The 112,341-nt window shown below is 71.5% G+C and carries 111 protein-coding genes and 1 pseudogene (1 of these 112 cut by a window edge); 89 read left to right on the top strand and 23 right to left on the bottom strand.

All coding sequences use genetic code 11. The features are described from left to right. Positions 1-629: the 3' portion of a DNA-directed RNA polymerase subunit beta' gene (locus tag ACFY7H_RS08405; RefSeq protein ID WP_388934862.1), read on the top strand. It extends 3,271 nt beyond the left edge of the window; only the last 629 of its 3,900 coding nucleotides appear in the window; the start codon falls outside the window, past its left edge; its stop codon occupies positions 627-629. A 231-nt stretch (positions 630-860) separates the two neighbouring features. On the opposite strand, the gene ACFY7H_RS08400 is transcribed toward ACFY7H_RS08405, so the two are convergent. Next, positions 861-3,344 (bottom strand): YfhO family protein, encoded by a 2,484-nt coding sequence (locus ACFY7H_RS08400; RefSeq protein ID WP_388934859.1) that lies wholly within the window; start codon positions 3,342-3,344, stop codon positions 861-863. Between the two features lie 401 nt (positions 3,345-3,745). On the opposite strand from ACFY7H_RS08400, the gene rpsL reads away from it, so the two are divergent. From rpsL to glmM, 42 genes are all read left to right on the top strand, one after another. Next, positions 3,746-4,117, top strand: coding sequence for a 30S ribosomal protein S12 (rpsL, locus tag ACFY7H_RS08395; RefSeq protein ID WP_007265893.1), 372 nt, complete (start codon positions 3,746-3,748; stop codon positions 4,115-4,117). A gap of 2 nt (positions 4,118-4,119) precedes the next feature. Then, entirely contained in the window at positions 4,120-4,590 is a 471-nt protein-coding gene (gene rpsG, locus ACFY7H_RS08390) for a 30S ribosomal protein S7 (RefSeq protein ID WP_007265894.1), read from the top strand. Positions 4,591-4,629: 39 nt separating this feature from the next. Next, positions 4,630-6,762, top strand: coding sequence for an elongation factor G (fusA, locus tag ACFY7H_RS08385; protein WP_388934856.1), 2,133 nt, complete (start codon positions 4,630-4,632; stop codon positions 6,760-6,762). A 150-nt stretch (positions 6,763-6,912) separates the two neighbouring features. Continuing rightward, a complete protein-coding gene (tuf, locus tag ACFY7H_RS08380) occupies positions 6,913-8,106 on the top strand; it encodes an elongation factor Tu (protein ID WP_125603751.1) in 1,194 nt (397 codons plus the stop codon). Positions 8,107-8,278: 172 nt separating this feature from the next. Further along, the gene (locus ACFY7H_RS08375) at positions 8,279-8,749 is read left to right on the top strand and encodes a hypothetical protein (protein WP_388934853.1); all 471 of its coding nucleotides are present in this window, start codon (positions 8,279-8,281) and stop codon (positions 8,747-8,749) included. Between the two features lies 1 nt (position 8,750). Next, a complete protein-coding gene (locus ACFY7H_RS08370) occupies positions 8,751-9,143 on the top strand; it encodes a hypothetical protein (RefSeq protein WP_388934848.1) in 393 nt (130 codons plus the stop codon). Between the two features lie 465 nt (positions 9,144-9,608). Then, on the top strand, positions 9,609-9,917 hold the full coding sequence (gene rpsJ / locus ACFY7H_RS08365; RefSeq protein WP_003948644.1) for a 30S ribosomal protein S10: 309 nt from the start codon (positions 9,609-9,611) through the stop codon (positions 9,915-9,917). 14 nt (positions 9,918-9,931) lie between these two features. Continuing rightward, entirely contained in the window at positions 9,932-10,576 is a 645-nt protein-coding gene (gene rplC / locus ACFY7H_RS08360) for a 50S ribosomal protein L3 (protein WP_125594709.1), read from the top strand. Between the two features lie 4 nt (positions 10,577-10,580). Then, entirely contained in the window at positions 10,581-11,231 is a 651-nt protein-coding gene (gene rplD / locus ACFY7H_RS08355; protein WP_388934843.1) for a 50S ribosomal protein L4, read from the top strand. Then, positions 11,231-11,554 carry a 50S ribosomal protein L23 gene (gene rplW / locus ACFY7H_RS08350; protein ID WP_007265901.1) on the top strand — a complete coding sequence of 108 codons (324 nt, stop codon included), beginning with the start codon at positions 11,231-11,233 and terminating at the stop codon, positions 11,552-11,554. Before rplD ends, rplW begins: the two co-directional genes overlap by 1 nt. 39 nt (positions 11,555-11,593) lie before the next feature. Continuing rightward, complete coding sequence (rplB, locus tag ACFY7H_RS08345; RefSeq protein ID WP_125822122.1) at positions 11,594-12,430, top strand: 50S ribosomal protein L2; 837 nt, start codon at positions 11,594-11,596, stop codon at positions 12,428-12,430. A gap of 12 nt (positions 12,431-12,442) precedes the next feature. Continuing rightward, the gene (gene rpsS, locus ACFY7H_RS08340) at positions 12,443-12,724 is read left to right on the top strand and encodes a 30S ribosomal protein S19 (RefSeq protein ID WP_007265903.1); all 282 of its coding nucleotides are present in this window, start codon (positions 12,443-12,445) and stop codon (positions 12,722-12,724) included. A 42-nt stretch (positions 12,725-12,766) separates the two neighbouring features. Further along, a complete protein-coding gene (rplV, locus tag ACFY7H_RS08335) occupies positions 12,767-13,114 on the top strand; it encodes a 50S ribosomal protein L22 (RefSeq protein WP_007265904.1) in 348 nt (115 codons plus the stop codon). Next, positions 13,114-13,953, top strand: a complete 840-nt coding sequence (gene rpsC / locus ACFY7H_RS08330) for a 30S ribosomal protein S3 (RefSeq protein WP_007265905.1) — start codon at positions 13,114-13,116, stop codon at positions 13,951-13,953. Before rplV ends, rpsC begins: the two co-directional genes overlap by 1 nt. A 5-nt stretch (positions 13,954-13,958) precedes the next feature. After that, positions 13,959-14,378: a 50S ribosomal protein L16 gene (rplP, locus tag ACFY7H_RS08325; RefSeq protein ID WP_007265906.1), complete on the top strand. Its 420-nt coding sequence runs from the start codon at positions 13,959-13,961 to the stop codon at positions 14,376-14,378. Further along, positions 14,378-14,602 (top strand): 50S ribosomal protein L29, encoded by a 225-nt coding sequence (gene rpmC, locus ACFY7H_RS08320; RefSeq protein ID WP_007265907.1) that lies wholly within the window; start codon positions 14,378-14,380, stop codon positions 14,600-14,602. The genes rplP and rpmC overlap by 1 nt, the downstream gene beginning before the upstream one ends. Further along, on the top strand, positions 14,599-14,880 hold the full coding sequence (gene rpsQ / locus ACFY7H_RS08315; RefSeq protein ID WP_007265908.1) for a 30S ribosomal protein S17: 282 nt from the start codon (positions 14,599-14,601) through the stop codon (positions 14,878-14,880). The genes rpmC and rpsQ overlap by 4 nt, the downstream gene beginning before the upstream one ends. 98 nt (positions 14,881-14,978) lie before the next feature. After that, positions 14,979-15,347, top strand: a complete 369-nt coding sequence (rplN, locus tag ACFY7H_RS08310; RefSeq protein ID WP_003956455.1) for a 50S ribosomal protein L14 — start codon at positions 14,979-14,981, stop codon at positions 15,345-15,347. Positions 15,348-15,349: 2 nt separating this feature from the next. After that, positions 15,350-15,661 (top strand): 50S ribosomal protein L24, encoded by a 312-nt coding sequence (rplX, locus tag ACFY7H_RS08305; RefSeq protein ID WP_388934833.1) that lies wholly within the window; start codon positions 15,350-15,352, stop codon positions 15,659-15,661. Next, positions 15,661-16,212, top strand: a complete 552-nt coding sequence (gene rplE / locus ACFY7H_RS08300) for a 50S ribosomal protein L5 (protein WP_030298216.1) — start codon at positions 15,661-15,663, stop codon at positions 16,210-16,212. Before rplX ends, rplE begins: the two co-directional genes overlap by 1 nt. Before the next feature lie 5 nt (positions 16,213-16,217). Beyond that, positions 16,218-16,403 (top strand): type Z 30S ribosomal protein S14, encoded by a 186-nt coding sequence (locus ACFY7H_RS08295; protein ID WP_003956452.1) that lies wholly within the window; start codon positions 16,218-16,220, stop codon positions 16,401-16,403. 223 nt (positions 16,404-16,626) lie between these two features. Continuing rightward, the gene (gene rpsH / locus ACFY7H_RS08290) at positions 16,627-17,025 is read left to right on the top strand and encodes a 30S ribosomal protein S8 (protein ID WP_007265911.1); all 399 of its coding nucleotides are present in this window, start codon (positions 16,627-16,629) and stop codon (positions 17,023-17,025) included. 20 nt (positions 17,026-17,045) lie between these two features. After that, positions 17,046-17,585, top strand: a complete 540-nt coding sequence (gene rplF / locus ACFY7H_RS08285) for a 50S ribosomal protein L6 (RefSeq protein ID WP_388934829.1) — start codon at positions 17,046-17,048, stop codon at positions 17,583-17,585. Between the two features lie 2 nt (positions 17,586-17,587). Continuing rightward, complete coding sequence (gene rplR / locus ACFY7H_RS08280) at positions 17,588-17,971, top strand: 50S ribosomal protein L18 (protein WP_356851287.1); 384 nt, start codon at positions 17,588-17,590, stop codon at positions 17,969-17,971. Between the two features lie 45 nt (positions 17,972-18,016). After that, positions 18,017-18,619 (top strand): 30S ribosomal protein S5, encoded by a 603-nt coding sequence (gene rpsE / locus ACFY7H_RS08275; protein ID WP_356811230.1) that lies wholly within the window; start codon positions 18,017-18,019, stop codon positions 18,617-18,619. Further along, positions 18,619-18,801 carry a 50S ribosomal protein L30 gene (gene rpmD, locus ACFY7H_RS08270; RefSeq protein WP_005313525.1) on the top strand — a complete coding sequence of 61 codons (183 nt, stop codon included), beginning with the start codon at positions 18,619-18,621 and terminating at the stop codon, positions 18,799-18,801. The genes rpsE and rpmD overlap by 1 nt, the downstream gene beginning before the upstream one ends. A 2-nt stretch (positions 18,802-18,803) precedes the next feature. Further along, a complete protein-coding gene (rplO, locus tag ACFY7H_RS08265) occupies positions 18,804-19,259 on the top strand; it encodes a 50S ribosomal protein L15 (protein WP_190183001.1) in 456 nt (151 codons plus the stop codon). Positions 19,260-19,445: 186 nt separating this feature from the next. Beyond that, positions 19,446-20,759, top strand: coding sequence for a preprotein translocase subunit SecY (gene secY, locus ACFY7H_RS08260; RefSeq protein ID WP_388934825.1), 1,314 nt, complete (start codon positions 19,446-19,448; stop codon positions 20,757-20,759). After that, complete coding sequence (locus ACFY7H_RS08255; protein WP_388934822.1) at positions 20,759-21,406, top strand: adenylate kinase; 648 nt, start codon at positions 20,759-20,761, stop codon at positions 21,404-21,406. The genes secY and ACFY7H_RS08255 overlap by 1 nt, the downstream gene beginning before the upstream one ends. 102 nt (positions 21,407-21,508) lie before the next feature. Further along, a complete protein-coding gene (gene map / locus ACFY7H_RS08250; protein WP_388934819.1) occupies positions 21,509-22,360 on the top strand; it encodes a type I methionyl aminopeptidase in 852 nt (283 codons plus the stop codon). A 170-nt stretch (positions 22,361-22,530) separates the two neighbouring features. Next, positions 22,531-22,752 (top strand): translation initiation factor IF-1, encoded by a 222-nt coding sequence (gene infA, locus ACFY7H_RS08245; protein ID WP_003956442.1) that lies wholly within the window; start codon positions 22,531-22,533, stop codon positions 22,750-22,752. Between the two features lie 73 nt (positions 22,753-22,825). Beyond that, complete coding sequence (rpmJ, locus tag ACFY7H_RS08240) at positions 22,826-22,939, top strand: 50S ribosomal protein L36 (protein ID WP_003956441.1); 114 nt, start codon at positions 22,826-22,828, stop codon at positions 22,937-22,939. 198 nt (positions 22,940-23,137) lie between these two features. Continuing rightward, positions 23,138-23,518 carry a 30S ribosomal protein S13 gene (gene rpsM / locus ACFY7H_RS08235; RefSeq protein ID WP_007265919.1) on the top strand — a complete coding sequence of 127 codons (381 nt, stop codon included), beginning with the start codon at positions 23,138-23,140 and terminating at the stop codon, positions 23,516-23,518. Between the two features lie 54 nt (positions 23,519-23,572). Continuing rightward, complete coding sequence (gene rpsK / locus ACFY7H_RS08230; protein WP_003956432.1) at positions 23,573-23,977, top strand: 30S ribosomal protein S11; 405 nt, start codon at positions 23,573-23,575, stop codon at positions 23,975-23,977. A gap of 148 nt (positions 23,978-24,125) precedes the next feature. Then, positions 24,126-25,148, top strand: coding sequence for a DNA-directed RNA polymerase subunit alpha (locus ACFY7H_RS08225; RefSeq protein ID WP_007265920.1), 1,023 nt, complete (start codon positions 24,126-24,128; stop codon positions 25,146-25,148). Positions 25,149-25,253: 105 nt separating this feature from the next. Next, positions 25,254-25,718 (top strand): 50S ribosomal protein L17, encoded by a 465-nt coding sequence (gene rplQ, locus ACFY7H_RS08220; protein ID WP_215023458.1) that lies wholly within the window; start codon positions 25,254-25,256, stop codon positions 25,716-25,718. A gap of 101 nt (positions 25,719-25,819) precedes the next feature. After that, positions 25,820-26,671, top strand: a complete 852-nt coding sequence (gene truA, locus ACFY7H_RS08215) for a tRNA pseudouridine(38-40) synthase TruA (protein ID WP_388934815.1) — start codon at positions 25,820-25,822, stop codon at positions 26,669-26,671. A gap of 44 nt (positions 26,672-26,715) precedes the next feature. Then, positions 26,716-28,344, top strand: coding sequence for an ABC-F family ATP-binding cassette domain-containing protein (locus ACFY7H_RS08210; protein WP_388934813.1), 1,629 nt, complete (start codon positions 26,716-26,718; stop codon positions 28,342-28,344). Positions 28,345-28,380: 36 nt separating this feature from the next. After that, complete coding sequence (locus ACFY7H_RS08205) at positions 28,381-29,664, top strand: glycosyltransferase family 87 protein (RefSeq protein WP_388934810.1); 1,284 nt, start codon at positions 28,381-28,383, stop codon at positions 29,662-29,664. A gap of 233 nt (positions 29,665-29,897) precedes the next feature. Further along, positions 29,898-30,341 (top strand): 50S ribosomal protein L13, encoded by a 444-nt coding sequence (gene rplM, locus ACFY7H_RS08200; RefSeq protein WP_388934808.1) that lies wholly within the window; start codon positions 29,898-29,900, stop codon positions 30,339-30,341. 42 nt (positions 30,342-30,383) lie between these two features. Continuing rightward, positions 30,384-30,899, top strand: coding sequence for a 30S ribosomal protein S9 (rpsI, locus tag ACFY7H_RS08195; RefSeq protein WP_361913690.1), 516 nt, complete (start codon positions 30,384-30,386; stop codon positions 30,897-30,899). A 135-nt stretch (positions 30,900-31,034) separates the two neighbouring features. Then, a complete protein-coding gene (glmM, locus tag ACFY7H_RS08190; RefSeq protein WP_388934806.1) occupies positions 31,035-32,393 on the top strand; it encodes a phosphoglucosamine mutase in 1,359 nt (452 codons plus the stop codon). Here the strand turns inward: glmM and ACFY7H_RS08185 are convergent. Together ACFY7H_RS08185 and coaA are read right to left on the bottom strand one after the other, a co-directional pair. Further along, positions 32,390-33,358 (bottom strand): DUF389 domain-containing protein, encoded by a 969-nt coding sequence (locus ACFY7H_RS08185; RefSeq protein WP_388934803.1) that lies wholly within the window; start codon positions 33,356-33,358, stop codon positions 32,390-32,392. The two genes, glmM and ACFY7H_RS08185, sit on opposite strands and share 4 nt — an antisense overlap. 15 nt (positions 33,359-33,373) lie before the next feature. Further along, complete coding sequence (coaA, locus tag ACFY7H_RS08180; RefSeq protein ID WP_388934800.1) at positions 33,374-34,393, bottom strand: type I pantothenate kinase; 1,020 nt, start codon at positions 34,391-34,393, stop codon at positions 33,374-33,376. A gap of 299 nt (positions 34,394-34,692) precedes the next feature. On the opposite strand from coaA, the gene ACFY7H_RS08175 reads away from it, so the two are divergent. From ACFY7H_RS08175 to ACFY7H_RS08135, 9 genes are all read left to right on the top strand, one after another. After that, positions 34,693-35,466, top strand: a complete 774-nt coding sequence (locus tag ACFY7H_RS08175; RefSeq protein WP_388934797.1) for a hypothetical protein — start codon at positions 34,693-34,695, stop codon at positions 35,464-35,466. Next, entirely contained in the window at positions 35,463-36,236 is a 774-nt protein-coding gene (locus ACFY7H_RS08170) for a hypothetical protein (protein WP_388934794.1), read from the top strand. Before ACFY7H_RS08175 ends, ACFY7H_RS08170 begins: the two co-directional genes overlap by 4 nt. 135 nt (positions 36,237-36,371) lie before the next feature. Further along, the gene (gene glmS, locus ACFY7H_RS08165; protein WP_388934791.1) at positions 36,372-38,243 is read left to right on the top strand and encodes a glutamine--fructose-6-phosphate transaminase (isomerizing); all 1,872 of its coding nucleotides are present in this window, start codon (positions 36,372-36,374) and stop codon (positions 38,241-38,243) included. 24 nt (positions 38,244-38,267) lie between these two features. After that, positions 38,268-38,636 (top strand): holo-ACP synthase, encoded by a 369-nt coding sequence (locus tag ACFY7H_RS08160; protein ID WP_388934788.1) that lies wholly within the window; start codon positions 38,268-38,270, stop codon positions 38,634-38,636. Between the two features lie 51 nt (positions 38,637-38,687). Beyond that, entirely contained in the window at positions 38,688-40,094 is a 1,407-nt protein-coding gene (locus ACFY7H_RS08155; RefSeq protein WP_388934786.1) for an NAD(P)H-hydrate dehydratase, read from the top strand. 93 nt (positions 40,095-40,187) lie between these two features. After that, positions 40,188-41,324, top strand: coding sequence for an alanine racemase (alr, locus tag ACFY7H_RS08150; protein WP_388934783.1), 1,137 nt, complete (start codon positions 40,188-40,190; stop codon positions 41,322-41,324). Between the two features lie 32 nt (positions 41,325-41,356). Continuing rightward, a complete protein-coding gene (locus ACFY7H_RS08145) occupies positions 41,357-42,556 on the top strand; it encodes an alpha/beta fold hydrolase (protein ID WP_388935026.1) in 1,200 nt (399 codons plus the stop codon). Next, entirely contained in the window at positions 42,513-43,067 is a 555-nt protein-coding gene (gene tsaE / locus ACFY7H_RS08140) for a tRNA (adenosine(37)-N6)-threonylcarbamoyltransferase complex ATPase subunit type 1 TsaE (protein ID WP_388934779.1), read from the top strand. The genes ACFY7H_RS08145 and tsaE overlap by 44 nt, the downstream gene beginning before the upstream one ends. A gap of 262 nt (positions 43,068-43,329) precedes the next feature. Then, a complete protein-coding gene (locus ACFY7H_RS08135; RefSeq protein WP_388934776.1) occupies positions 43,330-43,506 on the top strand; it encodes a hypothetical protein in 177 nt (58 codons plus the stop codon). Between the two features lie 120 nt (positions 43,507-43,626). Here the strand turns inward: ACFY7H_RS08135 and ACFY7H_RS08130 are convergent, their stop codons facing one another. Next, entirely contained in the window at positions 43,627-44,184 is a 558-nt protein-coding gene (locus tag ACFY7H_RS08130; protein ID WP_388934773.1) for a hypothetical protein, read from the bottom strand. 135 nt (positions 44,185-44,319) lie between these two features. Here ACFY7H_RS08130 and tsaB point away from each other — a divergent pair, with 135 nt between their 5' ends. The 5 genes from tsaB (at position 44,320) to ACFY7H_RS08105 (ending at position 47,680) form a co-directional block, all read left to right on the top strand. Then, positions 44,320-44,982 (top strand): tRNA (adenosine(37)-N6)-threonylcarbamoyltransferase complex dimerization subunit type 1 TsaB, encoded by a 663-nt coding sequence (tsaB, locus tag ACFY7H_RS08125; protein ID WP_388934770.1) that lies wholly within the window; start codon positions 44,320-44,322, stop codon positions 44,980-44,982. Further along, a complete protein-coding gene (rimI, locus tag ACFY7H_RS08120) occupies positions 44,979-45,500 on the top strand; it encodes a ribosomal protein S18-alanine N-acetyltransferase (protein ID WP_388934767.1) in 522 nt (173 codons plus the stop codon). The genes tsaB and rimI overlap by 4 nt, the downstream gene beginning before the upstream one ends. After that, the gene (gene tsaD / locus ACFY7H_RS08115) at positions 45,493-46,653 is read left to right on the top strand and encodes a tRNA (adenosine(37)-N6)-threonylcarbamoyltransferase complex transferase subunit TsaD (protein WP_388934764.1); all 1,161 of its coding nucleotides are present in this window, start codon (positions 45,493-45,495) and stop codon (positions 46,651-46,653) included. Before rimI ends, tsaD begins: the two co-directional genes overlap by 8 nt. After that, entirely contained in the window at positions 46,650-46,925 is a 276-nt protein-coding gene (locus ACFY7H_RS08110; RefSeq protein ID WP_388934762.1) for a hypothetical protein, read from the top strand. The genes tsaD and ACFY7H_RS08110 overlap by 4 nt, the downstream gene beginning before the upstream one ends. A 92-nt stretch (positions 46,926-47,017) precedes the next feature. Continuing rightward, the gene (locus tag ACFY7H_RS08105) at positions 47,018-47,680 is read left to right on the top strand and encodes a hypothetical protein (RefSeq protein WP_388934759.1); all 663 of its coding nucleotides are present in this window, start codon (positions 47,018-47,020) and stop codon (positions 47,678-47,680) included. Positions 47,681-47,721: 41 nt separating this feature from the next. On the opposite strand, the gene ACFY7H_RS08100 is transcribed toward ACFY7H_RS08105, so the two are convergent. Next, complete coding sequence (locus tag ACFY7H_RS08100; RefSeq protein WP_388934756.1) at positions 47,722-48,990, bottom strand: methyltransferase domain-containing protein; 1,269 nt, start codon at positions 48,988-48,990, stop codon at positions 47,722-47,724. A 12-nt stretch (positions 48,991-49,002) separates the two neighbouring features. Between ACFY7H_RS08100 and ACFY7H_RS08095 the strand changes: the two genes are divergently transcribed. The 3 genes and pseudogenes from ACFY7H_RS08095 to ACFY7H_RS08085 all read left to right on the top strand — a co-directional run bounded on the left by ACFY7H_RS08095 (position 49,003) and on the right by ACFY7H_RS08085 (position 51,839). Further along, positions 49,003-49,950: a polysaccharide deacetylase family protein gene (locus tag ACFY7H_RS08095; RefSeq protein ID WP_388934754.1), complete on the top strand. Its 948-nt coding sequence runs from the start codon at positions 49,003-49,005 to the stop codon at positions 49,948-49,950. Between the two features lie 14 nt (positions 49,951-49,964). Next, on the top strand, positions 49,965-50,834 hold the full coding sequence (locus tag ACFY7H_RS08090) for a polysaccharide deacetylase family protein (RefSeq protein WP_388935023.1): 870 nt from the start codon (positions 49,965-49,967) through the stop codon (positions 50,832-50,834). 323 nt (positions 50,835-51,157) lie between these two features. Beyond that, positions 51,158-51,839, top strand: a pseudogene (locus ACFY7H_RS08085) (transposase). Positions 51,840-51,858: 19 nt separating this feature from the next. Here ACFY7H_RS08085 and ACFY7H_RS08080 read toward each other — a convergent pair. From ACFY7H_RS08080 to ACFY7H_RS08070, 3 genes are all read right to left on the bottom strand, one after another. Further along, complete coding sequence (locus ACFY7H_RS08080; protein WP_388934752.1) at positions 51,859-52,245, bottom strand: hypothetical protein; 387 nt, start codon at positions 52,243-52,245, stop codon at positions 51,859-51,861. 46 nt (positions 52,246-52,291) lie between these two features. Further along, positions 52,292-53,350, bottom strand: coding sequence for an aldo/keto reductase (locus ACFY7H_RS08075; RefSeq protein ID WP_388935020.1), 1,059 nt, complete (start codon positions 53,348-53,350; stop codon positions 52,292-52,294). A gap of 622 nt (positions 53,351-53,972) precedes the next feature. Beyond that, a complete protein-coding gene (locus tag ACFY7H_RS08070) occupies positions 53,973-54,290 on the bottom strand; it encodes an ArsR/SmtB family transcription factor (protein ID WP_388934750.1) in 318 nt (105 codons plus the stop codon). Between the two features lie 105 nt (positions 54,291-54,395). Here ACFY7H_RS08070 and ACFY7H_RS08065 point away from each other — a divergent pair, with 105 nt between their 5' ends. Next, positions 54,396-54,704 carry a putative quinol monooxygenase gene (locus ACFY7H_RS08065; RefSeq protein WP_388934747.1) on the top strand — a complete coding sequence of 103 codons (309 nt, stop codon included), beginning with the start codon at positions 54,396-54,398 and terminating at the stop codon, positions 54,702-54,704. 527 nt (positions 54,705-55,231) lie between these two features. Here ACFY7H_RS08065 and ACFY7H_RS08060 read toward each other — a convergent pair. After that, on the bottom strand, positions 55,232-56,632 hold the full coding sequence (locus tag ACFY7H_RS08060) for an FtsW/RodA/SpoVE family cell cycle protein (RefSeq protein WP_388934745.1): 1,401 nt from the start codon (positions 56,630-56,632) through the stop codon (positions 55,232-55,234). Between the two features lie 625 nt (positions 56,633-57,257). On the opposite strand from ACFY7H_RS08060, the gene groES reads away from it, so the two are divergent. Beyond that, a complete protein-coding gene (gene groES, locus ACFY7H_RS08055) occupies positions 57,258-57,566 on the top strand; it encodes a co-chaperone GroES (RefSeq protein ID WP_030230757.1) in 309 nt (102 codons plus the stop codon). A gap of 132 nt (positions 57,567-57,698) precedes the next feature. Then, positions 57,699-59,327, top strand: a complete 1,629-nt coding sequence (groL, locus tag ACFY7H_RS08050) for a chaperonin GroEL (RefSeq protein ID WP_388934742.1) — start codon at positions 57,699-57,701, stop codon at positions 59,325-59,327. Between the two features lie 93 nt (positions 59,328-59,420). Here the strand turns inward: groL and ACFY7H_RS08045 are convergent, their stop codons facing one another. Together ACFY7H_RS08045 and ACFY7H_RS08040 are read right to left on the bottom strand one after the other, a co-directional pair. Then, positions 59,421-60,134, bottom strand: coding sequence for an ester cyclase (locus ACFY7H_RS08045; protein ID WP_388934740.1), 714 nt, complete (start codon positions 60,132-60,134; stop codon positions 59,421-59,423). 81 nt (positions 60,135-60,215) lie between these two features. Then, positions 60,216-60,989: an SDR family NAD(P)-dependent oxidoreductase gene (locus ACFY7H_RS08040; protein WP_388934738.1), complete on the bottom strand. Its 774-nt coding sequence runs from the start codon at positions 60,987-60,989 to the stop codon at positions 60,216-60,218. A gap of 170 nt (positions 60,990-61,159) precedes the next feature. Between ACFY7H_RS08040 and ACFY7H_RS08035 the strand changes: the two genes are divergently transcribed. Beyond that, positions 61,160-62,068, top strand: coding sequence for a LysR family transcriptional regulator (locus ACFY7H_RS08035; RefSeq protein ID WP_388934735.1), 909 nt, complete (start codon positions 61,160-61,162; stop codon positions 62,066-62,068). 159 nt (positions 62,069-62,227) lie between these two features. Here ACFY7H_RS08035 and ACFY7H_RS08030 read toward each other — a convergent pair whose 3' ends face one another. Continuing rightward, positions 62,228-62,554 (bottom strand): WhiB family transcriptional regulator, encoded by a 327-nt coding sequence (locus ACFY7H_RS08030; RefSeq protein ID WP_388934733.1) that lies wholly within the window; start codon positions 62,552-62,554, stop codon positions 62,228-62,230. Between the two features lie 379 nt (positions 62,555-62,933). Here ACFY7H_RS08030 and ACFY7H_RS08025 point away from each other — a divergent pair, with 379 nt between their 5' ends. The 4 genes from ACFY7H_RS08025 (at position 62,934) to ACFY7H_RS08010 (ending at position 67,433) form a co-directional block, all read left to right on the top strand. Next, positions 62,934-63,545 (top strand): response regulator transcription factor, encoded by a 612-nt coding sequence (locus tag ACFY7H_RS08025; protein ID WP_003948568.1) that lies wholly within the window; start codon positions 62,934-62,936, stop codon positions 63,543-63,545. 342 nt (positions 63,546-63,887) lie between these two features. Further along, a complete protein-coding gene (locus ACFY7H_RS08020; RefSeq protein WP_388934731.1) occupies positions 63,888-64,517 on the top strand; it encodes a sigma-70 family RNA polymerase sigma factor in 630 nt (209 codons plus the stop codon). A gap of 147 nt (positions 64,518-64,664) precedes the next feature. Beyond that, entirely contained in the window at positions 64,665-66,164 is a 1,500-nt protein-coding gene (gene guaB, locus ACFY7H_RS08015) for an IMP dehydrogenase (protein WP_388934728.1), read from the top strand. Positions 66,165-66,308: 144 nt separating this feature from the next. After that, positions 66,309-67,433: a GuaB3 family IMP dehydrogenase-related protein gene (locus ACFY7H_RS08010; RefSeq protein ID WP_388934725.1), complete on the top strand. Its 1,125-nt coding sequence runs from the start codon at positions 66,309-66,311 to the stop codon at positions 67,431-67,433. Between the two features lie 75 nt (positions 67,434-67,508). Here the strand turns inward: ACFY7H_RS08010 and ACFY7H_RS08005 are convergent, their stop codons facing one another. Together ACFY7H_RS08005 and ACFY7H_RS08000 are read right to left on the bottom strand one after the other, a co-directional pair. Continuing rightward, positions 67,509-67,982: a hypothetical protein gene (locus ACFY7H_RS08005; protein ID WP_388934722.1), complete on the bottom strand. Its 474-nt coding sequence runs from the start codon at positions 67,980-67,982 to the stop codon at positions 67,509-67,511. Between the two features lie 158 nt (positions 67,983-68,140). Further along, positions 68,141-69,370, bottom strand: coding sequence for a nucleotide sugar dehydrogenase (locus ACFY7H_RS08000; protein ID WP_388934720.1), 1,230 nt, complete (start codon positions 69,368-69,370; stop codon positions 68,141-68,143). Between the two features lie 255 nt (positions 69,371-69,625). Here ACFY7H_RS08000 and ACFY7H_RS07995 point away from each other — a divergent pair, with 255 nt between their 5' ends. The 7 genes from ACFY7H_RS07995 to ACFY7H_RS07965 all read left to right on the top strand — a co-directional run bounded on the left by ACFY7H_RS07995 (position 69,626) and on the right by ACFY7H_RS07965 (position 83,810). Further along, complete coding sequence (locus tag ACFY7H_RS07995; RefSeq protein WP_388934717.1) at positions 69,626-71,332, top strand: glycerol-3-phosphate dehydrogenase/oxidase; 1,707 nt, start codon at positions 69,626-69,628, stop codon at positions 71,330-71,332. Between the two features lie 247 nt (positions 71,333-71,579). Continuing rightward, positions 71,580-74,093 carry a protein kinase gene (locus ACFY7H_RS07990; protein WP_388934714.1) on the top strand — a complete coding sequence of 838 codons (2,514 nt, stop codon included), beginning with the start codon at positions 71,580-71,582 and terminating at the stop codon, positions 74,091-74,093. A 60-nt stretch (positions 74,094-74,153) separates the two neighbouring features. Further along, positions 74,154-76,754, top strand: coding sequence for a protein kinase (locus tag ACFY7H_RS07985; RefSeq protein ID WP_388934711.1), 2,601 nt, complete (start codon positions 74,154-74,156; stop codon positions 76,752-76,754). A gap of 114 nt (positions 76,755-76,868) precedes the next feature. After that, entirely contained in the window at positions 76,869-78,491 is a 1,623-nt protein-coding gene (locus ACFY7H_RS07980; RefSeq protein ID WP_388934708.1) for a serine/threonine-protein kinase, read from the top strand. 103 nt (positions 78,492-78,594) lie between these two features. After that, a complete protein-coding gene (locus ACFY7H_RS07975; RefSeq protein ID WP_388934705.1) occupies positions 78,595-80,226 on the top strand; it encodes a succinic semialdehyde dehydrogenase in 1,632 nt (543 codons plus the stop codon). Between the two features lie 10 nt (positions 80,227-80,236). Next, entirely contained in the window at positions 80,237-82,015 is a 1,779-nt protein-coding gene (locus ACFY7H_RS07970) for a GMC oxidoreductase (RefSeq protein ID WP_388934702.1), read from the top strand. A 181-nt stretch (positions 82,016-82,196) separates the two neighbouring features. Then, positions 82,197-83,810, top strand: coding sequence for a hypothetical protein (locus ACFY7H_RS07965; RefSeq protein ID WP_388934699.1), 1,614 nt, complete (start codon positions 82,197-82,199; stop codon positions 83,808-83,810). A gap of 283 nt (positions 83,811-84,093) precedes the next feature. On the opposite strand, the gene ACFY7H_RS07960 is transcribed toward ACFY7H_RS07965, so the two are convergent. Next, positions 84,094-84,357 (bottom strand): chorismate mutase, encoded by a 264-nt coding sequence (locus ACFY7H_RS07960; RefSeq protein WP_388934696.1) that lies wholly within the window; start codon positions 84,355-84,357, stop codon positions 84,094-84,096. A gap of 307 nt (positions 84,358-84,664) precedes the next feature. Here ACFY7H_RS07960 and guaA point away from each other — a divergent pair, with 307 nt between their 5' ends. The 4 genes from guaA to ACFY7H_RS07940 all read left to right on the top strand — a co-directional run bounded on the left by guaA (position 84,665) and on the right by ACFY7H_RS07940 (position 89,066). Then, the gene (guaA, locus tag ACFY7H_RS07955) at positions 84,665-86,257 is read left to right on the top strand and encodes a glutamine-hydrolyzing GMP synthase (RefSeq protein ID WP_388934693.1); all 1,593 of its coding nucleotides are present in this window, start codon (positions 84,665-84,667) and stop codon (positions 86,255-86,257) included. 164 nt (positions 86,258-86,421) lie between these two features. Next, a complete protein-coding gene (locus ACFY7H_RS07950) occupies positions 86,422-87,207 on the top strand; it encodes a class II aldolase/adducin family protein (RefSeq protein WP_388934691.1) in 786 nt (261 codons plus the stop codon). Positions 87,208-87,301: 94 nt separating this feature from the next. Beyond that, positions 87,302-88,558 (top strand): hypothetical protein, encoded by a 1,257-nt coding sequence (locus tag ACFY7H_RS07945; protein ID WP_388934689.1) that lies wholly within the window; start codon positions 87,302-87,304, stop codon positions 88,556-88,558. A gap of 19 nt (positions 88,559-88,577) precedes the next feature. Then, positions 88,578-89,066 carry a DoxX family protein gene (locus tag ACFY7H_RS07940; protein WP_388934687.1) on the top strand — a complete coding sequence of 163 codons (489 nt, stop codon included), beginning with the start codon at positions 88,578-88,580 and terminating at the stop codon, positions 89,064-89,066. On the opposite strand, the gene ACFY7H_RS07935 is transcribed toward ACFY7H_RS07940, so the two are convergent. Next, positions 89,030-89,254: a hypothetical protein gene (locus ACFY7H_RS07935; RefSeq protein ID WP_388934685.1), complete on the bottom strand. Its 225-nt coding sequence runs from the start codon at positions 89,252-89,254 to the stop codon at positions 89,030-89,032. The genes ACFY7H_RS07940 and ACFY7H_RS07935 overlap by 37 nt on opposite strands. Next, a complete protein-coding gene (locus ACFY7H_RS07930) occupies positions 89,241-90,536 on the bottom strand; it encodes a PspC domain-containing protein (protein ID WP_388934683.1) in 1,296 nt (431 codons plus the stop codon). Before ACFY7H_RS07930 ends, ACFY7H_RS07935 begins: the two co-directional genes overlap by 14 nt. Positions 90,537-90,667: 131 nt before the next feature. On the opposite strand from ACFY7H_RS07930, the gene ACFY7H_RS07925 reads away from it, so the two are divergent. The 3 genes from ACFY7H_RS07925 (at position 90,668) to ACFY7H_RS07915 (ending at position 93,857) form a co-directional block, all read left to right on the top strand. Continuing rightward, the gene (locus ACFY7H_RS07925; RefSeq protein ID WP_388934680.1) at positions 90,668-91,963 is read left to right on the top strand and encodes a PspC domain-containing protein; all 1,296 of its coding nucleotides are present in this window, start codon (positions 90,668-90,670) and stop codon (positions 91,961-91,963) included. Beyond that, positions 91,960-92,655: a LuxR C-terminal-related transcriptional regulator gene (locus ACFY7H_RS07920; RefSeq protein ID WP_388934678.1), complete on the top strand. Its 696-nt coding sequence runs from the start codon at positions 91,960-91,962 to the stop codon at positions 92,653-92,655. Before ACFY7H_RS07925 ends, ACFY7H_RS07920 begins: the two co-directional genes overlap by 4 nt. A gap of 89 nt (positions 92,656-92,744) precedes the next feature. Continuing rightward, entirely contained in the window at positions 92,745-93,857 is a 1,113-nt protein-coding gene (locus tag ACFY7H_RS07915) for an alpha/beta hydrolase (RefSeq protein ID WP_388934676.1), read from the top strand. A 14-nt stretch (positions 93,858-93,871) separates the two neighbouring features. Here the strand turns inward: ACFY7H_RS07915 and ACFY7H_RS07910 are convergent, their stop codons facing one another. Further along, positions 93,872-94,945, bottom strand: coding sequence for an NlpC/P60 family protein (locus tag ACFY7H_RS07910; protein WP_388934673.1), 1,074 nt, complete (start codon positions 94,943-94,945; stop codon positions 93,872-93,874). Between the two features lie 206 nt (positions 94,946-95,151). Continuing rightward, complete coding sequence (locus ACFY7H_RS07905) at positions 95,152-95,508, bottom strand: hypothetical protein (protein ID WP_388934670.1); 357 nt, start codon at positions 95,506-95,508, stop codon at positions 95,152-95,154. Between the two features lie 85 nt (positions 95,509-95,593). Here ACFY7H_RS07905 and pcrA point away from each other — a divergent pair, with 85 nt between their 5' ends. After that, positions 95,594-98,071, top strand: coding sequence for a DNA helicase PcrA (gene pcrA, locus ACFY7H_RS07900; protein WP_388934667.1), 2,478 nt, complete (start codon positions 95,594-95,596; stop codon positions 98,069-98,071). 63 nt (positions 98,072-98,134) lie between these two features. On the opposite strand, the gene ACFY7H_RS07895 is transcribed toward pcrA, so the two are convergent. Then, positions 98,135-99,661, bottom strand: a complete 1,527-nt coding sequence (locus tag ACFY7H_RS07895; protein WP_388934665.1) for a M23 family metallopeptidase — start codon at positions 99,659-99,661, stop codon at positions 98,135-98,137. 250 nt (positions 99,662-99,911) lie between these two features. After that, entirely contained in the window at positions 99,912-100,745 is an 834-nt protein-coding gene (locus ACFY7H_RS07890; RefSeq protein WP_388934661.1) for an esterase/lipase family protein, read from the bottom strand. Between the two features lie 210 nt (positions 100,746-100,955). On the opposite strand from ACFY7H_RS07890, the gene ACFY7H_RS07885 reads away from it, so the two are divergent. Further along, complete coding sequence (locus tag ACFY7H_RS07885) at positions 100,956-101,360, top strand: cobalamin B12-binding domain-containing protein (RefSeq protein WP_388934659.1); 405 nt, start codon at positions 100,956-100,958, stop codon at positions 101,358-101,360. A 31-nt stretch (positions 101,361-101,391) separates the two neighbouring features. Here ACFY7H_RS07885 and ACFY7H_RS07880 read toward each other — a convergent pair whose 3' ends face one another. Together ACFY7H_RS07880 and ACFY7H_RS07875 are read right to left on the bottom strand one after the other, a co-directional pair. Continuing rightward, the gene (locus tag ACFY7H_RS07880; protein ID WP_388934656.1) at positions 101,392-102,957 is read right to left on the bottom strand and encodes a DUF5691 domain-containing protein; all 1,566 of its coding nucleotides are present in this window, start codon (positions 102,955-102,957) and stop codon (positions 101,392-101,394) included. A 375-nt stretch (positions 102,958-103,332) separates the two neighbouring features. Continuing rightward, complete coding sequence (locus tag ACFY7H_RS07875) at positions 103,333-104,670, bottom strand: SWIM zinc finger family protein (protein WP_388934653.1); 1,338 nt, start codon at positions 104,668-104,670, stop codon at positions 103,333-103,335. A 134-nt stretch (positions 104,671-104,804) separates the two neighbouring features. Between ACFY7H_RS07875 and ACFY7H_RS07870 the strand changes: the two genes are divergently transcribed. The 5 genes from ACFY7H_RS07870 to sucD all read left to right on the top strand — a co-directional run bounded on the left by ACFY7H_RS07870 (position 104,805) and on the right by sucD (position 112,183). Then, positions 104,805-105,911 carry an AAA family ATPase gene (locus tag ACFY7H_RS07870; protein WP_388934650.1) on the top strand — a complete coding sequence of 369 codons (1,107 nt, stop codon included), beginning with the start codon at positions 104,805-104,807 and terminating at the stop codon, positions 105,909-105,911. Next, positions 105,908-108,172: a DUF5682 family protein gene (locus ACFY7H_RS07865; RefSeq protein ID WP_388934647.1), complete on the top strand. Its 2,265-nt coding sequence runs from the start codon at positions 105,908-105,910 to the stop codon at positions 108,170-108,172. The genes ACFY7H_RS07870 and ACFY7H_RS07865 overlap by 4 nt, the downstream gene beginning before the upstream one ends. Before the next feature lie 475 nt (positions 108,173-108,647). Further along, complete coding sequence (locus ACFY7H_RS07860; protein WP_388934644.1) at positions 108,648-109,805, top strand: VWA domain-containing protein; 1,158 nt, start codon at positions 108,648-108,650, stop codon at positions 109,803-109,805. Between the two features lie 287 nt (positions 109,806-110,092). Further along, on the top strand, positions 110,093-111,271 hold the full coding sequence (gene sucC, locus ACFY7H_RS07855; protein ID WP_388934641.1) for an ADP-forming succinate--CoA ligase subunit beta: 1,179 nt from the start codon (positions 110,093-110,095) through the stop codon (positions 111,269-111,271). 21 nt (positions 111,272-111,292) lie between these two features. Continuing rightward, positions 111,293-112,183 (top strand): succinate--CoA ligase subunit alpha, encoded by an 891-nt coding sequence (gene sucD / locus ACFY7H_RS07850; protein ID WP_030710487.1) that lies wholly within the window; start codon positions 111,293-111,295, stop codon positions 112,181-112,183. Positions 112,184-112,341 lie beyond the last annotated feature (158 nt).

Genomic DNA, 112,341 nt, shown 5'->3' with positions numbered 1-112,341 from the left:
GCCAGAAGCTCACCATGGGTGCCACCAACCCGCACGACGTGCTGCGCATCCTCGGCCAGCGTGCCGTCCAGGTCCACCTGGTCGGCGAAGTCCAGAAGGTCTACAACTCGCAGGGCGTGTCGATCCACGACAAGCACATCGAGATCATCATCCGGCAGATGCTGCGCCGCGTGACGATCATCGAGTCCGGCGACGCGGAGCTCCTGCCGGGCGAGCTCGTCGAGCGCTCGAAGTTCGAGACCGAGAACCGTCGCGTGGTCACCGAGGGCGGTCACCCCGCCTCCGGCCGTCCGCAGCTGATGGGTATCACCAAGGCCTCGCTGGCGACGGAATCCTGGCTGTCGGCCGCCTCCTTCCAGGAGACGACCCGAGTCCTGACGGACGCGGCGATCAACGCCAAGTCCGACAGCCTCATCGGCCTCAAGGAGAACGTCATCATCGGTAAGCTCATCCCGGCCGGTACGGGCCTGTCCCGCTACCGCAACATCCGGGTGGAGCCGACCGAGGAGGCCAAGGCCGCGATGTACTCGGCCGTCGGCTACGACGACATCGACTACTCGCCCTTCGGCACCGGCTCCGGCCAGGCTGTCCCGCTGGAGGACTACGACTACGGCCCGTACAACGGCTGAGTCGGCACGCATCAACCGCAGGGCGGTCACCCGAGAGGGTGGCCGCCCTGCGGCGTTCCCCGGTCCTGTGGGTCAGCGTGTGCGGCCGCGGCCTGCCGGGTGTGGTCGGGGCCGAGGATCCCGGGGCCGCCGGTGACGGATATGACGATGTCGGGTGACCGGGCGGCCGGAACCGCACATGATCGAGCGGCCGGCCTGCGGAGGCGGGCCGGGCCGTCGATGCGTCGGCCGTCAGGTCCGTTCGCGGCGGCGCCTCAGGTGGGTGGCCGTGGTGACCGAGGTGAGGGTGAGGAGGGCCAGGGTGGCCGCCGCCAGGCCCGGGGTGAGGCCCTTCGGGGTGAAGGTGCAGGAGAGGTGGCGGGTGGCCGGGGTGACCGGGAGGGACAGCAGGCCGTGGAAGTCGCGCACCGGGGCCGAGCACTGCCAGCCGGGGACGTTCGTGACGGCCAGGACCGCGATGCCGGTGGCGTGCGCGGGGAGGGTGGCTTCCAGGGTGTGGCCGCCGACCTCCACCGAGGTGGCTCCCGCGGTGGTGAGGCGGCCGACCGCCGAGGCCAGGGCCGCGCGGTTCAGGCAGCCGACCGGATGGGCGCCGGCGTCGGCGTTCTCGGTGCGGGTCTCCACCGTCGCGGTGACCGTGCCCGAGGCCGGGACGGGGCCCAGGGGGACGACGCCGGTCATGCGGTCCTCCAGGGGGCGGGCCGAGCCGGCGGTGCGCAGGGTGCCGTACAGGGCGGGGGAGTACCAGTAGGCCTCGGAGCCGGGCGCGCACCGGGCGGCGTACGTCTGGGTGGTGGCGGTGCCGCCGCGGGTGACCGGGGGGACCTCGTAGACGGTGGCGCCCAGCACGGTCTCCTGGTGGGCGTAGACCGAGCCGGGCGGGTTCGGAGAGGTGTACGGAGCCGTGCGGAGCGTCACCAGGGGCGGGGCGGGGGACCTCGTCGCCGTCCAGCTGTCCGGCTCCTTCCCGGGACGGACCCGGGCGCCGATCGAGAAGATCGCGTCGAGCACCGGGTTGTCGGCGCCGAAGAAGGTCCGGCCGTCGTTCTTGAAGCCGTAGCCGAGGGGCTCCAGGGCCCGGTACGTGACCTCGGGGAGGTAGCTGCTGTAGTACTGCGGGCCCTCTGCCCGCAGGGCGAGCGCGTCGTTGTACGAGGTCTGCGGCGCGCCCGAGTCCGTCCGGTAGGCGGGCCAGCCGTCCACGTTCCGGACGGCTTCGAAGTGGTTCGTGATCGAACGGTTCGAGGTGGCCGTCGGGTGCGCCCAGCGTTCGCGGGAGCGGCGGGCGTCGGCGTTGGCGGCCGCGACCGTCGATTCGGCGAAGACCACGCCGATCATCAGGACGGCCGCGAGCGGGACCAGGGCGCGCCGCTTCGCGCCCAGGGCCAGCAGGGTCAGGGCCAGCAGGGAGGCGGCGCCGCCTCCCAGGACGGCCGGCCAGGTCCAGCCGCCGAAGTCGTCGGTGTGGCGGAGCACGAAGGCGGCCACCACCAGAAGGGCCGCGGACAGGGCGAGGTGGAGGGGGCGCGGGCGGTTGGCCAGGGCGAGCCAGGCGAGGATGACGACCATCCCGCTGAACACGAAGGCCTCGCGGTACGGGTTGCCGTTCGGCACCGCCAGGCCGTGCCAGACGTACTGCGTCGGCGGGAACTGGAAGGAGACCAGGACCAGCAGGGTGGCCGCCGCCCACACCAGGCGGGTGCGCGCCGCGATGCGGGTGTTGAGCAGGAAGCCGCCCGCCAGGATCAGCCCCAGGGAGGCCACGTACAGGCGCGGGCGGCCGCCCCACAGGTGGGTGGCGGGGAGCATGCCCGAGAGGAAGACCTCGATCCGGACGGGGTCGAAGGCGCCGGCTCCGGTGGGCTGCGCCGCCCCGCTGGACAGGAACGACGGCAGGAGGAGGGGGAGCGTCAGGAGGATGCCCACCGCGGCCGCGGAGGCCGCCCGCCCCAGGGCGCGCAGCCGCTGGGCGCCGGTCATGTCCAGGGTGATCAGGCGGATGCCGAGCAGGACGCAGGCGGCCATCGTGGCCATCATCGCCGTGTAGAAGTTCCCGAACCAGGCCAGGGCGACCAGCAGTGCCACCCCCGGCCAGCGGCGCCCCTCCAGGCACCACTCGACGGCGATGCCGAGCAGCGGGAGGGCCACCAGGCCCCACAGCCACATGGGGATGTACGAGGCGTCGCTCAGCGCCCACCCGCACAGCCCGTACGTGGCCCCGAGCACCCCGCGCTGCCACCACGGGCCGGGGTGCAGCTTGCCGAGGTAGACGGCCATCACGGCGGCGGCGGTGCCCATGGTGACGGGGGTGATCACGAAGACGGCGAGGTCGACGTGCTCGCGCGGGACCAGGACGGCGAGCCAGGAGAACGGATTGCCGAGGTAGGTGTAGTAGTCGGACAGGAACTGCTGTCCGAAGCCTCCCCGCCAGGTGAACAGCAGGTCGCCGGCGGCCTGGCCGTGGGCCAGGTCCCACAGGGCGCGATGGAAGGGCACGTACTGGTTGGCCTGGTCGTTGATGGCCCGGCCCGTGTTGCCGAAGGGGAAGGAGCCCCGCGCCGCCCAGGCGGCGCAGAAGGCGCCCGAGGTGACGAGGAAGGCCAGCAGGGGCCCGTACAGCCGCGGGAGCGCGGCGCGCCGCCGTGACGAGGGGGTTCGGCCGCCGTCAGGGGGCGGGATCTCCGCCGTCGCAGGCTCCGTCGTGACCGTCCCCAATGTCCTGCTCCTGGCGCTCGTACGTTTTGGAATGACTCGCGGGATTCGGTGGGCAGTGTAGTTCGCCCGCCCTACCACGCCGGTCCGCGTTCCGCGCGGCCACCCCGGCCCGGGACCCGCCCGCCCGTGCGGCGCCTGACCTGTGCGCTCGTCGCGGCGGGGGCCGGGAGGCTCATGTTTTGACCGGAGTGGATGCGGTAGGTACGCTCAGACCTTGTGCCTGGGGTGTGCCTGGGCTCCCGTGCGTGTCCATCAACCGCACGGGAGCGCCGACGGCCACCGCGATCCACGCGTCCTTCCTCCTCGCGGAGGGGGTCCGCCGGATCCGACACACCCGACCGCGTGGGTCGGCAAAGTTCCAGGTTAGCTTCACTACACGGCACACAGAAACCGGAGAAGTAGTGCCTACGATCCAGCAGCTGGTCCGTAAGGGCCGGCAGGACAAGGTCGAGAAGACAAAGACCCCCGCGCTCGAGGCTTCGCCCCAGCGTCGCGGCGTCTGCACGCGTGTGTTCACGACCACCCCGAAGAAGCCGAACTCGGCGCTCCGTAAGGTCGCGCGTGTGCGTCTGACCTCCGGCATCGAGGTCACCGCTTACATTCCGGGTGAGGGACACAACCTGCAGGAGCACTCGATCGTGCTCGTGCGTGGTGGCCGTGTGAAGGACCTGCCGGGTGTTCGTTACAAGATCATCCGCGGTGCGCTTGACACCCAGGCTGTCAAGAACCGCAAGCAGGCCCGCAGCCGCTACGGCGCCAAGAAGGAGAAGTAAGAATGCCTCGTAAGGGCCCCGCCCCGAAGCGCCCGGTCATCATCGACCCGGTCTACGCATCTCCTCTGGTGACCTCGCTCATCAACAAGATCCTGCTGAACGGCAAGCGCTCCACCGCCGAGCGCATCGTCTACGGCGCCATGGAAGGCCTCCGCGAGAAGACCGGCAACGACCCGGTCATCACGCTGAAGCGCGCGCTGGAGAACGTCAAGCCGTCCCTCGAGGTCAAGTCCCGCCGTGTCGGTGGCGCGACCTACCAGGTCCCCGTCGAGGTCAAGCCGGGTCGCCAGTCGACCCTGGCCCTCCGCTGGCTCGTGGGTTACTCCCGCGCCCGTCGCGAGAAGACCATGACCGAGCGCCTCATGAACGAGCTGCTCGACGCCTCCAACGGTCTTGGCGCTGCTGTCAAGAAGCGCGAGGACACGCACAAGATGGCCGAGTCCAACAAGGCCTTCGCGCACTACCGCTGGTAGTCCCAACCCACATCGAGACCGAGAGAAGACTGAGCCGATATGGCTACCACTTCGCTTGACCTGGCCAAGGTGCGCAACATCGGCATCATGGCCCACATCGACGCGGGCAAGACGACCACCACCGAGCGCATCCTGTTCTACACCGGTGTGTCTTACAAGATCGGTGAAGTCCACGACGGCGCTGCCACGATGGACTGGATGGAGCAGGAGCAGGAGCGCGGCATCACGATCACGTCCGCCGCGACGACCTGCCACTGGCCGCTCGAGGACGTCGACCACACCATCAACATCATCGACACCCCGGGTCACGTCGACTTCACGGTCGAGGTGGAGCGTTCGCTCCGCGTCCTCGACGGTGCCGTCACCGTGTTCGACGGTGTCGCCGGTGTGGAGCCGCAGTCCGAGACCGTTTGGCGTCAGGCGGACCGCTACGGCGTCCCGCGCATCTGCTTCGTCAACAAGCTCGACCGTACCGGCGCCGAGTTCATGCGCTGCGTCGACATGATCAAGGACCGCCTCGGTGCGGTTCCGATCGTCATGCAGCTCCCGATCGGTGCCGAGGCGGACTTCAAGGGCGTCGTCGACCTCGTCCGCATGAAGGCGCTCGTGTGGTCCGCCGAGGCCACCAAGGGCGAGATGTACGACGTCGTCGACATCCCGGCCACGCACACCGAGCTGGCCGAGGAGTGGCGCGCCACCCTCGTCGAGCAGGTCGCCGAGAACGACGAAGAGATGATGGAGCTCTTCCTCGAGGGCACCGAGCCCACCGAGGAGCAGCTGCACGCCGCCGTGCGTCGCATCATCCTCGGCTCCGGCAAGGGCAAGGGCGAGCCCACGATCACCGCGGTGTTCTGCGGTACGGCGTTCAAGAACAAGGGCGTTCAGCCCCTGCTCGACGCCGTCGTGCGCTACCTCCCGTCGCCGCTGGACATCGAGGCCATCGAGGGTCACGACGTCCGTGACGCCGAGGTCGTCGTGAAGCGCAAGCCGTCCGACGAGGAGCCCCTCGCCGCGCTCGCGTTCAAGATCATGAGCGACCCGCACCTCGGCAAGCTCACCTTCGTCCGGGTTTACTCGGGCCGCCTGGAGGCCGGCACCGCGGTGCTGAACTCCGTGAAGGGCAAGAAGGAGCGCATCGGCAAGATCTACCGCATGCACGCGAACAAGCGTGAGGAGATCGAGTCGGTGGGCGCCGGTGACATCGTCGCCGTCATGGGCCTGAAGCAGACCACCACCGGTGAGACGCTGTGCGACGACAAGCTGCCCGTGATCCTGGAGTCCATGGACTTCCCGGCTCCGGTCATCCAGGTCGCCATCGAGCCCAAGTCCAAGGGCGACCAGGAGAAGCTGGGTGTCGCCATCCAGCGTCTCGCGGAAGAGGACCCCTCGTTCCACGTCCACTCGGACGAGGAGACGGGCCAGACCATCCTCGGCGGTATGGGCGAGCTGCACCTCGAGGTGCTGGTCGACCGTATGAAGCGCGAGTTCAAGGTCGAGGCCAACGTCGGCAAGCCGCAGGTCGCGTACCGTGAGACGATCCGCAAGGCCGTCGAGCGTCACGACTACACCCACAAGAAGCAGACCGGTGGTACCGGTCAGTTCGCCAAGGTGCAGATCGCGATCGAGCCGATCACGGACGCCGATGGTCCGGCGTACGAGTTCGTCAACAAGGTCACCGGTGGCCGCGTGCCGAAGGAGTACATCCCTTCGGTCGACGCCGGTGCGCAGGAGGCCATGCAGTTCGGCATCCTGGCCGGCTACGAGATGACGGGCGTCCGCGTCACGCTTCTCGACGGTGGCTACCACGAGGTCGACTCCTCCGAGCTCGCCTTCAAGATCGCCGGTTCGCAGGCCTTCAAGGAGGCCGCGCGCAAGGCTTCTCCCGTGCTCCTCGAGCCGATGATGGCCGTCGAGGTCACCACGCCGGAGGAGTCCATGGGCGACGTCATCGGTGACATCAACTCCCGCCGTGGCCAGATCCAGGCCATGGAGGACCGTCACGGAGCCAAGATCGTCAAGGGCCTCGTGCCGCTTTCGGAGATGTTCGGCTACGTCGGAGACCTCCGCAGCAAGACCTCGGGTCGCGCCAGCTACTCGATGCAGTTCGACTCCTACGCCGAGGTTCCCCGGAACGTCGCCGAGGAGATCATCGCGAAGGCCAAGGGCGAGTAACTCTTCCGAGTACACGCTTTAGGCTTGTCACCGGAGCCTCTGGGGCAACAGGAACAAAATTCCCGTTGCCCCGGGGAACCCGGCTTTCCAGCAAAGATCACCTGGCGCCGATCTGTAAGGCGTACAGAACCACTCTCCAGGAGGACCCCCGTGGCGAAGGCGAAGTTCGAGCGGACTAAGCCGCACGTCAACATCGGCACCATCGGTCACATTGACCACGGTAAGACGACCCTCACGGCCGCCATTACCAAGGTGCTGCACGACGCGTACCCGGACCTGAACGAGGCCTCGGCCTTCGACCAGATCGACAAGGCTCCTGAGGAGCGCCAGCGCGGTATCACCATCTCCATCGCGCACGTCGAGTACCAGACCGAGGCGCGTCACTACGCCCACGTCGACTGCCCGGGTCACGCGGACTACATCAAGAACATGATCACCGGTGCCGCGCAGATGGACGGTGCCATCCTCGTGGTCGCCGCCACCGACGGCCCGATGCCGCAGACCAAGGAGCACGTGCTCCTGGCCCGCCAGGTCGGCGTTCCCTACATCGTCGTCGCCCTGAACAAGGCCGACATGGTCGATGACGAGGAGATCCTGGAGCTCGTCGAGCTCGAGGTCCGTGAGCTGCTCTCCGAGTACGACTTCCCGGGCGACGACCTGCCGGTCGTCCAGGTCTCCGCGCTGAAGGCGCTCGAGGGCGACAAGGAGTGGGGCGAGAAGCTCCTCGGCCTCATGAAGGCCGTCGACGAGTCGATCCCCACCCCGCCGCGTGACACCGACAAGCCGTTCCTCATGCCCGTCGAGGACGTCTTCACGATCACCGGTCGTGGCACCGTCGTCACCGGTCGTATCGAGCGTGGTGTCCTGAAGGTCAACGAGACCGTCGACATCATCGGCATCAAGACCGAGAAGACCACCACCACGGTCACCGGCATCGAGATGTTCCGCAAGCTGCTCGACGAGGGCCAGGCCGGCGAGAACGTCGGTCTGCTCCTCCGTGGCATCAAGCGCGAGGACGTCGAGCGCGGCCAGGTCATCATCAAGCCCGGTTCGGTCACGCCGCACACCGAGTTCGAGGCCGCCGCGTACATCCTGTCGAAGGACGAGGGTGGCCGTCACACCCCGTTCTTCAACAACTACCGCCCGCAGTTCTACTTCCGTACCACGGACGTGACCGGCGTCGTTACCCTCCCCGAGGGCACCGAGATGGTCATGCCGGGCGACAACACCGACATGTCCGTCCAGCTGATCCAGCCGGTCGCCATGGAGGAGGGCCTGAAGTTCGCCATCCGTGAGGGTGGTCGTACCGTGGGCGCCGGCCAGGTCACCAAGATCACGAAGTAATTCGTGCTCTGACCCGGTAGCTCGCTGCAGCGGGCACCATGTTCGACGTGAGGGCCCCTTCCCCACCGCTTCGGCGGCGGGGAAGGGGCCCTTCGCCGTACCCCCGGCAGGGGGACCGTACGGAGCTGTGGGAGGCTCCGGCACGGATCACTACGAACGTCCGGGGGGACATGTGGGACGTCCCGAGCTGCTCATCGACCGCCTGACGGGCGAGGCCGCGGCCCGCGACGCCGCCCACGCGGCCGGACCGCTGCCAGCGGAGTCCGTACGCCCGACCGCGCCCCCGGGGGTCCTCCCCGCGGACCGCCCCACGCTCAAGGAGCCCTTCCGCGGCTCGCCGGCCCTGCAGTGGGCCGATGGCGCGGCCGGTATCGAGACCCCGGAGCCCGCTGCCGTCGGCGGCCTGTCGAAGCAGCAGGTCGCCGACGCACTGGCCATGACCGAGCGGCTGCTGATCGCGTCGAACCCGGACCCCGCCACCCTGCGGGGGAAACGGCCCGGGGCGGCGCTGGATCTGCTGGACCCGCTCCAGAGCGACGGCAAGGGCCTCATGGAGCGCGCGCCGGCGAGCCCCTCGGTGGACCGCGACCCGCTGTGGCTGTTCAGCCGGTTCGCACCCGGCGGAGGTCAGGGTGCACGGTGACGTGGTCAAGACGCGCGGCCGGATGAGCTTCGACAGCGGACGCGTCGGCGAGGTGAAGGTGCACGCCGACTACACCTTCGTCTACCCCGTGGTCCGGGCGAGGCCCGGCTCGGACGAGGTGGCCCGCACGGTGGTGCGGCACGCGCTGACCGTGGCCCTCTCCGACCCCCGCAAGGTGGTCGCGACCCCGGGCGGGCTCCAGGTCCTGGAGTGGTTCGAGGGCGCCGGCAACGACGACTGCTCGCGGGACGGCACCGGCTTCCTGCACCCCCGGTTCGACGGCGAGCTCGCGGCGGCCGGGGCGGGCCCGTCAGGACCGGTCGTCGACCCCTACGGCCGGAGCGCGCCCATGGGCGGGCTGCCGGGGGAGTGCACGACGGCATCCCGCTCCTGACCTGGGAGGAACCCCCAGGAAAACGCGTGCCACGGTTTGACGTGTTCGCGCGGCGGGGTATTCTCTTCGGCCCGATTGGCCAGGTACGTGCCTCGTATGGCAGACTACTCAAGTTGCTCGGTTGAGTGCCGATGCTGTGCGCCTCCCGCCGGGAGGACCGGAAGCGAGTCCCACAGTACTCGTCGTCCTTAATCTGCCTTTCGGGGCAGCAATGAGGGCGGACGTACGGGAATCTTCTGGGAAGTGTCAGCACGGTGCCCACCAGGCACTCGGCGGGTGTCTTTCCCCCGATGCGCGGTCCAGGGACCGCACCCCCTTGGACGAGGGAATTTCCGTATGGGAATTTTCTGTAGAGGGAGTGCGACACGCCCGACCGCGTGGGTCGGAGGAAAGGCTGCGGGAGTTCCTCCCGCGGCCTACCGGGAGCCAGAGCGTTCCACACACAGACAGGACTACGGAGTAGCCATGGCGGGACAGAAGATCCGCATCCGGCTCAAGGCCTACGACCACGAGGTCATCGACTCCTCGGCGAAGAAGATCGTCGAGACGGTGACGCGCACTGGTGCGTCGGTCGCGGGCCCGGTGCCGCTGCCCACTGAGAAGAACGTGTACTGCGTCATCAAGTCGCCGCACAAGTACAAGGACTCGCGCGAGCACTTCGAGATGCGCACGCACAAGCGCCTGATCGACATCCTCGACCCGACGCCCAAGACCGTTGACTCGCTGATGCGCCTGGACCTTCCGGCCGGCGTTGACATCGAGATCAAGCTCTGAGAGGCGTCGAGAAGATGGCAAAGCAGATCAAGGGCGTCCTGGGCGAGAAGCTCGGCATGACCCAGGTCTGGGACGAGAACAACCGTGTCGTCCCGGTGACCGTCGTCAAGGCCGGACCCTGCGTCGTGACCCAGGTCCGTACCAACGACACCGACGGCTACGAGTCGGTCCAGATCGCCTTCGGCGAGATCGACCCGCGCAAGGTGAACAAGCCCCTCAAGGGCCACTTCGCCAAGGCCGACGTGACCCCCCGCCGCCACCTGGTGGAGCTCCGCACCTCCGACGCCAGCGAGTACACGCTCGGCCAGGAGATCACCGCTGAGATCTTCGAGTCCGGCGTCAAGGTTGACGTCACGGGCAACAGCAAGGGCAAGGGCTTCGCCGGTGTCATGAAGCGGCACAACTTCCGGGGCCTCGGCGCCGGTCACGGTGTGCAGCGCAAGCACCGCTCCCCCGGTTCGATCGGTGGCTGTGCCACCCCTGGGCGTGTCTTCAAGGGCATGCGCATGGCCGGTCGCATGGGTAACGAGCGCGTCACCACCCAGAACCTGACCATCCACGCGGTTGACGCGGAGAAGGGTCTGCTCCTCATCAAGGGCGCGGTCCCCGGTCCGAACGGCGGCCTCGTCCTGGTCCGTACCGCGGCCAAGGGGGCTTGAGGTAATGAGCACCATTGACATCCTTTCGCCGGCAGGCGACAAGGCCGGTACCGTCGAGCTCCCCTCGGAGATCTTCGACGCGAAGACCAGCGTTCCGCTGATCCACCAGGTCGTCGTCGCCCAGCTGGCCGCTGCCCGTCAGGGCACGCACAAGACCAAGACCCGTGGCGAAGTCCGTGGTGGTGGCCGCAAGCCGTACCGCCAGAAGGGCACCGGCCGCGCCCGTCAGGGTTCGACCCGCGCTCCGCAGTTCGCAGGCGGTGGCGTCGTCCACGGCCCGCAGCCGCGTGACTACTCGCAGCGGACCCCCAAGAAGATGAAGGCCGCCGCCCTCCGCGGTGCCCTCTCGGACCGTGCGCGTCACTCCCGCATCCACGTCGTCACCGGCGTGGTCGAGGGTGCCGCCTCCACGAAGGCCGCCAAGACGCTGTTCGGCAAGATCTCGGAGCGCAAGAACCTGCTCCTGGTCGCCGAGCGCTCTGACGAGCTGGCGTGGCTGTCCGCCCGCAACCTGCCCCAGGTTCACATCCTGGAGCCGGGCCAGCTGAACACGTACGACGTGATCGTCTCTGACGACGTGGTCTTCACCCAGGCCGCGCTCGAGTCCTTCGTGTCTGGCCCCAAGGCCGATGAGACCGAAGGGAACGAGGCCTGATGTCTGAGGCGACCGTTACCAGCAAGACCTTCACCGACCCGCGCGACCTGCTGATCAAGCCGGTCGTCTCGGAGAAGAGCTACGCGCTGCTGGACGAGAACAAGTACACGTTCATCGTCGCGCCCGGCGCCAACAAGACCCAGATCAAGCAGGCCGTCGAGGCGGTCTTCTCGGTCAAGGTCACCGGGGTCAACACGATCAACCGTCAGGGTAAGCGCAAGCGCACCAAGACCGGTTTCGGCAAGCGCGCCAACACCAAGCGCGCCATCGTGACCCTTGCCGAGGGCAACCGTATCGACATCTTCGGCGGCCAGGCCTCCTAACGGAGGTCTAGTCGTCCGGAATCGGACGAGGACTGAGAAATGGGTATCCGCAAGTACAAGCCGACGACCCCGGGCCGTCGTGGCTCCAGCGTCGCCGACTTTGTCGAGATCACGCGGTCCACGCCGGAGAAGTCGCTGGTTCGCCCTCTGCACAGCAAGGGCGGCCGTAACAACACCGGCCGGATCACCGTTCGCCACCAGGGTGGCGGACACAAGCGCGCCTACCGTGTGATCGACTTCCGTCGTCACGACAAGGACGGCGTGCCGGCCAAGGTCGCGCACATCGAGTACGACCCCAACCGCACCGCGCGCATCGCGCTGCTGCACTACGCCGACGGCGAGAAGCGCTACATCATCGCGCCGCGCGGTCTGCAGCAGGGTGACCGGATCGAGAACGGCCCCACGGCCGACATCAAGCCCGGTAACAACCTCGCGCTCCGCAACATCCCGGTCGGTACCACGATCCACGCGATCGAGCTCCGTCCCGGTGGCGGCGCGAAGTTCGCCCGCTCCGCCGGCGCCTCCGTGCAGCTGCTCGCGAAGGAGGGCGTCATGGCCCACCTCCGCATGCCGTCGGGCGAGATCCGTCTCGTCGACGCGCGCTGCCGCGCCACGGTCGGCGAGGTCGGCAACGCCGAGCAGTCGAACATCAACTGGGGCAAGGCCGGCCGCATGCGCTGGAAGGGCGTTCGCCCGACCGTCCGCGGTGTCGCGATGAACCCGGTTGACCACCCGCACGGTGGTGGTGAGGGCAAGACCAGCGGTGGTCGCCACCCGGTCTCCCCGTGGGGTCAGAAGGAGGGTCGTACTCGCTCGCCGAAGAAGGCTTCGAGCAAGTACATCGTCCGCCGCCGCAAGACGAACAAGAAGCGCTAGGAGCGGGTTTAGATGCCGCGCAGTCTCAAGAAGGGGCCCTTCGTCGACGACCACCTCGTAAAGAAGGTGGACGCCCAGAACGAAGCCGGCACCAAGAACGTCATCAAGACCTGGTCCCGTCGCTCGATGATCATCCCCAGCATGCTGGGTCACACGATCGCGGTGCACAACGGCAAGACCCACGTCCCGGTGTTCGTCACCGAGTCGATGGTCGGCCACAAGCTCGGCGAGTTCTCGCCGACTCGCACCTTCCGCGGCCACGTCAAGGACGACCGGAAGTCGAAGCGCCGCTAACGCGGGGTGGTTACGACTATGACTAACACCGAAGGGACAACCATGGAAGCCAGGGCCCAGGCGCGGTACATCCGCGTCACGCCCATGAAGGCCCGCCGAGTGGTGGACCTCATCCGTGGCATGGATGCCACGGAGGCTCAGGCGGTCCTGCGTTTCGCCCCGCAGGCCGCGAGCGTGCCGGTCGGCAAGGTGCTGGACAGCGCCATTGCCAACGCCGCACACAACTACAACCACCCGGACGCCTCCACGCTGGTCATCAGCGAGGCGTACGTGGACGAGGGCCCGACCCTGAAGCGGTTCCGTCCGCGTGCCCAGGGCCGTGCCTACCGGATCCGCAAGCGGACCAGCCACATCACCGTGGTCGTCAGCAGCAAGGAAGGTTCCCGGTAATGGGCCAGAAGGTAAACCCGCACGGGTTCCGACTCGGCATCACCACGGACTTCAAGTCGCGTTGGTACGCCGACAAGCTGTACAAGGACTACGTCAAGGAAGACGTCGCCATCCGTCGGATGATGACGTCCGGCATGGAGCGCGCCGGCATCTCGAAGGTTGAGATCGAGCGCACCCGTGACCGCGTGCGGGTGGACATCCACACCGCCCGTCCCGGCATCGTCATCGGCCGCCGTGGCGCCGAGGCCGACCGCATCCGCGGTGACCTCGAGAAGCTCACGGGCAAGCAGGTCCAGCTGAACATCCTCGAGGTCAAGAACCCCGAGCTCGACGCTCAGCTGGTTGCCCAGGCCGTTGCCGAGCAGCTCTCCTCCCGCGTCTCCTTCCGTCGTGCCATGCGCAAGAGCATGCAGGGCACCATGAAGGCCGGCGCCAAGGGCATCAAGATCCAGTGCGGTGGCCGTCTCGGCGGCGCCGAGATGTCCCGCTCCGAGTTCTACCGCGAGGGTCGTGTGCCGCTGCACACGCTGCGCGCGAACGTGGACTACGGCTTCTTCGAGGCCAAGACCACCTTCGGCCGTATCGGCGTGAAGGTCTGGATCTACAAGGGCGACGTCAAGAACATCGCCGAGGTTCGCGCCGAGAACGCTGCGGCCCGTGCGGGTAACCGCCCGGCCCGTGGCGCCGGCGCTGGCGACCGTCCCGCCGGCCGTGGTGGCCGTGGTGGCGAGCGCGGCGGCCGTGGTGGCCGCAAGCCGCAGCAGGCTGCTGGTGCCGAGGCCCCCAAGGCCGACGCTCCCGCCGCCGCTCCGGCCGAGAGCACCGGAACGGAGGCCTGACCGACATGCTGATCCCTCGTAGGGTCAAGCACCGCAAGCAGCACCACCCGAAGCGCAGCGGTATGGCCAAGGGCGGTACTGAGGTCTCGTTCGGCGAGTACGGCATCCAGGCGCTCACCCCCGCCTACGTGACGAACCGCCAGATCGAGGCGGCTCGTATCGCGATGACCCGCCACATCAAGCGTGGCGGCAAGGTCTGGATCAACATCTACCCGGACCGCCCGCTGACGAAGAAGCCTGCCGAGACCCGCATGGGTTCCGGTAAGGGTTCCCCCGAGTGGTGGATCGCGAACGTGCACCCGGGCCGGGTCATGTTCGAGCTGTCCTACCCGAACGAAAAGATTGCGCGTGAGGCTCTGACTCGTGCGGCCCACAAGCTGCCGATGAAGTGCCGGATCGTCAAGCGCGAGGCAGGTGAGTCGTGATGGCGACGGGAACCAAGGCGTCCGAGCTCCGCGAGCTCGGCAACGAGGAGCTCGTTGCCAAGCTGCGCGAGGCCAAGGAGGAGCTGTTCAAGCTCCGTTTCCAGGCGGCCACCGGCCAGCTGGAGAACAACGGCCGGCTCAAGTCCGTCCGTAAGGACATCGCTCGCATCTACACCCTGATGCACGAGCGTGAGCTCGGTATCGAGACGGTGGAGAACGCATGAGCGAGAACAACGTGACTGAGAAGACCGAGCGCGGTTTCCGCAAGACCCGTGAGGGTCTGGTCGTCAGCGACAAGATGGACAAGACCGTCGTCGTCGCCGTCGAGGACCGTGTCAAGCACGCGCTGTACGGCAAGGTCATCCGCCGTACGAACAAGCTCAAGGCGCACGACGAGCAGAACGCTGCCGGCGTCGGCGACCGCGTCCTCATCATGGAGACGCGTCCGCTGTCGGCGACCAAGCGCTGGCGCATCGTCGAGATCCTCGAGAAGGCCAAGTAATTGCTTGAAGGGGTAACCCTTCAGGTTCGTTCCGCCAGGCTCGGCCGGGGCTTCGACGAAGCCCCGGCCGGGAACCGGCAGACAAACAGGAGATAGACGTGATCCAGCAGGAGTCGCGACTGCGTGTCGCCGACAACACTGGTGCCAAGGAGATCCTTTGCATCCGTGTTCTCGGTGGCTCCGGTCGCCGCTACGCGGGCATCGGTGACGTCATCGTCGCCACCGTCAAGGATGCGATCCCCGGTGGCAACGTGAAGAAGGGTGACGTCGTCAAGGCGGTCATCGTTCGCACCGTCAAGGAGCGCCGCCGCCAGGACGGCTCGTACATCCGCTTCGACGAGAACGCCGCCGTCATTCTGAAGAACGACGGCGACCCTCGCGGCACCCGTATCTTCGGCCCCGTCGGCCGTGAGCTGCGCGAGAAGAAGTTCATGAAGATCATCTCGCTCGCGCCGGAGGTGCTGTAAGCATGAAGATCAAGAAGGGCGACCTGGTCCAGGTCATCACCGGTAAGGACAAGGGCAAGCAGGGCAAGGTCATCGCGGCCATGCCCAGCGAGAACCGCGTCCTGGTCGAGGGTGTCAACCGGGTCAAGAAGCACACCAAGGCCGGCCAGAACCAGGCCGGTGGCATCGTGATCACCGAGGCCCCGGTCCACGTCAGCAACGTTCAGCTGGTTGTGGAGAAGGACGGCAAGAAGGTCGTCACCCGCGTCGGTTTCCGCTTCGACGACGAGGGCAACAAGATCCGCGTTGCCAAGCGCACGGGCGAGGACATCTGATGGCTACCACTCCGCGTCTGAAGACGAAGTACCGCGAGGACATCGCGGGCAAGCTGCGTGAAGAGTTCTCCTACGAGAACGTCATGCAGATCCCCGGCCTCGTCAAGATCGTCGTGAACATGGGTGTCGGTGACGCCGCCCGTGACTCGAAGCTGATCGACGGTGCCATCCGCGACCTGACGACGATCACCGGTCAGAAGCCGGCCGTCACGAAGGCCCGCAAGTCCATCGCGCAGTTCAAGCTGCGTGAGGGTCAGCCGATCGGCTGCCACGTCACCCTCCGTGGTGACCGCATGTGGGAGTTCCTGGACCGTACGCTGTCGCTCGCGCTGCCGCGTATCCGTGACTTCCGTGGTCTGTCGCCGAAGCAGTTCGACGGCCGTGGCAACTACACCTTCGGTCTCACGGAGCAGGTCATGTTCCACGAGATCGACCAGGACAAGATCGACCGTACCCGGGGTATGGACATCACCGTGGTCACCACGGCGACCAACGACGACGAGGGCCGCGCCCTCCTTCGTCACCTCGGCTTCCCCTTCAAGGAGGCGTAAGCGAGATGGCGAAGAAGGCTCTCATCGCGAAGGCTGCCCGCAAGCCCAAGTTCGGTGTGCGTGCGTACACCCGCTGCCAGCGCTGCGGTCGCCCCCACTCCGTGTACCGCAAGTTCGGCCTGTGCCGCGTCTGCCTTCGTGAGATGGCTCACCGTGGCGAGCTGCCGGGCGTGACCAAGAGCTCCTGGTAATTCCCTTCCGTCCGTAAGGACTTGGGAAGTTCCAGAGACTCTCGGTAAGCATCTGGTCGGCGGATGCCCGGCCGCGCATGCCTTAGGCTTGTGTGGTTGGGCGTCCGCCGCCCATAACGACTTACTACGCCGTAGGTCCCCGCACCGCACCCGTCCCGCCTCTGAGCGGGGAGAGGGATGGCGCATACAGGAAACCCCGGCGAGAGAGGCCGAAGGCCACTTCATGACCATGACTGACCCGATCGCAGACATGCTCACGCGTCTGCGTAACGCTAACTCGGCGTACCACGACACCGTCGTGATGCCGCACAGCAAGATCAAGTCGCACATCGCGGAGATCCTCAAGCAGGAGGGTTTCATCACCGGCTGGAAGGTCGAGGACGCCGAGGTCGGCAAGAACCTCGTCCTCGAGCTGAAGTTCGGGCCGAACCGTGAGCGCTCCATCGCGGGCATCAAGCGGATCTCGAAGCCCGGTCTGCGCGTGTACGCGAAGTCCACCAACCTGCCGAAGGTCCTGGGCGGCCTGGGCGTGGCGATCATCTCCACGTCGCACGGTCTCCTGACCGGCCAGCAGGCAGGCAAGAAGGGCGTAGGTGGGGAAGTCCTCGCCTACGTCTGGTAGTCGGGAACGGAGGAAAAGCAATGTCGCGAATCGGCAAGCTCCCCATCCAGGTTCCCGCCGGTGTGGACGTCACCATCGATGGCCGCACGGTTGCGGTGAAGGGCCCCAAGGGTCTGCTCACGCACACCGTCGCCGCGCCGATCGAGATCGTCAAGGGTGAGGACGGCGTTCTGAACGTCACCCGTCCGAACGACGAGCGTCAGAACAAGGCCCTGCACGGCCTGTCCCGCACGCTGGTGGCGAACATGATCACCGGTGTGACCCAGGGTTACGTCAAGGCTCTCGAGATCAGCGGTGTCGGTTACCGCGTTGCCGCGAAGGGCTCCGACCTGGAGTTCCAGCTCGGCTACAGCCACCCGATCCTGGTCGAGGCGCCCGCGGGCATCTCGTTCAAGGTCGAGTCGCCGACCAAGTTCTCGGTCGAGGGCATCGACAAGCAGAAGGTCGGCGAGGTCGCCGCCAACATCCGCAAGCTGCGGAAGCCCGACCCGTACAAGGCCAAGGGTGTCAAGTACGCCGGCGAAGTCATCCGCCGCAAGGTCGGAAAGGCTGGTAAGTAGCCATGGCATACGGTGTGAAGATCGCCAAGGGCGACGCGTACAAGCGCGCTGCCAAGGCTCGCCGCCACATCCGCATCCGCAAGAACGTCTCGGGTACGGCGGAGCGTCCGCGCCTCGTCGTGACGCGTTCGAACCGCAACATCGTTGCCCAGGTCATCGACGACCTCAAGGGTCACACCCTTGCGTCGGCGTCGACCCTGGACGCTTCGATCCGCGGTGGCGAAGGCGACAAGAGCGCCCAGGCCCAGGCTGTCGGCGCGCTCGTCGCCGAGCGTGCCAAGGCCGCGGGTGTCGAGACCGTCGTGTTCGACCGCGGTGGCAACCGATACGCCGGGCGCATTGCCGCTCTGGCTGACGCCGCCCGCGAAGCCGGGCTGAAGTTCTAAGCCCCGGTTCCGGGACTCACGGACGTAACAGAGAGAGGTAATCCAATGGCTGGACCCCAGCGCCGCGGTAGCGGTGCCGGTGGCGGCGAGCGGCGGGACCGGAAGGGTCGCGACGGTGGCGCTGCCGCCGAGAAGACCGCTTACGTTGAGCGCGTTGTCGCGATCAACCGCGTCGCCAAGGTTGTCAAGGGTGGTCGCCGCTTCAGCTTCACCGCGCTGGTCGTGGTGGGCGACGGTGACGGCACCGTAGGTGTCGGTTACGGCAAGGCCAAGGAAGTTCCCGCGGCCATCGCCAAGGGCGTCGAGGAAGCCAAGAAGAACTTCTTCAAGGTTCCCCGTATCCAGGGCACCATCCCTCACCCGATCACGGGCGAGCGTGCTGCGGGCGTCGTGCTGCTGAAGCCGGCTTCCCCCGGTACCGGTGTTATCGCCGGTGGCCCGGTGCGCGCCGTTCTGGAGTGCGCCGGCGTTCACGACATCCTGTCGAAGTCGCTCGGCTCTTCCAACGCGATCAACATCGTGCACGCGACCGTGGCGGCCCTCAAGGGCCTGCAGCGTCCCGAGGAGATCGCGGCTCGCCGTGGTCTGCCCCTCGAGGACGTCGCCCCCGCGGCTCTGCTCCGTGCGCGTGCTGGGGCGGGTGTCTGATGGCCCGCCTCAAGATCACGCAGACGAAGTCGTACATCGGCAGCAAGCAGAACCACCGCGACACTCTGCGTTCGCTCGGGCTCAAGCGCCTGAACGACGTGGTCGTCAAGGAGGACCGCCCCGAGTTCCGCGGAATGGTGCACACCGTCCGCCACCTCGTGACGGTTGAGGAGGTTGACTAATCATGGCTGAGAACAGCCCGCTGAAGGCCCACAACCTCCGTCCCGCCCCCGGCGCCAAGACCGCGAAGACCCGTGTCGGTCGTGGTGAGGCGTCGAAGGGTAAGACGGCCGGTCGTGGTACGAAGGGCCAGAAGGCCCGTTACCAGATCCCGCAGCGCTTCGAGGGCGGGCAGATGCCCCTCCACATGCGTCTGCCGAAGCTCAAGGGCTTCAAGAACCCGTTCCGCACCGAGTTCCAGGTCGTCAACCTGGACAAGCTCGGCGCTCTCTACCCCGAGGGTGGAGAGGTCACGGTGGCCGACCTGGTCGCCAAGGGCGCGGTTCGCAAGAACAGCCTCGTCAAGGTCCTGGGCCAGGGCGAGATCTCCGTGGCGCTGACGGTTTCGGTTGACGCCGTCTCCGCCTCCGCCAAGGAGAAGATTGCCGCCGCGGGCGGCTCCGTCACCGAGCTCGTCTAAGACGAACTCTGTGACAAATAGCTAGAAACCCGACCGGGGATGCCTCACATATGGGGCATCCCCGGTCGGTCGTTCCACGGGGGGCGCAGTCGCCGGTAAGGTGGCCTGCACCTTTGCTCGTACGTATTCGTCGATCCCTCAGACCGTCACCTCTGACGCAGTAGCGCGGGGGTCGCAGGAGGCACCGTGCTCACCGCGTTCGCCCGGGCGTTCAAGACGCCCGACCTGCGCAAGAAGCTGCTCTTCACGCTCGGCATCATCGTGCTGTACAGGCTCGGGTCCCACATCCCGGTACCCGGCGTGAGCTACAAGAACGTCCAGATCTGTGTGGACCAGATGGGGAGCAGCAACAGCCTCTTCGGTCTGGTCAACATGTTCAGCGGCGGTGCGCTGCTGCAGATCACGATCTTCGCGCTCGGCATCATGCCCTACATCACGGCGAGCATCATCCTGCAGCTGCTGACCGTGGTCATCCCGAAGCTGGAGAACCTCAAAAAAGAGGGTCAGTCCGGCACGGCGAAGATCACTCAGTACACGCGCTATCTGACGGTCGCACTCGCGATCCTCCAGGGCACCGGCCTGGTCGCCACCGCGCGGACGGGTGCCCTCTTCGGCACCTGCCCGGTGGCTCGTGAGATCGTCCCCAACCACTCGATCTTCACCACGATCGTCATGGTGGTCACCATGACCGCCGGCACCTGTGTCGTCATGTGGCTCGGTGAGCTCATCACCGACCGCGGCATCGGCAACGGCATGTCCATCCTGATGTTCATCTCCATCGCGGCCGGCTTCGTCGGCTCCCTCTGGACGATCAAGCTCCAGGGCAAGATCGCTGATGGCTGGGTGGAGTTCGCCGTCGTCATCCTGGTGGGCCTCGCGATGGTGGCCCTGGTGGTCTTCGTCGAGCAGGCGCAGCGACGGATCCCGGTCCAGTACGCGAAGCGCATGATCGGCCGCCGTGCCTACGGCGGTACGTCCACCTACATCCCGCTCAAGGTGAACCAGGCCGGTGTCATCCCGGTCATCTTCGCCTCGTCGCTGCTGTACATCCCGGCCTTGATCGTCCAGTTCAGCGGCTCGACGGCCGGCTGGGCCACCTGGATCCAGAAGCACTTCGTCAAGGGCGACCACCCGTACTACATCGCCGTCTACTTCCTCCTGATCGTCTTCTTCGCGTTCTTCTACGTGGCGATCTCGTTCAACCCCGAGGAAGTTGCCGACAACATGAAGAAGTATGGTGGGTTCATCCCGGGCATCCGCGCCGGCCGGCCTACCGCCGAGTACCTGAGCTACGTACTCAACCGGATCACCTGGCCGGGGTCGCTGTACCTGGGTCTGATCGCTCTTGTGCCGACGATGGCGTTGGCCGGCTTCGGAGCGAACCAGAACTTCCCGTTCGGCGGGACGAGCATCCTCATCATCGTGGGTGTGGGTCTGGAAACCGTGAAGCAGATCGAGAGCCAGCTCCAGCAGCGCAACTACGAAGGGTTCCTCCGCTGATGCGAATCGTCCTCGTCGGACCCCCCGGGGCGGGCAAGGGAACGCAGGCCGCGTTCCTCGCCAAGAACCTGTCGATCCCGCACATCTCCACGGGCGACCTGTTCCGCGCCAACATCAGCCAGAACACCGAGCTGGGCCGGCGTGCCAAGGCGTTCATGGACAAGGGCGACCTCGTCCCCGACGAGATCACCGTCGGCATGGCGAAGGACCGTATGCAGCAGCCGGACGCCGCGGGCGGTTTCCTGCTCGACGGCTTCCCGCGGAACGTCTCGCAGGCGGAGGCGCTCGACGCGATGCTCCGCGAGGCCGGCATGAAGCTCGACGCCGTGCTGGACCTGGAGGTCGAGGAGGACGAGGTCGTCAAGCGGATCGCCGGCCGGCGGATCTGCCGTGAGGACTCCGCGCACGTCTTCCACGTGATCTACGCGGCTCCGAAGGCCGAGGGCGTCTGCGACCACTGCGGCGGCGAGCTGTACCAGCGCGCCGACGACTCCGAGGCCACGGTCCGCAACCGGCTGGAGGTCTACCACACGCAGACCGAGCCGATCATCGACTACTACAAGGCCCAGGGCCTGCTGGTGACGATCTCCGCCCTCGGCGAGGTGCACGAGATCACCAAGCGGGCGATGGACGCCCTGAAGAAGTAGTCACTTCCGTTCGTGACCGTCAGTACGGCCGCGGTGTCCCTCGGGCATCGCGGCCGTACTGTTGAGAAGACCCGTTTTTTCGAAGGTGGAAGGTCCCCGTTCATGGTTCAGCTGAAGACCCCCGAGCAGATCGCGAAGATGCGGGAGGCAGGGCTGGTCGTCGCCGCGATCCACGCGGCGACCCGTGAGGCGGCCGTGCCGGGCTCCACGACGCGGGACCTGGACATGGTGGCCCGGAAGGTGATCGCCGACGCCGGGGCCAAGTCGAACTTCCTCGGGTACGGGGGCTTCCCCGCGACCATCTGCACCTCGGTGAACGAGGTCGTCGTCCACGGCATCCCGGACGACAAGACGGTCCTCAAGGACGGCGACATCATCTCCATCGACGCGGGCGCGATCGTGGACGGCTGGCACGGTGACGCGGCCTACACGGCCTTCGTGGGCACCGGTCACGCGCCGGAGCTGGTCGAGCTGTCCCGGGTGACCGAGGAGTCGATGTGGGCCGGCATCGCGGCCATGAAGTCCGGCAACCGCCTGGTGGACATCTCGAAGGCGATCGAGGGCTACATCAAGCGCCAGCCGCGGCCCGCGACCGGTGAGCACAGCCTGGGCAAGTTCGGGATCATCGAGGACTACGGCGGCCACGGCATCGGCTCCGAGATGCACATGGACCCGCACCTGCTGAACTACGTCTCGCGCAAGCGCGGCAAGGGCATCAAGCTCGTCCCGGGCCTGTGCCTGGCGATCGAGCCGATGGTCTCGCTCGGCACGGCCCAGACGGAGGTCCTGGCGGACGACTGGACGGTCATCACGACGGACGGCACCTGGTCCTCGCACTGGGAGCACTCGGTCGCCCTGACGGAGGCCGGGCCGATCGTCCTGACCAGCCCGGACTGCGGCAAGGCGAAGCTTGCGGAGTACGGGGTCACCACGGCCCCCGATCCGCTGGGCTGAGCCGCCCGGCGGCCCCGGCCCCTCGGGCCGGCCCCCGGTTAATGATCTAGACTCATGGGCAAACTTTCCGGATTCGTCTTTCTGGGTGCCCTGACGTAGACTGACTCGTCGGCTCGCGTGCATTTCCATGCCTGTGAGCCGACCAAGGTAGCCGATTCGAAAGGCGAAGCGTGGCCAAGAAGCAAGGTGCCATCGAGATCGAGGGCACCGTGATCGAGTCCCTCCCGAACGCGATGTTCAAGGTGGAACTCCAGAACGGTCACAAAGTCCTCGCGCACATCAGCGGCAAGATGCGTATGCACTACATCCGCATCCTTCCCGATGACCGGGTCGTTGTGGAGCTGTCTCCGTACGACCTGACGCGTGGCCGGATCGTCTACCGATACAAGTAGATCTTGTCCTCACTCCTGCCTGGGCGTCCGTCCCGGTGCGGGTGGTGGCACTGACCCGGAGAACCTCACCAACATGAAGGTCAAGCCGAGCGTCAAGAAGATCTGCGACAAGTGCAAGGTGATCCGCCGCCACGGTCGGGTCATGGTCATCTGCGACAACCTGCGCCACAAGCAGCGCCAGGGCTGACGCACGCCGACCGACCTGCCTTCCGCAGTTCTTCGCGCGACGTAAGAAAACGTACATACGCAGAACCCGCCCAGCCCGGTCCAGGGCCGGCGGTACCTCCGGCGGGGGCCGGGGACCCGGACGTACCACTGCCCAGCAGGGTGGTCGGCGGTCGGGAGTGGTTCTGCGGAAGACCCCCGAACACACAGGAGCCATTGAATGGCACGCGTTTCCGGTGTTGACATCCCGCGCGAAAAGCGTGTGGAGATCGCACTCACCTACGTCTTCGGTATCGGGCGCACCCGGTCCAAGGAGATCCTCGCCTCCACCGGCGTGAACCCGAACACCCGCGTTCGTGACCTGGCCGAAGAGGACCTCGTCAAGATCCGCGAGTACGTGGACGCCAACCTCCGTACCGAGGGTGACCTCCGCCGCGAGATCCAGGGCGACATTCGCCGCAAGATCGAGATCCAGTGCTACCAGGGCATCCGCCACCGTCGTGGCCTGCCGGTGCACGGTCAGCGCACCAGCACGAACGCGCGTACCCGCAAGGGCCCGCGTCGCGCGATCGCCGGTAAGAAGAAGCCGGGCAAGAAGTAGTCCTGTTCAGCGGTCTTGCGCTGTAGGACCGACCACCTCCCGTAGGAGATTTAGATGCCCCCCAAGGGTCGTCAGGGCGCTGCCAAGAAGGTGCGCCGCAAGGAAAAGAAGAACGTCGCTCACGGGCACGCCCACATCAAGAGCACGTTCAACAACACCATCGTTTCGATCACCGACCCCTCGGGCAACGTGATCTCCTGGGCCTCCGCCGGCCACGTCGGCTTCAAGGGCTCGCGCAAGTCCACCCCCTTCGCCGCGCAGATGGCCGCCGAGTCGGCCGCCCGCCGCGCGCAGGAGCACGGCATGCGCAAGGTCGACGTCTTCGTCAAGGGTCCGGGCTCCGGCCGCGAGACCGCGATCCGCTCCCTCCAGGCCACCGGCCTCGAGGTCGGCTCGATCCAGGACGTCACCCCCACCCCGCACAACGGCTGCCGCCCGCCGAAGCGCCGCCGCGTCTGACGCAGCGGACGCACCTGTGCGTTCTTGAGTGTCCGGGCGGTACGGCCCCTTCGGGGGCCGTACCGCCCGTACCCTTGCAGTAGCCGTACCTCCGGTACGGCATCCGTCGGGCGTCAAATAGTGGGCGTCCACGAATGAAGGAAAAGACATGCTTATCGCTCAGCGTCCTTCGCTGACCGAAGAGGTCGTCGACGAGTACCGCTCGCGGTTCGTGATCGAGCCGCTGGAGCCGGGCTTCGGTTACACCCTCGGCAACTCCCTGCGCCGTACCCTCCTGTCCTCCATCCCGGGTGCCGCTGTCACCAGCATCCGCGTGGACGGCGTCCTGCACGAGTTCACCACCGTGCCGGGCGTCAAGGAAGACGTCACGGACATCATCCTCAACATCAAGCAGCTGGTCGTCTCCTCGGAGCACGACGAGCCGGTCGTGATGTACCTGCGCAAGCAGGGCCCCGGCCTGGTCACCGCTGCCGACATCGCGCCCCCGGCCGGTGTCGAGGTGCACAACCCGGACCTCGTCCTCGCCACGCTCAACGGCAAGGGCAAGCTGGAGATGGAGCTGACCGTCGAGCGCGGTCGCGGCTACGTCTCCGCCGTCCAGAACAAGCAGCTGGGCCAGGAGATCGGCCGCATCCCGGTCGACTCGATCTACAGCCCGGTCCTCAAGGTCACCTACAAGGTCGAGGCGACCCGAGTCGAGCAGCGCACCGACTTCGACAAGCTGATCGTCGACGTCGAGACCAAGCAGGCCATGCGCCCGCGCGACGCCATGGCGTCCGCCGGCAAGACCCTGGTCGAGCTGTTCGGTCTGGCGCGCGAGCTCAACATCGACGCCGAGGGCATCGACATGGGCCCGTCCCCGACGGACGCCGCTCTGGCCGCCGACCTGGCGCTGCCGATCGAGGAGCTCGAGCTCACGGTCCGCTCGTACAACTGCCTCAAGCGCGAGGGCATCCACTCCGTGGGTGAGCTCGTCGCCCGCTCCGAGGCCGACCTGCTCGACATCCGCAACTTCGGTGCGAAGTCGATCGACGAGGTCAAGGCGAAGCTGGCCGGCATGGGCCTGGCCCTCAAGGACAGCCCGCCCGGATTCGACCCGACCGCCGCCGCCGACGCCTTCGGCGCCGACGACGACGCGGACGCCGGCTTCGTCGAGACCGAGCAGTACTAGAAAAAGCTTGTGGGGGGCGCGAGCCCCCCACACCCCCTCTCGCGACCGCTTGAGGGAACTGACTCCGGTACCTGACACGGCCGGTGCAGATTTGAAGGAGTAACAATGCCGCGTCCCGCAAAGGGTGCCCGCCTGGGCGGCTCCGCCGCGCACGAGAAGCACCTCCTCGCGAACCTCGCGAAGGCGCTCTTCGAGCACGGCCGCATCACCACCACCGAGGCCAAGGCCCGTCGCCTGCGTCCCTACGCCGAGCGTCTGGTCACCAAGGCCAAGAAGGGCGACATCCACAACCGTCGCCTGGTGCTGCAGACGATCACGGACAAGAGCATCGTGCACACGCTGTTCACCGAGATCGCCCCGCGCTACGAGAACCGCCCCGGTGGTTACACGCGCATCACCAAGATCGGCAACCGTCGTGGCGACAACGCCCCGATGGCTGTGATCGAGCTGGTCGAGGCCCTGACCGTGGCCCAGCAGGCCACCGGTGAGGCCGAGGCCGCCACCAAGCGTGCGGTGAAGGAGGCCGAGGCTGCCGAGGCTCCCGCGGCCGAGGAGACCAAGGAGGCCTGATCCCTCCCGGGATCGAGCCCGCTTGATCGGCTCTGAACGGGCCCGCCCCCTTCCGGGGCGGGCCCGTTCTGCATTTCCGCGCGTCTGAGAGGATCTGTCACGTGAGTGACGAGGTGGAGCCCGGGCACGTCCGGGTACGGCTGGACCTGTCGTACGACGGCAAGGACTTCTCCGGCTGGGCGAAGCAGCGCACGCTGCGGACCGTGCAGGGGGAGCTGGAGAGCGCCCTGCAGACCGTGATGCGGCTGAAGGAGCCGGTCGAGCTGACCGTGGCCGGGCGTACCGACGCCGGGGTGCACGCCCGCGGGCAGGTGGCCCAGTTCGACCTGGCCGAGGAGGTGTGGGCCGAGCACCACGACAAGCTGCTGCGCCGCCTCGCGGGCCGGCTGCCGCACGACGTACGGGTCTGGAAGGCCGCCGAGGCCCCCGAGGGCTTCAACGCCCGCTTCTCGGCCGTCTGGCGCCGCTACGCCTACCGCGTCGGCGACCACCCGGCCGGCGTGGACCCGCTGCGCCGCGGGCACGTGCTGTGGCACCAGTGGCCGCTGGACGTGGACGCCATGAACGCGGCCGCCGCCGCGCTGGTGGGCGAGCACGACTTCGCCGCGTACTGCAAGAAGCGCGAGGGCGCCACGACCATCCGTACCCTCCAGGAGCTCAGCTGGGAGCGGGCCGAGGACGGGATCGTCACGGCCACCGTCCGGGCGGACGCGTTCTGCCACAACATGGTCCGGTCGCTGGTCGGGGCGCTCCTGCACGTCGGCGACGGGCACCGGCCGGTCGAGTGGCCCGGACAGGTGCTGGCCGCCGCCGTACGGGATTCCTCGGTGCACGTGGTCAAGCCGCACGGGCTCACCCTGGAGGAGGTCGGCTACCCGGCCGACGAGCTGCTGGCCGCCCGCAGCAAGGAGGCGCGGAACCTGCGCACCCTCCCCGGCAAGGGCTGCTGCTGATCGGCGGTTAATCGGTTTGGGCGGATCGCCGCCGGGCCGGGACAATGCCCGGCATGGGACATCTCGAAGCCAGCCACCTGGAGTACTACCTTCCCGACGGGCGGGTCCTGCTCCCCGACGTCTCCTTCCGCGTGGGGGAGGGGTCGGTGGTGGCCCTGGTGGGGGCGAACGGTGCCGGCAAGACCACCCTGCTGAAGCTGATCTCCGGCGAGCTCCAGCCGCACGGCGGCGGGGTCACCATCAGCGGCGGCCTGGGGGTGATGTCGCAGTTCGTGGGCTCCGTCCGGGACGAGACGACCGTACGGGACCTGCTGGTCTCGGTGGCGCAGCCGCGGATCCGGGACGCCGCGAAGGCCGTGGACCACGCCGAGCACCTGATCCTGACGGTGGACGACGAGGCCGCGCAGATGGCGTACGCGCAGGCGCTCAGCGACTGGGCCGACGTGCGGGGCTACGAGGCGGAGACGCTGTGGGACGTCTGCACCACGGCCGCGCTGGACATCCCGTTCGACCGGGCCCAGTACCGCGAGGTGCGCACGCTGTCGGGCGGTGAGCAGAAGCGGCTGGTCCTGGAGGCGCTGCTGCGCGGGCCGGACGAGGTGCTGCTGCTCGACGAGCCGGACAACTACCTCGACGTCCCCGGGAAGCGGTGGCTGGAGGAGCAGCTGAAGGCCACCCGCAAGACGGTGCTCTTCGTGTCGCACGACCGGGAGCTGCTGTCGCGGGCCGCCGAGAAGATCATCAGCCTGGAGCCGAGCCCGACGGGTACGGACGTCTGGGTGCACGGCGCGGGCTTCGACACCTACCACCAGGCCCGCAAGGAGCGCTTCGCGCGCTTCGAGGAGCTCAAGCGCCGCTGGGACGAGGAGCACGCCCGGCTGAAGGCCCTGGTGCTGCGGCTGCGCAACCAGGCCGCGAGCAGCCCGGACATGGCCTCGCGGTACCGGGCGATGCAGACCCGCTTCCAGAAGTTCGAGGAGGCCGGTCCGCCGCCGGAGCCGCCGCGCGAGCAGGAGATCCGGATGCGGCTCAAGGGCGGCCGGACGGGGGTGCGCGCGCTGACCGTGGAGAACCTGGAGCTGACCGGCCTGATGAAGCCGTTCTCGCTGGAGGTGTTCTACGGGGAGCGGGTCGCGGTGCTCGGCTCGAACGGCTCCGGGAAGTCGCACTTCCTGCGGCTGCTGGCCGGCGAGGACGTCAAGCACACGGGTACCTGGAAGCTGGGCGCACGGGTGCTTCCCGGTCATTTCGCGCAGACGCACGCCCATCCGGAGCTGTTCGGGCGCACGCTCGTCGACATCCTGTGGACGGAGGCCGCCAAGCCTCTCGGGGCCGCCATGGCCGTCCTGCGCCGCTACGAGCTGGAGCGTCAGGGCGAGCAGAAGTTCGAAAAGCTTTCCGGCGGCCAGCAGGCGCGTTTCCAGATCCTGCTGCTGGAGCTGGCCGGGACCACGGCGCTGCTGCTGGACGAGCCGACGGACAACCTCGACCTGGAGTCGGCGGAGGCCTTGCAGGACGGCCTGGAGTCGTACGAGGGGACCGTGTTGTGCGTGACGCACGACCGGTGGTTCGCCCGGACGTTTGACCGCTATCTGGTCTTCGGTTCCGACGGTGTGGTGCGCGAGACTCAGGAGCCGGTGTGGGACGAACGTAGGGTCGAGCGCAAACGCTGAGGGCGAGGTCCTCTCGGCGTGGCGAGGAGGACTGCTGTGGGGCTGCGGCCTGGCATCTGGCTCATGCGAGGGGACCGGCCGTCCGCGGCGGGCCGGGTGACCGCCTGGCTGCTCGGGCCGGCCCCGCTGCCGTGGCGGGTGGTCTCCGCCGGGATCCTGCTGGTGGTCGCCGTGTCCGCGGGGCTGCACCCGAAGTGGGGCTCGGACAACGCCTTCGTGGTCAAGGCGGCCGACGCGCTGCTGGCGGGGGCCTCGCCCTACGAGGACAAGCGGTTCCTGTACCTGCCGAGCGCCGTGATCATGGCGGTGCCGGAGGCTATGGTGCCGCGCGCGGTGCTGCGGTGGCTGTTGCCGGCCGGGATGACGGGGCTGCTGGGCGCCGGGTGGTGGGCCTCGCTGCGGCTGCTCTCGGTGTCGCTGCGCTCGCGGATGGCGGTGGGCGGCCTCGCGCTGCTGGCGCTGGTCTACAAGCCGTACGCGAACCTCGTGATGCTCGGGAACTGGACGGCGATCTCGGCGGCCGCCCTGCCGCTGGCCCTGCTGCTGGCGCACCGGCGGCGGTGGGCCGCGGCGGGGCTGGTGGTCGGGCTGGCGATCGCCTGCAAGCCGATGCTGGTGCCGCTCGGGCTGCTCTTCGTCCTGGCCCGGCAGTGGCGGGGGCTGGCCGTGGCGGTACTGGTGCCGGCGGGGATGTCGCTGGCGGGGGCGCTGCTGATGCCGAGCCCGACGCTGTTCTTCACCAAGACCCTGCCCTTCCTGTTCCAGGGGCAGGACTCGTACGCCCTGCCGTGGGACGCCTCGCCGGTCGCGGTGCTGCCGCGGCTGGGGGTGCCCGGGCCGGTGGCGGTGGCGCTGGCGGGCGCGGCGGCGCTGGCGGGGCTGTGGGCGGCGAGGACGCGGTGGCGGCGGCCGGACGCGGAGGGCGAGGGGGACGGGCCGAGGCTCGCGGAGACGGCGTGCATGGTGATGCTCGCCGCATTCCTGGTGTCCCGGCCCTCCTTCGACCACTACCTCCTGGTGGTGCTCCCGCTGTTGTTGGCGACGGGTGCGCGGGAGGGCTCGATGCCGCGTTCGCCGTGGTTCTGGCTGGCGCTGACCCCGCAGATGGTCCTGGTGCCGTGGCCCTCGGAGCTGGCCCACAAGAGGCGCGCGTTCAAGGACTGCGCCACCCTGTGCGGGCTCGCGATTCTGCTGGCGCGTCGTGCGCGGCGCTCCAGTCGGGTTACTCTGGAACCCGTAACAACTGCGGGGTCCCCACCCAGGACCGAACCGGAGTGCGCCGCGACGCCAGCAGCATCGGCATCGCGGACCGCGTTTTGACCCGTACGGGTCCTCTTGGGTACTCTGCTGGTTTGTTATGCGTATTGGCTTGCTCATTCTCACGTGAGGGCCTTACGCCGGTCCACCGGGCCGATGACCAGCGGTTCACACGGGTTGCGTCCCTGATGTGAACGAGGGCTGTCGTGATCGTCCGTGGTGACCCTGTCAGGACCCTTCCCGCAGGGCTTGCGCCCTATGGGATGACCCACCACTGAAGAAGCGAAGGCATACGCGTGCGTACGTTCAGCCCCAAGCCCGGCGACATCTCGCGCCAGTGGCTCGTCATTGACGCCCAGGACGTCGTCCTCGGCCGTCTGGCGACCCAGGCCGCTGCCCTCCTCAAGGGCAAGCACAAGCCGACTTACGCCCCCCACATGGACATGGGCGACTTCGTCATCATCATCAACGCCGACAAGGTTCACCTGTCCGGCAACAAGGCCTCGCAGAAGATGGCGTACCGCCACTCCGGTTTCCCGGGCGGTCTGCGTGCGGTGCGTTACGACGACCTCCTGGCGAACAACCCGGAGAAGGCCGTCGAGAAGGCCGTCAAGGGCATGCTCCCCAAGAACACCCTGGGCCGTCAGATGCTCTCGAAGCTGAAGGTCTACTCGGGCGACCAGCACCCGCACGCTGCCCAGCAGCCGGTGCCGTTCGAGATCACCCAGGTCGCGCAGTAGTTCCGGCCACCCCCTAAGACGTAGAGAATTCTGAGGAGCATCGTGGCCGAGACCACCGCCGAGACCCCCGTCGACGAGTTCGAGGGCGTCGAGGAGTACACCACCGAGTCGGACGTCGTCGTCGAGGGCGACTACACCTCCGAGTCCCTTGCCGGTCGCTTCGGTGACCCCCAGCCGGCCGCCGGCCTGGGCCGTCGCAAGAACGCCATCGCCCGCGTCCGGATCGTTCCGGGCACCGGCAAGTGGAAGATCAACGGTCGCACCCTTGAGGACTACTTCCCCAACAAGGTGCACCAGCAGGAAGTCAACGAGCCCTTCAAGCTCCTCGAGCTTGACGGCCGCTACGACGTCATCGCCCGCATCGCGGGTGGCGGCGTCTCCGGTCAGGCCGGCGCCCTGCGCCTCGGCGTGGCCCGCGCGCTGAACGAGGCGGACGTGGACAACAACCGCCCGGCGCTGAAGAAGGCCGGCTTCCTCTCCCGCGACGACCGTGCGGTCGAGCGCAAGAAGGCCGGTCTGAAGAAGGCCCGTAAGGCTCCGCAGTACAGCAAGCGTTAATCTTCGCCTGCTGTTCTGCAACGAAACCGCCCCGGCAGCACTCTCCGTGCTGCCGGGGCGGTTCGTTTACCGCCATAAGCGGCAAATACCTGTCACTAGCGGTCACAAGCGAAGCGTGAACTCGGGAGGACAACAGTGGGACGACTCTTCGGGACGGACGGTGTACGAGGCGTCGCCAACGCGGATCTGACGGCTGAGCTCGCGCTCGGCCTCTCCGTGGCGGCCGCGCACGTACTGGCCGAGGCCGGAACCTTCGAGGGGCACCGGCCCACGGCGGTGGTCGGCCGCGACCCCCGCGCGTCGGGCGAGTTCCTGGAGGCCGCGGTCGTCGCGGGCCTCGCCAGCGCCGGCGTGGACGTCCTGCGCGTCGGTGTGCTGCCCACCCCGGCGGTGGCGTATCTCACCGGTGCGCTGGGCGCCGACCTCGGCGTGATGCTCTCCGCGAGCCACAACGCCATGCCCGACAACGGCATCAAGTTCTTCGCGCGCGGCGGCCACAAGCTCGCCGACGAGCTCGAGGACCGCATCGAGTCCGTGTACGAGGAGCACCGCACGGGCGCGCCCTGGCAGCGCCCCACCGGCTCCGGCGTCGGCCGCGTCTCCGGCTACGACGAGGGCTTCGACAAGTACGTCGCCCACCTCATCGCGGTCCTCCCCAACCGCCTCGACGGCCTCAAGGTCGTCCTGGACGAGGCCCACGGCGCGGCCGCGTACGTCTCGCCCGAGGCCTTCGCCCGGGCCGGCGCGGAGGTCGTCACGATCGGCGCCGAACCCGACGGCCTGAACATCAACGACGGCTGTGGCTCCACGCACCTGGACCTGCTGAAGCAGGCCGTGGTCGAGCACGGCGCCGACCTCGGCATCGCGCACGACGGCGACGCGGACCGCTGCCTCGCGGTCGACGGTACGGGCGCCGAGGTCGACGGCGACCAGATCCTCGCGGTGCTGGCGCTGGCCATGCGCGAGGCCGGGCAGCTGCGCGGGAACACCGTGGTCGGCACCGTCATGTCCAACCTGGGCTTCAAGCTCGCCATGGAGGCCGAGGGCATCCAGGTCGTGCAGACCGGCGTCGGCGACCGGTACGTGCTGGAGTCCATGAAGGAGCACGGCTACGCGCTGGGCGGCGAGCAGTCCGGCCACGTGATCATCCTCGACCACGCGACGACCGGCGACGGCACGCTGACCGGCCTGATGCTGGCCGCGCGCGTCGCGGCCACCGGGCGCACGCTGGCCGACCTGGCCGGGGTCATGCGGCGGCTGCCGCAGATCCTGATCAACGTCCCGGACGTGGACAAGTCCCGGGTCGCCACCTCCGGCGAGCTGGCCGCGGCCGTCGCCGACGCCGAGCGCGAGCTGGGCTCCACCGGCCGGGTGCTGCTGCGCCCCTCCGGTACGGAGCCGCTCGTACGGGTGATGGTGGAGGCCGCCGACATCGAGCAGGCCCGCACGGTCGCCGGGCGCCTCGCCGACGCGGTGAAGTCGGCGCTCGGCTAAGCCCCCGCGCCGCCCCGTGGCGCACCCGGCCGGCGGAGCATTCGCGCGTGCTGGGTGCGCCGCAGCAGTTTCCAGCCGATCAGGGTCAGTGAGCCGGCGACGATGATGCCGAGCAGGTTCAGCAGCAGCTGTTCCGCCGAGCCCCACATCTGGGCGAACTCCCCGTAGCCGAGCGCCACGGCCGCGTTCGCGGCGGCCGGAACCGTGGTCACCGAGATGGCCACCCCCACCAGCGCCCCCGATTTCGCCGACGTCAGTGACAGCATCCCGGCCGCGCCGGCGAGCACCGCCACGACGAAGGAGAACGGGTCGGGCTGCCAGATGAAGCTGGTGTTGGGCCGCGGCCTGTCGAGTATCCCCGGGTGGAACAGTCCGAGCGCGTTCATGGCCAGGCTGAACAGGGTCGTCGCCACGATCGCGAAGGCGAAGCCGACCAGCAGTGCGACCAGCGAGCGGGCCGCGGCCTTGGAGTCGCGCCGCACCAGGCCCGTGCAGATCCCGGCGAGCGGCCCGAACTCGGGGCCGACGGCCATCGCGCCGACGATCAGGACCGCGTTGTCCAGGACCACACCGCAGGCGGCGATCATCGTGGCGAGGATCAGGAAGGCGCTGTAGGTGATCGTGAGGGTCGATTCCTCGTGAGTGGACTCGGAGAGCTGCTCCCAGATCACCGCGTCCGCGCCCTCGCCCGGAGCCTCCTCCTCCGCCTCGTCGGCGCGCCGGGACAGGGAGAGGCCGATGTTCTCGACGGCGATGGACCCGGTCCGGTCGACGCCGAGGGAGCGCATTTCCCGGAGCAGCTCGTCGGCCGACTCGCGCGCCACGTCGCACAGCACCAGGTCGCCCTCGGGATCGCGGGCGGCGCCCTTCAGCACGACCAGATGGGTGGTCCCGACCGTCTGCTCGACCAGTTTCACCACCTGCTCGGTCAGGTGGTGCGGGGTGATCATCCTCAGATGCAGCATGGCCGCACCCTAGTGCTACAGCTTGCGCAGGCTCAGTTTCTGCACCTTGTGGTCGGGGCCCTTGCGCACGACGAGGGTGGCGCGGCCGCGGGTGGGGGCCACGTTCTCCAGCAGGTTGGGCTTGTTGATGGTCCGCCACATCGTCTGCGCGTACTCCAGGGCCTCCTCCTCGGAGACCTGGGTGTACTTGCGGAAGTAGGAGAACGGGTTCTGGAACGCCGTCTCGCGCAGCTTGCGGAACCGGTTGAGGTACCAGCGCTCGATGTCCTCGGGGCGCGCGTCCACGTACACGCTGAAGTCGAAGTAGTCGGCGAGGCCGACGCGGGTGCGGCCGTCCTTGCCGGGCAGGGCGGGCTGCAGGACGTTGAGCCCCTCGACGATGAGGATGTCCGGGCGGCGCACGACGAGCTGCTCGCCCGGCACGATGTCGTAGATCAGGTGCGAGTAGACCGGCGCCCTGACCTCGTCCTTGCCCGCCTTGATGTCGGCGACGAAGCGGGTCAGCGCCCGGCGGTCGTAGGACTCGGGGAAGCCCTTGCGGGAGGTCAGGCCGCGGCGCTGGAGCTCCTTCATCGGGTACAGGAAGCCGTCCGTGGTGACCAGCTCGACGCGGGGGTGCTCGGGCCAGCGGGCCAGGAGCGCCTGGAGCAGGCGCGCCACGGTGGACTTGCCGACGGCGACGGAGCCGGCGACGCCTATGACGAAGGGGGTGCCCTGCTGGGCGCCGTGGCCGTTGCCGGCGTCGCCGAGGAAGGTGTTCAGGGTGCCGCGGAGGTTGCTGGTGGCGCCGACGTACAGGTTGAGCAGGCGGGAGAGCGGCAGGTACACGTCCCGCACCTCGTCGAGGTCGATGACGTCGCCCAGGCCCCGCAGCCGTTCCACCTCCTCCGCGGTCAGCGGCAGCGGCGTCCGCTCGCGCAGGGCGCTCCACTCGGCCCGCGTGAGGTCGACGTACGGAGAGGCGTCCTGGGCCCGGCGGGCACCGGGGCGCTCCGTTGCGCGGTCCGGCGTACAACGCGTCGGCGAGGTGATCACACCGCCATTGTCGGGGCTCGGGGGCGCTCGTGGGTGGTGGGGTCGGTCACGTGGCGGATGGCCGGCGGGGGAACCCCGGGTGACCGGGGTGAGGCGGCGGCGGGGCGGCGGCGGGGCGGGCTCGCGGCGGTGCGAACACGAGTACGTCTCGATAGGGGGCCCGCCCGGTCTCGTGCGGATCACGATTCCGCCCGTGATCCGAAAACCCGTTCGTGTGATCGATCGCGAGCCGTACATTGTTCGTCGCCGCGGCGCCGACCTGCGCCCTGACGGCTTCTGTTCCATGGGGGAGATCGTTCGTGCGTACCACTGTCGTCCGTCGTGCCGTCCTGACCGCTTCGGCACTGTCCCTCGGCCTGCTGGCCACGGCCTGCGGCTCCGGTGACTCCGGTACGAAGGCGGGCGGCGGGGCGGAACCGCAGCGGTCCGCGTCCGCCCCGGCGGCGGACAAGGGGAAGTCGGCCGCCGAGCTGGCCCCGCTGCTCGTCACCCAGGCCGACCTGCCCGCGTACGAGGTCGAGGCGGACGCGGCCGCGAAGGCGGGGGGCGGGCAGAGCGCCGTCCCCGACAAGGCCGAGTGCAAGCCGCTGGTCCAGCTCCAGTCCTTCGTGCCGCTGGGCAAGCCCGCCGGCACGGCGACCGTCGCCGCCCGGGAGAAGGCGAAGAAGCCGGGCGAGGGCGCGTCGGTGGAGGACAAGCTGGACGCGCTCAAGGACGGCCTGAGCGTGACCCGTACCTCGGTCGGCCTCGCCTCCTACGACGGCAAGGGCGCCGAGGAGGCCTTCGGCACGCTGAAGGCCGCGACCACGGCCTGCGGGGGCGGCTACACGGTCCAGGACGGCACCGAGGCCACCAGGATCGAGAAGGTCGGGTCCTCCCCGGCGGTCACCGCCGGCGACGAGTCCCTCGCCTACAGCACCGTGATGGACCTGAAGGACGGCGACAAGGCCACGATGCAGTTCGTGGTCGTGCGCAAGGGCAACACCCTGGCCACCTTCTACGCACTGAACCTGACCGGTGAGGCCGCCCAGCCGAAGGCGGTCGTGGAGGCGCAGGCCAAGAAGCTCGGATGAGAGCGGCCCGCGCGCGGCGCGCGGCCGCACTGGGCGCCTCGGCCCTCTCCGGGCTGACGCTGGCCTTACTGGCCACGGGATGCGGGACCGCCCGGCCCGCCATGGTGGTGGAGATCGTGCCGGCGGCGGACGAGTCGCCCTCCGGGGCGGCCGACCACGCCGCGAAGGGCAGGGCGCAGCAGCTGCCGGCCCGGCTGATCGTGGCGCAGGGGGACCTGGCGGACCACAGGATCAGCCCCGAGGGCGCGGACAGCGCGCTGGTGAGCGTGGACCGGCCCGAGTGCCGGGAGCTGGCGTACGCGGCCACCGGTTTCCTGCCGGCCGGGCGGACCGGATGGGCCCGGGCGTCGGTGGTGGCCGTGCCGGCGCCGCTGCCGCGGGAAGCCACGGAGCGGCAGAAGCGGGCGGCCGCCCAGGACGCGGCCAGCTCGACCGTGACGGTGGTGACCCTCGGTTCGTACGCGGGGAACACCGCCGGCGGGCACTTCGCCGAGGTGCGCGCCGCGGGCGAGGCGTGCCGTGCGGGCTACTCCGCGACGGCGAACGGGGAGACCGTCAAGGTGACCCGGGTCGTCCCGCACGCCGCGCACGGCGGTGACGAGGCGGCCGCGTACACGGTGGAGGCCGAGCGGGACGGCGAGCACTACGTCACCGAGCTGATGGTGGTGCGCAAGGGCGGCACGCTCGTGAACCTGGCGGCCGGACGCTCCTCGGGGGCGGCCGAACTCGCGGCTCCGGTGGTCGAGGCGCAGCTGCGCAAGCTCGGCTGAGGGCGGCGGCCGTCGGTCCGTCGAACGGGCGCTTCGAACACGTCGTCAACCCCGCTCCGGTGGATTCGCCGGGGCGGGGTTTTCGTCCTGTTCGGGTACGGGGCGGACGGGTGGCCACGGCGTACGCTGCCGCCTATGTGCGGAATTGTGGGTTACGTAGGGGCGCAGTCTGCGCTCGATGTGGTCATCGCCGGACTGAAGCGGCTCGAGTACCGCGGCTACGACTCGGCCGGGGTCGCCGTGCTCGCCGACGGGGTGCTCGCCAACGTCAAGAAGGCCGGAAAACTGGTCAACCTGGAGAAGGAACTGGTGAGTCGGCCGCTGCCGGCCGGCTCCACCGGCCTGGGGCACACCCGGTGGGCGACCCACGGCGGGCCCACCGACGTCAACGCCCACCCCCACCTGGACAACTCCGGCCGGGTGGCGGTCGTGCACAACGGCATCATCGAGAACTTCGCCGCGCTGCGCGCCGAACTCGCCGGGCGCGGGCACCGGCTGGAGTCCGAGACGGACACCGAGGTGGTGGCGCACCTGCTGGCCGAGTCCTTCGAGGCGGCCGGCGGTGCCGGCGGTGCCGCCGGCGGCGGCCTCGCGGAGGCGATGCGGAGGGTGTGCCGGCGGCTGGAGGGCGCGTTCACCCTCGTCGCGGTGCACGCCGACGAGCCGGACGTGGTGGTCGGCGCGCGCCGGAACTCCCCTCTGGTGGTGGGCGTTGGAGAGGGTGAGAACTTCCTCGCCTCGGACGTGGCCGCGTTCATCGCCCACACGCGCGCCGCGATCGAGCTGGGGCAGGACCAGGTCGTCGAACTCCGCCGCGACGGGGTCACGGTGACCGGCTTCGACGGTGCGCCCGCGACCGTGCGGGCGTACCACGTGGACTGGGACGCCTCGGCGGCCGAGAAGGGGGGCTACGACTACTTCATGCTCAAGGAGATCGCCGAGCAGCCGAAGGCCGTCGCCGACACCCTCCTGGGCAGGATCGACGCGAGCGGCCTGCTGACCCTGGACGAGGTGCGCATCCCCGCCTCGGTGCTCCGGGAGGTCGACAAGGTCGTCATCGTGGCCTGCGGTACGGCGTACCACGCGGGCATGATCGCGAAGCTGGCCATCGAGCACTGGACCCGCATCCCGTGCGAGACGGAGCTCGCCAGCGAGTTCCGCTACCGCGACCCGATCCTGGACCAGCGGACGCTGGTGATCGCGATCTCGCAGTCCGGCGAGACCATGGACACCCTGATGGCGCTGCGCCACGCGCGCGAGCAGGGCGCCAAGGTGCTGGCCGTCTGCAATACGAACGGCTCGACCATCCCCCGCGAGTCGGACGCCGTGCTGTACACGCACGCCGGTCCGGAGGTGGCCGTCGCCTCCACGAAGGCGTTCCTGACGCAGCTGGTCGCCTGCTACCTCGTCGCGCTCTACCTCGGGCAGGTGCGGGGCACGAAGTGGGGCGACGAGATCCGGGCGGTGATCCGGGAGCTGTCGGACATCGCCGCGGCGGTGGACACCGTACTGGAGACCATGGAGCCGGTACGGGCCCTGGCGCGCTCCCTCGCCGACAAGAACACCGTGCTCTTCCTGGGCCGGCACGTCGGCTACCCCGTGGCGCTGGAGGGCGCGCTCAAGCTGAAGGAGCTGGCGTACATGCACGCCGAGGGCTTCGCGGCGGGCGAGCTCAAGCACGGGCCGATCGCGCTGATCGAGAAGGACCTGCCGGTCGTGGTCGTCGTGCCGTCGCCGCGCGGGCGGTCGGTCCTGCACGACAAGATCGTCTCGAACATCCAGGAGATCCGGGCGCGCGGGGCGCGGACCATCGTGATCGCGGAGGAGGGGGACGAGGCCGTGGTCCCGTACGCCGACCACCTGATCCGCGTCCCCGCGACGCCGACGCTGCTCCAGCCGCTGGTGGCGGCGGTGCCGCTCCAGGTGTTCGCGTGCGAGCTGGCGACGGCGCGCGGGAACGAGGTGGACCAGCCGCGTAACCTCGCAAAGTCCGTGACGGTGGAGTGAGCGAAGAGTGGGCGGGTTGTTCCTGTGATTGTCGGTGTGGGGATTGACGTTGCCGAGATCGAGCGGTTCGGCGCGGCACTGGAGCGGACGCCGCAGATGGCCCAGCGTCTCTTCCTCGACTCCGAACTGACGCTGCCGAGCGGCGAGCGGCGCGGAATCGCCTCGCTCGCCGCCCGGTTCGCGGCCAAGGAAGCCCTGGCCAAGGCCCTGGGGGCGCCCGCCGGGCTGCTGTGGACCGACGCCGAGGTGTACGTGGAGGACACCGGGCAGCCCCGGCTGCGGGTGTCCGGCACGGTCGAGGCGCGGGCGCGGGCGCTCGGCGTCAGGTCCTGGCACATCTCGCTGAGCCACGACGCCGGCATCGCGTCGGCCGTGGTGATCGCCGAGGGCTGACGGGGGCGGTGCCGCCGGGGGTCCGCGCCCGCCGTGCGGCAGGCTGGGGGCATGCGTACTGCTTATAGCGTGGAGACCGTACGGGCCGCCGAGCGCGAGCTGATGGCACGGCTGCCGGAGGGCGCCCTGATGTCCCGGGCGGCGGCCGGACTGGCTGCCGTGTGCGCGGAGTTGCTGGCGCGGCGCCGCGGCCGGGTCTACGGGGCCCGGGTGGTGCTGCTGGCCGGCCCCGGGGACAACGGCGGCGACGCGCTGTACGCGGGCGCCCGGCTGGCCCGTCGCGGCGCCGGGGTGACGGCGGTGCCGATGGACCCGGCGCGGATCCACCCGGGCGGGCTGGCCGCGCTGCGGGCCGCCGGGGGGCGCGTCGCGGAGTCGGTGCCCGCGCGGGCGGACCTCGTACTGGACGGGCTCGTCGGCATCGGCGGCCGGGGCGGGCTGCGGCCGGCGGCGGCCGCGCTGGCGGAGCGGATCCCGGCGGGCGCGCTCGTGGTCGCCGTGGACCTGCCGAGCGGCGTGGACGCCGACACCGGGGAGGTCGCGGGCCCGGCGGTGTCGGCCGACGTGACGGTGACCTTCGGCGCGTACAAGCCGGGGCTGCTGATCGACCCCGGGGCCTCGCGGGCGGGCGCGGTGCGGCTCGTCCCCCTCGGGCTGGACCTGCCGGCCCCGGCGGAGCTGGAGGCGCTCCAGCACGCCGACGTGGCCCGGCTGCTGCCGGTGCCGACGGCGTCGAGCGACAAGTACCGGCGGGGCGTGGTCGGGGTCGTCGCCGGGTCGCAGGAGTACCCGGGCGCGGCCGTGCTCGCCGTGGCCGGGGCGCTGCGGGGCGGCGCGGGCGCGGTGCGGTACGTCGGGCCGGCCGCGGACGCCGTGCTGGCGCGCTACCCGGAGGTGCTGGTGGGGCGGGGGCGGGTGCAGGCCTGGGTGGTCGGCCCCGGGCTCGGGTCCGGGCGGGCCGCCGAGGTCGAACGGGCGCTGGCGGACCGGGACGTGCCCGTACTGGTCGACGCGGACGGGCTGCGCGGGCTGGACCCGGCGGTGGTGCGCGCGCGCCGGGCGGCGACCCTGCTGACCCCGCACGCGGGGGAGGCGGCGGCGCTGCTGGGGGTGGCGCGGGACGCGGTGGAGGCGGGGCGGCTGGCCGCCGTGCGGGAGCTGGCCGGGCGGTACGGGGCGACGGCCCTGCTGAAGGGGTCGACGACGCTGGTGGCCTCCGGCGGTGCGGTACGGGCCAACCCGACGGGCACGCCCTGGCTGGCGACCGCCGGCAGCGGGGACGTCCTGTCCGGGCTGGCGGGGTCGCTGCTGGCCGGGGGCCTGGACGGGACGGACGCCGGCTCGGTGGCGGCGTACCTGCACGGCCTCGCGGGCCGGACCGCGGCCGCCGGCGCACCGGTCCCGGCCCACGAGCTGGCCGAAGCCCTGCCGGCGGCGTGGCGGTCGGTCGGGTCCTGACGCCGGGCGGCACGGTCCGGCCGTGGTGGCGGCCGTGGCGGCGCGTGACGGGCAGAGCGGAGGCTCGGGGAGGGTTCTGAGAGACTGTGGGCGATGAACGAGACACCGATGCGCGTGTACGCCGAGATCGATCTTGACGCAGTACGGGAGAACGTACGCGCCCTGCGCGCGCGGGCACCCCGGGCCGAGCTGATGGCCGTCGTCAAGGCGAACGCCTACGGGCACGGTGCCGTCCAGTGCGCCCGTGCGGCCCAGGAGGCCGGTGCCGCGTGGCTCGGCACCGCCACCCCCGAGGAGGCGCTCGCCCTGCGCGCCGCCGGCATCGAGGGCCGCGTCATGTGCTGGCTCTGGACCCCCGGCGGGCCCTGGCGGGAGGCCGTCGAGGCCGGTATCGACGTGTCCGTCAGCGGGATGTGGGCCCTGGACGAGGTCCGGGCCGCCGCCCGCGCGGCCGGCCGTACCGCCCGCGTCCAGCTCAAGGCCGACACCGGCCTCGGCCGCAACGGCTGCCAGCCCGCCGACTGGGCCGAGCTGGTGGGCGCGGCCGTCGCCGCCCAGGCCGAGGGCACCGTCCGGGTCACCGGCGTCTGGTCCCACTTCGCCTGCGCCGACGAGCCCGGCCACCCCTCCATCGGGCTCCAGCTCGACGCGTTCCGCGACATGCTGGCCTACGCGGAGAAGGAGGGCGTCGACCCCGAGGTCCGGCACATCGCCAACTCGCCCGCGACGCTCACCCTCCCCGAGAGCCACTTCGACCTCGTGCGCACCGGGCTCGCCGTCTACGGCGTGTCCCCGTCGCCCGAGCTCGGCACCCCCGCCCAGCTCGGGCTGCGCCCCGCCATGACCCTCAAGGCCTCCCTCGCGCTGGTCAAGGCCGTCCCCGCCGGGCACGGCGTCAGCTACGGCCACCACTACGTCACCGGGACCGAGACGCACCTCGCGCTCGTCCCCGCCGGCTACGCGGACGGCCTGCCCCGGAGCGCCTCCGGCCGCGGGCCGGTGCTCGTGGGCGGCAAGGTCCGGCGGGCCGCCGGACGGATCGCCATGGACCAGTTCGTCGTGGACCTCGGCGAGGACCTCGCCCGGGCCGGCGACGAGGTCGTCCTCCTCGGGGACGCCGGGCGCGGCGAACCGACCGCCGAGGACTGGGCTCAAGCGGCGCACACGATCGCGTATGAGATCGTCACCCGTATCGGAAGCCGGGTTCCCCGGGTGTACCTCGGCGGCTGACGCGGCCGTCACGGGCCGAGTGCCGGGTGCGAGTGCTGAGTGAGGACGGCGACGTCGTGAGCGAGAACTGGCGCAGGGCCGGCTGGGCCGGCGCCGCCATCGGTGTGCTGGCGGCCGGTGCCGCGGCCGGTGTCGCGGTCGAACGCATCACCGTGGGGCGCGGCATCCGCATGAAGGCGCGCCTCGCCCTCGACGCCGCCGGCGACTTCGGCTCCCTGCGCGGGACCGAGGGCGCGTGCCGCGCCGAGGACGGCACCGAGCTCTACTACGAGACCGACGAGCTGCCCGAGGAGGGTACGAAACGCCGGCTGCGGCCCAAGGACCCGGCGGCCGGCACCACCGTCGTCTTCTGCCACGGCTACTGCCTCTCCCAGGACTCCTGGCACTTCCAGCGCGCCGCCCTGCGCGGGGTCGTTCGTTCCGTCTACTGGGACCAGCGCAGCCACGGCCGCAGCGCCCGGGGCCTGGCCCAGGCCGACGGCGAACCGGTGACCATCGACCAGCTCGGCCGCGACCTGAAGGCCGTCATCGACGCCGCCGCGCCCGAGGGCCCGCTCGTCCTCGTCGGCCACTCCATGGGCGGCATGACCGTCATGGCCCTCGCCGACCAGTTCCCCGAGCTGGTGCGCGACCGCGTCCGCGGGGTGGCCCTGATCGGCACCTCCAGCGGCCGGCTCGACGAGGTGACGTACGGGCTGCCCTCGGTCGGACTGGGCGCGGTGCGCCGCATCCTGCCCGGGGTGCTGAAGGCGCTCGGCTCCCAGGTCGAGCTGGTGGAGAAGGGTCGCCGGGCCACCGCCGACCTCTTCGCCGGCATGATCAAGATGTACTCGTTCGGCTCCCGGGACGTGGACCCCGGTGTGGCGCGCTTCGCCGAGCGGCTGATCGAGGCCACCCCGATCGACGTGGTCGCGGAGTTCTACCCGGCCTTCCAGACCCACGACAAGAGCGCCGCCCTCCAGCGGTTCGCGGACATCCCGGTCACCGTCGTCGCCGGGGACCGGGACATGATCACCCCGGCCGGGCACAGCGTGGCCGTCAAGGAGGTGCTGCCGGCCGCCGAGCTGGTGGTGCTGGAGGACACCGGGCACCTGATGATGCTGGAGCGCCCCGACCTCGTGACCGGGCTGCTGACCGGCCTGCTGGCGCGCACCGGCGCCGTCCCCGCAACGGCTAACGTTGGGGGACATGGAAGAAGTACCGCGGGAAGCGCCGCGCAGCCCGGCCGCTGAGGCACTGGCCGAGGCCGCCGCAGAAACCCTGATCACCGTCGACTCGCCCGCCTCCATGCAGGAGCTGGGCCGCAGGATTGCCGGCCTGCTGCGCCCCGGCGACCTGGTCCTGCTGACCGGCGAGCTCGGCGCGGGCAAGACCACCCTGACCCGGGGGCTGGGGGAGGGGCTGGGGGTGCGCGGGGCCGTGACCTCGCCGACCTTCGTGATCGCCCGCGTCCACCCGTCCCTGGGCCAGGGGCCGGCGCTGGTGCACGTGGACGCGTACCGCCTCGGCGGCGGGCTCGACGAGATGGAGGACCTGGACCTGGACGTCTCGCTGCCCGAGTCCGTGGTCGTCGTGGAGTGGGGCGACGGCAAGGTCGAGGAGCTCTCCGACGACCGGCTGCACGTGGTGATCGGGCGGGCGGTCGGCCACGAGGAGGTCCTGGACGACGTACGCGAGGTCGCGCTGCGCGGCGTCGGCGCGCGGTGGGCCGGCACGGAGCTGGCGGCCCTCTCGGAGCGGTAGCAGGCGTCCCGCGCGACTCCGCCGAACCCGGCGGAGCCGGGTGGAGTCCGGTGGAACGGGGGCCGGACCGCCCGGCCCGGCCGGGATCCGGCGGATACGCCGGTATCCGCCGACGGCCGTACGTGGTTCCGGCCCGCGCGGCCGACAACGTACCGACAAGTCGTCGGGAAGATATTGCGTTGGCGTGGGCTCGCGTGATGACATGGTACCCAGCGCTGGTTAGGTCTACCTAAGTACGCGTCCCGGGTCTCAGGAGGCAGCCATGTCGGCAGCAGGAGCAGAGCGAGCGCCCGTCGTGTCCATGCGGGCTCTGCTCGCGGCGGGCGCGGCCGCCACGGCGGTGTCCACGCCGCCCGCGCGCGGCGCGGCGGAACCGGAAGAGGGGCCCGCGCCCGAAACGGAACGGGAACAGGCCGCCCCCGAGTCGGAAGCGGCCTGATACGCACCTTCGGGTGAATCACGCTGCGTGGGCGCCTTACGCCGCATGAGGCGCCCCGCACCGGGGAACGCCGTGGGAAGCCCCACGAGCGCCGGGAGAGGCCGTCGGCGCGGGCGGCCGTCAGGCGACGACGACGACCTTCGCGCCGATCGTCGCGAAGGCCCAGACCGCGTCACCGTCAGCCCGTGCCATGCGGATGCCGCCGGTCTTCTTCGTGGTGTCCGGCTCCGGCATCGCACCGTCCACCCGGGCGCTGAAGCCGATCGCGATGCCGTCCGCGCTGGCGAACCGGACGACGTGCTCGATCGGCACCCCGTCCGTGCCGGTCACCGCGCCCGCGCGCGAGCCGACGACGTAACTGCCCGGCGCCGGGTGCACCGTGCTCGGCACCACCGCGAACGTCCTCGGCTCCTTGCCGTCCTCCGCGACCAGCCAGACCCGCTTCTGGGAGACCGAGTACACGACCCGCGGCCCCGTCCCGGAGTCCGCCGGCACCGCGGCGGGCTTCGCAGGGTCCTGCTTCGCGGGGGCCTGTCCCTGCGGCGCGGCAGGGGCCTGCGGGCCCGTCCGGGCGGGGTGCGCGGGCGCGGTCGCGGAGGCCTGGTAGCCCAGGAAGCCGATCGCGGCGATCGCCGCCGCGGTGAGCCCGGCCACGATTCCCGAGCTGCTGCGTGCCACCTTGCTCCACCTCTCCGCGCCATGGGTCGTCGAACTCCCGGCCGACCCGGGTGTGTCCCCCGTCGAAAGGTAGCAGCCGGCCCCCGCCCCGACCGGCCGCAAGGCCCTGGGGCCGGGGAGTCGTAGGCTGTTCGCGTGCTCTTGCTCGCCGTAGATACCGCCACGCCCGCCGTCACCGTCGCCCTGCACGACGGGGAATCCGTCCTCGCCGAGTCGAACCAGGTCGACGCCCGCCGCCACGGGGAGCTCCTGCTGCCCGCCGTGGACGAGGTCCTCGCCGAAGCCGGGGTGAAGCTCGAAGCCGTCACCGGCGTCGTCGTCGGCGTCGGCCCCGGCCCCTACACCGGGCTCCGCGTCGGCCTCGTCACCGCCTCCACCTTCGCCGCCGTCCTCGGCGTCCCGGTGCACGGCCTGTGCACCCTCGACGGGCTCGCGTACGCCGCCGGGGCCGCCGGGATCGAGGGCCCCTTCACCGTCGCCACCGACGCGCGGCGCAAGGAGGTCTACTGGGCGCGCTACGAGGACCCGCGCACCCGCGTCGGCCAGCCCGCCGTCGACCGCCCGGCCGACATCGCCGACCGCGTCGCCGGCCTCCCGGCCGTCGGCCAGGGCGCCCTGCTGTACCCGGAGGTCTTCCCGGACGCCCGCGCCCCCGAGCACCAGTCGGCCGCCGCGCTGGCCGCCCTGGCCGCCGAGCGCATCGCGGCCGGGGCGGAGTTCCTCCCCCCGACCCCCCTCTACCTGCGCCGCCCCGACGCGCAGGTGCCCAAGAACTACAAGGTGGTCACCCCGCAGTGACCGCCCCGACCGCAGTGCTCCGCGAGATGCGCTGGTGGGACATCGAACCGGTGCTGGAGCTGGAACACGAGCTGTTCCCCGACGACGCCTGGTCGGCCGGGATGTTCTGGTCCGAACTCGCCCACGCGCGCGGCCCGCACGCCACCCGCCGCTACGTCGTCGCCGAGGAACCAGGGACCGGCCGCCTCGTCGGCTACGCCGGACTGGCCGCCGCGGGCGACCTGGGCGACGTGCAGACCATCGCCGCGGCCAAGGACCAGTGGGGCACGGGCCTCGGCGCCCGGCTGCTCACCGAGCTGCTGCGCGCCGCGACCGCCTTCGAATGCGCCGAGGTGCTGCTGGAGGTGCGGGTGGACAACACCCGTGCCCAGCGGCTCTACGAGCGGTTCGGCTTCGAGCCGATCGGCTTCCGGCGCGGCTACTACCAGCCCGGCAACGTCGACGCGCTCGTGATGCGCCTGACCGACCCGGCACAGACCAGAACCGAAAACCCTGAGAGCAGTGAGAGCAATGGCTGACGAACCGCTCGTCCTCGGCATCGAGACCTCCTGCGACGAGACCGGCGTCGGCGTCGTCCGCGGCACCACCCTGCTGGCCGACGCGATCGCGTCGAGCGTCGACGAGCACGCCCGCTTCGGCGGGGTCGTGCCCGAAGTGGCCTCCCGCGCGCACCTGGAGGCGATGGTCCCCACCATCGAGCGCGCCCTGAAGGAGGCCGGGGTCAGCGCCCGGGACCTCGACGGCATCGCCGTCACGGCCGGCCCGGGCCTCGCGGGGGCGCTGCTGGTGGGCGTCTCGGCGGCGAAGGCGTACGCGTACGCGCTCGGCAAGCCGCTGTACGGCGTCAACCACCTCGCCTCCCACATCTGCGTCGACCAGCTGGAGCACGGGCCGCTGCCCGAGCCGACGATGGCGCTGCTGGTGTCCGGCGGGCACTCCTCGCTGCTGCTGGCCCCCGACATCACCAGCGACGTACGGCCGCTGGGCGCGACCATCGACGACGCCGCGGGCGAGGCCTTCGACAAGATCGCTCGCGTGCTCCAGCTCGGCTTCCCCGGCGGTCCGGTCATCGACCGGCTGGCGAAGGAGGGCGACCCCAAGGCGATCAACTTCCCGCGCGGTCTGACGGGGCCGCGCGACGCGGCGTACGACTTCTCCTTCTCCGGACTGAAGACGGCGGTGGCCCGCTGGATCGAGGCCAAGCGCAACGCGGGCGAGGAGGTGCCGGTGCGCGACGTGGCGGCGTCCTTCCAGGAGGCCGTGGTGGACGTGCTGACGCGCAAGGCGATCCGCGCCTGCAAGGACGAGGGCGTGGACCACCTGATGATCGGCGGCGGCGTGGCGGCCAACTCCCGGCTGCGCTCGCTCGCGCAGGAGCGCTGCGACGCCGCGGGGATCGTGCTGCGCGTGCCGCGGCCGAAGCTGTGCACCGACAACGGCGCCATGGTGGCGGCGCTGGGCGCGGAGATGGTCAGGCGCAACCGGCCGGCCTCCGACTGGGACCTGTCGGCGGACTCCTCGCTTCCGGTGACGGACCCGCACGTGCCGGGCACGTCCTCCCAGGAGCACGAGCACGAGCACGGGGGCGGGGGCGGGGACGGCCATGCCCATGGTCACGCGCACGACCACGACCACGTGCACGAGCTCAGCAAGGACAACCTCTACTCATGAGCACCGTCGCCCTGATGTGGGAGGCCCGGGCCGTCGACGGCCGGGGCAACGAGCTCCTGGAGTGGGCCCGGGCGCAGGTGCTGGCCCGGGAGCCGGTGCGCCGTGAGGTGCTGCGCGCCCCGCAGGAACGGGTGCTCGTGATCACCTGGTGGGAGGTCCCCGAGGGCCTGGCGGCGGAGCTGCCCGAGCTGCCCGAGCCGGCCGCGGACCTGATCACCCGGGCGGTGCACCGCTGGCGGTTCGAGTCGGTGGAGACGACCGGTACGGGCTGAGGTGCCCGCCGCGGCGCGCTGCGGCCCTGGTCGGAGGGGCGGTCGAGGAGCTCTGCGGCGAAGCTCGAAGGGCCGCCGCTAGGGTCGTGCGCATGCCTAGCCGTGACCTCCCGCCCCCGCCGCCGCCCGCGCACCTGCGCGAGTGGCTGGACGAGGGCGTCGTACGGGCCGACCGCGCGCGTTTCCTCGCGGACCTGAGCCGGCGCAGCCTCGGCCTCGGCCGGCTGCTGTCGCTCTGGGGCGTCGCGGCGGCCTTCGCGCTGGGCTGGACCTTCGCCGGGCTGGCCGTGACGGCCTTCGCGGCGGGCGGCCCGGCCGGCTGCCTCGCCGGGGCCGTCTGCTCCGCGGCCGGGACCGCCGTACTGCTGCGCGCCGGGCTGTGCTGCGCGCGCGGCGCCCGGCGGGAGCGGCAGGTGCGGCAGCTGCTGTGCGCGTGGGTCCTGGCGGGCCGGGACCCCGGGGCCGATACCCGCCTGCGGGCCCCGGCGCGGAGCGCGGTGTGGCTGACGGCCTCCCTGGCGCTGGGCGGGTTCGGCCTCTGGCTGGCCTTCGCGTCGGCGGCCGGGGCGCGGCCGGGCACGGACACGTACGGGGAGGTGGCGTACTTCACGGGCCTCGGCATGATCCTGTGGACCACCGCCCTGCTGGGGCTGGCCAAGGCCGCGGCGTACTCCCGCTGGACTCGCACCCCGGCCCCGGCGGCGGGCGACCGGCCCCGGCTCCGCGTGCCGGAATCCCGTCTCGCGGGGGTGTGAGGGGCCTGGGCCCTGTCGTCAAAGTCCCGCCCGGACCGGCGCTACTTTGACGACAGGGCCTCGAAGGCCGGGCGGCCGATCAGCATCGACGGGGCCCCCGCCACCCGCGTCAGGAAGACCGTCGCCGAGTTCGGGCCCTGCGGCTTGACCTTCCTGCGCAGCTCCTCCGGCTCGATCGCGGACCCCCGTTTCTTCACCGTCAGGATCCCGACCTCCCGCTCGCGCAGCAGCGCCTTGAGCTTCTTCAGCCCGAACGGCAGCACGTCGGTGATCTCGTAAGCGGTCGCGTACGGCGTCCGGCGCAGCTCGTCGGCGGTGATGTAGGCGATGGTCGGGTCGATGAGCCGCCCGCCCAGCTGCCCGGCCACCTCCGCGACGAGGTGGGCGCGGATCACTGCACCGTCGGGCTCGTACAGCCAGCGCCCGACCGGTCCCGCCTCCGGATCCGGCAGCGGTTCGGCGGTCTCCAGCGCGCGCGGCCCCGGCAGCAGGGTGGCCCGCACCGTGCCCGGCACGGTGCCGAACCACAGGACGGCCTCCTTCACGTCCCCGTGGTCGGAGATCCACTCGGCCTCGGCCTCCGCCGGAACCGCCTCGTGCGGGATGCCGGGCGCGATCTTGATGGCCGCGAACCGGGCCGCGCGGGCCGTCTCCACCGCCCACGACAGCGGCGGCGAGTACGACTCCGGGTCGAAGACGCGGCCGCGCCCGCCCCGCCGCGCGGGGTCGAGGAAGACGGCGTCGTACGGGGACACGTCCACGGCCGTCACATCGGCCTCCCGGACCTCGATCAGTTCCGCCAGCCCCAGCGCGTCGGCGTTGGCCCGCGCGACGGCCACCGTCAGCGGGTCGCGGTCCACGGCCAGCACCCGGATCCCGCGCCGGGCCAGCGCCAGGGCGTCCCCGCCGATCCCGCAGCACAGGTCCGCGACGCTGCGTACGCCCAGCCCGGCGAGCCGCTCGGCGCGGTACGCGGCCACCGGCGCGCGGGTGGCCATCTCCCCGCCGCCGGGGGTGAAGTACATCCGGTAGGCGTCCTCGGCCCCGAACTTCGCCACCGCCCGCTGCCTCAGCCGGGCCTGCCCCAGCGCGGCCGACACCAGCGCGGCGGGGTACTCGCGGCGCAGCCGGGTGGCCACGGCCAGCTCCTGGGCGGGGTCGTAATCGCGGAGCGAGGTCAGGAGGGCGCGGCCCTCGAAGGTGAGGAGCGCGGCGAAGTCTTCGGGGGTCACCGGTTCATTGTGGGCCAGCCGGTGGAAGGGGCGGGTCCGGCCGTGGTGTCGTCCGGGGCGCGGCGCCGCCTGGTGCAAGGATCCGCTGCTATGCAGCTTGTACGACAAACATCACATACTTCGCAGTATGGTCACCGGCTCGCGGGACGCCCGCGCGGCCGGTACGGGGTGGCCCTGGCCGCGCTGCTGGTCGCCGCCCTGGGCACGGGGTGCGGCGCCGCGGAGTCCGGGAAGCCCGCCAAGGCCAAGCCCGGCCAGGGGACGGAAGCGGGCGGCGCGGCCGGTGCGCTCGCCAACCCCGCCGAGAAGCTCAAAGCCGCCCAGCAGGCCCGCATCGCCGCGGCCAAGAAGTGGCGGCTGGCCAAGACGCCGCTCCCGGCCCCGGCCGCACCCAAGGAGAAGCCCGAGATCACCACGCGCGAGGGCTTCGAGGTCGAGGACCAGGACGAACTGCCCCCGGTCTTCACCACCATCCCGACCGAGGACAAGGTCGTCTTCCTGACCGTGGACGACGGGGCCGAGAAGGACCCCGAGTTCATCAGGATGATGAGCGAGCTGAAGATCCCGTACACGGCCTTCCTCAGCGACTACCTCGTGCGCGAGAACTACCCCTACTTCAAGGAGATGCAGGCGGCGGGCGTCACCCTCAACAACCACACCGTCAACCACCGCTACATGCCCGGACTCTCGTACGAGCAGCAGCGCGAGGAGATCTGCGGCCAGCAGGACATCATCCAGAAGCAGTTCGGCAAGCGGCCCTCGCTCTTCCGCCCGCCGTACGGCAACTACAACCAGGACACGCTGCGCGCCGCCAAGTCCTGCGGCATCAAGGCGGTCCCGCTGTGGAACGCCGAGGCGTTCGTGAACCGGATGGAATACCGCGAATGGGACCGCGACCTCCACCCCGGTGACATCATCCTCACGCACTTCCGGGGCCGGGAGGACTGGAAGGGCACGATGCCTGACATGATCCGTCATGTCATGAAGACCGTCACGGACAAGGGATATGCCGTGGCACGCCTGGAGGACTACTTGTGAGGTACGCGCGCCGGTTGGTAGCCGGGACGCTGACGGCCGGCGCGCTCGCGCTGTCCCTGACGGGATGCGGGAACAGCGTGGATCCCATCGAACGGCTGGGCCGCAAAACCGCTCAGGACACCGCCTCCCCCTCGGCGCCCCCGTCCGGGCCGGCCCCCGCGGCGAGCTCCGCGCAGGCCGGCGCGGCGGGGGACGACGCGTACCGGAAGTGGGGCCTGAAGGCCCCCGTCCAGTACGCACCCAAGCCCGCCCAGAAGCCCCAGCTCCCCAAGGCCGCCCCCGGCAAGGCGGCCGTGCTGGACCGAATACCCGTCGCGCCGACGGAGAAGGTCGTCTTCCTGACCTTCGACGACGGCGCGGAGAAGGACCCCGAGTTCCTGAAGATGGCGGCCGACCTCAAGCTGCCGATCAGCATGTTCCTGACGGACAACGTCGCTTCCTCGGACTACGGCCACTTCGAGAAGCTCCGCGACAACGGCTCCGGCAGCACGGTGAACAACCACACCCTGACGCACCCGAACCTGCGCACCCTCCCCTTCGCGGCGCAGAAGAAGGAGATATGCGGGCAGCAGGACCGCCTGGAGAAGCGCTTCGGCAAGCGGCCTCCGCTCTTCCGCCCGCCGTTCGGGAACTACAACGACGACACCCTCAAGGCCGCCGCCGAGTGCGGGGCCCCGACGGTGGTCCTGTGGCGGGCGTCGATGCAGGTCAACGACTTCCAGTACGCGGAGGGCTCCGCCCTCAAGCCGGGTGACATCATCCTGGCCCACTTCCGCGGCCCGTCGGAGCTCAAGGGCGCGACGGAGACCCAGATGACGGCGCGGATGCTCCAGCGGATACAGGACCAGGGGTACAGGATCGGGCGCCTGGAGGACTACCTGTAGGACTGCCTGTAGGACCACCTGTACGGGCCGGGCGGCTAGGCCGTCTCTTCCGGATCTTGCTCCCCCAGCTACCGCTGGGAGGTACCCCCAGACCCGCGGCGTCTGGCACGGCACCTCGCCGCGTTGTCGGCACAGCCGAGTACGTCCAGTACGCGCGCTGTGCCTCGGCCTCGCGAGGCACCGCACCAGACGCCGCGGGCTTGACCGGCAAGATCCGAAAGAGACGACCTAGTGCTGTGACCGGAAACGATCACCGGGGTGGTGCTGACTTGCCGTGTGTCGGTTGGATGTGACGACACGTCCGATCGGTGTGAGGAGGCTCGATGGCAGTGCCGGTCAGGGTCCGCAGGCTGACCGAGCAGGAGGGGCGGAAGCTCCAGCGGATCGTGCGGCGGGGCAGCACCAGCACGGTGCGGTTCAGGCGGGCGATGATGCTGCTGGCCTCGGCGGGCGGGAACACCGTCCCGGCGATCGCGAATCTGGTGCAGGCGGACGAGGACACGGTCCGTGACCTCATCCACCGCTTCAACGAGGTCGGGCTGGCCTGCATGGACCCTCGGTGGGCGGGAGGCCGTCCCCGCCTGCTCAGCGATGACGATGAGGAGTTCGTCATCGAGTCGGCCACCACCTGCCCCACCACGCTCGGCAAGCCCTTCACTCGCTGGTCGATCCGGAAACTCGCGGACCATCTGCGGCGCCACGCCGCCCGCCCCATACGCATGGGCCGCGAGGCCCTGCGCTGCCTGCTCGCGCGCCGCGGCGTGACGTTCCAGCGGACCAAGACCTGGAAGGAATCCAGCGACCCGGCCTTCGACGCCAAGCTGGACCGGATCGAGTACGCGCTGACCGAGCGCCCCGACCGCACCTTCGCAGCGGTACCTGCGCTGGCGCAACCAGAACGGCCGCCACCCCGACGTCCTGGCCGCCCAACGGCGCGAACGCGCCCGTGTCCGCAGCGAGAGGGGCATTCGGTGGGGCGGTCGACCACTGGGCGTGGCGGCCTGAGGATCCCCGCCACGGCGGTCTACACGGCCATCTCCTCGGGAGAACGCCGGGTGATCTTCTTACCCGCTTCGGTCTCCACCAGGGTCACAGCACCGATCCAATCACCATCGGGGTACTCCCAGTTGGCTGGGTCCTCCAGGACCGCCGAAAGCTGATCGCGAGGCACCAGCTCTCCGGGCTGGAAGCCCTTCTCCCCTGACGGGGACGTCCACGGCGCGACTCGACGAACCTCGATCCATCCACGAGCGATGAGAGTCAGCAAGGTCCCTGCCAGCTCCTTCACGGGCCGGGACTGATCGGCATCGTCGAGATCCCCCCAGACACCAGCCAGAATGTCGATCTCATACGAATTGACCATGAACGCTTCCTCGGACTTGGTCAACGCTTGCCACTCACGTTCGCTCATCCGCCGATCATCGCAGGACACCCGGTGATCGTTTCCGGTCACAGCACTAGCCGGCGCTGCGGTCCGCGAGGGGACGGCGACGCTGCGCGGGATCGGTCAGCGACAGCGGCTGCCAGACGCCGTCCGGGTGGTAGAGGTTGGTGCCCGGCGGCACGATCTCGTCGATCCGGTCCAGCACCCCGTCGTCCAGCACCAGATCGGCCCCCTTGAGCGCGGCCCCCAGCTGCTCGGCCGTACGCGGACCGATGATCACCGAGGTGACGGCCGGATGCGCGAGCGGGAAGGCGAGGGCCAGCTCCGGCACCGTGCGGCCGATCCCGTCCGCCACCTCCGCGAGCCGCTCGACGGCCTCCAGCTTGGCGACGTTCCCCGGGATCGACAGGTCGAAGCGCGCGGGGTGCAACGCGGCCCGGCCGGTGGTCATGTCGATGGCGCGGCCCAGCCGGTGCCTGCCGCTCAGGAAGCCGGACGCCAGCGGGCTCCAGGTCAGCACGCCCATGCCGTAGCGACGGGCGACGGGCAGGACGTCCCGCTCGACGCCCCGCGCGAGGATCGAGTACGGCGGCTGCTCGGTGCGCGGGCGCGGCAGCGCGCGGCGTTCCGCGACGTGGTGCGCCTCGGCGATCTGCTCGGCGGGGAAGGTGGAGCAGCCGAAGGCCCGGATCTTCCCGGCCCGGACCAGGTCGCCGAGGACGGACAGGGTCTCCTCGATGTCGGTCGAGGGGTCGGGACGGTGCACCTGGTAGAGGTCGATCCAGTCGGTGTCGAGGCGCCTCAGGCTGTCCTCCACGGCTCGCGTGATCCAACGCCGCGAGTTGCCGCTGCGGTTGCGGCCCTCACCCATCTGGAAGTGCACCTTGCTGGCGAGCACGACGTCGTCCCGGCGCCCCTTGAGGGCCTTGAGCGCCTTGCCGACGATCGTCTCCGACTCGCCGGCGGAGTACATGTCGGCGGTGTCGACGAAGTTGATGCCCTGGTCGAGGGCGGCGTGGATGATCCGGACGCAGTCGTCGTGATCGGGATTGCCGATCGCACCGAACATCATCGTGCCGAGGCAGTACGCACTCACCTCGATGCCGGTCCCACCCAGGTTTCGGTATCGCATGGTCATACGGGCGGACTGTAGGAGCTGGAGCGCGCTCTAAGTCAAGGGGTGGGGGTGGGGCGGGGTTTCGGGGGCGGGGTGCCGGCGGGGCGGTCTCGGAGACGGTTTGGGGGTTTCCCGTCAGTCCCATCGTCCTTCCGGTTCGTGCCGGCCCGTCAAGGGCGCTCACTTCGTTCGCGTCACTGCGTGATGTCGCTTCGCTCCACCCTTGACAGCCCGTCCCGCCCCGGAAAGCCGAAAGACTGCCGGGAACCCCCCAAAAGAACGGTCACGGGGCAGGAACGGGAGGGGCGGCTCCCTCAGTGACGAGACGAGGGACCGGGCCACGGCCATGTCCCGCATTCGGGCCCGCGCACTGCCCGGCCAGGCCGGGGGCCCGGCTATCCGCACCACATGACGATCAGGGCCCCATCCAGGACCGGCAGGCGCGTCAGATCGCTACGCGCTCCTCCCGGCATGGCGTCCAACGGCCGTCTCGGGCTGATACCCGCACCACATGTCGATCAGGGCAGCATCCGAAACGGATGGGCGCGTCAGATCGCTACGCGCTCCTCGTTTCTCGGCGGCTGATGCCCGTCTCGGGCTGATGGCTGCGCTGGACGGTGATCACAGAGGGGGACCTTCATGGGACCGGCTCGGCCGTCAGGATGGTGAGGAGCCCGGGGAAGCGGGCCTCGATGTCCGCTCGACGCAGTTCTGCCATCCGGCTATTGCCCCGGTCGACCTGGCGGACCAGCCCGGCCTCCCGGAGGGTGCGGAAGTGGTGGGTGACCGTCGCCTTGGAAACGGGCAGGGCGAAGGAAGCGCAGGTGCGCGCCGCGCCTTCCGGGGCGGCGGCCAGCTCGCGCACCACCCGGCGGCGCAGTGGGTCGGCGAGCGCGGACAGCACTTTGCCGAGCTCGATTTCCTCGATGGCCGGGTGACCCTCGTCGTCGGGCATGGTGGCGACCTCCTCTCCTTAGGTATGGATTGGATCTTACCTTCGGCGGCTGCTAGCGTCCGGCAGGTACGAACTCGGTCGTACCTATCTCTGGGGGAGAACTTGATGGATCAGCTCGTCACCGTCGTGGGCGTCGCCCGTCCCAAGCCCGAACGCGCCGGAGAGCTCATGGACCTGCTGCTCTCCTTCGTCGAGCCCACCCGGCAGGAGCCCGGCTGCCTGGAGTACCACTTCCACGAGGACTGCGAGGAGCCCGGCGTCTTCGTGTTCTACGAGGTGTGGCGCAGCCAGGCCGACCTCGACGCCCACTTGGCGCTGCCGCACCTGCGGGACTTCTGGGAACACCGGATGGACTACCTGGCCACTGACCTGGAACTCCGCTTCGTGAACATGCGCAGTCCCCACGGTCACTAGTCGTGTGGCCCTGATCGGCACGTGGTGCGGGTATCGGCCGAGGACGGTCGCCGGACGCTATGCCATGAGGAGCGCGTAGCGATCTGACGCGCCCACCGGTCCCGAATGCTGCCCTGATCGTCATTTCGTGCGGGTGTCAGCCACGGACGGTCGCCGGACGCCCAGCCGGGAGGAGCGCGTAGCGATCTGACGCGCGGGGGCGGACCGCCGAGAGTCTTGGGGGGCCCGGATGCCCGGCGGGCCGACGCCCGACCGCCCGTCTCATCGCTGAGGGAGCCGACCCTTCCCCATGGACCGTGCCGTTCTTTCGGGGGGTTCCCGGCAGTCCTTGTCTTTCCGGGGCGGGCTGGTCGGTCAAGGGTGGCCGAAGGCCATCGCGTAGCGACGCGAACGAAGTGAGCGCCCTTGACGGGCCGGCGCGAACCGGAAGGACGATGGGACTGACGGGAACCCCCCAAACCAGCCCTGAGGCCGCCCCGCCGAAACCCCGACCCCAGACCCCCCCCCGCAGCCCCGCCCCCGCCCCCTCACCCCACCCCCGCCACCACCGGCGTGATCGTCGTCTCCGCCGGGCCGTGGGCGTCGGCTTCGCGTTGGCGTTCCGCGCTGTCGCTGATGCGCAGCAGCAGGGCGATCATGATCCAGTTCGCCAGCAGTGACGAGCCGCCCTTCGCCAGGAAGGGCAGGGCCTTGCCGGTCAGGGGGATCAGGCCCGTCACGCCGCCGGCGACCACGAAGACCTGGAGCGCCAGTGCCGCGGCCAGGCCCACCGCCAGCAGCTTGCCGAACGGGTCCCGCGCGGCCAGTGCCATGCGCAGGCCCCGCTGCACGAGCAGGGCGTAGACGAACAGGACGGCCATGACCCCGGCCAGGCCGAGTTCCTCGCCCACCGTCGTCAGGATGAAGTCGCTGCGGCCCGCGAACTTGATCAGCTCCGGGTGGCCCATGCCCAGGCCGGTGCCGGAGACGCCGCCGGTGCCGAAGCTGAACAGGGCCTGCGCGGACTGCTCCGAGTTGAGGCCCTGCGGAGGGTTCGGCGAGTAGATCGCCAGGGGGTTCAGCCAGGCGGCGACCCGTGCCTTGACGTGGGGTTCCGTCGAGCCGACCACGAAGGCGCCCACGGCCGCCATGAGCAGGCCGCAGACGATCCAGCTGGTGCGCTCGGTGGCCACGTACAGCATCACCACGAAGACGCCGAAGAAGATCAGCGAGGTGCCGAGGTCGCGCTCGAAGACCAGGACGAGCAGCGACAGGATCCACACCGTGATGATCGGCCCGAGCTGGCGCATCGGGGGCAGGCGCATGCCCAGGAACTTGCGGCCGGTCAGGGCCAGGGAGTCGCGGTGGACGACCAGGTAGCCCGCGAAGAAGATCGCGATCATGATCTTCACGAACTCGCCCGGCTGGAGCGAGAAGCCGAAGAGGATGATCCACCGCTTCGCGCCGTACGTGTCCGCGCCGAAGAACGCCGGTGCGATCAGCAGGACCAGGGCGATGGCCATGGTGATGTAGATGAACCGCTGGAGCAGCCGGTGGTCGCGCAGCAGCGCCACGACCAGGATGCAGGCGGCGACCCCGACCACCGTCCACATCAGCTGGTCGGGCGCGTTCGCCACGGAGTCGTACCGCTCGATGTAGCCCTGGTCGAGCCGGTGGATCAGGACCAGTCCGAGCCCGGTCAGCAGCATGGCGAGCGGGAAGACCAGCGGGTCCGCGTACGCCGCGAACCGGCGGATGCCCAGGTGTCCCACCAGGGACAGCAAGGTCAGGCTGATGACGAAGCCGGCGAGGTGCTGCGGCAGCTCGCCGTTCATGGCCAGTCCGGCGCTGACGTGGCCGAAGACGGCGATGCCGATGACCAGGACGAGCAGCAGTGCTTCGGTGCGGCGGCGGGCGCCCGCCGCCGTCAGCGGCCTCAGTCCGCGCACGGGACGCCGCCGCCGCCGAGGGCGTTCCGCTCCGGCCGCGGAGGGGGCGGCGGCGGGGCGGATGACCGGGTGGGGGCGGGGGAAGGAGAAGAGGACGGCGCGCCGTCCGGCGCACCCGGGGTCGTCACAGTGGCCGGCCCGGGGCCGATCTGCTCGGCAATGCGGCGCTTTATCTTCATATCTTCTACGACGTCGATGCCCTCCCCGAGGTTCCTTTCGGAATGACTCATTCCGGATCCTTCGCGGGGGCGGACCCTCGCCCGGGCGGGCTGCTGCGGAGGGATTCAGCCAGCTTGCGCGCGTCTTCGGCCGCGGGGGCGCGCCCACCCGAAGCGGCGCATACCGGGCGGAGGTCCCCCGGCGTTCCGGTGTGGGGCCCGGGCGGTCCCGGCGGGGTGGGCGTTCAGCCGAACGGGGGGTTCGGCGGCCGGAATACGTGGAACCGGTGGAGCGTGTTGGCACTCCGCTTGACCGAGTGCTAATCGCCGGAATAGTCTCGCACCTGGCACTCACCCCCGGTGAGTGCCAACACAGCGACAGGCAGGTCCGGCACCCGCGACGACGGATCGACCTGGTCGCCACCTCAGACAGTTAACCCCGGATCTCCGAAGGGGGAGGTCGGATCGTGACGACCGCCAGCTCCAAGGTTGCCATCAAGCCGCTTGAGGACCGCATCGTGGTCCAGCCGCTCGACGCCGAGCAGACCACGGCCTCCGGCCTGGTCATCCCGGACACCGCGAAGGAGAAGCCCCAGGAGGGCGTCGTCCTCGCGGTCGGTCCGGGTCGCTTCGAGGACGGCCAGCGTCTCCCGCTGGACGTCAGCGTCGGCGACATCGTGCTGTACAGCAAGTACGGCGGCACCGAAGTGAAGTACAGCGGCGAGGAGTACCTCGTCCTCTCGGCCCGCGACGTCCTCGCGATCGTCGAGAAGTAATTCTCTTCTCCAGTTTTGCTTTGAGCTGCGCCCCTGGTCACCCTGCTGATGCCGGGCGGCGAGGGGCGTAGTTCGTTTCAGGCGGTCGCGGTGAGCGGCCGAGGATCGCAACGAGAGGGCGGAACCGCTCCCATGCCCAAGATTCTGAAGTTCGACGAGGACGCCCGCCGCGCCCTTGAGCGCGGCGTCAACAAGCTTGCCGACACGGTCAAGGTGACGATCGGCCCCAAGGGCCGCAACGTCGTCATCGACAAGAAGTTCGGCGCCCCCACCATCACCAACGACGGTGTCACCATCGCCCGCGAGGTCGAGCTGGACGACCCGTACGAGAACCTGGGCGCGCAGCTCGTGAAGGAGGTGGCGACCAAGACCAACGACATCGCGGGTGACGGCACCACCACCGCCACCGTGCTGGCCCAGGCGCTCGTCCGCGAGGGTCTGCGCAACGTCGCCGCCGGCGCCTCCCCGGCCGCCCTGAAGAAGGGCATCGACGCCGCGGTCAAGGCCGTGTCCGAGGAGCTCCTCGCGACCGCCCGCCCGATCGAGGACAAGTCCGACATCGCCGCCGTGGCCGCGCTCTCCGCGCAGGACGCCCAGGTCGGCGAGCTCATCGCCGAGGCGATGGACAAGGTCGGCAAGGACGGTGTCATCACCGTCGAGGAGTCCAACGCCTTCGGCCTGGAGCTCGAGTTCACCGAGGGCATGGCCTTCGACAAGGGCTACCTGTCCCCGTACATGGTCACCGACCAGGAGCGTATGGAGGCCGTCCTCGACGACCCGTACATCCTGATCAACCAGGGCAAGATCTCCTCCATCCAGGACCTCCTGCCGCTGCTGGAGAAGGTCATCCAGGCGGGTGGCTCCAAGCCGCTGCTGATCATCGCCGAGGACGTCGAGGGCGAGGCCCTCTCCACCCTCGTCGTCAACAAGATCCGCGGCACCTTCAACGCGGTCGCCGTCAAGGCCCCCGGCTTCGGTGACCGTCGCAAGGCGATGCTCCAGGACATGGCCACCCTCACCGGTGCCACCGTCATCGCCGAGGAGGTCGGCCTCAAGCTCGACCAGGCCGGTCTGGACGTCCTCGGTTCCGCGCGCCGCGTGACCATCTCCAAGGACGACACGACCATCGTCGACGGTGGCGGCAACGCCGCTGACGTCGCGGGCCGCGTCAACCAGATCAAGGCCGAGATCGAGTCCACGGACTCCGACTGGGACCGCGAGAAGCTGCAGGAGCGCCTGGCGAAGCTCGCCGGCGGCGTCTGCGTCATCAAGGTCGGCGCCGCCACCGAGGTGGAGCTCAAGGAGAAGAAGCACCGCCTCGAGGACGCCATCTCGGCGACCCGCGCCGCGGTCGAGGAGGGCATCGTCTCCGGCGGTGGCTCCGCGCTCGTCCACGCCGTCAAGGTCCTCGAGGGCAACCTCGGCCTGACCGGCGACGAGGGCACGGGCGTGTCGGTCGTCCGCCGCGCCGCGGTCGAGCCGCTGCGCTGGATCGCCGAGAACGCCGGCCTCGAGGGCTACGTCATCACCTCGAAGGTCGCCGAGCTCGACAAGGGCCAGGGCTTCAACGCCGCCACCGGCGAGTACGGCGACCTGGTCAAGGCCGGCGTCATCGACCCGGTCAAGGTCACCCGCTCCGCCCTGGAGAACGCCGCTTCCATCGCCTCCCTGCTGCTCACGACCGAGACCCTGGTCGTCGAGAAGCCGGCGGAGGAGGAGGCCGAGGCCGGTCACGGCCACGGTCACGGCCACAGCCACTGAGGCTGACGCCACAGGCACACGAGAGGCCCCCGTCCCGCCGTTCCGTACGGCGGGGCGGGGGCCTTCCCGTTGCCGCGGTTCAGGGCCGGGGGCTCACGAACCCATCGACTTCATCGGGTCCATCCCCAGCTGGCGCATCATGCCCATGACGTCGTAGTGCCACCAGCCTTCGGCGATCATCCCGTCCTTGCAGCGGAAGGTCGTCTGGCCGGTCGCGCTGACCTTCTTGCCGGTGGGCGCGAGACCCATGAAGTCGCCGGTGTGCGTGGCGTTCCAGGTCCAGAGCGTGGTGACGAGGTCCCCTTCGGCGAGCTGCTGGTCCTTGGTGAAGGTGAACTCGAAGGCGGAGCGCCACATGGCGAGGTCCGCCATCAGGCCGTCGATCCCGGTGGCGTCCGGGTCGGCCTGGAAGATGTCGTGGTCGACGTAGTCGGAGGCGAAGATCTCCTCGGCCATCGACCGGTCGCCCGACACGGCCAACTCGTCGAACATGCGGTCCACGAGCATCTTGTTGAGGTTCTCGTCGCGGACCACGTCCAGGTTGGTGAAGGTCGGCATCCCCTCGCACAGGGCCACCATCTCCTGGAACATCGTGTCCGTCTCCGGGAGCTGGGAGTTCTTCATGGCCTCTTCGTACGAGGGGAATTCGACCACGTCCAGGTAGTGGTTCTCGTCGTCGCGGTCCCTGGCCACGATGCTGTGGGTGACGGTCCGCTTGCCCTGGCTCTGCGAGACGTACCGGTCCAGCAGCTGATTGAGGTCGTCCTGCCGACTGGTCTTGTAATCGATAATCTGTACGAATGTCATGGCGGTCTCCCGGGCTGGAAGGGACATTTCCAGTTTAGGGAGATTCGTTCCGGTCGGCCGCTCCGCCGGTGACCAGGAGGGCTACTGGGGGCCGTACTTGCGCCCGGTCCGCGAGGACACCCCGCCCAGCAGCCCGCGCGGCGTCAGCTTCACCACGCCCATCAGCGCCTTGTAGCGCGGGTCCGGGATGGAGACGGTCCTGCCGCGGGCCAGGTCGGTCAGCGCGGCGGCCACCAGCTTGTCCGCGTCGAGCCACAGCCAGCCCGGGATGTTGTCGGTGCCCATGCCGGCCCGCTGGTGGAACTCGGTCCGCACGAAACCGGGACACAGGGCCATCAGCCGCACCCCCGACCCGCTGAGGTCCCGCGCCGCGCCCTGGGTGAACTGCACGACCCAGGCCTTGCTGGCGCCGTAGGTGCCGCGCGGTACGAAGGCCGCCACCGAGGCCACGTTGATGACCCCGCCCCGGCCGCGGGAGCGCATCGACTCCGTCGCCGCCGAGGTCAGCCGCAGCACCGCCTCGATGTGCACCTTCAGCATGGTCAGCTCGTCTGCCATCGACACCTCGAGGTAGCGGCCCTTGTTGCCGAAGCCCGCGTTGTTCACGAGCAGGTCCACCGGGTGCTTGCGGTCCCCGAGGCGGTTCTCGACGGACTCGATGCCCTTGTCGGTGGAGAGGTCGGCGGCCAGTACCTCGGCCTCGATGCCGTGCCGGTCGTGCAGTTCGGTGGCCTGTTCGGCCAGCCGCTCGGTGTCGCGGGCCACCAGTACGAGGTTGTGGCCCTGGGAGGCGAGCCGCCGGGCGAAGGCGGCGCCGATGCCCGCCGTGGATCCAGTGATCAGCGCAGTCGTCATGTGCGCAAAATAGCCGCCCGCGCCGGCTTCCGTGCTTCCGCGGGCACGTGCGTGCGATCCGGCGCTCCGCCCGGGCCCCGGCGGGGGCCCGTACGGCTGTGACCGCGGTCTCCTCAAAGGGGCAACTGGGGGATTGGCGTCGGGGTCAAAGGCGGTCTTATGCTCGAAGGGTGATCGAGGCACGCCACCTCCGGATCCTGCGCGCTGTCGCCGGGACCGGTTCCTTCTCCGCAGCCGCCCGCGAGCTCGGCTGCACCCAGCCCGCCGTCTCCCAGCAGATGAAGGCCCTGGAACAGTCGGCCGGGACCCCGCTGCTGGTGCGCACCGGTCGGGAGATGCGGCTGACCCAGGCGGGTGAGGCCCTGGTGCGGCACGCCGCCGGGATCCTGGCCGGGCTGACCGCCGCCGAGGAGGAGGTCGCGGCCATCGCCGGGCTGCGCGCGGGCCGGGTCCGGCTCGTCTCCTTCCCGAGCGGCAGCTCCACGCTGGTGCCCACCGCGCTCGCCGCGATGCGCGCCGCGCACCCGGGGACGCGCATCTCGCTCGTCGAGGCGGAGCCGCCGAGGTCGGTGGAGATGCTGCGCGAGGGCGACTGCGACGTGGCGCTGGCCTTCCGCTACGGCGGGGACGGGTCCGCGGCGGGGAACGCGGCCGAGTGGGAGGACCTGGTGGTCACCCCGCTGCTGACCGACCGGCTCGTGGGGCTGGTTCCCGAGGGGCACCGGCTGGCGGGTGCCGAACGGGTGGGGATGGCCGAGCTGGCCGACGAGCCGTGGATCGCGGGCTGCCCGCGCTGCCGCCGCCACCTGGTGGAGGTGTGCGAGGGGGCGGGCTTCACCCCGCGGATCGACTTCGCCACCGACGACTACCCGGCGGTGGTCGGGCTGGTCGGGGCGGGGCTGGGGGTGGCGGTGCTGCCGGAGCTGGCGGTGGAGTCCGTACGGGCGAAGGGCGTGAGCACCCTGGCCGTGGAGCCGGCCGTGGAGCGCGAGGTCGTGGCGCTGACCCTGCCGGACCTGGCGCGCGTACCGGCGGTGGCGGCGACGCTGGGCGAGCTGGTGCGGGCCGCCACGCGCTGACCGTACGGGGGCGTACGGCCGCACGGGTGACGGCCCGGACCTGAGTCGCGGCGACACGCCCGGGCGGGCGCGCGGATCTGAGGGAACGTTCCTTCGGATGTTCTTCCGGATTTCCTTCCGGATGGACGGTTGCCGGGACGGGCCGGGCCGGGCCGGCCGTCAGTGCGGCGGGACGGTACCGGTCGTACTGGAGGCGGGGATCAGCCGGTGCCGCGCGCGGCCCATCAGTTCCTCGCGTTCGTCCTCGGTCAGCCCTCCCCACACCCCGTAGGGCTCGCGGACGGCGAGCGCGTGCGCGGCGCATTCCGAACGCACCGGGCAGCGCATGCAGACCTCTTTAGCCGAGGCCTCGCGCGCACTCCTGGCCGCGCCCCGCTCGCCCTCCGGGTGGAAGAAGAGGGAGCTGTCGACTCCGCGGCAGGCGGCCAGTAGCTGCCAGTCCCAGAGGTCGGCGTTCGGTCCGGGGAGGCGGGAGAAATCTGCCATTGGTAGTCCTCTTGGTGCCGGGTACTACGCGGATACGGTCCATGTCTCCACACCTACTGTCGTAGTAGATGTAAATATGACTCATTGGGAATCTAGCCTCAGACACATGGCAAACGGAAGGAAAGCCGCCAAATAGGGCATAGCTCCAGATGGAGGACAGTTCGCTCGTGGCTCCGGCGCCGTGATCGCTTCCTCACGTAGAGTGCCGAAGGTGTCCGTCCGACCCGTAACTCTTTCGAGTGACCATCGTTGAGAGAGCGAGTGCGGTTGAAACGAGAGGTTCCCGGACAGGTGTCCGAGGGCATCGATCGCACAGGTGACGATACGTACCAGCCTGGAGGCTCAAGGTGACGCGCATCAGCAGCTGCGGAGGGCGGTCATGACTTCCGTCCTCGTCTGCGACGACTCCCCGCTTGCCCGAGAGGCGCTCCGTCGCGCGGTTGCCACCGTGCCCGGCGTCGAGCGTGTGACGACGGCTGCCAACGGCGAGGAAGTCCTCCGCCGCTGGGGTGCCGACCGCTCCGACCTGATTCTGATGGATGTACGGATGCCCGGGCTGGGCGGTGTCGAGACGGTCCGCCGGCTCCTGTCCGCCGACCCGGGCGCCCGCATCATCATGCTCACGGTCGCCGAGGACCTGGACGGCGTGGCCCTCGCGGTCGCCGCCGGCGCCCGCGGTTATCTGCACAAGGACGCCTCGCGCGCCGAGCTGCGGGCCACGGTCACCCAGGCGCTCGCCGACCCCACCTGGCGACTGGCCCCGCGCCGGCTCCGCTCGGCCGAGATGGGGGCCGCCCCCACCCTGACCGCGCGCGAGATCCAGGTGCTGGAGGGCATGAGCCACGGCCGGTCCAACGCGGAGATCGGGCGCGAGCTCTTCCTCTCCGAGGACACGGTCAAGACGCACGCCCGCAGGCTGTTCAAGAAGCTCGGCGCCTCCGACCGGGCGCACGCCGTGGCACTCGGCTTCCGCTGGGGCCTCGTCCGCTGACCGCCGCACCGGCGGCCGGCGGCCGGCGCGGTCCCGTCCGCCACCGGCGGGCGGGGCGGCAGGCGTCCGCCGGCGCCGCCGTGGCGGAAGCCCCGCCGCCACCCGGTGTTCCGCCGGGGATTGGCGGGGCACAATCCGGGGGACGTGTCGCTTCGGGCGCGATGCCGCATCCTTGATGGTGTGCCGCATTCTTGGAGAGGTCGAGTCCTCCGGGACGACGATTCGGGCCGAGCGGAGGGGAGGGCGCAGATGACGAGTTCCGGCGCACCCGCTCATAACGCTTCGATGCACAACACGGACCGCGATGCCGCGAACGCTCCCGCGCCAAGGCACCATGGATTGATGCGCGACGACGAGGCCCTGGGGTCACCCGCGGCCACAGGCCCCACCGGCGCCGCCAAAGGCGGCAACGCCGGGGCCGTCGGCGCGCTCGTACGCCGCGCCGTCGACGGGGACGAGCAGGCCACGCACGACCTGCTGGCCTTCGTGCACCCCCTCGCCCTGCGCTACTGCCGCACCCGGCTGTCGCGGCTCCCGGGTGATGCCCGTCACTTCGTGGAGGACCTCGCGCAGGAGGTCTGCGTCGCCGTGCTGATGGCGCTGCCCCGCTACCGGGACACCGGCCGGCCCTTCGAGGCCTTCGTCTTCGCCATCGCCGCGCACAAGGTCGCCGACCTCCAGCGGGCCGCCATGCGTCACCCGGGGAGCACGGCCGTGCCCTCCGACGAGATGCCCGAGCGGCCGGACGACTCGCTGGGCCCCGAGGAGCGGGCGCTGCTCAGCAGTGACGCCGCCTGGGCCAAGAAGCTCCTCGCGAACCTGCCGGAGAACCAGCGCGAGCTGCTCGTCCTGCGGGTGGCCGTCGGGCTGACCGCCGAGGAGACGGGGCAGATGCTCGGCATGTCCCCGGGCGCGGTCCGCGTCGCCCAGCACCGGGCCCTCAGCAGGCTGCGCGCGCTCGCCGAGCAGTGACCGCTGCGGAGTCGTGCGTTCCCTTTCGTTCCCTTTCTGTCGTAGGAAAGGACGAAACTTGCGGTTGACCTTGGTCGTGGAATGAGACGCCCCGGGATCCCGTTAGCATGGACATCCGCGCTGAGCAAGACCATTTGGGAAGGTGTCATGACCGCCGACGGAGTGCCCGACAAATTCGCCACGCTCGGACTGACCTACGACGACGTGCTGCTGCTGCCGGGCGCGTCGGACATGGCCCCCGACCAGATCGACACCTCTTCCCTGATCTCGCGCAACGTCCGGGTGAACGTTCCCCTGCTGTCCGCCGCCATGGACAAGGTCACCGAGTCCCGCATGGCCATCGCGATGGCCCGCCAGGGCGGCGTCGGCGTACTGCACCGCAACCTCTCCATCGCCGACCAGGCCAACCAGGTCGACCTGGTCAAGCGCTCCGAGTCCGGCATGGTCACCGACCCGATCACGGTGCACCCGGACGCGACGCTGCGCGAGGCCGACGAGCTCTGCGCCAAGTTCCGCATCTCCGGCGTCCCGGTCACCGACTCCGCCGGCAAGCTGCTCGGCATCGTCACCAACCGCGACATGGCCTTCGAGTCGGACCGCAGCCGCCAGGTGCGCGAGGTCATGACCCCGATGCCGCTGGTCACGGGCAAGGTGGGCATCTCCGGCGTGGACGCCATGGAGCTGCTGCGCCGCCACAAGATCGAGAAGCTGCCGCTCGTCGACGACGCGGGCATCCTCAAGGGCCTCATCACGGTCAAGGACTTCGTCAAGGCCGAGAAGTACCCGAACGCCGCCAAGGACAAGGACGGCCGGCTGCTCGTCGGTGCGGCCGTCGGCGTCGCCGGCGACGCGTACGAGCGCGCCCAGGCGCTGATCGAGGCCGGCGCCGACTTCATCGTCGTCGACACCGCCCATGGCCACTCCCGCCTGGTCGGCGACATGGTCGCCAAGATCAAGTCGAACTCCTCCGTCGACGTCATCGGCGGCAACGTCGCCACCCGCGACGGCGCCCAGGCGCTGATCGACGCCGGCTGCGACGGCATCAAGGTCGGCGTCGGCCCCGGCTCCATCTGCACCACCCGCGTCGTCGCCGGCATCGGCGTCCCGCAGGTCACCGCCATCTACGAGGCCGCCCTCGCCGCCAAGGCCGCGGGCGTCCCCGTCATCGGCGACGGCGGTCTCCAGTACTCCGGCGACATCGCCAAGGCCCTCGTCGCGGGCGCCGACACGGTCATGCTCGGCTCGCTGCTCGCGGGCTGCGAGGAGTCCCCGGGCGAGCTGCTCTTCATCAACGGCAAGCAGTTCAAGTCGTACCGCGGCATGGGCTCGCTCGGCGCGATGCAGACCCGCGGCGACCGCAAGTCCTTCTCCAAGGACCGCTACTTCCAGGAGGGGGTCGGCGGCGACGACAAGCTGATCCCCGAGGGCATCGAGGGCCAGGTCCCCTACCGCGGCCCGCTCTCCGCGGTCGTCCACCAGCTGGTCGGAGGTCTGCGCCAGTCGATGTTCTACGTCGGCGGCCGCACCGTCCCCGAGCTCCAGGACCGGGGCCGCTTCGTCCGGATCACCTCGGCGGGCCTCAAGGAGAGCCACCCGCACGACATCCAGATGACGGTGGAAGCACCGAACTACAGCCGCAAGGGCTGAGCACGAACACCGCCTGAGGGGGCGGGCCCGGCCGGGCCCGCCCCCTCAGGCGTGCCCCGGCCGTCCGTACAGCGGTCACCGGGACGCGGGCCCCCGCCCTTCGGGGATACTGGACGGGCAGACCCAGAGGAAAGGCCACCACACGTGACTGAGATCGAGATCGGGCGCGGCAAGCGCGGCCGCCGGGCGTACGCCTTCGACGACATCGCCATCGTCCCCAGCCGGCGTACGCGGGACCCGAAGGAGGTCTCGATCGCCTGGCAGATCGATGCGTACCGCTTCGAGCTCCCCTTCCTGGCCGCCCCCATGGACTCCGTGGTCTCCCCGCGGACCGCGATCCGCATCGGCGAGCTCGGCGGCCTCGGCGTGCTGAACCTCGAAGGTCTGTGGACCCGCTACGAGGACCCGCAGCCGCTGCTGGACGAGATCGCGGAGCTGGACGAGGCGAGGGCCACCCGCCGCCTCCAGGAGATCTACTCCGCGCCGATCCAGGCCGACCTGATCGGCCGGCGGATCAAGGAGGTGCGCGACTCGGGCGTCGTCACCGCCGCCGCGCTCTCCCCGCAGCGCACCGCCGAGTTCTCCAAGGCGGTCGTGGACGCGGGCGTGGACATCTTCGTGATCCGCGGCACCACCGTGTCGGCGGAGCACGTCTCCGGCGCAGCCGAGCCGCTGAACCTCAAGCAGTTCATCTACGAGCTGGACGTCCCGGTCATCGTCGGCGGCTGCGCCACCTACACCGCGGCCCTGCACCTGATGCGCACCGGCGCGGCGGGCGTCCTCGTCGGCTTCGGCGGCGGCGCCGCGCACACCACGCGCAACGTGCTCGGCATCCAGGTCCCGATGGCCACCGCCGTCGCCGACGTGGCCGCGGCCCGCCGCGACTACATGGACGAGTCCGGCGGCCGCTACGTCCACGTCATCGCCGACGGCGGCGTGGGCTGGTCCGGCGACATCCCGAAGGCCGTGGCCTGCGGTGCGGACGCCGTGATGATGGGCTCCCCGCTGGCCCGCGCCACCGACGCCCCGGGCAAGGGCAACCACTGGGGCATGGAGGCCGTCCACGAGGACGTGCCGCGCGGCAAGAAGGTCGACCTGGGGACCGTCGGCACCACCGAGGAGATCCTCACCGGCCCGGCGCACAACCCGGACGGCTCGATGAACCTCTTCGGCGCGCTGCGCCGCTCGATGGCCACCACCGGCTACAGCGAGCTCAAGGAGTTCCAGCGGGTCGAGGTCACGGTCGCGGACTCGCAGCACAGCCGCTGACCGTTCTTCGTAAGAAGCCGGAGGGCCGGCACCCCGCTCGGGGTGCCGGCCCTCCGGCATGGGCGGTGCGGCCGGTCAGTCGTTGACCTTCTTGGCCGAGCCGAAGGCGACGAAGGCGCCGATGCCGAGGAAGACGAGGGTCATGAAGCCCATGCCTTCCTTCCAGACGCTGCTCAGGCCGGTGACGCCGACCTTGTCGAGTACGTCGAGCACGTCGGTGTCGCCGACCTTGGCCATGGCGAGCGCGATGAAGAACATCTGGCCGAGGTAGACGGCGCCGAGCGCCGTCACGGCGGAGACCACGGGCAGGACGGGGCTGCGGCCGCCCGCCTTTCCTGCGGCCAGGCCCACGAGCAGGCCGACACCCGCGGCCGCGAAGCCGAACTCGCGGTCGATGGCGTTCATGATGCCGCCGTACGCGGCCGCCGCGATCAGTGCTGCCACGACGGCGGCCGCGATGCCCAGGCCGACGTTGCCGCCGCGGGCCGGTGCCGGGGCGGGGGTCTCGGGGTAGGGCGAGGGCGCGGGAGGCTGGAAGTTCTGGCTCATCGGGAAATCCCCCCCAGGGATTCGGGCGCACTGCGGCCGTGAGGCGTAAGTGCGGGATAAGTGACGCCGCAGGCTAACAGGGGACGGTGACATTCCACCGGGAGATTCCGGTCGCATGATCGAACCGGAACCGGCCCGTGATCCGGGGAAGGGGCCGGTCAGAGGCGGTGGGCCGCGCCGGCGGGGCTGGCGCCGCGGGTGTCGAGGAGGAGCTGGGCCTTCACCGCCAGGCCCTGCATGTCGTACGTGCGGTGGTGCTGGAGCAGGATCGTCAGGTCGGCGTTCGCGGCGGCCTCGTAGAGCGAGTCGGCGCGCGGTACGGGCTGGTCGCGGACCCGCCAGCCCGCGATGTACGGGTCGTGGTAGCTGATCAGCGCCCCGAGGTCGAGGAGCCGGCTGGCGATCTCGCCGGCCGGGGAGCCCTCCTGGTCGGCGAGGTCGGGCTTGTAGGTGACGCCCAGCAGGAGGACGCGGGCCCCGCGCGCGGACTTGCCGTGTTCGTTCAGCAGGGTGGCGCAGCGCTGGATGACGTATTGCGGCATCCGGTTGTTGATCTCCTGCGCCAGGCCGACCATGCGCAGGGGGTGGCCGGGGGTGCGGGTGGTGTGGGGAAGGTAGTTGGGGTCGAGGGGGACGCCGTGGCCGCCGACGCCGGGGCCGGGACGGAAGGCCTGGAACCCGTACGGCTTGGTCTCGGCGCAGCGGATGACGTCCCACAGGTCGACGCCGAGGTCGTGGCAGAGGACGGCCATCTCGTTCATCAGGGCGATGTTGACGTGCCGGTAGTTGGTCTCCAGGAGCTGCACCGTCTCGGCCTCGCGCAGGCCGCGGGCCCGGACGACCTTCTCGGTGAGGCGGGCGTAGAAGGCGTGCGCGGACTCGGTGCAGGCGGGGGTGAGGCCGCCGATCACCCTGGGGGTGTTGGAGATGGTGTGGGTCCGGTTGCCCGGGTCCAGGCGGCTGGGGGAGTAGGCCAGGTGGAAGTCCCGGCCGGCCCGCAGACCGGAGCCCTCCTCGAGGATGGGCCGCAGGTAGTCCTCGGTGACACCCGGGTGGGCGGCGGACTCCAGGATCACGGTGGTGTGCGGGCGCAGCCGGGCAGCGAGGGTGCGGCCGGCTTCGCCCACGGCCCCGAGGTCGAGCGCGCGGTCGGCGCCGAGCTGGGTGGGGGCGCAGATGACGGCGGTACGGACCCGGCCGAGCTCGGTGGGGTTGGTGGTGACCCGGAAGCCGGCCGCCGACATGCGGCGGATCTCGGCGGCGGTGAGGGTGCTGTCCGTGGCGGGGCCGCTGTCGTAGCCGACGGTCTCGATTCCGGCGGCCACGGCCGCCTGGGCGAGGGGGAGGCCGAGGTGGCCGAGTCCGATGACGGCGAGATCTGCGGGCATGGGGGGCCGTCCCTTCCCTTCCCTGGCATGCATGAGGGGGCGGTGCGCGCAAGTCCAGTGGACGACTGGAGCTGGCGCAATGTCAGACTAGGCGTATATATGACAGATATGTCGCATTGTGGGGTGGTGGTCGCCGTTGTGTTGTCCACAGGCGGTGGCTGATGTGGGTGCGGCCGGTCAGAATCGTGGAGCGGGGGGATGTGAGCGGGATCACCCGCACCGAGCGGGTACGGCCCGCACCAACGGGAGGCAGCCGTGAGGACAGCGACACTGGGACCGGAGCAGCGCTCGGAGGCGCTCGCCCGGATGGCCGAGCGGGAAATGGACGTGCTGGTCGTCGGCGCGGGGGTGGTCGGCGCGGGCACCGCACTGGACGCGGTCACCAGAGGCCTGTCGACGGGGCTGGTGGAGGCCCGGGACTGGGCGTCCGGGACGTCGAGCCGGTCGAGCAAGCTGATCCACGGGGGCCTGCGCTACCTGGAGATGCTCGACTTCGCGCTCGTACGGGAGGCGCTCAAGGAGCGCGGGCTGCTGCTGGAGCGGCTCGCCCCGCACCTGGTGAAGCCGGTGCCCTTCCTGTACCCGCTCCAGCACAAGGGCTGGGAGCGGTTCTACGCCGGCTCGGGCGTGGCCCTCTACGACGCGATGTCCGTCTCCAGCGGACACGGGCGCGGGCTGCCCACCCACCGCCACCTCTCGCGCAAACGGGCCCTGCGCATCGCGCCGGCCCTGCGGAAGGACGCCCTGGTGGGCGCCCTCCAGTACTACGACGCCCAGATGGACGACGCGCGCTACGTCGCCACGCTGGTCCGGACGGCCGCGGCGTACGGGGCGCACTGCGCCAACCGGGCGAGGGTGGTCGGCTTCCTGCGCGAGGGCGAGCGGGTCGTCGGGGCGAAGGTGCGCGACGTCGAGAGCGGCGACGAGTACGAGATCCGCGCGAAGCAGATCGTGAACGCGACCGGGGTGTGGACGGACGACACCCAGGCGCTCATCGGGGAGCGCGGGCAGTTCCACGTACGGGCCTCGAAGGGGATCCACCTGGTCGTCCCGAAGGACCGGATCCACTCGAACACCGGGCTGATCCTGCGGACCGAGAAGTCGGTGCTGTTCGTGATCCCGTGGGGCCGGCACTGGATCGTGGGCACCACCGACACGGACTGGGACCTGGACAAGGCGCACCCGGCGGCGTCGAGCGCGGACATCGACTACCTGCTGGAGCACGTGAACTCGGTACTGGCCGTGCCGCTCACGCGGGACGACGTCCAGGGCGTGTACGCGGGCCTGCGGCCGCTGCTGGCCGGGGAGTCGGACGCGACCAGCAAGCTGTCCCGCGAGCACACCGTGGCCCACCCGGTGCCCGGCCTGGTGGTGGTGGCGGGCGGCAAGTACACGACGTACCGGGTCATGGCGAAGGACGCGGTCGACGAGGCGGTGCACGGGCTGGACCAGCGGGTCGCGCAGTGCGTGACGGAGGACGTGCCGCTGGTCGGGGCGGAGGGGTACCGGGCCCTGTGGAACGGCCGCGCCCGCATCGCCGCCCGGACGGGGCTCCACGTGGTGCGGGTGGAACACCTGCTGAACCGCTACGGATCGCTGACGGACGAACTGCTCGACCTGATCGCCGCCGACCCGGGGCTGGGGGAGCCGGTGACCGGGGCGGACGACTACCTGCGGGCGGAGATCGTCTACGCCGCCTCGCACGAGGGGGCGCGGCACCTGGACGACGTGCTGACACGGCGGACCCGCATCTCCATCGAGACCTTCGACCGGGGCACGCGATCGGCGCGCGAATGCGCGGAGTTGATGGCTCCGGTGCTGGGCTGGGACGAGCAGCAGACCGAGAAGGAGGTCGAACACTACGGGAAGCGGGTCCAGGCGGAGCGGGAATCGCAGCGCCAGCCCGACGACCAGACGGCGGACGCGGCACGGCTGGGGGCGCCCGACATCGTTCCGTTCTGACGTCCCGCGCACGAAGCGCGCTGCGCCACGCCCCGCCTGACGGGCCGGAGCTCCGCGTCCGCACGGACGTCTTTCCGGCCCGGAAGCCGGGGCATCCTGTAGTTGGGCGGCGAAGGGAACCGCCGGACCCGGGGCTCCCGTCGGATGCGGAGTGAGCAACAATGAGGTTTCCGCCGGGGTGCATTACCGTGCCCCCCGGCGGCTGCCGATGCAGCCGGGGCAGGCTGCACGATCGCAGAGGGGACGCATGTCGAAGCCGGAGCACACCGAGTCGTCCGCCGGGGCGCCTACGGCGAAGCTGGATGGCGGGGCCGCGGCTGCTCCGGCGGACAAGCACCCCGAGGAACCCGGGCACACCGAGGACGCCGGTCCCGCGACGGCCGAACCGGCCGCCGTGCCCCGGCCGCGGTCCGGCGCGACCACGAGCGGGCCCGGGTCCGCGGCGGAGTTGGATTCTGACGGCGCGACGGGTGGGGGCGCGGAAGCGGAATCCACGCCCGCCGACGCGAAGAAGCCCGAGGACGCGACGCCTGAGGACGCGAAGTCCGGGGACGCGAAGAAGCCTCGGGACACGAAGCCCGACGACGCGAAGAAGCCCCAGGACATGAAGCCCGGGGACGCGAAGCCTGCGGACGCGAAGAAGCCTGAGGGTCCCGCGCCCGCGGACGCCAAGCCGGAGGACGCGAAGCCCGGGCTCGCGGGCAAGGGCGGTCCCGGCGCCGTGAAGCCGGCGGCGAAGCCGCAGGCCGGCGCCGCGAAGGCGGAGGACGCCGGGTCCGGTGCCGCGCCCGCCAAGGCGGCCGCGGCCAAGGCCGTTCCCGCGAAGGCCGCAGCCGCGGAGGCGGACGCCGACGAGGGCGACGCCGGCGAGACGGCCGAAGACGCCCGGCGCCAAGGGCGGTTGCTGGCCGGGCGGTACCGGCTGGGCGCCGTACTCGGCAAGGGCGGCATGGGCACCGTGTGGCGCGCCGAGGACGAGGTCCTCGGCCGGACCGTCGCCGTCAAGGAACTGCGCTTCGGCAACGGCGTCGACGAGGACGAGAAGCGCCGCCTCATCACCCGGACCCTCCGCGAGGCCAAGGCCATCGCGCGCATCCGCAGCGAAGGCGCCGTCACCGTCTTCGACGTGGTCGACGAGGACGCCCGGCCCTGGATCGTCATGGAGCTCATCGAGGGCTCCTCGCTCGCCGAGTTCGTCCGCGAGAACGGCCCGCTGACCCCGCGCCGCGCGGCCGAGGTCGGCCTCGCCGTGCTCGACGTGCTCCGCGCCGCGCACCGGCAGGGGATCCTGCACCGCGACGTGAAGCCGTCCAACGTGCTCATCGCCGCCTCCGGCCGCGTCGTGCTCACCGACTTCGGCATCGCGCAGGTGGAGGGCGACCCGTCCATCACCTCCACCGGCATGCTCGTCGGCGCCCCTTCGTACATCTCCCCGGAGCGCGCCCGCGGCAGTAAGCCCGGCCCGCCCGCCGACATGTGGTCGCTCGGCGGCCTGCTGTACGCGGCTGTCGAGGGCGTGCCCCCGTACGACAAGGGCAACGCGCTCGCCACCCTGACCGCCGTGATGACCGAGCCCGTGGACCCGCCGCGGAACGCCGGCCCGCTGACCGAGGTCATCTACGGGCTGCTCGTCAAGGACCCGGCCCGTCGCCTCGGTGACGACCAGGCGCGGGCGATGCTCACCGCCGTGGTCAACGCCCCCGAGCCCGTGGCCGTCCCGCCGGACCCGCAGCCGGTCCCGCCGGTCGAGGAGACCCGCCCGATCTCCCTCACCAAGGCCGACGCGGCCGCCGAGAAGGCGGCGAAGAAGGAACGCGAACGCCGTGAGCGCGAGCAGCGCGAGCGGACCCGCGCCGCGCTGAAGGCGACCCGCAAGGCCGCCGCCGAGGCGGCCGCCGCCGCCGCGGCCCCGCCGGCCCGGCCCGCGCAGACCGTGGCCCCGCTCACCGACGTGATGTCGCGCCGCACCATCGTGCTGGCCATCGCCGGGGTGGTCGTGGTCCTCGCGGTGGTCGGCTCGCTCATCGCGTACATGGTCAACGGGGACGACAACGACGGCCGCACGGACGAGGGCAAGGGTGGCCCCGGCCCGGCCGTGACGGGCAGCGCCTCGCCCGGGGGCTCCGTCGGCAACGCCCCGGCCTCGGCCGGTTCCTCGCCGAGCGCGAACCCGAGCGGCACGCCCGGCACGCCCGCCCCCAGCGGCAGCGCCGACCAGGGCCAGGGGCAGGGCCAAGGCCAGGGACAGGGGCAGAACCAGGGCCAGGGCCAGGGGGCCAGCCCCGGCGGCCCCGCCGCCGGACTCCCGGCCGGTTTCGCCACCGTGACGGACCTGCGGTACCACTTCTCGATGGCGATGCCCGAGGGCTTCCGCCAGACCGACACCGCGGGTGCCGACTCCGGTGCGATATACAGCCGCGACGGCGGCTTCCCCCGGATCCAGGTCGACTACACCAACAGCCCGGGCAACGATGCCCGCCTCGCCTGGGCCAAGCTCGCCCCGGCCGTGGCGGGCAGCAGCAAGGGGTACCGCCAGATCCGCCTGGACACGGTGGACTACCGGGGCTACCCGACCGTCGCCGACTGGGAGTTCGAGCGGGAGCAGCAGGGCGTACGGGTCCGCGTGCTCGACCGCGGCTTCAAGACGGACTCCACGCACGGTTACGCCATCATGATCAGCTGCGCGGCCGACCAGTGGGACGGCCCCGAATGCACGCAGCTGCGCAACACCGCGTTCGAGACCTTCCAGCAGTTGGGCTGACGGGCTCTCCAAGCCCGGGACGCGGGCGGCCCCGGCGACGTATCGTGTCCGACGGGGGCCATGGGGACCGCACTCGGGGGAGGCGATGTGGAGGACTACGCCGGCCGGATCCTGTCCGACCGCTACCGTCTGCCGATTCCGCCGTCCGACGAGTACGAGCCGATGGAGACCCGGGCCTTCGACACGCGCAGCGGGCAGGAAGTCCTCGTACGGCAGGTGCCGCTGCCCGAGGTGGTGGACGCGGAGCTGCTCGACGGAACCAGCGCGCGGGCCGTGGCCGCCGGGGAACCGCCCGCCGTCCGGCGGGCGATCGCCGCCGCGCAGGCGGCCGCCTCCGTTCCCGACCATCCCCGCCTCGACCAGGTCTTCGACGTGTTCGCGGAGGACGGCTCGCTGTGGATAGTGAGCGAACTCGTCCCCGCCAGGCCGCTGGCCGCGCTGATCGCCGACGAACCGCTGAGCCCGTACCGGGCGGCGGAGGTGGCCTCCGACGTGCTGACCGCGCTGCGCGTGCTGCACGCGCACGGCTGGACGCACCGCAACATCACCGCGCGGACCGTGTTGATATGCGAGGACGGACGGGTCGTCCTGACGGGTCTGGCGGCCGGCGCCGCCGAGGACGCCCTGTGCGGGTACGACCCGGTCCCGCCGCCGGACACCGGTGAGCCGGGCGCGGACGCCGATCCCGCCTGGGGCACCCCGCCGCCGTTCCCGGGGCAGGCGCCGCCCGCGCGGCCGGCGCCGCCCCCGGAGCCCGCGCCGCCCGGTACCCGCGAGGAGGGGCCCCGGTACGCGCCGCTGGTGGCGCCCGGCTACGACACCGGCCCGCGCTACACGGACCACATCACCCCGGAGCCGGCCGGTTCCGCGCCGCCGCAGCGGGCCGGGCGGGCGGCCCCGCCCGCGCCGCCCGCCCCGCCCGCGCAGGACCGGGCCGCCGCCGAGGCCGCCGCCCGCGCCGGGACCGTCGCCGCGTACCGGGCCGGAACCCGGGCCGCGACCGCCGAAGTGGCGCGGCAGCGCGGCCAGCGCGGCCCCGTGGTCGTGCCGGTGCTGCCGCCGACCGGGGCCAACCTGCCCCAGGAGTACGCGTACCCGTACGGGGGGCCCGGCACCGCCGCCGCCACCCCCTGGCACGGGGTGGGCCCGCGCCGCCCGGCCGAGCCGCAGCCCGAGCCGGAACCGCAGCCCGAGCCGTCGCCCGCACCCGCGCCGGAGCCCGCGTCCGCGCCCCCCGCCGAGCCGTACGCCGAGTCGTCCGCCGAGCCGGTCCGGCCCGCGCTGCCCGCCCAGCTCGCCCTCCCGCAGGGCTTCCGCCAGGCCGAGGCCCCCGCCCCGCCGGAGCCGCCGCGCCCCCCGGCCCCGCGCCCGCCCCGCGCGCCCGCGGCCGCGGCCGCCGAGGCTCCCGCAGCCCCCGCGCCCCGTCCCCGCGAAGCCGGCGGGGCCTGGGGCGGCCCCCGCACCGGCCTCGACGCCGAGCGGGCCCGCCAGACCCGGATGGCCGTCGTCGGCCCCCTCACCGAGCGCTGGGCTCCCGAGCAGGCCGCCGGCCCCGTCCAGGGCAACTGGCAGCTGGCCGCGCCCATCGGCCCCGCCACCGACCTCTGGGCCCTCGGGGCCCTGCTGTACCGCGCCGTCCAGGGGCACGCCCCGTACCCCGAGGACAGCGTCGCGGAGCTCGTCGAGATGGTCTGCGCCGAGCCGCCCGCCTTCGCCGAGGACTGCGGCCCGCTGCGCCCCGTCGTGGAGTCGCTGCTGCGCCAGGACCCCACCGAGCGGCCCGACTTCGAGGAGCTGCGCGGCTGGCTGCGCTCGCTGGTGCGCTCCGCCCCGGAGCCCGACGGGGGCTTCGCCGGACTCCCGATGCCAGAGCCGGACCCCGCCCGGCTGCCCGTCGTACGCCGCCGCGGCGATCTGCACGGCCGCCACCGCAACGCCGCCGCCCCCCGCGGACCCCGCTCCCTCGGCCGGTTCCTGCTGGTCGGCGTCCTGGCCCTGCTCGCGGGCGGGGTGGCGTACGCGATGCTCTTCATGCCGCGCGCGGCGGACTCCGGGCAGCAGCCGACCGCCGCCCAGAGCCCGGCGACGGCCTCCCCGGCGCCGCCGAGCCCCCGCCCGGACCCCGCGTCCGGGCCCGCGCGGCCGTCGGGCGGCACCCCGAGCGGCACCCCGGAGTCCAAGCCCGCCCCGCAGGGCGACGCGCCCGCGCCGGAGGGCTACACCGTCCAGCAGGACCCGGCGCACTTCAGCATCGCCGTGCCCAACGGCTGGGAGCGCCAGTCCCTCAACGAGGCCGGGCAGGTGCGCTACACCCAGGGCCAGTTCACCCTGATCGTCGTACCGGGCCGGGACCGCGTCGAGGGCGGCGGTCCGGATCCGCTGGGCTACCAGAAGGACAAGGAGCCCGAGCTGGCCCCGTACCGCAACTCCACCTGGGCCTCCGGCGGGGACGTCAAGTCCACCAAGGTGGGGCAGCAGTTGCGGGTCACGGGCCGCTACACCTGGATCGACGCGGCGGGCCGGTCCCTTTTCGCCCGTAATTTCGTCGTGGCGCTCGGCGGCTCCTATCACGTCGTCATGGTCACGGGTCCGGAGGACAACCAGGACAAGGTCACCGACGTCTTCGAGAAGGCAACGGCGAGTTACAAAGCCGGCGGCTGACGGACGATCAGTACGGCGATTGCGTCACAGTGCTGCCTTACGGGCCCCGCCCGGTTCCGGCAGCGCCCGCAGGCTCCGTAATCTGGCGTGGAGTGCACAGAGCGGCGGGAATTCGTGGAACAGCAGACAGGCGCGGGTGCGGTGCTCGCTGGCCGGTACCGGCTCGTGGAGCCCATCGGCAGCGGCGGCATGGGGAAGGTGTGGCGCGCGCATGACGAGCTGCTGCACAGAACGGTCGCGGTCAAGGAACTGACGGCGGGGCTGTACGTCGCCCAGGCCGACCGGGAGGTCCTGCACGCCCGTACGCAGAAGGAGGCGCGGGCGGCGGCCCGGATCCAGCATCCGGCGGTCGTCACCGTCCATGACGTGCTGGAGCACGACGACCGGCCGTGGATCGTCATGGAGCACATCGACGGTCCCTCCCTCGCGGAGGCCGCCAAGGCCGCCGGCCGGATCGAGCCCCGCGAGGCGGCCCGGATCGGCCTGCACGTGCTGGGCGCGCTGCGCGCGGCGCACGCGGTCGGCGTGCTGCACCGGGACGTGAAGCCGGGCAACGTGCTGCTGGCCAAGGACGGCCGGGTGCTGCTGACCGACTTCGGGATCGCCGCGATCGAGGGCGACTCCTCGATCACACGTACGGGTGAACTCGTCGGCTCCATCGACTACCTGGCCCCGGAGCGGGTCACCGGCGGCGCCCCCGACCCGTCCTCCGACCTGTGGTCGCTGGGCGCCACCCTCTACACGGCCGTCGAGGCCCGCTCGCCCTTCCGCCGCACCTCGCCGATCTCCAGCCTCCAGGCCGTGGTGAACGACGAGCCGCCCGTGCCGCGCCAGGCCGGCCCCCTGGGCCCGGTCATCACCGCGCTGCTGCGCAAGGACCCCGCCGAGCGCCCCTCGGCCGCGGAGGCCGAGCGGATGCTGCTGGAGGCGATGGAGGGCCGCGAACCCAAGGCCGCCCAGGCGTACGTGCCCACGCGCGCGGTGAGCGACGAGGAGCGGGCCTCCGCCCGGGCGGACCTGCCCCCGGCGCCCGAGCCCGCCCCCGCCCAGGGCGCCACCACCGCCCTGCCCGAGCGGCCCGAGGCCTCCGGCGGGCGTCCGCCGGGCCGGCTGCGGCGGGTGGCCGTCGTGGCCCTGGTGGCGGCGCTGCTCGGCGGCGGTGCCGTCTTCGGCCTGCTGAAGTACACCGGCGACGACGGGGACGCGGGCCGGGGCGGCGGCTCGGACAAGGGCACGAGCGCCACCGGCGGGCAGGCCGGCCACAAGGACCCGGCCGGGCCGCCGGCCGGGTGGAACGAGGTCGTGGACCCGTTGGGCTTCACGCTGTTCGTGCCGCAGGGCTGGACGCGCCAGACGGACGGGAACCAGATCGACTACACCGCGGACAACGGCAAGCACTTCATCCGGATCGCGGCGGACCCCACCCCGGACTACAAGGACCCGTACGCGCACGTGCTGGACCTGGAGAAGCAGGTGCAGAAGCGGATGGACTACAAGCGGCAGAAGCTCAACCCGAACACCTTCCGGGACAGCACCGACGCCGTGCTGTGGGACTTCACGTGGACGGAGAAGGGCGTGCACGCCGGACCGCGCCGGGCCATCGAGCAGATGTACGTCGCCCCGAACGGCACCGAGTACGCGATCTACATGTCGGGCCCCACATCCGACTGGGCGACCACCCGCCAGCAGTTCGACGTCGTGCTCAGCGGCTGGGAGCCGTCCTCGAAGGGGAGCTGAGCCGACCGCCCCCGGCCATCCTGCCAGCGATCACTGGCAGATTTGGCAAAATCCGGTTACCCACGGGTACCCAAAGGTCCGCCCGCGCAATACGCTCACCGCCATGACGGACTCGCAGGCCCCCGCCGCCCCCCTCCGCCCCGCACCGCAGCCCACCAACCCGGTCGCCCCGGCCCCGGCAGGCGCCCGCACCGCCGCCGACGTGGTGACCCCCGACCTGGTCACCCGGCTCACCCGCGGAGTGATCGGCTCCGGCCGTACCGCCAACCACACCCCCTTCACCGGAGCCGTGCTGGCGGACCTGCCCGAGGCCACCCCCGAGGACGTGGCCACCGCCTTCGCGAAGGCCCGCGCCGCCCAGCCCGCCTGGGCCGAGGTCCCCGTGCGCCGGCGGGCCGCCGTACTGCTGCGCTTCCACGACCTGGTCCTGGCCCGCCAGGCCGAGGTCCTCGACCTCATCCAGCTGGAGACCGGCAAGGCCCGCCTGCACGCCCACGAGGAGGTCCAGGCCGTCGCCGTCGCCGCCCGCCACTACGGCCGCAAGGCGCCCTCGTACCTGCGCCCCAAGGGCCACACCGGCGCCATGCCCACCCTCACCAAGGTCACCGAGCTCCGCCAGCCGCGCGGCGTCGTCGGCCAGATCGCCCCCTGGAACTACCCCCTCGAACTGTCCGTCGGCGACGCCCTGCCCGCCTTCGTCTCGGGCAACGCCGTCGTCATGAAGCCCGACACCGAGACCGCGCTCACCGCCCTGTGGGCCCGTGACCTGCTCATCGAGGCCGGACTGCCCGCCGAGGTCTTCCAGGTCGTCCTCGGCGAGGGCCCCGTCGTCGGCCCCGAGGTGGTCCGGCACGCCGACTACGTCTCCTTCACCGGCTCCACCCGCACCGGCCGCGAGGTCGCGCAGGGCGCGGCCGCCCGCCTGGTCGGCGTCTCCCTCGAACTCGGCGGCAAGAACGCCATGCTCGTCCTGCACGACGCCGACGTGGAGAAGGCCGCCGCCGGCGCCGTCCGCGCCTGCTTCTCCTCCGCCGGCCAGCTCTGCATCTCCATAGAACGGCTCTACGTCCACGCCTCCATAGCCGACACCTTCGTCGAGCGCTTCGCCGCCCGCACCAAGGCGATGCGGCTCGGCAACTCCCTCGCCTACGGCGCCGACATGGGCTCGCTCGTCGGCGAACGCCAGCTGGAGACGGTGCGGCGGCACGTGGACGAGGCCGTCGCCAAGGGCGCCACCCTCGTCGCCGGCGGCGTGGCCCGCCCCGACATCGGACCGCTCTTCTACGAGCCCACCATCCTCGACGGGGTCGAGGCACCCATGGCGGTCTGCGCCGAGGAGACCTTCGGCCCGGTCGTCTCGGTCTACCGCTTCACCGACGAGGACGAGGCCATCGCCCAGGCCAACGCCACCCCCTACGGGCTCAACGCCAGCGTCTGGACCAAGGACGCCCGCCGGGGCCACGCGGTCGCCGCCCGGCTGCGCACCGGCACCGTCAACATCAACGACGGCTACGCCCCCGCCTACGGCAGCGCCCAGGCCCCCATGGGCGGCATGAAGGAATCCGGCCTCGGCCGCCGCCACGGCTCCGAGGGCATCCTCAAGTACACCGAGGCGCAGACCGTCGCCCACCAGCGGCTGCTCCCCATGGCGCCCTCGCTCGGTATGGACGACGAGCAGTACGCCCGCTTCATGACCAGCAGCCTCAAGGTCCTCAAGGCTCTCCGACTGCGCTAAGGGGGCACCCGTGCCGTACGACTACGACGTCATCGTCATCGGATCGGGCTTCGGCGGTTCCGTCTCGGCGCTGCGCCTCACCGAGAAGGGCTACCGGGTCGGCGTCCTGGAGGCAGGACGCCGCTTCACCCGCGAAGGGCTGCCCCGCAACAGCTGGGACCTGCGCAACTACCTGTGGGCCCCCGCCCTCGGGTTGTACGGGATCCAGCGCATCCACCTCCTCGGGAACGTGATGGTGCTCGCGGGCGCCGGGGTCGGCGGCGGCTCGCTCAACTACGCCAACACCCTGTACGTGCCGCCCGCCGCCTTCTTCGAGGACCGGCAGTGGGCCTCCATCACCGACTGGCGGACGGAACTCGCCCCGTACTACGAGCAGGCCAAGCGGATGCTCGGCGTACGCCTCAACCCGACGCTCACCCCCTCCGACGTCCACCTGAAGGCCGTCGCGGAGAAGATGGGCGTCGGGGACTCCTTCCACATGGCACCGGTCGGCGTCTTCTTCGGCGACGGCGAGGACGCCGGCGGGCAGCCGAAGGTCCGCCCCGGCCAGGAGGTCGCGGACCCGTACTTCGGCGGCGCCGGACCCGCCCGCAAGGCCTGCACCGAGTGCGGCGAGTGCATGACGGGCTGCCGGCACGGCGCGAAGAACACCCTCAACGAGAACTACCTGTACCTGGCCGAGCGGGCCGGCGCCGTCATCCACCCCATGACCACCGTCACCGCGCTCGCCGAGCACCCCGACGGCGGCTACCGGGTCCGCACCGTCCCCACCGACCGGCGCCGCACCGGCCCCGCCCGGGTGCTGCGCGCCCGGTACGTGGTGGTCGCGGCGGGCACGTACGGCACCCAGACCCTGCTGCACACCATGAAGGACCTCGGCGAGCTGCCCCGGATCTCCGACCGGCTCGGCGACCTGACCCGGACCAACTCCGAGGGCCTGGTCGGGGCCCAGACCGACGACCGCCGCTACGGCAGGCGTCACGGCGGTGCCCGGGCGGACTTCACCCGGGGGGTGGCCATCACCTCGTCCGTGCACCCCGACGCCGACACCCACATCGAGCCCGTCCGCTACGGCAAGGGCTCCAACGCCATGGGGTTCCTGACCATCCTCCAGGTGCCGCACGCCCGGCACCGGGTACGGGCCTGGTTCGCCCGCACCGCCGCGCACCCGGTGCAGCTGCTGCGCTCCCTGTCGAACCGGCGCTGGTCGGAGCGGACCATCATCGGCCTGGTCATGCAGTCCCTGGACAACTCGCTGACCACCTACCGCAGGCCCGGTGGCCCGGGGAAGGGCCTGCTGACCGCCCGCCAGGGCCACGGGGCGCCCAACCCGGTGCAGATCGCGGAGGCCACCCGGGCGGCGACCCTGCTGGCCGAGGAGATCAACGGCTTCCCGGGCAGCAACATCGGCGAGCTGATGGGCACCCCGCTGACCGCGCACTTCCTCGGCGGCTGCCCGATCGGCGCCTCGGCGGAGGAGGGCGTCGTGGACCCGTACCACCGGCTGTACGGGCACCCGGGCATCTCGGTGGTCGACGGTTCGGCGGTCTCCGCCAACCTCGGGGTCAACCCGTCCCTGACCATCACGGCGCAGGCGGAGCGGGCGATGTCGTACTGGCCGAACAAGGGCGAGGCGGACCGGCGGCCCGCGCAGGGGGCGGCGTACGAGCGGCTGGAGGCGGTGGAACCGATCCGTCCGGCCGTGCCCAAGGAGGCTTTCGGCGCGCTGCGGCTGCCCTTCCTCGCGGTCCCCGAAGTCCCGCCGCGGCACCCGGAACCCGGGCGCTGACACCGGGGGACTGACAACGGTGAGTACCGCGCTCCCCCTCCGAGCGCGGTACTCACCGCGGTACATGAGTGGACTGGCGGTCTCCGAAAAAGGTTGTACCGGAATCCTTTGCGGTGGTCTGTGGTGTCGGTCACACCCCCGAGTGCGCAACCGCGGCGGCGGTCCGGGGGTCAAGGGTGGCATGAGACAGCGCATCTCCCTGCTGGCCGCGTGCGGCCTGGTGGCCGTGGGGCTGACCACCCCCGCCGCGATGGCCGCCGAAACCGCGGACCCCGTCTTCCGCCTGTCCGGTCCGGCCGCCCTCGCCCTGCGGCCGGGCTCCCCGCAGCCGGTGACCCTGCACTACAAACTGCTCGACGCCGACACCTTCGGCGGCGCGTCCACCCTCACCTTCGACCTGACCAAGCTCGCCGGCGTCGCCTCCGTGAAAGAGGCGGCGGGGAGCAAGAAGTGCGAGGACAAGGGCACCACCCTCGTCTGCAAGGACACGGGCCCCCACGCCGGCGTGGACCTGGAGGCCGTCGCCGTCAAGGACGCCAAGGACGGCGCCTCGGGCGAGCTCACGGTGACCGGCACGGCCGCCGGGGCCACCGTCACCCCCGCCTCGACCACCGTTTCGGTGGGCGGGCCCGACCTGGTCATGCGGAAGCTGGACCTCAAGACGGAGCCGAAGCCGGGCGAGAGCCAGGCCCTGCCCCTGGTCTTCAGCAACGAGGGCACTCAGCCGGCGAAGGGGGTGGTCCTGGAACTGGAGGCCAGCCACGGCCTGGAGTTCCCGGAGCGGTACGACAACTGCACCTACCGCACCACCCGCACCTCGACCACCGCCGTCTGCACCGTCGAGGGGGAGTTCGAGGCCAAGGCCGCCTACGAACTGGCCGGCGACAGCCCGCTGCACCTGAAGGCCGGTCCGCACGCCCTCAACGAGCGTTTCGGCTACGGCATCTACCCGGCGGGCACCCCCAAGCAGGCGACGGACACCGACGCCAAGGGCCCCGTCGCCAACGGCACCACCGCCTCGGGCCGCAAGCTCGTCGCCCGCAAGAAGGCCGCGCCCGCCGCCGTGTCCCCGTACGGTCCCGACCTGAACCCGGCCGACAACAAGCGCGTCCTCACCCTCACCGTGCCCAACCAGGCCGACTTCGCGGCCGAGCCCCTCACCGTCAAGGGCGCCGCCGGCAGCAAGGTCAAGGCCGTCGTCGCCGCACGCAACCACGGCCCCGCCTGGGTCACCGGCACCGGCCCCGCGGCCGTGGTCGACGTGCTCCTCCCCGAGGGCGTCAAGGTCCTCACGGCTCCGGCGGCCTGCCGCGCCGTGCAGCCGGCGCAGTACCGCTGCGCCACCGGGACGTCCGTGCTGGAGAACGAGAAGCTGGCGTTCCCCTTCGAGCTGAAGATCGAGAAGGCCGTCAAGGACGCCAAGGGCGCCATCACCGTCGGCCGCCTCGGCGAGAAGGGCGAGCCCGCGAAGCACGCCTTCGACCCGGTGCTGGCCAACAACCAGGCCCCCTTCACGGCCAACCCGACGGTCACCCCGACGAAGTCGCCGAGCCCCTCCACCTCCGGCAGCCCCTCGGCGAGCACCTCCGCGAGCGCCTCGGCCACCCCGGGCTCCACCACCGGCTCCACCACGGGCGCCGGCGCCTCGGCCGCCGCCGGCCGCAGCGGCGGCCCGCTGGCCTCGACCGGCAGCACGGCGGGCCTGGTCGGCGTCGCTGGCGCAGGGCTGGTCGCGGTCGGCGCCGCGCTGTACCTGTCGTTCCGCCGCCGCGACGGAGGCGGCGCGCACGCGTGACCGCTTAGAAGGCGGCACGTAGAAGACGGAAAGACGAACGGCCGGCCAGGGGCGTCCCCCGGGCCGGCCGTTCACATGGGTGACCGGACCGCTGTCCCCTGCCGTCCGGTCACACGAGGGAGCGAGGTCCCACGACGCGCGCCGTCGGGCGTCGCGCCTCATCGCTCCCGTGGAGCCACGCGTGGTGCTGCGTCCCGCGCCTGGCTGGCACGGACAACCTCCCCAACGAAGACCCCCGGGCCCGGTCACGGCCCGGACGGGTGACGAGCGGGCGCCCGCTCGGTCAGACGCGGCCCCGGCACAGCTCCAGCAGGGTCATCGCGAGAGCCGTCCCCGGCTTGCCGAGGGCGTCGCTCCAATGGGAGAGCACCTCCATCTCGCGCGAGAGGTGCACCCGCCGCCCGCCCGCCCCGATCCGGGCCTCCTGGATCACGGTCGAGACGGCCATCCGCTCCTGGATCAGCCCGATGATCCGGTCGTCGAGGGCGTCGATGCGCTCGCGGGAGCCGGCGATCAGCTGCTCGGGGGTGGTGGTGATCGTGGTCATGGCGTCATCTCTCCTGTGGTGGGTGGTGGGCGGTGGCCCGGCAGGAGCGGAAACGCGGAGCGCCCCGGTCCTGTCGGACCGGGGCGCTCTGGGAAGTCAGCGGCTCAAGCGAGCATCACACGGACCCATGGCGACCGGACCGGCCGGTGCCATAGGTAAAGAGGAAGCTCAGCTGCTTGCGCACGGTACGGATTATGACCGCGGGCCCCGCTCCCGGCCAACCGGGTTCGGATGGTGAGACGAAGGGGAGGTGCCGCCCCCCGTTAGAATCGACAAAACAAACCCTCTTCCGCCGGAAGGCCGTCCCGTGCCAGAAGCACCCTCCGCCGCCCACGACAGCGCCCCGGACACGGTTCTCGTCGTCGACTTCGGCGCCCAGTACGCCCAGCTCATCGCCCGCCGCGTCCGCGAGGCCCGGGTCTACAGCGAGATCGTGCCCAGCACGATGCCCGTGGCCGAGATGCTCGCCAAGGACCCCAAGGCGATCATCCTCTCCGGCGGACCGTCCTCCGTGTACGAGGAGGGTGCCCCGCGCCTGGACGACGCCCGCGGCCTCTTCGAGGCCGGTGTCCCGGTCTTCGGCATGTGCTACGGCTTCCAGCTGATGGCGACGACCCTCGGCGGCACCGTCGACAACACCGGTGCCCGCGAGTACGGCCGCACCCCGCTGGCCGTCTCCAAGAGCGGCTCCACCCTCTTCGAGGGCACCCCGGAGAACCAGTCGGTGTGGATGTCCCACGGCGACGCCTGCTCCGCCGCCCCCGAGGGCTTCACCGTCACCGCGTCGACGAACGTCGTCCCGGTCGCGGCCTTCGAGAACGACGAGAAGCGCCTGTTCGGCGTGCAGTACCACCCCGAGGTCATGCACTCCACGCACGGCCAGCAGGTCCTGGAGCACTTCCTGTACCGGGGCGCGCGCCTGAAGCCCACCTGGACCACCGGCAACATCGTCGAGGAGCAGATCGCGGCCATCCGCGAGCAGGTCGGCGACAAGCGCGCCATCTGCGGCCTGTCCGGCGGCGTGGACTCCGCGGTCGCCGCGGCCCTCGTCCAGAAGGCCATCGGCTCCCAGCTGACCTGCGTGTACGTCGACCACGGCCTGATGCGCAAGGGCGAGACCGAGCAGGTCGAGAAGGACTTCGTCGCGGCCACCGGCGTCCAGCTGAAGGTCGTCGACGCGCAGGAGCGCTTCCTGAACGCGCTGGCCGGCGTCTCCGACCCGGAGACCAAGCGCAAGATCATCGGCCGCGAGTTCATCCGCGTCTTCGAGCAGGCCCAGATGGAGATCCTCCAGGAAGACGGCCCGGCGGTCGCCTTCCTCGTCCAGGGCACCCTGTACCCGGACGTCGTGGAGTCCGGCGGCGGCACCGGCACCGCCAACATCAAGTCCCACCACAACGTGGGCGGCCTCCCCGACGACATCGAGTTCGAGCTCGTCGAGCCGCTGCGCCAGCTGTTCAAGGACGAGGTCCGGATGGTCGGTCAGGAGCTCGGCCTGCCCGAGGAGATCGTCCAGCGCCAGCCCTTCCCGGGCCCCGGCCTCGGCATCCGCATCGTCGGCGAGGTCACCAAGGAGCGCCTGGACCTGCTGCGCGAGGCCGACGCCATCGCACGCCAGGAACTCACCGCCGCCGGCCTGGACCGGGAGATCTGGCAGTGCCCGGTCGTCCTGCTCGCCGACGTCCGCAGCGTGGGCGTCCAGGGAGACGGTCGCACCTACGGCCACCCGATCGTGCTGCGCCCCGTCTCCTCCGAGGACGCCATGACCGCGGACTGGACGCGCATGCCGTACGAGGTGCTGGCCCGGATCTCCACCCGCATCACCAACGAGGTGCCGGACGTGAACCGCGTGGTCCTCGACTGCACCAGCAAGCCCCCGGGCACCATCGAGTGGGAGTAGTCCCCACCCGCGGTGCCGACGGAGCCGCCGCCCCCTTCACGGGGCGGCGGCTTCCGCCTTTCCCGGGGCTTCCTCTGGCCACTTCGGGGCCGCGCCGGTAGCTTGCGCGGCGCACTGCCGCGCACGCGCACCGCCGCGCACGCCGCGACCTGGAGGAGGCACGCATGCCGGACCAGCCCGTACCCGTGCCGGTGGACCGGCTGGCCTTCGAGATGCCGCCCGCGTACGAGGACCCGGCCGAGGAGCGCGCCCACCGCAGGGAGCGGCTCGCCGGGGCACTGCGGCTGCTGGGGCGCCTCGGGTACGAGGACGGCGTCGGCGGACACGTCACCGCGCGGGACCCGGAATTCGAGGACTGCTACTGGGTCAACCCCTTCGGCCGGGCCTTCGCCGGCCTCCGCCCGGACGACCTGCTGCTGGCCGACGGGGACGGGCGGGTGCTGGAGGGCGGCCGGCGGCTCAACGAGCTGGCCTTCGCCGTGCACGCCGCCGTGCACCGGGCCCGGCCCGACGCCGTCGCGGTGGTCCGCACGCAGGGCCCGTACGGCAGGGCGCTGGCCTGCCTCGGCGAGCTGCTGGCCCCGGTCACGCAGGAGGCCTGCGCCTTCTACGAGGACCACGCGCTGCTGGACGAGTACCCGGGGGACGGCGTCGCCGACCCGGCACGGACCGCCCGCGCCCTCGGCCCGTACAAGGCGCTGATCCTGCGCAACCAGGGGCTGCTGACGGTCGGCGGCTCGGTGGACGCGGCCGTCTGGTGGTTCATCGCGGCGGAACGGGCCGCGCAGGTGCAGCTGATCGCGCGGGCCGCCGGCAAACCGGTCCCCGTCGGCCATCGGGCCGCCGTGGCCACCCGGGAGCGGTTCGGCGGCGACCTCGCCGCGTGGGTGAGCTACCAGCCCCTGTGGCAGACCGTCGCGGAGGGTGGCGTCAACATCATGAACCGTTAATCACCTGCTCTGACATCGTGCGCAATCCGGAGCACTGTCGCAGTGGTGCACAATTCGCTGGCATTGCACCGAAGTTCAGAGAGGCGGCACGCACGTGGCTGTCCAAGAGATGTCCCGGAGTACCCATACCGCCGTCTGCGCCTGCGACGACTGCGCACGGGAGGGCCACCGCAGAGCGGTCGCCGCCTTCCTCGAGAAACGGGACGAGTTCGCCGCCGGGCAAGGGGTGCCGGCCGCGGTGGCCCACTCGCTCGGCGCCTCCCGCCAGTGGGTCTCCGACGAGCTGGCCCTGTCCGCCCGCACCGTCGCCGAACGGGGCCGGGAGGCCGGGCACTCCTGGCTGTACCTGTTCTCGCGGCGGGCCGTGCTCGCCCTGTGGATCGCCGCCGGGCTGCTGCTGCTGGTCCAGGTCGGCACCGCGCTCGGCGCCGGCTGGTCCACCGCCCGCACCGCGGGGCTGCTGGCCGCGCTGACGCTGGCCGGACTGCTCACCGTCGCCGCCCGCGCCCAGTCGCTGCGGGGCGGACTGCTGGCCCCCGTCGTCGGAGAGGACAACCGCCTCTCCACCTCCAAGGCGGTGCCGAGCGCCTGGCTGGTGCTGACCGCCTTCGCGGCGCTGCTGCCCGCGCTGCGGCTGGCCGCCTCCTCCCCCGGTCCCGAGCGCGAGGCCCTGTACCAGGGGTTCGCGCTGGGGCGGGCGCTGCCGCTGCTGTCGGTGGTCGCGCTGACCTCCGGGGTGGCGGTGCTGGTACGCCGCGTGGTCTCCGTACGGATCATGGGGCAGCGGCTGCAGAAACTGCCGGCGGACCGCCCGCGCGGGGTGGACCTGCTCACGGACGACGACGGCCGCGGCAGCTTCCCGGACGCGCAGTACGTGTTGGTCTCCACCGTGGTGCTGGCCTACGCGGCGGTGTCGCTGGCCCGCTTCCCCGACCGGCTGCCGCAGCTGCCGTGGGCGCTGGCCCTGCTGATGGCGCTGTCCGCGGCCGTGTACCTCGCGGCGAAGTACGCCGAGGGGAGCCGCCCGCTGGTGCTCTCGGTGGTCCGCAGGCGCGAGCCCGGCGACATCGACGCGGCCGTCCGCCCCGGCGACGACATCGAGATCCGCGGCGTCGGCTTCGTGCCGCCCGGGGCGCAGACCCCGGAGATGCTCGCCCGGCTGGTCGTGCGGATCGGCTCGGTCCACGTGCACGTGCCGCTGGTCCCGGTGGCCGGCGGGTTCACCAACCCCTCCGACGCGGTGCTCACCGTCCCCGTGCCGGCGGAGGTGGAGCCCGGCCGGGTGGACGTACAGGTCGTCACGGCGGCGGGGGTGGAATCCAACCGCTGCGTCATCGACGTGGCCGAGTGAACGGGGTAGACATGGGGGCGTGACCCGAACTGACGCCCCATCCGGGCAGCGGACCACCCCGCTCAAGGAGCTGGCCACCCGCTACGCGCTCTTCCCGCTGCGGATCTTCCTCGGCGTGACCTTCGTATACGCGGGCATCGACAAGCTGACGGCCGGGGGCTTCCTCGCCGAGACCGGCAGCGGCTCGGTCGGCGAGATGATGCGCGGCGTACGCGACACCTCCGCGATCCCCGCCCTGGTCGACCTGGCCCTGAAGGCCCCCGTCGGCTTCGGCCTCGCCATCGCCATCGGGGAACTCCTCGTGGGCCTCGGCGTGCTCGCCGGGGTACTGACCCGGCTCGCCGCCGCCGGCGGACTGCTGATCTCGCTCAGCCTGTGGCTCACCGTCTCCTGGGCGGTGACCCCGTACTACTACGGCAACGACCTGGCGTACCTGATGGCCTGGACCCCGCTGGTCCTCGCGGGGGCGCCCTACTGGTCGTTCGACTCGATGATCCGGTCGCGCTGATCCCGGCGCACGGCGTACGTGACCATCCCGACCAGGGCGGCCAGTGCCAGCCCGCCCAGCGCGAACGGGACCACCAGCAACCACGGCACGTCCGTCTCACCGGACGCGTCGAGCAGGTGGAGCACGCCCGCGGCGGTCAGGACGAGACCCGCCAGCAGCCGTCCCGGCTGGAACTCATGACGCCGCACGGACAACCTCCACCTGTCCCACGCCCGCGTGCAGGCGCAGCTCGATCGTCCCGCCGGCCTCGGTGCCGGCGGCCGGGGGCAGGGTTGCCCGCCGGGTCTCGCCCTCGCTCCTGATCCGGATGCCGGGGCCGGTTTCCCCGGGCAGCTCGATGTCGCCGAGCCGGATCGAGACTTCCGCGTTCGCGGTGACCTCCCGGGGGAGGACCACCTTCAGCCGGCCCGCCTCGATGGCGGCCCGGACGGCAACCGTGGCACCCCTGGGCACGTCCAGGCGGCTCAGGTCCAGAGTCGCCAGCCCCGTCCCCGCCGCGTAGGCGGGCCGTACGTCCGCCACCGCCGCCGGGCGCCAGGCCACGTCCCGCCAGTCGGTGCCGATCTCGCGCGGCAGGGCGGCCGCGGCCGCGAGCAGACCGGCGGTCATCAGGCCGAGCAGGACCGTGCCGAAGCCGGTGCGGCCCTTGACGGAGCTGACCGCGAGGCCCAGACCGAAGACGGCGAGCGCGCAGGCGAGCCCCACCCGGAGGGCGTGTCCGAGCGTGCTGCCCTCCCACACCGCGGCGGTGCCGGCCCCTCCCGCCAGCAGGGCCAGGAGGAACACCCGGCCGCCGATGCCGCCGCGCGGCGGCGCGGGCGTCCCGGCCCGGGGCCCGTGCGGGGCGGGACCGGGCCGGTCCCCGGCGGGGGCGGTGTCGTCCGGGCCCCACAGGTAGCCCGCCGAGCCGACCGGGCCCGTGGTGCCGTCCTTGACCAGCGGGTCCCGCCACCAGGAAGGGCTGCCGGGCACCGGCGGCGCCTGCGTCTCTGGCGGTGCCGGACGGTGCGCGGCGGGGGCCTGGGCCTCGGGAGCGGCGGTCTCGCGGTGGCGCCGGGACCAGTAGGAGGCCCCGCCGAGCGCCAGGACGACCAGCACCGAGAAGGCGCCCATCACCCCGTTGTCCAGCATCGACAGAAACAGCGCGCAGCCCACCAGCGCGCTGAACACGGCGGCCAGCGTGGCGCCCTCGACCCGGCCGGTCAGCAGCCGCTTGCCCTCGCTGTCCTCCTCGCCCTCCAGGGGCAGCAGCAGCCACGCGAAGCCGTAGAAGATCAGGCCGACGCCGCCGGTGACGGTGAGCACCCCGAGCACGATCCGGAACACCACCGGGTCCAGGTCGAAGTACCGGCCGAGGCCGCCGCACACGCCCGCGAGGACCTTGTCGCGCTTGCTCCGGCGCAGGGGTGGCCGCTCTGCGGGGGCCGGTGCCCCGGGACCCGCCGGCGGGGCGTCGTGTACGTCGGTCATGCGTCCATGGTGACGGGCGGTGCGGGCCCGCGGCACCGGGCCCTACCCTGGCGCAACCCTGATATCCCCCCTGCCGGAGTGGGGGAATGCCCTGATGCCGGGGCGCGTCCGGGCGTGTGACCCTTGGTGGCATGCCCGTAGCCGCCGCTCCCCGCATCCCGCACGCACCCGACCCGGAGGACGTCCCGCACCGCAGGCTCTACCGCAGCGCCGACGGCCGGATGCTCGGCGGGGTCGCGCGCGGTCTCGCCGGACACCTCGGGCTGCCCGTGATCTGGGTCCGGCTCGCCTTCCTCGGCATGTTCATGTTCGGCGACGGGCTCGGCGTACTGCTCTACGCGGCGTTCTGGGTCTTCGTACCGCTCGGCCAGGGCGGCAAGACCGGGCACCACTCCTTCTTCGAGACCCTCGCCGACGGCACCCGCCGGCTGCGCAAACCCGACAAGGGAGCGGTCTCCGGTCTGATCGCGCTGGCCGTCGGAGCGGGCATCTTCGTCTCCCAGCTGCGCGTCGGCGGCGAGAACGGCCGCTACATCTGGCCCACCTTGCTGGTCGGGGCCGGCGTCGTCCTCGTCTGGCGTCAGGCCGACAACGCCCGCCGCGCCCACTGGAGCGCCGCCGCCGGACGGCAGAAGGGCCTCCTGCAGGCCGCGCGCGCCCTCGCCGGGGTCGTGCTGGTCGGTGTGGGCCTGACCGTGTTCATCGTCGTACGGGGCTCCGCGGCCCAGCTCGGCAACCTCCTCACCGCCGTCCTCGCCGTCCTCGTCGGCATCGCCCTGCTCGCCGGGCCCTGGCTGATCCGCATGACCCAGGACCTCTCCGAGGAGCGCCTGATGCGCATCCGCGCCCAGGAGCGCGCCGAGGTCGCCGCCCACGTCCACGACTCGGTGCTGCACACCCTCACGCTGATCCAGCGCAACGCCGACGACGCGGGCGAGGTGCGCCGCCTCGCCCGCGCCCAGGAGCGGGAGCTGCGCAACTGGCTCTACCGGCCCGAGGGCACCGGCAAGGAAGAGGCGGAGGAGCCGGCCACCCTCGCCGAGGCCGTGAAGAAGACCGCCGCCGAGGTCGAGGACCACCACGGCGTTCCGATCGAGGTCGTCGTGGTCGGCGACTGCCCCCTCGACGAGAAGCTCGGGGCACAGATCCAGGCCGCGCGCGAGGCGATGGTCAACGCCGCCAAGTACGGTGGCGACGGCGGCCCCGTGCAGGTGTACGCGGAGGTCGAGGGCGGGACGGTGTTCGTGTCCGTACGCGACCGCGGCCCGGGCTTCGACATGGAAGCGGTACCGGACGACCGCATGGGCGTACGAGAATCGATCATCGGCCGGATGCAGCGCAACGGGGGGACCGCGGTGCTGCGGTCCGCGCCCGACGGCGGCACGGTAGTCGAGCTGGAGATGGAGAGGGCGGCGAAGACAGCATGACCGAGGACAACGCGACCACCGGCGGCGCGAGCAGGAGGGTCCGCGTGGTGCTCGTCGACGACCACCGGATGTTCCGCACCGGAGTCCAGGCCGAGATCGGCGACACCGCCCGGACCGGGGTCGAGGTCGTGGGCGAGGCCGCCGACGTGGACCAGGCCGTCACCGTCATCACCGCCACCCGCCCCGAGGTGGTCCTCCTCGACGTGCACCTGCCCGGCGGCGGCGGGGTCGAGGTGCTGCGGCGCTGCGCCCCGCTGATGGCGGCGGCCGAGAATCCGGTGCGGTTCCTGGCACTGTCCGTGTCGGACGCCGCCGAGGACGTCATCGGCGTCATCCGGGGCGGTGCGCGCGGCTACGTCACCAAGACCATCACCGGTGCCGACCTGGTGGACTCCGTCTTCCGGGTCCAGGAAGGGGACGCGGTGTTCTCGCCCCGACTGGCCGGCTTCGTCCTGGACGCCTTCGCCTCGACGGACGCGCCGCCGGTCGACGAGGACCTGGACCGGCTCACCCAGCGCGAGCGGGAGGTGCTGCGGCTGATCGCGCGCGGGTACGCGTACAAGGAGATCGCCAAGCAGCTCTTCATCTCGGTGAAGACGGTGGAGTCGCACGTCTCGGCGGTGCTCAGGAAGCTCCAGCTCTCCAACCGCCACGAGCTGACCCGCTGGGCGACGGCCCGCCGGCTGGTCTGATCTGCGCCGCTGCCCGGGCCCCCGTGTGATCCACGCCGCAGGCCCGGAGGGCAACCGGAGGGCGCCGCACCCCACTCTTGGGTGGCGTGATGAGCCTGACCGGGATCCCCCTCTTCGCGACGGCGGTCGCCCTGACCGTGACCGCCGTCGTCCTGCCGCTGGCCGTGTGGAGCAAGGTGCGCGGGCCCGCCGCCGTACGGGTCGCCACCCGCGCCGCGATGGTGGTCTTCGCGCAGGTCACCGCGGTCGCCCTGGTCTTCCTCGCACTCAACCGGGAGATGAACTTCTACGTCTCCTGGACCGACCTGATGGGCACCGGCAAGTACGTCCAGGCCGCCCCCGACCTGGGCCCGGACGGGCTCGGCGGGAAGAAGGCCGAGCAGGTCAGGCAGGAACCGAAGGTCCGCCAGGAGTTCGTGCCCGTCGAAGGCCTGGGCGGGCGGGTGAAGAAGACCGAGCTCGACGGCAAGGTCTCCGGCGTCAAGGGCGACGTGATGGTGTGGCTGCCGCCGCAGTACGACGACCCCGCCCACAAGGACCGCAAGTTCCCGGTCGTCGAGCTGATCCCGGGCATACCCGGCACGGGCAAGTCCTGGTTCCAGGGGCTCAAGGTGCACGAGGTGCTGGAGCCGCTGATGAAGGAGGGCAAGGTCCAGCCCTTCATCCTCGTCTCCCCGCGCGCCATGCTCCTGGGCAACGGCGACACCGGCTGCGCCAACATCCCGGGCAAGGTCAACGCCGACAGCTGGTTCAGCGTCGACGTCCGCAAGATGGTCACCGACAACTTCCGCGCCTCCGACGACCCCCGCACCTGGGGCGTCGCCGGCTACTCGGCCGGCGCGTACTGCGCCGCCAAGCTCGCCATCCTGCACCCCGACCGCTACAGCGCGGCCGTCTCCCTGTCCGGCTACAACGACCCCGGCCAGGAGCCCAGCTCGCTGGTGGCCAAGGACCCTGAGCTGCGCCGCACCCACAACCTGAAGGAGCTGCTCAAGACCCGGCCCGCGCCGCCGCCGGTCGCGCTGTGGATGTCGGGCGCCGAACACGACGGCTACCTGTCCGGCACCGACCTCAAGGCCCTCGCCCAGAACCCGACCACCGTGCACGCCGAGAAGATCACCGGCGGGCACAACCTGGAGGCGTGGTCCAAGCAGCTGCCGCAGACCTTCGGGTGGCTCAGCGGGCAGGTCAAGGCGCCGTAGGGCGCGCCGCGGGCCTAGGCGGGACGGGAGGCGCCGGCCCAGGGCATCGAGGAGACGGGCGCGAGCCTGACCGTGGAGCCCGGGCGCGGGGCGTGGATCATCTGGCCGTTGCCGACGTACATGCCGACGTGCGTCACCCCGGAGTAGAAGAAGACCAGGTCACCGGGGGCCAGCTGGTCCCGGGAGACCCGGCGGCCGGCGTTGATCTGGGTGTAGGTCGTGCGGGGCAGGGCCACCCCGGCCGCGCGCCACGCCGCCTGGGTCAGGCCCGAGCAGTCGAACGAGCCCGGTCCCGTCGCGCCCCAGACGTACGGCTTGCCGATCGCCCCGTACGCGAAGGCCACCGCGCGGGCGGCCCGCGTGCTCCCCGCGGCCACCGCCGGCAGCTGTCCCGGGGGCGGCGGGGTGTGGGCGCCGGGGCCGGCGGAGGCGCCCGCGGGGGCGGCGGTGCCCGACTGGGCCTCGTACGCCGCGCGCTCCTCGGCGGTGAGCCGGGCCAGGAGCTGCCGGGCGGTGGCGAGCTTGCCCTCGATGACGGCCTTCTGCTCGGCGAGCTCCCGCTGCCGGGCGCGCAGCTCCGCGAGCCGGCCGGCGGCCTTGCCGCGCAGCTCCCCGACCTCGTCGAGGCCGCGCTTGACGGCGGCCACCTCGGCGGCGGTCCGGTCGCCGGCCCGGGTCAGCAGGCCGGCCCGGTCCAGGTAGTCCTTCGGGTCGGAGGCCATGGCCAGCTGGAGGGCCGGGCCCAGGCCGCCGCTGCGGTACTGGGAGGCGGCGAGCGAGCCGAGCGCGCTGCGGGCGCTGTTCAGCCGGTCCGTCTTGCGGGCGGTCTCCTCGCGCAGGACGGTCAGCGCCCGTTCGGCCTCGTCGGACTTGGCCTTCGCCCCGTTGTAGTGCTCCGTCGCCGCCTCGGCCTCCCCGTAGAGCCGGTCGACCTCCGCCTTGACCTGGGCGGGGGCGGCCTGCGGGTCGGCGTGCGAGGTGCCTTCGAAGGCGGTGGCGGTGGCAGCGCCCGCGAGGGCGAGGGTGACGGCGGTCCGTGCGGTGCCGCCGGAGAACGGGCGCTGCCTGGGCTTTCGATGACTGGCCACGGGGGCCTCACGTCCTTCCACTGATCCCGTAGGTCTTGGGGGAGGACGCTAAGCCGGAGGTAACGGTCGGATGACGGAATGATCGGAACTGGCTCTGTCCGACCGGAACTGGCTCTGTCCGACCGGGACTGGCCGCGGCTGACCGGGACTGGCCGCGGTCGACTGGGACGGGCCTCGGTCGCCTGGGACGGGCCTCGGCCGACCGGTCAGTGCCAGAGGACGGCGATGAAGACGTTGGCGACGGTCAGGCCGCCGACCGTCGCGAAGACGCCCTTCTCCACATGCTCCTCGTCACGCTTGACGTAGACGAGGGCCAGCACCACGAACAGCACCGCCAGCTTCACGCCGATCTTGACGTGGTTGAGCGGGGCGCCGTCGCCCATCTCACGGAAGCCCACCAGCAGCACACCGGTGACGAGCATGGTCAGCGCGCCGTGCAGCATCGCGGGCACGAAGCGCGCCGTGCCGGAGCCCATCGCCTTCATCTGGGTCAGGAAGCCGCCCAGGAGCGAGGCGATGCCGATGATGTGCAGGCCGACGAAGATGTTGGTCAGAACGGTCATGCCGCGAGCGTACGGGGCGCCCGTTCGACCCGATTTCCCGGGGGCGGGACCGGCTGTCGGTCCCGCCCCCTAGACTCGGAAGGCGATGAGCAGCCTCTTTGACGACAGCTTCCTGGCCGACCTCACCCCCTCCGACGAGGTCCCGCCGCCGCCCGAGGAGCACGCCGAGCCGGAGCACGGCGCGGACGACCTCTTCGGGGGCGCCTTCGACGTGCCCATGAGCGGGGACGCGTACTACCGCGACGGCGCCCCGCGTCCCGTCATCGACCCGGCGACGCTCCTGGACGGGCTGAACGAGCAGCAGGCCGCCGCCGTGGTCCACGCGGGATCCCCGCTGCTCATCGTGGCCGGCGCCGGCTCCGGCAAGACGCGGGTGCTCACCCACCGCATCGGCCACCTGCTGTCCGCGCGGAACGTCCACCCCGGACAGATCCTGGCGATCACCTTCACCAACAAGGCCGCCGGCGAGATGAAGGAACGCGTCGAGAGCCTGGTCGGCCCCCGCGCGAACGCCATGTGGGTCTCCACCTTCCACAGCGCGTGCGTCCGCATCCTGCGCCGCGAGTCGAAGCGGCTCGGCTTCACCTCGTCGTTCTCGATCTACGACGCGGCCGACTCGAAGCGCCTGATGGCGCTCGTCTGCCGCGACCTGGACCTGGACCCGAAGAAGTTCCCGCCCAAGTCCTTCAACGCCAAGATCTCGAACCTGAAGAACGAGCTGATCGACGAGGACGCCTTCGCCGCCCAGGCCGCCGACGGCTTCGAGAAGACCCTCGCCCAGGCGTACGCGATGTACCAGGGGCGGCTGCGCGAGGCCAACGCGCTCGACTTCGACGACATCATCATGACGACCGTCCACCTCCTCCAGGCCTTCCCGGACGTCGCCGAGCACTACCGCCGCCGCTTCCGCCACGTCCTGGTCGACGAGTACCAGGACACCAACCACGCCCAGTACACGCTGGTGCGCGAGCTCGTAGGCCCCGGCTACCCGGACCTGGCGCCCGCCGAGCTGTGCGTGGTGGGTGACGCCGACCAGTCGATCTACGCCTTCCGCGGCGCGACGATCCGCAACATCCTCCAGTTCGAGGAGGACTACAAGGACGCGACGACGATCCTGCTGGAGCAGAACTACCGCTCCACCCAGACGATCCTGTCGGCCGCCAACGCGGTCATCGAGCGCAACGAGAACCGCCGCGCCAAGAACCTGTGGACCCAGGCCGGCACCGGCGCCGTGATCACCGGATACGTCGCGGACACCGAGCACGACGAGGCCCAGTTCGTCGCCGACGAGATCGACCGGCTGACGGACGCGGGCGACGCCAAGGCCGGCGACGTCGCGATCTTCTACCGGACGAACGCCCAGTCGCGCGTCTTCGAGGAGATCTTCATCCGCGTCGGGCTCCCGTACAAGGTCGTCGGCGGCGTCCGCTTCTACGAGCGCAAGGAGGTCCGGGACGTCCTGGCCTACCTGCGCGTCCTCGCGAACCCCGAGGACAACGTCCCGCTCCGCCGGATCCTGAACGTGCCCAAGCGCGGGATCGGCGAGCGCGCCGAGGCGATGATCGACGCCCTCGCGCAGCGCGAGAAGATCACCTTCCCGCAGGCGCTGCGGCGCGTCGACGAGGCCTTCGGGATGGCCGCCCGCTCCACCAACGCCATCAAGCGGTTCAACGTGCTGATGGAGGAGCTGCGTACGATCGTCGACTCCGGCGCCGGCCCCGCCGTGGTGCTGGAGGCGGTGCTGGAGCGCACCGGGTACCTCGCCGAGCTCCAGGCGTCGACCGACCCGCAGGACGAGACCCGGATCGAGAACCTCCAGGAGCTCGCGGCCGTGGCCCTGGAATTCGAGCAGGCCCGCGACGAGTCGAACCCCGGGACCCTGGCCGAGTTCCTGGAGCAGGTCGCGCTCGTCGCCGACTCCGACCAGATCCCGGACGAGGACGTCGACGGCACGGGCGTCATCACGCTGATGACCCTGCACACCGCCAAGGGCCTGGAGTTCCCCGTGGTTTTCCTGACCGGCATGGAGGACGGGGTCTTCCCGCACATGCGTGCGCTCGGCCAGACCAAGGAACTGGAGGAGGAGCGCCGCCTCGCCTACGTCGGCATCACCCGGGCCCGTGAACGGCTGTACCTGACCCGGTCCAGCATGCGCAGCGCGTGGGGGACCCCCTCGTACAACCCGCCGTCGCGGTTCCTCGAGGAGATCCCCGCCGAGTACCTCCAGTGGAAGCGCACGGGCGCCGCGCAGAAGCCGGCCGGTCCGATGCGCGGTTCCGGGTACGGCTCGTCGTCCCAGAAGGCCACGTTCGGGACCTCGCCCGAGGCGTTCCTGTCCTCGTCGCGCACGAAGTCCGGCCCCTCCGGCTTCGCCACGCGCCGGGCCGCCGACAAGCCGGTCGTCGCGCTGTCCGTCGGGGACCGGGTCACGCACGACCAGTTCGGACTGGGCACGGTCATGGAGGTCCGGGGCGCCGGCGCGGACGCGCAGGCAACCATCGACTTCGGGGACGCCAAGCCCAAGCGGCTGCTGCTGCGCTACGCGCCGGTGCAGAAGCTGTAGGGCTGGGGCCCGGCCGAAGGGCCCGGGGCCCGGCGGCGGGCCGGGCCTTCGGCTCAGCTGGGCTCAGCTCGGGTCGAGGCCGTGGCTGCGCAGCCACGCCAGGGGGTCCACCGCGGAGCCGCCACCGGGCCGAACCTCGAAGTGGAGGTGCGGGCCGGTGGAGTTGCCCGAGTTGCCGGAGTAGGCGATGACGTCGCCCGCCTTGACCTTGCCGGACCGGATCTTGGTGCTGCCGAGGTGGCAGTACCAGGTCTCGGTGCCGTCGGGGGAGGTGACTATGGCCATGTTGCCGTAGGCGCTGTTCCACTGGGTGCGCACGGTGCCGTCGGTGGCGGCCATGACCGGGGTGCCGTAGGAGACGGGGAAGTCGATGCCGGTGTGGACCGACATCCACATGCCGCCCGCCTGACCGAAGCTGGCGCTCAGACCGCGCTGGGCGACGGGCACCGAGAACTTGGGGCGGGCCGCTTCCTTGGCCGCGGCCTCCTCGGCCCGCTTCTTCTTCTCTTCTTCCTGGCGCTGCTTGAGGTCGATCCGCTCCTGGGTGCGGCTCGCGCGGTCCGCGAAGTCACCCGCGTCGGCGCTGAGCGCCGCCAGCTGCGTGTCGAGCTTGTTGTTCGCCTCGACCGGCTGCACCGAGTCGGGGGCGGCCATCGTGGTCGTCTCCTCGGCCGGCTTGTCGGTGCCGGTGAGCCCGCCGACGGAGGCGGCGGCCACACCCGCGACGCCCATCACGCAGGCGGAGGGAACGGCCACCGTCAGCAGGGCGGACCGTTTGGCCGGGCTGCGCCGGCGGCTGCCCGCGGCGGCGCTTCCGCTGCCCTTGGCCGCGTTGTTCCGGCCCGCGCCGCCCTTGCCGGTGGCCCTGCGGCCGGCCCGGGACCCGGCGGCGGGCGGGGTGACGGGCATCGCCTGGGTGGGCATGTCGTGCACGACGAGGCCCTCGGGGGTGTCGGCGCCGTCCTCGACGGCGTCTGCGTCTGCGTCGACAGCGGCCACGGGCTCGAAGACGGAGGTCTCGTCATCGGCGTACGGATCCGCGTACGGATCGGCGGCGGCGTCCGCGGAGCCGGCCGTTCCGTGGGCCTCCGTGAAGGCGGGGACGACGGTCGTGGCCTCGTAACCGGAGACCGCGGTCCCGTCGGCGGCGCCGCCGTTCCATGCGGTGGCGTCGTAGGTGCCGGTGTCCTGCCCGTACCCGGGGTGGGTCCAGTGCCCGGTCTGCCCGGCGTCCGTGGCGTCGTAGCCGAAGGCGGTGGGCTGGTACTCGGCGGTCGCGGTGTTCCAGGCGCTCGCGTCGTACTGGCCCGTGGTGTCCTCGTGGCCGGCCTGGGCCGGAACGCTGGAAAGGTAACTCTCCGGAGCGGTCCAGGCGGTGGAGTCGTAGGCGCCGGTGTCGGCCGCGGAGTGGTACGCCGCGTAGCCGTCGTGCGTTCCGTAACTGCCCTGAGGGGGGTAGTCGGTGACGTACTGGTAGCCCTGGCCCTGCGTTTCATAGGGCGCGTAGGCTTGGTCACCAGCGAAAGTGGTGGTGGAAAGGCCGTCGTACCCCAAATCGGGGTACTGGCCCGACGTCGGGCGGTCGTTCACCAACTTCTCTTTCGCCTCGGCAGTGGGGCCTGGGTGGCCGGGGAACTCAAGGTTCACCGGAGGAGAGCAGTGGCGTGACTGTACCCGGCGGTTACTCGCCTCGACAATCTTCCGAGTGTTTCGTCCTCAGCGGAACCGGGCATTCGGCCGTCTTTCGGTCGCCGAAAGACCGAGCCTTGGCCTTGAGTTCGAAATTCGTTCGACTGAGAGTCGAGTGATGTTGTACGGGCGCCAGGGTGTGGGCGTGGCGTCAGCCGGCCTGGCTGCGGCCCTCGGGTTCCGTGGCGGGAGGGGCTTCCGGTGGGCGGGGTGCGGTGTCGGCGGCGCGGAGGGGGCCGTCGAGGTCGCGCCGGACCGCGGTGATGACGGCGGGGTGGACCGAGAGGGCGAGGTGTCCGATGCCGGTGACCTGTACGTTCGTCGCGTCCAGGTCCGGGTGCTCGATCCGTGCCGTCCCGGTCGGCACCATCAGGGCGTCGAACTCGCTCCAGTACGCCCTGAACCGGGTCCGGCAGCCGGGCGCGGGCGCGCGCAGCTCGGCCATCACCTCGGAGTCCGGGCGCATCTGGCGGACCAGGGGGTGCGCGTCCATGAAGGGGGCGATCCGGGTGCCGCCGTGCGGGGTGCCCAGGGTGACCAGCGTCCGCACGCGCGCGTCGCCGCCGAGCCGCTGGACGTAGTACCGCGCGACCAGCCCGCCGAGACTGTGCCCGATGAGGTCCACCCGCTCCTGGCCGCTGCGCTCGCACAGTTCCTCGACGCGCCGGGCGAGGTGGCGGGCGGTCACGCGCAGGTCGCGGCTGAAGGGGGAGTGGTTGTACGTCTCCACGCGCCGCCGGCCGCCCGCGCCGAGGGCGCGGCGCAGCAGGACGAAGACCGAGCGGTTGTCGGTGAAGCCGTGCAGGAGCAGCACGGGCGGCGGCTGCCCGGCGGCCCCGGCCGCGGGCGCGGCGGACGGTCGTTCCTCCCGTATCCCGGTGGGGTAGAGGAGGAGGTGCCCGGCGAGGACCGCCGCCTCGAGGACCGCCGCGCGCAGGGCGGCGCCCGTGCGCGGCACGGGCAGCGGTGCGATCGTCAGCCCCATGGACGGCCTCCCCCTGGACCCTGTGGGTGCGGGGCCGTACTGCCGGCGCGGCCCCGCCACCGTGCCGTGCGGCTGTCGGCGCGGTGGCGGAGCGGCGGGGCGGTGGTGAATCAACGGCGTCCCACGTGTGATTTCCCCCTCCCCGTTGACCGCGAAACGGCGCCGTGCGCAATGCTGTACTTAACGTTCGTTCACTCGGGAGGCAGTGCGATGGGTGTGACCGGTCCGATCCGTGTGGTGGTGGCCAAGCCGGGTCTCGACGGCCACGACCGCGGCGCCAAGGTGATCGCGCGGGCGCTGCGCGACGCCGGTATGGAAGTCATCTACACAGGCCTCCACCAGACCCCCGAGCAGATCGTGGACACCGCGATCCAGGAGGACGCGGACGCCATCGGCCTCTCCATCCTCTCCGGGGCGCACAACACGCTCTTCGCGCGCGTCATCGAACTCCTCAAGGAGCGCGACGCCGAGGACATCAAGGTCTTCGGCGGCGGCATCATCCCGGAGGACGACATCGCCCCGCTCAAGGCCAAGGGCGTCGCCGAGATCTTCACCCCCGGCGCCACCACCACCTCCATCGTGGACTGGGTCAACGCCCACGTCCGCCAGGCCTGACGTCCCTTCCGGCCGGCCCCGCCGCCCGAGGTCAGGCGGCCGGGGCCAGTTCGGCGAGCATGCAGGCCCGCATGCGGAGGGTGGCCACGAGGCGCTGGAAGGCCTCGGCCCAGTAGGCGGCCGCTCCCGGTGAGCCCTCCGGCGGGTGCTCAGCGGTGGCCGTCATGGCCTCCAGGCGGTCCGCCTCCGCGGGATCCAGGCAGCGCTCCGCCAGACCCATCACCCCGCTGAAGCTCCACGGGTAACTGCCCGCCTCGCGCGCCGCGTCCAGGGCGTCCACCACCGCCCGGCCCAGCGTCCCCGCCCAGGGGACCAGGCAGACGCCGAGCAGCTGGAAGGCCTCCGGCAGCCCGTGGGCGCGTATGAACTCCGCGACCCACTCGGCCCGCTCCGCTTCGGTCAGCGTCTCCAGCAGCTTCGCCCGCTCCGCGAGCGACGCCGTGCCCGGGCCCGCCGCGGGCGGCGCGGACGGCGACCCGAGCAGCGCCTTCGACCACTGCGGGTCGCGCTGGCGCACCGCCGCCCGGCACCAGGCCGCGTGGATCTCCTCCGCCCAGCCCTCCGCCACCGGCAGCGCGACGATCTCCGCCGGACCGAGGCCACCGAAGCGGTCCCGCCAGCAGGACAGCGGGGCCGACTCCACCAACTGGCCCAGCCACCACGCCCGCTCCCCGCGCCCGGCCGGGGGCTGTTTCACCACCCCGTCGCGCAGCATCCCCGCGTCGCACTCCGCCGGCGGTACCACCCCCTCCGGGCCGACGCAGGCCAGCGCCCGCTCCGCCATCCGCCCGGCCAGGGCCGAGCCGGGCAGCGCGGACAGCAGTTCGGCGGCGGTCGCCCGGACATTGCGGCTGCGGTCACCCAGGGCCGCCTCCAGGAACGGCTCGTCCTCCCCGGACAGCCCGGACCGCAGGGAGTCGAGGAACATCAGCCGGTCCTCGGCGCGCTCCGTGGCCCAGGTCGTGGCCAGCAGCCGGGGCGCGGCCGCCGGATCGTGGGCCCGGACGGCGCCGAGCAGGGCGACCCGCTCGGCGAACAGCCCCTCCTCCCAGAGCCGGGTCACCGCCTCTGCGTCCGCCGGGTCGGGCAGTTCCCCGGCACCCCCGGGCGCCCCGCGCAGGGCGAACCGCCACTCGGGATTCAGCCGGGCCAGCCACAGCCCCCGCGCCCCGGCCAGGGCCAGCGCCTGCGGGCGCAGGTCGGTCCGGGCGCGGGCCGCGTCCAGCAGGGCCGGCAGCTGGGCCGACGGCGCCCGGTATCCGTGCCGGGCTGCGGCGGACAGCCACTGCGGGAGCAGTTCCGTCAGATCCGGGGCGGCCCCGCGCCGCCCGCCGCCACTGCCCGCCGCGGTCCGGCCCGCCAGCAGCTGCGCGAGCCGCCGCCGGGCGGCCTCCGGGGGTGCCGGGCGCGGATCGTCCGCCGCGGCCGGGGGCCGCCGGGCCGCCTCGGCGGGCCGCAGCCCGGCGCGGCGGCGCAGCGTCTGCACGGCCGCCGCGTCGAGCAGCGCCCGCGGTGAGCCGCCACGCCGCTCGGTACCCAGCAGCGCGGCGGTGACCAGCTCCTCCCAGTCCCGGTACCCCTCGTCACCCTTGCCCATCGGACCCCTCCCTCGTCACTCGTGCCCCCGTCCCGCTCACCGGCCGCGGCGCCGCTCGTGTGCCGCCGTCCGCCAGTCGCCGGCGTCCGCCGCCGGTCTCTCGTCGCCGGTGTCTCGTTGTCGGTCGTCGGTCGTCGGTCGTGCCGGCCGGTGGCCCGGTCCCGCCCCTCCACGGGACCGGGCCACCGGTACCCGGCACGACCCTGTTCAGCTGGCGTGGTTGTCGTTCATGGCAAGCCCCCCGGCTCCTCGTCCGTTTCACGCGCCGACGCCCCCGCGACGGCCCGTCCCTCCCCGTGGCACCCCCTCAGACGGCATACGGGCCCCCAGGCCCCCTGCGATTTCGTTTGGTTCCGTTCCGGCTCCGGCTCCGGCTCAGGTCAGCGGCACCGGCTCGGACGAGCCGGGCTGCCAGGCCGTCAGCGGGCTGAAGCCGCGGTGGCCGCACTCCCCGAAGACCGTGACGGGTCCGCCGCCCGAGAGGGCGGCCAGCTGCCACAGCCCGGACCGCGAGCGGCCTCGCGCGAGTGCCACCGGCAGTGCGGACGTCCCCTGCGCGTCCGCCACCTGCCAGGCGGCCTCGCCCCCTTCTCCCGGTATCGGGATCACGGGGCCGAGGACCACCGGCCACGACTCCAGCCACGGGTCCTCCCGCAGCGCGGCTCCGTAGGCCTCGAGGGCCTCGCCGGTGCTCACCCCGGGCGGAGTACGGGCGGCCGGCACCGCGGCCGCGGTACCGTCCCCCAGCTCCGCCCGCAGCCCCGCCGACCCGGGCCGGAAGCGGGCTTCCGCCTCCAGCACCAGTCCGACGGGCAGGGCCAGCCCCGGCGGCCGGCCGGGCGGACCGAAGTCCAGGACCAGCGCCGGGCGCCCGCTGTCCAGCCCGCGCAGCCATATCCGGCGGGTGGTGAGCCGGCCGTCCGGGGACACCGAGTCGTACTGGGCCAGTACGAGCCAGCGGTCCCGGACGGTCTCACCCTCCGCCGGAGACGGCAGCCCCACCCGGCTCCGGACGGTCGCGGCCAGCGGCTCCGGCAGCCCGGACACCCCCAGCCAGGCCCTGTCCAGCAGGTGCAGCAGCGCGAACTCCTCAAGCATCCGGGCGGGCCAGCCGGGGCCGCAACCGGGTATTGCCCCCAACTCCCTTACCCGCGCCGCAAGTCCGGGGGCCTGGGCGTCGACCATCCGGGCCGCGGTCTCCTCCCAGGGGGCGTAGCCGGCCTGCTGCTGTCCGGCGATCCCGCCGCGCAGCAGGTCCGCCAGCCGCTGTTCCAGCTCGGTGACGCCCGCGCCGATCCGCTCGGCCCGGCGCTTCGCCCGCTTGCGGGCCGCCTCCGGATCCACCGGACCGGCGGCCGGGCGCGCCGCCTTCGCCGCCCGCCCGGCGAGCCATTCCCCCGCCCAGTCCGGGGCCTCGGCCGGATCGCCGAACCCCTCCGCCGACCAGAGCAGGAGCAGCCCCAGCGCGTGCTTGCAGGGGAACTTCCGGCTCGGGCAGGAGCACGTGTACGCCGGGCCCGTCAGGTCGACGACCGTCCGGTACGGCGTGCTGCCGCTGCCCTTGCACAACCCCCACACCGCACCGGAAGCGGAACCTCCGGTCTGTGACCACGGACCCGCCCCTCCCAGCCTGCCCCCCGCCTTGCGCGACGCCTCGTCAGGAGCCAGAGCCAGTACCTGTTCCGCCGTCCAGCGGACCCCCTGCTCAGTCATGGGAACAACCGTAGAGACCCCCACTGACAATCGCTCTGACCTGCAACGACGTCCGGAACAAGGGGCGTTGTCAGTGGCATGGTGCACGGTGGATCCAGCAGTCGGGAGCGGCTGCCGAGCATTGGAGGGGGACCATGACCACGCCCGGGAACGGCACCGGTACCGAAGCGCTGCGACCGCACGCCGAAGACGCCTTCGCGCACGAACTGAAAGCCCTCGCGGCCCACGACGACCGGCCCCGCCCGGCCCGCTGGAAGCTCTCCCCGTGGGCCGTGGCCACCTACCTCCAGGGCGGCACGCTCGCCGACGGCACGGTCATCACGCCCAAGTACGTGGGTCCGCGCCGGATCGTCGAGGTCGCCGTCACCACGCTCGCCACCGACCGCGCCCTGCTGCTGCTCGGCGTCCCGGGAACCGCCAAGACCTGGGTGTCCGAGCACCTCGCCGCCGCCGTCAGCGGAGACTCCACCCTCCTCGTCCAGGGCACCGCCGGCACCCCCGAGGAAGCCATCCGCTACGGCTGGAACTACGCCCGCCTCCTCGCCCACGGCCCCAGCCGCGAAGCTCTCGTCCCCAGCCCCGTCATGCGGGCCATGGCCGAGGGCATGACCGCCCGCGTCGAGGAGCTCACCCGCATCCCGGCCGACGTGCAGGACACCCTCATCACCGTCCTGTCCGAGAAGACGCTCCCGATACCGGAGCTCGGCGAGGAGGTCCAGGCCGTACGCGGCTTCAACCTCATCGCCACCGCCAACGACCGCGACCGCGGGGTCAACGAGCTCTCCAGCGCGCTGCGCCGCCGCTTCAACACCGTGGTCCTGCCGCTGCCCGCCACCGCCGACGCCGAGGTCGACATCGTCGCCCGCCGCGTCGACCAGATGGGCCGCGCCCTGGACCTGCCCGCCGCCCCCGAGGGGCTGGAGGAGATCCGCCGGGTCGTCACCGTCTTCCGGGAATTGCGCGAGGGCGTCACCGGCGACGGCCGCACCAAGGTGAAGTCGCCCAGCGGCACCCTGTCCACCGCGGAGGCCATCTCCGTGGTCACCGGCGGACTGGCCCTGGCCGCGCACTTCGGGGACGGCGTCCTGCGCCCCTCCGACGTCGCCGCCGGGATCCTCGGCGCCGTCGTCCGCGATCCGGCCGCCGACCGCGTCGTATGGCAGGAGTACCTCGAGGCGGTCGTCCGCGAGCGGGACGGCTGGAAGGACTTCTACCGGGCCTGCCGGGAGGTGACGGCATGAGCCCCGGGGCCGGGGGACCGCTGCTGCTGGGGGTCCGCCACCACGGGCCCGGATCGGCCAGGGCGGTGCGGGCCGCGCTGGACCGTGTGCGGCCGCGGGCCGTGCTGATCGAGGGGCCGCCCGAGGGGGACGCGCTGCTCGCGCTGGCGGCCGAGCCCGGGATGCGCCCGCCCGTCGCCCTCCTCGCGCACGCGGCGGACGACCCCGCCAGGGCCGCGTTCTGGCCGCTTGCGGCCTTCTCCCCGGAGTGGGTCGCCATCCGCTGGGCCCAGGCCCGGGACGTGCCGGTGCGCTTCATCGACCTGCCGGCCGCCCACGCGCTGGCCGCACCCGCCGAAGAGGAGGAGCCGGACGCCGGCGGCCCGGGCGCCCTGCGGGTGGACCCGCTCGCCGTGCTCGCGGAGACCGCCGGATACGAGGACCCCGAGGACTGGTGGGAGGACGTGGTCGAGCACCGGGGCACGGGCGGCGTGCGGGATCCGCTGGCCGCCTTCGAGGCCCTGGGGGAGGCGATGGCCGCCCTGCGCGAGACCTACGGGGACGGCGGCCGCCCCCGCGACCTGGTCCGCGAGGCGTACATGCGGCAGCGGATGCGGGCGGCCCGCAGGGAGTTCGGCGACGACCACGCCGTGGTGTGCGGCGCCTGGCACGTCCCGGCGCTGCGCGCGAGGACCACGGTGGCGGCGGACAGGGCGCTGCTCGCCGGGCTGCCCAAGGTCAAGGTGGAGACCACCTGGGTGCCCTGGACCCACCGCAGGCTCGCCCGGGCCGGCGGGTACGGGGCGGGCATCACCTCGCCCGGCTGGTACGCGCACCTGTTCGCGGCCCCGGACCGGCCCGTCGAGCGCTGGCTGACCAAGGTCGCCGGGCTGCTGCGGGAGGAGGACCGGCAGGTCTCCCCGGCCCACGTGATCGAGGCGGTCCGGCTGGCCGGGACGCTGGCCGCCCTGCGGGGCCGCCCGCTGCCCGGGCTCGCGGAGACCCTGGAAGCGGTCCGGGCCGTGATGTGCGACGGATCCGGGATACCGCTCGCGCTGGTCGAGGACCGGCTGGTGATCGGGGACGTGCTCGGCGAGGTCCCGGACGCGGCGCCCGTCGTACCGCTCCAGCGGGACCTCACCCGACGGCAGCGCTCGCTGCGGCTCAAGGCCGAGGCGCGGCGGCGGGACCTGGAGCTGGACCTGCGCAAGGACTCCGACGCGGCCAAGTCCCTGCTGCTGCACCGGCTGCGGCTGCTCGGGATCGACTGGGGCGTACCGACCGCCACCCGGAGCGGGACCGGCACCTTCCGGGAGACCTGGCGGCTGTGCTGGGAGCCCGAGCTGTCGGTGCGGGTCGCCGAGGCCGGCATCTGGGGCACCACCGTCCTGGGGGCGGCCACCGCGAAGGCGGAGGCCGACGCGGCGGCCGCCGGGGAGCTGGGAGAGGTCACGGCGCTGGCCGAGCGCTGCCTGCTGGCCGGGCTGTCGCAGGCGCTGCCCGCCGTGCTGCGGGCGCTCGCCGACCGGGCCGCGCTGGACACGGACGTGGCCGGGCTCGCCAGGGCGCTGCCCGCACTGGCCCGTTCGCTGAGGTACGGGGACGTGCGGGGCACGGACGCGGCGGCGCTCGGCACGGTCGCGGCCGGGCTGGCGGAGCGGATCTGCGTGGCCCTGCCGCCGGCCTGCACGGCCGGGCTCGACGCCGACGGGGCGGCGGAGCTGCGGGGCCATGTCGACGGGGTGCACGGGGCGGTCGGCCTGCTGGCCGACACGGACCCGGGGCTGCGGGAGCGCTGGTCGGCGGTCCTGCGGGCGCTGGCCGGGCGGGAGAGCGTGCCCGGGGGGATACGCGGGCGGGCCGCGCGGCTGCTGCTGGACGACGGCCGGCTCCCGGCCGGGGAGGCGGCGCGGCTGATGGGGCTCGCCCTGTCCCCGGCGGCCTCCCCGGCCGACGCGGCGGGCTGGATCGAGGGCTTCGCCGGGGGCCCCGGCGGCGGGACGCTGCTGGTCCACGACGAGCGGCTGCTGGGCCTGATCGACGCCTGGCTGGTGTCGGTGCCGGAGGGCGCCTTCGTCGACGTACTGCCACTGCTGCGGCGCACGTTCGGGGCGTACGAGGCGGGGGTGAAGCGGACCCTCGGCGAGCTGGCCCGGCGCGCCCCCGGTGCCCGAGCGGCGTCCGCCGCCGGAGCCGCCCCGGCGGGCTTCGCCCCGGAGCTGGACCCGGCCCGCGCGGACGCGGTCGTGGATCTGGCCCGGCTGCTCCTGGGGGTGGCCTAGGCACTCTTGCCCCGGCCGGGCGGCCGGGGGTGCCTGCCACTGCCACTGCCACTGCCACTGCCGCTGCCCTGGCCCGGCGGGGTGCGGGGGCGGTGTGGGGCGGGGCGGGTGCGGTGCCGGGGTGGGGTGTCGTCCGGGGCGGACTTCGATGTCCGGCGCCTGTTCGGGATCCGGTTTGCGGGTGGTGGCGGGCGCCGAATCCATCTCGCTTCAGCCCCGGACGACACCCCACCCCGTCCGCTCACGTCGCTGTCCGACTGACCCACGTGCGGCCGCAGGCAGATGATCCGGGTCGCCGAATTCGGCCCCGCCGGCGTTTGAGGCGCGGGGTCCGGGGCGGAGCCCCAGGAGGGTCCGGGCGGAGGAGCCCAGGGAACGGTGGAAGGGCGGGTGGGACGCCACCGCGCAGCGGCAGATCCGGGCGCGGGGCGAGGGGGCGTGGGCCCCTGGAGGAACGAGTCGAGGGGATGGACGGATGACGGAGACGGGTGGTCTGGAAACCGCCGGAGGCGAGCGGCTGCGGCGGTGGCGGCTGGTGCTGGGCGGCGAGGGCGACGGGACGGGCCGTGCGCTGAGCGGGCGGGACGCGGCGATGGACGGGGCGCTCGCGGCGCTCTACGGCGGGGGCGTCGGGGGCCGGGCGCAGGGGGAGCGGTCCGCCGGTCTCGGGGCGTCCGCCCCGCGCGTGGCGCGCTGGCTCGGGGACATCCGTACGTACTTCCCCAGCCCGGTGGTCCAGGTCATGCAGCGGGACGCCATCGAACGGCTCGGCCTGTCCGCGCTCCTGCTGGAGCCGGAGATGCTGGAGGCGGTCGAACCGGACGTCCACCTGGTCGGCACCCTGCTGTCGCTGCACAAGGCCATGCCCGACACCACCAGGGAGACGGCGCGGGCCGTGGTCCGCACGGTGGTCGAGCAGCTGGAGAAGCGGCTCGCGGCCCGTACGCGGGCCACGCTGACGGGCGCACTGGACCGTTCGGCGCGGATCAGCCGCCCCCGCCACCACGACATCGACTGGGACCGGACCATCCGGGCCAACCTCAAGAACTACCTCCCGGAGCACCGGACCGTCGTCCCAGAGCGGCTCGTCGGCTACGGCCGGGCCTCCCGGTCGGTGAAGAAGGAGGTGGTCCTGTGCATCGACCAGTCGGGCTCGATGGCCGCCTCGGTCGTCCACGCCTCCGTCTTCGGGGCGGTCCTCGCCTCCATGCGCTCCATCGCCACCCGGCTCGTCGTCTTCGACACGGCGGTGGCCGACCTGACCGACCGGCTCGACGACCCGGTCGACGTCCTGTTCGGCACCCAGCTGGGCGGCGGCACCGACATCAACCGTGCCCTCGCCTACTGCCAGTCCAAGATCACTCGACCGGCGGACACGGTCGTCGTCCTGATCAGCGATCTCTACGAGGGCGGCATCCGGGACGAGATGCTCAAGCGGGTGGCCGCGATGAAGGGGGCGGGCGTGGAGTTCGTGGCCCTGCTGGCCCTGTCCGACGAGGGCGCTCCCGCCTACGACCGCGAGCACGCGGCGGCCCTGGCCGCGCTGGGTGCGCCCACCTTCGCCTGCACCCCCGACCTGTTCCCGGAGGTGATGGCCGCCGCCCTGGAGAAGCGCCCCCTGCCGGTGCCCTGACGGGTCCGCCGGAGCACGCCGGACCGCCGCGGTACATCGGCGGATCACACGAAGGCGCAGCTCAACTGTGAGGCGATCTGTGACAGGTATCACCGCTCAGGTGTGATCTGCGATTTAGGGACCCACGTCCCACGGGGATAACCTGCGAGACGGACATGCCGCGTCCACGGTCACCGTGTGCGCCTTCCTAGTGACAGCGCCGTCACGTTGCCCTCCGCGGCACGCCCACGCAGATAGCAGACAAACCGCGAATCACTGCGAATCTTTAAGACAAGGGACGGACGCGCGTGGACCTGTTCGAGTACCAGGCGAGGGACCTCTTCGCCAAGCACGGTGTACCGGTGCTGGCCGGTGAAGTCATCGACACGCCTGAGGCGGCTCGCGAGGCCACCGAGAAGCTGGGCGGCAAGTCGGTCGTCAAGGCCCAGGTTAAGGTCGGCGGCCGCGGCAAGGCCGGTGGCGTGAAGCTCGCCGCCACCCCGGACGAGGCCGTCGCCCGCGCGACGGACATCCTCGGCATGGACATCAAGGGCCACACGGTCCACAAGGTGATGATCGCCGAGACCGCGCCGGAGATCCTCGAGGAGTACTACGTCTCGTACCTCCTCGACCGCACCAACCGCACCTTCCTGGCCATGGCCTCGGTCGCGGGCGGCATGGACATCGAGCAGGTCGCCGAGGAGACCCCGGAGAAGCTCGCCAAGGTCCCGGTGAACGCCAACGAGGGCGTGACCATCGAGAAGGCCCGCGAGATCGTCGCCCTGGCGAAGTTCCCGGCCGAGGTCGCCGAGCAGGTCGCCGAGGTCCTCGTGACCCTGTGGCAGACCTTCATCGCCGAGGACGCGCTCCTCGTCGAGGTCAACCCGCTCGCGAAGGTCGCCTCCGGTGACGTCATCGCGCTCGACGGCAAGGTCTCGCTCGACGAGAACGCCGAGTTCCGCCAGCCGGGCCACGAGGAGTTCGTGGACCACGCCGCCGCGAACCCGCTCGAGGCCGCCGCCAAGGAGAAGGGCCTCAACTACGTCAAGCTCGACGGCGAGGTCGGCATCATCGGCAACGGCGCGGGTCTCGTCATGAGCACCCTGGACGTCGTCGCGTACGCCGGTGAGAACCACGGTGGCGTCAAGCCCGCCAACTTCCTCGACATCGGCGGTGGCGCCTCCGCCGCCGTCATGGCCAACGGCCTCGAGATCATCCTCGGCGACCCGGACGTCAAGTCCGTGTTCGTCAACGTCTTCGGTGGCATCACCGCGTGTGACGAGGTCGCCAACGGCATCGTCCAGGCGCTGCAGCTGCTCGAGGACCGGGGCGAGGCGGTCACCAAGCCGCTGGTCGTCCGCCTCGACGGCAACAACGCCGAGCTGGGTCGCAAGATCCTCTCGGACGCCAACCACCCGCTGGTGCAGCGCGTGGACACCATGGACGGCGCGGCCGACAAGGCCGCCGAGCTCGCGGCTGCGAAGTAAGGGCAGAGGTCACAGACTCACATGGCTATCTTCCTCAACAAGGACAGCAAGGTCATCGTCCAGGGCATGACCGGTGCCACGGGCATGAAGCACACCAAGCTGATGCTGGCTGACGGCACCAACATCGTCGGCGGCGTGAACCCGCGCAAGGCCGGCACGACCGTCGACTTCGACGGCACCGAGGTCCCGGTCTTCGGCTCCGTCGCCGAGGCGATGGAGAAGACGGGCGCCAACGTCTCCGTCCTCTTCGTCCCGCCGGCCTTCGCCAAGGCCGCGGTCGTCGAGGCCATCGACGCCGAGATCCCGCTGGCCGTCGTCATCACCGAGGGCATCGCGGTGCACGACTCCGCCGCCTTCTGGGCGTACGCGACCGCCAAGGGCAACAAGACCCGCATCATCGGTCCGAACTGCCCGGGTCTGATCACCCCCGGCCAGTCCAACGCCGGCATCATCCCGGGCGACATCACCAAGCCCGGCAAGATCGGTCTCGTGTCCAAGTCCGGCACGCTGACCTACCAGATGATGTACGAGCTGCGCGACATCGGCTTCACCTCCGCCGTCGGCATCGGTGGCGACCCAGTCATCGGCACCACGCACATCGACGCCCTGGAGGCCTTCGAGGCCGACCCGGAGACCGAGCTCATCGTCATGATCGGCGAGATCGGCGGCGACGCCGAGGAGCGTGCGGCGGACTTCATCGCGAAGAACGTCACCAAGCCGGTCGTCGGCTACGTCGCGGGCTTCACCGCCCCCGAGGGCAAGACCATGGGCCACGCCGGCGCCATCGTCTCCGGCTCCTCCGGCACCGCGCAGGCCAAGAAGGAGGCCCTCGAGGCCGCCGGCGTCAAGGTCGGCAAGACGCCGACCGAGACCGCCAAGCTGGCGCGCGAGATCCTGAACGCCGCCCAGTAGGCAGCAGCTGTACGGACGTACGGGCGTGGGCCCCCCCCCCGGGGGGGGGGGGCCCCCCCCGCCCGGCGGGGGGGGGGGGGGGCGCCCCGGGGGGGGCGGCGGCCCGGGGGGCCCCCCCCAGGGGGCTGCCGGCCCCGCCCCGGGCCCGGGGCCCCCGG

Origin of the sequence: Streptomyces sp. NPDC012794 (assembly GCF_042901085.1) — a bacterium.
Classification (GTDB): Bacteria; Actinomycetota; Actinomycetes; order Streptomycetales; family Streptomycetaceae; genus Streptomyces.
The sequence above is the reverse complement of the archived record's forward strand: the minus strand, read 5'-3'. Positions and strand labels throughout refer to the sequence as shown.

Coding starts and splice junctions, on each gene's coding strand:
- rpsG (WP_007265894.1), top strand. CDS start 4,120: ATGCCTCGTAAGGGCCCCGCCCCGAAGCGCCCGGTCATCATCGACCCG.
- fusA (WP_388934856.1), top strand. CDS start 4,630: ATGGCTACCACTTCGCTTGACCTGGCCAAGGTGCGCAACATCGGCATC.
- rpsJ (WP_003948644.1), top strand. CDS start 9,609: ATGGCGGGACAGAAGATCCGCATCCGGCTCAAGGCCTACGACCACGAG.
- rplC (WP_125594709.1), top strand. CDS start 9,932: ATGGCAAAGCAGATCAAGGGCGTCCTGGGCGAGAAGCTCGGCATGACC.
- rplD (WP_388934843.1), top strand. CDS start 10,581: ATGAGCACCATTGACATCCTTTCGCCGGCAGGCGACAAGGCCGGTACC.
- rplW (WP_007265901.1), top strand. CDS start 11,231: ATGTCTGAGGCGACCGTTACCAGCAAGACCTTCACCGACCCGCGCGAC.
- rplB (WP_125822122.1), top strand. CDS start 11,594: ATGGGTATCCGCAAGTACAAGCCGACGACCCCGGGCCGTCGTGGCTCC.
- rpsS (WP_007265903.1), top strand. CDS start 12,443: ATGCCGCGCAGTCTCAAGAAGGGGCCCTTCGTCGACGACCACCTCGTA.
- rplV (WP_007265904.1), top strand. CDS start 12,767: ATGGAAGCCAGGGCCCAGGCGCGGTACATCCGCGTCACGCCCATGAAG.
- rpsC (WP_007265905.1), top strand. CDS start 13,114: ATGGGCCAGAAGGTAAACCCGCACGGGTTCCGACTCGGCATCACCACG.
- rplP (WP_007265906.1), top strand. CDS start 13,959: ATGCTGATCCCTCGTAGGGTCAAGCACCGCAAGCAGCACCACCCGAAG.
- rpmC (WP_007265907.1), top strand. CDS start 14,378: ATGGCGACGGGAACCAAGGCGTCCGAGCTCCGCGAGCTCGGCAACGAG.
- rpsQ (WP_007265908.1), top strand. CDS start 14,599: ATGAGCGAGAACAACGTGACTGAGAAGACCGAGCGCGGTTTCCGCAAG.
- rplX (WP_388934833.1), top strand. CDS start 15,350: ATGAAGATCAAGAAGGGCGACCTGGTCCAGGTCATCACCGGTAAGGAC.
- rplE (WP_030298216.1), top strand. CDS start 15,661: ATGGCTACCACTCCGCGTCTGAAGACGAAGTACCGCGAGGACATCGCG.
- ACFY7H_RS08295 (WP_003956452.1), top strand. CDS start 16,218: ATGGCGAAGAAGGCTCTCATCGCGAAGGCTGCCCGCAAGCCCAAGTTC.
- rpsH (WP_007265911.1), top strand. CDS start 16,627: ATGACCATGACTGACCCGATCGCAGACATGCTCACGCGTCTGCGTAAC.
- rplF (WP_388934829.1), top strand. CDS start 17,046: ATGTCGCGAATCGGCAAGCTCCCCATCCAGGTTCCCGCCGGTGTGGAC.
- rplR (WP_356851287.1), top strand. CDS start 17,588: ATGGCATACGGTGTGAAGATCGCCAAGGGCGACGCGTACAAGCGCGCT.
- rpsE (WP_356811230.1), top strand. CDS start 18,017: ATGGCTGGACCCCAGCGCCGCGGTAGCGGTGCCGGTGGCGGCGAGCGG.
- rpmD (WP_005313525.1), top strand. CDS start 18,619: ATGGCCCGCCTCAAGATCACGCAGACGAAGTCGTACATCGGCAGCAAG.
- rplO (WP_190183001.1), top strand. CDS start 18,804: ATGGCTGAGAACAGCCCGCTGAAGGCCCACAACCTCCGTCCCGCCCCC.
- ACFY7H_RS08255 (WP_388934822.1), top strand. CDS start 20,759: ATGCGAATCGTCCTCGTCGGACCCCCCGGGGCGGGCAAGGGAACGCAG.
- map (WP_388934819.1), top strand. CDS start 21,509: ATGGTTCAGCTGAAGACCCCCGAGCAGATCGCGAAGATGCGGGAGGCA.
- rpmJ (WP_003956441.1), top strand. CDS start 22,826: ATGAAGGTCAAGCCGAGCGTCAAGAAGATCTGCGACAAGTGCAAGGTG.
- rpsM (WP_007265919.1), top strand. CDS start 23,138: ATGGCACGCGTTTCCGGTGTTGACATCCCGCGCGAAAAGCGTGTGGAG.
- rpsK (WP_003956432.1), top strand. CDS start 23,573: ATGCCCCCCAAGGGTCGTCAGGGCGCTGCCAAGAAGGTGCGCCGCAAG.
- ACFY7H_RS08225 (WP_007265920.1), top strand. CDS start 24,126: ATGCTTATCGCTCAGCGTCCTTCGCTGACCGAAGAGGTCGTCGACGAG.
- rplQ (WP_215023458.1), top strand. CDS start 25,254: ATGCCGCGTCCCGCAAAGGGTGCCCGCCTGGGCGGCTCCGCCGCGCAC.
- ACFY7H_RS08210 (WP_388934813.1), top strand. CDS start 26,716: ATGCCCGGCATGGGACATCTCGAAGCCAGCCACCTGGAGTACTACCTT.
- ACFY7H_RS08185 (WP_388934803.1), bottom strand. CDS start 33,358: ATGCTGCATCTGAGGATGATCACCCCGCACCACCTGACCGAGCAGGTG.
- ACFY7H_RS08170 (WP_388934794.1), top strand. CDS start 35,463: ATGAGAGCGGCCCGCGCGCGGCGCGCGGCCGCACTGGGCGCCTCGGCC.
- glmS (WP_388934791.1), top strand. CDS start 36,372: ATGTGCGGAATTGTGGGTTACGTAGGGGCGCAGTCTGCGCTCGATGTG.
- ACFY7H_RS08155 (WP_388934786.1), top strand. CDS start 38,688: ATGCGTACTGCTTATAGCGTGGAGACCGTACGGGCCGCCGAGCGCGAG.
- alr (WP_388934783.1), top strand. CDS start 40,188: ATGAACGAGACACCGATGCGCGTGTACGCCGAGATCGATCTTGACGCA.
- tsaE (WP_388934779.1), top strand. CDS start 42,513: ATGGAAGAAGTACCGCGGGAAGCGCCGCGCAGCCCGGCCGCTGAGGCA.
- ACFY7H_RS08135 (WP_388934776.1), top strand. CDS start 43,330: ATGTCGGCAGCAGGAGCAGAGCGAGCGCCCGTCGTGTCCATGCGGGCT.
- tsaD (WP_388934764.1), top strand. CDS start 45,493: ATGGCTGACGAACCGCTCGTCCTCGGCATCGAGACCTCCTGCGACGAG.
- ACFY7H_RS08110 (WP_388934762.1), top strand. CDS start 46,650: ATGAGCACCGTCGCCCTGATGTGGGAGGCCCGGGCCGTCGACGGCCGG.
- ACFY7H_RS08105 (WP_388934759.1), top strand. CDS start 47,018: ATGCCTAGCCGTGACCTCCCGCCCCCGCCGCCGCCCGCGCACCTGCGC.
- ACFY7H_RS08095 (WP_388934754.1), top strand. CDS start 49,003: ATGCAGCTTGTACGACAAACATCACATACTTCGCAGTATGGTCACCGG.
- ACFY7H_RS08080 (WP_388934752.1), bottom strand. CDS start 52,245: ATGAGCGAACGTGAGTGGCAAGCGTTGACCAAGTCCGAGGAAGCGTTC.
- ACFY7H_RS08075 (WP_388935020.1), bottom strand. CDS start 53,350: ATGCGATACCGAAACCTGGGTGGGACCGGCATCGAGGTGAGTGCGTAC.
- ACFY7H_RS08070 (WP_388934750.1), bottom strand. CDS start 54,290: ATGCCCGACGACGAGGGTCACCCGGCCATCGAGGAAATCGAGCTCGGC.
- ACFY7H_RS08065 (WP_388934747.1), top strand. CDS start 54,396: ATGGATCAGCTCGTCACCGTCGTGGGCGTCGCCCGTCCCAAGCCCGAA.
- groL (WP_388934742.1), top strand. CDS start 57,699: ATGCCCAAGATTCTGAAGTTCGACGAGGACGCCCGCCGCGCCCTTGAG.
- ACFY7H_RS08045 (WP_388934740.1), bottom strand. CDS start 60,134: ATGACATTCGTACAGATTATCGATTACAAGACCAGTCGGCAGGACGAC.
- ACFY7H_RS08040 (WP_388934738.1), bottom strand. CDS start 60,989: ATGACGACTGCGCTGATCACTGGATCCACGGCGGGCATCGGCGCCGCC.
- ACFY7H_RS08030 (WP_388934733.1), bottom strand. CDS start 62,554: ATGGCAGATTTCTCCCGCCTCCCCGGACCGAACGCCGACCTCTGGGAC.
- ACFY7H_RS08025 (WP_003948568.1), top strand. CDS start 62,934: ATGACTTCCGTCCTCGTCTGCGACGACTCCCCGCTTGCCCGAGAGGCG.
- ACFY7H_RS08020 (WP_388934731.1), top strand. CDS start 63,888: ATGCGCGACGACGAGGCCCTGGGGTCACCCGCGGCCACAGGCCCCACC.
- guaB (WP_388934728.1), top strand. CDS start 64,665: ATGACCGCCGACGGAGTGCCCGACAAATTCGCCACGCTCGGACTGACC.
- ACFY7H_RS08005 (WP_388934722.1), bottom strand. CDS start 67,982: ATGAGCCAGAACTTCCAGCCTCCCGCGCCCTCGCCCTACCCCGAGACC.
- ACFY7H_RS08000 (WP_388934720.1), bottom strand. CDS start 69,370: ATGCCCGCAGATCTCGCCGTCATCGGACTCGGCCACCTCGGCCTCCCC.
- ACFY7H_RS07990 (WP_388934714.1), top strand. CDS start 71,580: ATGTCGAAGCCGGAGCACACCGAGTCGTCCGCCGGGGCGCCTACGGCG.
- ACFY7H_RS07985 (WP_388934711.1), top strand. CDS start 74,154: ATGGGGACCGCACTCGGGGGAGGCGATGTGGAGGACTACGCCGGCCGG.
- ACFY7H_RS07975 (WP_388934705.1), top strand. CDS start 78,595: ATGACGGACTCGCAGGCCCCCGCCGCCCCCCTCCGCCCCGCACCGCAG.
- ACFY7H_RS07965 (WP_388934699.1), top strand. CDS start 82,197: ATGAGACAGCGCATCTCCCTGCTGGCCGCGTGCGGCCTGGTGGCCGTG.
- ACFY7H_RS07960 (WP_388934696.1), bottom strand. CDS start 84,357: ATGACCACGATCACCACCACCCCCGAGCAGCTGATCGCCGGCTCCCGC.
- ACFY7H_RS07950 (WP_388934691.1), top strand. CDS start 86,422: ATGCCGGACCAGCCCGTACCCGTGCCGGTGGACCGGCTGGCCTTCGAG.
- ACFY7H_RS07930 (WP_388934683.1), bottom strand. CDS start 90,536: ATGACCGACGTACACGACGCCCCGCCGGCGGGTCCCGGGGCACCGGCC.
- ACFY7H_RS07925 (WP_388934680.1), top strand. CDS start 90,668: ATGCCCGTAGCCGCCGCTCCCCGCATCCCGCACGCACCCGACCCGGAG.
- ACFY7H_RS07920 (WP_388934678.1), top strand. CDS start 91,960: ATGACCGAGGACAACGCGACCACCGGCGGCGCGAGCAGGAGGGTCCGC.
- ACFY7H_RS07915 (WP_388934676.1), top strand. CDS start 92,745: ATGAGCCTGACCGGGATCCCCCTCTTCGCGACGGCGGTCGCCCTGACC.
- ACFY7H_RS07905 (WP_388934670.1), bottom strand. CDS start 95,508: ATGACCGTTCTGACCAACATCTTCGTCGGCCTGCACATCATCGGCATC.
- pcrA (WP_388934667.1), top strand. CDS start 95,594: ATGAGCAGCCTCTTTGACGACAGCTTCCTGGCCGACCTCACCCCCTCC.
- ACFY7H_RS07890 (WP_388934661.1), bottom strand. CDS start 100,745: ATGGGGCTGACGATCGCACCGCTGCCCGTGCCGCGCACGGGCGCCGCC.
- ACFY7H_RS07885 (WP_388934659.1), top strand. CDS start 100,956: ATGGGTGTGACCGGTCCGATCCGTGTGGTGGTGGCCAAGCCGGGTCTC.
- ACFY7H_RS07880 (WP_388934656.1), bottom strand. CDS start 102,957: ATGGGCAAGGGTGACGAGGGGTACCGGGACTGGGAGGAGCTGGTCACC.
- ACFY7H_RS07875 (WP_388934653.1), bottom strand. CDS start 104,670: ATGACTGAGCAGGGGGTCCGCTGGACGGCGGAACAGGTACTGGCTCTG.
- ACFY7H_RS07870 (WP_388934650.1), top strand. CDS start 104,805: ATGACCACGCCCGGGAACGGCACCGGTACCGAAGCGCTGCGACCGCAC.
- ACFY7H_RS07865 (WP_388934647.1), top strand. CDS start 105,908: ATGAGCCCCGGGGCCGGGGGACCGCTGCTGCTGGGGGTCCGCCACCAC.
- ACFY7H_RS07860 (WP_388934644.1), top strand. CDS start 108,648: ATGACGGAGACGGGTGGTCTGGAAACCGCCGGAGGCGAGCGGCTGCGG.
- sucD (WP_030710487.1), top strand. CDS start 111,293: ATGGCTATCTTCCTCAACAAGGACAGCAAGGTCATCGTCCAGGGCATG.